This window comes from Flavobacterium columnare (genome assembly GCF_014844295.1).
GTDB lineage: Bacteria > Bacteroidota > Bacteroidia > Flavobacteriales > Flavobacteriaceae > Flavobacterium > Flavobacterium columnare.
Genome location: NZ_CP054494.1, coordinates 1,670,415 through 1,785,757, shown reverse-complemented (window position 1 = coordinate 1,785,757; position 115,343 = coordinate 1,670,415). Strand labels below are relative to the sequence as shown.

At 31.1% G+C, this 115,343-nt stretch carries 82 protein-coding genes and 2 tRNA genes (2 of these 84 cut by a window edge); 39 read left to right on the top strand and 45 right to left on the bottom strand.

Features of this window, described 5'->3' with window-relative positions:
- The 12 genes from HUE53_RS07725 to HUE53_RS07670 form a co-directional block, all read right to left on the bottom strand.
- Positions 1-437, bottom strand: partial view of a CoA transferase subunit B gene (locus HUE53_RS07725; protein WP_014165779.1) — the 5' portion only. Its footprint begins 220 nt before the window's first position; the window shows 437 of its 657 coding nt (coding positions 1-437); the start codon lies at positions 435-437; its stop codon lies off the left edge, out of view.
- A 38-nt stretch (positions 438-475) separates the two neighbouring features.
- Positions 476-829 carry a four helix bundle protein gene (locus HUE53_RS07720; RefSeq protein WP_014165780.1) on the bottom strand — a complete coding sequence of 118 codons (354 nt, stop codon included), beginning with the start codon at positions 827-829 and terminating at the stop codon, positions 476-478.
- Positions 830-860: 31 nt separating this feature from the next.
- Positions 861-1,559: a CoA transferase subunit A gene (locus HUE53_RS07715; protein WP_014165781.1), complete on the bottom strand. Its 699-nt coding sequence runs from the start codon at positions 1,557-1,559 to the stop codon at positions 861-863.
- Between the two features lie 8 nt (positions 1,560-1,567).
- The gene (locus tag HUE53_RS07710) at positions 1,568-3,898 is read right to left on the bottom strand and encodes a penicillin-binding protein 1A (protein WP_014165782.1); all 2,331 of its coding nucleotides are present in this window, start codon (positions 3,896-3,898) and stop codon (positions 1,568-1,570) included.
- Positions 3,899-3,900: 2 nt separating this feature from the next.
- Positions 3,901-4,404 carry a gliding motility lipoprotein GldH gene (locus HUE53_RS07705; RefSeq protein ID WP_014165783.1) on the bottom strand — a complete coding sequence of 168 codons (504 nt, stop codon included), beginning with the start codon at positions 4,402-4,404 and terminating at the stop codon, positions 3,901-3,903.
- Complete coding sequence (locus tag HUE53_RS07700; protein ID WP_014165784.1) at positions 4,379-5,776, bottom strand: PSP1 domain-containing protein; 1,398 nt, start codon at positions 5,774-5,776, stop codon at positions 4,379-4,381. The genes HUE53_RS07705 and HUE53_RS07700 overlap by 26 nt, the downstream gene beginning before the upstream one ends.
- A gap of 173 nt (positions 5,777-5,949) precedes the next feature.
- A complete protein-coding gene (locus HUE53_RS07695) occupies positions 5,950-6,180 on the bottom strand; it encodes a ferredoxin (protein WP_014165785.1) in 231 nt (76 codons plus the stop codon).
- Positions 6,180-7,421: a peptidase U32 family protein gene (locus tag HUE53_RS07690; RefSeq protein ID WP_014165786.1), complete on the bottom strand. Its 1,242-nt coding sequence runs from the start codon at positions 7,419-7,421 to the stop codon at positions 6,180-6,182. Before HUE53_RS07690 ends, HUE53_RS07695 begins: the two co-directional genes overlap by 1 nt.
- Before the next feature lie 64 nt (positions 7,422-7,485).
- Positions 7,486-8,856: an oxygen-dependent tRNA uridine(34) hydroxylase TrhO gene (gene trhO, locus HUE53_RS07685; protein WP_097609291.1), complete on the bottom strand. Its 1,371-nt coding sequence runs from the start codon at positions 8,854-8,856 to the stop codon at positions 7,486-7,488.
- A gap of 241 nt (positions 8,857-9,097) precedes the next feature.
- The gene (locus tag HUE53_RS07680) at positions 9,098-9,232 is read right to left on the bottom strand and encodes a biotin/lipoyl-binding protein (RefSeq protein ID WP_077225544.1); all 135 of its coding nucleotides are present in this window, start codon (positions 9,230-9,232) and stop codon (positions 9,098-9,100) included.
- Positions 9,233-9,437: 205 nt separating this feature from the next.
- Complete coding sequence (locus tag HUE53_RS07675) at positions 9,438-10,088, bottom strand: ATP-binding cassette domain-containing protein (RefSeq protein WP_065213888.1); 651 nt, start codon at positions 10,086-10,088, stop codon at positions 9,438-9,440.
- 1,641 nt (positions 10,089-11,729) lie between these two features.
- Positions 11,730-12,203 carry a hypothetical protein gene (locus tag HUE53_RS07670; RefSeq protein ID WP_065213890.1) on the bottom strand — a complete coding sequence of 158 codons (474 nt, stop codon included), beginning with the start codon at positions 12,201-12,203 and terminating at the stop codon, positions 11,730-11,732.
- 281 nt (positions 12,204-12,484) lie between these two features.
- On the opposite strand from HUE53_RS07670, the gene HUE53_RS07665 reads away from it, so the two are divergent.
- On the top strand, positions 12,485-14,191 hold the full coding sequence (locus HUE53_RS07665; RefSeq protein WP_192188400.1) for a helix-turn-helix domain-containing protein: 1,707 nt from the start codon (positions 12,485-12,487) through the stop codon (positions 14,189-14,191).
- A gap of 194 nt (positions 14,192-14,385) precedes the next feature.
- On the opposite strand, the gene HUE53_RS07660 is transcribed toward HUE53_RS07665, so the two are convergent.
- Positions 14,386-14,718: a single-stranded DNA-binding protein gene (locus HUE53_RS07660; protein WP_014165794.1), complete on the bottom strand. Its 333-nt coding sequence runs from the start codon at positions 14,716-14,718 to the stop codon at positions 14,386-14,388.
- 334 nt (positions 14,719-15,052) lie between these two features.
- On the opposite strand from HUE53_RS07660, the gene HUE53_RS07655 reads away from it, so the two are divergent.
- From HUE53_RS07655 to HUE53_RS07635, 5 genes are all read left to right on the top strand, one after another.
- Complete coding sequence (locus HUE53_RS07655; RefSeq protein ID WP_014165795.1) at positions 15,053-16,024, top strand: hypothetical protein; 972 nt, start codon at positions 15,053-15,055, stop codon at positions 16,022-16,024.
- 209 nt (positions 16,025-16,233) lie between these two features.
- Positions 16,234-16,581, top strand: coding sequence for a hypothetical protein (locus tag HUE53_RS07650; protein WP_014165796.1), 348 nt, complete (start codon positions 16,234-16,236; stop codon positions 16,579-16,581).
- A gap of 3 nt (positions 16,582-16,584) precedes the next feature.
- Entirely contained in the window at positions 16,585-17,415 is an 831-nt protein-coding gene (locus tag HUE53_RS07645) for a Rossmann-fold NAD(P)-binding domain-containing protein (protein ID WP_065213892.1), read from the top strand.
- Positions 17,415-18,314 (top strand): DMT family transporter, encoded by a 900-nt coding sequence (locus HUE53_RS07640; protein ID WP_014165798.1) that lies wholly within the window; start codon positions 17,415-17,417, stop codon positions 18,312-18,314. Before HUE53_RS07645 ends, HUE53_RS07640 begins: the two co-directional genes overlap by 1 nt.
- Positions 18,315-18,350: 36 nt before the next feature.
- Positions 18,351-20,294: a S9 family peptidase gene (locus HUE53_RS07635; RefSeq protein WP_081279033.1), complete on the top strand. Its 1,944-nt coding sequence runs from the start codon at positions 18,351-18,353 to the stop codon at positions 20,292-20,294.
- A 210-nt stretch (positions 20,295-20,504) separates the two neighbouring features.
- Here HUE53_RS07635 and HUE53_RS07630 read toward each other — a convergent pair whose 3' ends face one another.
- The gene (locus tag HUE53_RS07630; RefSeq protein ID WP_014165800.1) at positions 20,505-21,017 is read right to left on the bottom strand and encodes an acyl-CoA thioesterase; all 513 of its coding nucleotides are present in this window, start codon (positions 21,015-21,017) and stop codon (positions 20,505-20,507) included.
- Positions 21,018-21,099: 82 nt separating this feature from the next.
- Positions 21,100-22,056, bottom strand: a complete 957-nt coding sequence (locus HUE53_RS07625) for an HU domain-containing protein (protein ID WP_014165801.1) — start codon at positions 22,054-22,056, stop codon at positions 21,100-21,102.
- A gap of 208 nt (positions 22,057-22,264) precedes the next feature.
- Between HUE53_RS07625 and dprA the strand changes: the two genes are divergently transcribed.
- Positions 22,265-23,365: a DNA-processing protein DprA gene (gene dprA / locus HUE53_RS07620; RefSeq protein ID WP_014165802.1), complete on the top strand. Its 1,101-nt coding sequence runs from the start codon at positions 22,265-22,267 to the stop codon at positions 23,363-23,365.
- Positions 23,366-23,929: 564 nt separating this feature from the next.
- Here the strand turns inward: dprA and HUE53_RS07615 are convergent.
- The 9 genes from HUE53_RS07615 to HUE53_RS07575 all read right to left on the bottom strand — a co-directional run bounded on the left by HUE53_RS07615 (position 23,930) and on the right by HUE53_RS07575 (position 36,462).
- Positions 23,930-25,018 carry an SH3 domain-containing protein gene (locus tag HUE53_RS07615; protein WP_192188399.1) on the bottom strand — a complete coding sequence of 363 codons (1,089 nt, stop codon included), beginning with the start codon at positions 25,016-25,018 and terminating at the stop codon, positions 23,930-23,932.
- A 69-nt stretch (positions 25,019-25,087) separates the two neighbouring features.
- Positions 25,088-26,368: an SH3 domain-containing protein gene (locus tag HUE53_RS07610; RefSeq protein ID WP_014165805.1), complete on the bottom strand. Its 1,281-nt coding sequence runs from the start codon at positions 26,366-26,368 to the stop codon at positions 25,088-25,090.
- Positions 26,361-27,095: a DUF5675 family protein gene (locus tag HUE53_RS07605; RefSeq protein WP_050855779.1), complete on the bottom strand. Its 735-nt coding sequence runs from the start codon at positions 27,093-27,095 to the stop codon at positions 26,361-26,363. Before HUE53_RS07605 ends, HUE53_RS07610 begins: the two co-directional genes overlap by 8 nt.
- 92 nt (positions 27,096-27,187) lie before the next feature.
- The gene (locus HUE53_RS07600; RefSeq protein WP_041253235.1) at positions 27,188-27,580 is read right to left on the bottom strand and encodes a hypothetical protein; all 393 of its coding nucleotides are present in this window, start codon (positions 27,578-27,580) and stop codon (positions 27,188-27,190) included.
- 107 nt (positions 27,581-27,687) lie between these two features.
- Positions 27,688-28,458, bottom strand: a complete 771-nt coding sequence (locus HUE53_RS07595; protein WP_065213896.1) for a hypothetical protein — start codon at positions 28,456-28,458, stop codon at positions 27,688-27,690.
- Positions 28,459-28,476: 18 nt separating this feature from the next.
- Positions 28,477-28,872, bottom strand: a complete 396-nt coding sequence (locus tag HUE53_RS07590) for a PAAR-like protein (RefSeq protein WP_014165807.1) — start codon at positions 28,870-28,872, stop codon at positions 28,477-28,479.
- 1,076 nt (positions 28,873-29,948) lie between these two features.
- Positions 29,949-34,328, bottom strand: a complete 4,380-nt coding sequence (gene cas9 / locus HUE53_RS07585; RefSeq protein WP_014165808.1) for a type II CRISPR RNA-guided endonuclease Cas9 — start codon at positions 34,326-34,328, stop codon at positions 29,949-29,951.
- 170 nt (positions 34,329-34,498) lie between these two features.
- A complete protein-coding gene (locus HUE53_RS07580; protein ID WP_192188398.1) occupies positions 34,499-35,980 on the bottom strand; it encodes a GH3 auxin-responsive promoter family protein in 1,482 nt (493 codons plus the stop codon).
- Positions 35,980-36,462: a hypothetical protein gene (locus HUE53_RS07575; RefSeq protein ID WP_014165810.1), complete on the bottom strand. Its 483-nt coding sequence runs from the start codon at positions 36,460-36,462 to the stop codon at positions 35,980-35,982. Before HUE53_RS07575 ends, HUE53_RS07580 begins: the two co-directional genes overlap by 1 nt.
- Before the next feature lie 148 nt (positions 36,463-36,610).
- On the opposite strand from HUE53_RS07575, the gene tatA reads away from it, so the two are divergent.
- Positions 36,611-36,790, top strand: coding sequence for a twin-arginine translocase TatA/TatE family subunit (gene tatA, locus HUE53_RS07570; RefSeq protein ID WP_014165811.1), 180 nt, complete (start codon positions 36,611-36,613; stop codon positions 36,788-36,790).
- Positions 36,791-36,813: 23 nt separating this feature from the next.
- Entirely contained in the window at positions 36,814-37,275 is a 462-nt protein-coding gene (locus HUE53_RS07565; protein ID WP_014165812.1) for an Lrp/AsnC family transcriptional regulator, read from the top strand.
- Here HUE53_RS07565 and argH read toward each other — a convergent pair.
- From argH to HUE53_RS07525, 8 genes are read right to left on the bottom strand one after another with little or no spacing between them, the layout of a single operon-like run.
- The gene (gene argH / locus HUE53_RS07560; RefSeq protein WP_192188397.1) at positions 37,272-38,582 is read right to left on the bottom strand and encodes an argininosuccinate lyase; all 1,311 of its coding nucleotides are present in this window, start codon (positions 38,580-38,582) and stop codon (positions 37,272-37,274) included. The genes HUE53_RS07565 and argH overlap by 4 nt on opposite strands.
- Positions 38,554-39,648: a M20 family metallo-hydrolase gene (locus tag HUE53_RS07555; protein WP_107317440.1), complete on the bottom strand. Its 1,095-nt coding sequence runs from the start codon at positions 39,646-39,648 to the stop codon at positions 38,554-38,556. Before HUE53_RS07555 ends, argH begins: the two co-directional genes overlap by 29 nt.
- Positions 39,649-39,651: 3 nt before the next feature.
- Positions 39,652-40,425, bottom strand: a complete 774-nt coding sequence (gene argB, locus HUE53_RS07550; protein ID WP_077225551.1) for an acetylglutamate kinase — start codon at positions 40,423-40,425, stop codon at positions 39,652-39,654.
- A gap of 3 nt (positions 40,426-40,428) precedes the next feature.
- Positions 40,429-41,376: an N-acetylornithine carbamoyltransferase gene (locus HUE53_RS07545; RefSeq protein ID WP_063744159.1), complete on the bottom strand. Its 948-nt coding sequence runs from the start codon at positions 41,374-41,376 to the stop codon at positions 40,429-40,431.
- 33 nt (positions 41,377-41,409) lie between these two features.
- On the bottom strand, positions 41,410-42,534 hold the full coding sequence (locus tag HUE53_RS07540) for an aspartate aminotransferase family protein (protein ID WP_192188841.1): 1,125 nt from the start codon (positions 42,532-42,534) through the stop codon (positions 41,410-41,412).
- 36 nt (positions 42,535-42,570) lie between these two features.
- Positions 42,571-43,533 (bottom strand): N-acetyl-gamma-glutamyl-phosphate reductase, encoded by a 963-nt coding sequence (gene argC / locus HUE53_RS07535; RefSeq protein ID WP_192188396.1) that lies wholly within the window; start codon positions 43,531-43,533, stop codon positions 42,571-42,573.
- Positions 43,520-44,731 (bottom strand): argininosuccinate synthase, encoded by a 1,212-nt coding sequence (locus HUE53_RS07530; protein ID WP_192188395.1) that lies wholly within the window; start codon positions 44,729-44,731, stop codon positions 43,520-43,522. The genes argC and HUE53_RS07530 overlap by 14 nt, the downstream gene beginning before the upstream one ends.
- The gene (locus HUE53_RS07525; protein WP_225556126.1) at positions 44,700-45,272 is read right to left on the bottom strand and encodes an N-acetyltransferase; all 573 of its coding nucleotides are present in this window, start codon (positions 45,270-45,272) and stop codon (positions 44,700-44,702) included. Before HUE53_RS07525 ends, HUE53_RS07530 begins: the two co-directional genes overlap by 32 nt.
- 611 nt (positions 45,273-45,883) lie before the next feature.
- On the opposite strand from HUE53_RS07525, the gene HUE53_RS07520 reads away from it, so the two are divergent.
- From HUE53_RS07520 to HUE53_RS07500, 5 genes are all read left to right on the top strand, one after another.
- Positions 45,884-46,840 (top strand): CZB domain-containing protein, encoded by a 957-nt coding sequence (locus HUE53_RS07520; protein WP_014165821.1) that lies wholly within the window; start codon positions 45,884-45,886, stop codon positions 46,838-46,840.
- Positions 46,841-46,843: 3 nt separating this feature from the next.
- Positions 46,844-48,307 carry a lipopolysaccharide biosynthesis protein gene (locus HUE53_RS07515; protein WP_065213901.1) on the top strand — a complete coding sequence of 488 codons (1,464 nt, stop codon included), beginning with the start codon at positions 46,844-46,846 and terminating at the stop codon, positions 48,305-48,307.
- Positions 48,308-48,624: 317 nt separating this feature from the next.
- On the top strand, positions 48,625-49,008 hold the full coding sequence (locus HUE53_RS07510; protein ID WP_014165862.1) for an ISAon1 family transposase N-terminal region protein: 384 nt from the start codon (positions 48,625-48,627) through the stop codon (positions 49,006-49,008).
- Positions 49,001-49,960 carry an ISAon1 family transposase gene (locus tag HUE53_RS07505; protein ID WP_454951481.1) on the top strand — a complete coding sequence of 320 codons (960 nt, stop codon included), beginning with the start codon at positions 49,001-49,003 and terminating at the stop codon, positions 49,958-49,960. The genes HUE53_RS07510 and HUE53_RS07505 overlap by 8 nt, the downstream gene beginning before the upstream one ends.
- A 183-nt stretch (positions 49,961-50,143) precedes the next feature.
- Positions 50,144-52,642 (top strand): T9SS type A sorting domain-containing protein, encoded by a 2,499-nt coding sequence (locus tag HUE53_RS07500; protein ID WP_192188394.1) that lies wholly within the window; start codon positions 50,144-50,146, stop codon positions 52,640-52,642.
- A 104-nt stretch (positions 52,643-52,746) separates the two neighbouring features.
- Here HUE53_RS07500 and HUE53_RS07495 read toward each other — a convergent pair whose 3' ends face one another.
- Positions 52,747-54,870, bottom strand: a complete 2,124-nt coding sequence (locus tag HUE53_RS07495; RefSeq protein WP_192188393.1) for a Tex family protein — start codon at positions 54,868-54,870, stop codon at positions 52,747-52,749.
- Positions 54,871-54,984: 114 nt separating this feature from the next.
- On the opposite strand from HUE53_RS07495, the gene HUE53_RS07490 reads away from it, so the two are divergent.
- Positions 54,985-56,322 (top strand): hypothetical protein, encoded by a 1,338-nt coding sequence (locus tag HUE53_RS07490; RefSeq protein ID WP_014165825.1) that lies wholly within the window; start codon positions 54,985-54,987, stop codon positions 56,320-56,322.
- 29 nt (positions 56,323-56,351) lie between these two features.
- Here the strand turns inward: HUE53_RS07490 and HUE53_RS07485 are convergent, their stop codons facing one another.
- Together HUE53_RS07485 and HUE53_RS07480 are read right to left on the bottom strand one after the other, a co-directional pair.
- The gene (locus HUE53_RS07485; RefSeq protein WP_050855781.1) at positions 56,352-57,233 is read right to left on the bottom strand and encodes a DUF4249 domain-containing protein; all 882 of its coding nucleotides are present in this window, start codon (positions 57,231-57,233) and stop codon (positions 56,352-56,354) included.
- Complete coding sequence (locus HUE53_RS07480) at positions 57,178-59,382, bottom strand: TonB-dependent receptor (RefSeq protein WP_165688644.1); 2,205 nt, start codon at positions 59,380-59,382, stop codon at positions 57,178-57,180. The genes HUE53_RS07485 and HUE53_RS07480 overlap by 56 nt, the downstream gene beginning before the upstream one ends.
- A 110-nt stretch (positions 59,383-59,492) precedes the next feature.
- On the opposite strand from HUE53_RS07480, the gene HUE53_RS07475 reads away from it, so the two are divergent.
- Complete coding sequence (locus HUE53_RS07475; protein ID WP_065213905.1) at positions 59,493-59,753, top strand: DUF1294 domain-containing protein; 261 nt, start codon at positions 59,493-59,495, stop codon at positions 59,751-59,753.
- Positions 59,754-59,792: 39 nt separating this feature from the next.
- Here the strand turns inward: HUE53_RS07475 and HUE53_RS07470 are convergent, their stop codons facing one another.
- Complete coding sequence (locus HUE53_RS07470; protein WP_014165829.1) at positions 59,793-60,929, bottom strand: ATP-binding protein; 1,137 nt, start codon at positions 60,927-60,929, stop codon at positions 59,793-59,795.
- A 127-nt stretch (positions 60,930-61,056) separates the two neighbouring features.
- Positions 61,057-62,103, bottom strand: a complete 1,047-nt coding sequence (locus HUE53_RS07465; RefSeq protein WP_014165830.1) for a hypothetical protein — start codon at positions 62,101-62,103, stop codon at positions 61,057-61,059.
- 213 nt (positions 62,104-62,316) lie between these two features.
- Here HUE53_RS07465 and HUE53_RS07460 point away from each other — a divergent pair, with 213 nt between their 5' ends.
- Positions 62,317-62,919, top strand: coding sequence for a trimeric intracellular cation channel family protein (locus HUE53_RS07460; RefSeq protein WP_192188392.1), 603 nt, complete (start codon positions 62,317-62,319; stop codon positions 62,917-62,919).
- A gap of 10 nt (positions 62,920-62,929) precedes the next feature.
- Here the strand turns inward: HUE53_RS07460 and HUE53_RS07455 are convergent, their stop codons facing one another.
- Positions 62,930-63,844 (bottom strand): cation diffusion facilitator family transporter, encoded by a 915-nt coding sequence (locus tag HUE53_RS07455; protein WP_014165832.1) that lies wholly within the window; start codon positions 63,842-63,844, stop codon positions 62,930-62,932.
- A gap of 89 nt (positions 63,845-63,933) precedes the next feature.
- Complete coding sequence (locus HUE53_RS07450; protein ID WP_014165833.1) at positions 63,934-64,365, bottom strand: RpiB/LacA/LacB family sugar-phosphate isomerase; 432 nt, start codon at positions 64,363-64,365, stop codon at positions 63,934-63,936.
- Between the two features lie 838 nt (positions 64,366-65,203).
- Between HUE53_RS07450 and rnr the strand changes: the two genes are divergently transcribed.
- From rnr to HUE53_RS07420, 7 genes are all read left to right on the top strand, one after another.
- Positions 65,204-67,381 (top strand): ribonuclease R, encoded by a 2,178-nt coding sequence (gene rnr / locus HUE53_RS07445; RefSeq protein ID WP_065213906.1) that lies wholly within the window; start codon positions 65,204-65,206, stop codon positions 67,379-67,381.
- A gap of 353 nt (positions 67,382-67,734) precedes the next feature.
- Positions 67,735-68,412 (top strand): head GIN domain-containing protein, encoded by a 678-nt coding sequence (locus tag HUE53_RS07440; protein ID WP_014165836.1) that lies wholly within the window; start codon positions 67,735-67,737, stop codon positions 68,410-68,412.
- A gap of 115 nt (positions 68,413-68,527) precedes the next feature.
- Positions 68,528-69,214 carry a LysE family translocator gene (locus HUE53_RS07435; protein ID WP_014165837.1) on the top strand — a complete coding sequence of 229 codons (687 nt, stop codon included), beginning with the start codon at positions 68,528-68,530 and terminating at the stop codon, positions 69,212-69,214.
- A gap of 101 nt (positions 69,215-69,315) precedes the next feature.
- Positions 69,316-69,981 carry a GldM family protein gene (locus HUE53_RS07430; protein ID WP_014165838.1) on the top strand — a complete coding sequence of 222 codons (666 nt, stop codon included), beginning with the start codon at positions 69,316-69,318 and terminating at the stop codon, positions 69,979-69,981.
- A gap of 146 nt (positions 69,982-70,127) precedes the next feature.
- Positions 70,128-70,212, top strand: a tRNA-Ser gene (locus HUE53_RS07425).
- 137 nt (positions 70,213-70,349) lie between these two features.
- Positions 70,350-70,715: an ISAon1 family transposase N-terminal region protein gene (locus HUE53_RS14565; RefSeq protein ID WP_421498116.1), complete on the top strand. Its 366-nt coding sequence runs from the start codon at positions 70,350-70,352 to the stop codon at positions 70,713-70,715.
- Entirely contained in the window at positions 70,705-71,688 is a 984-nt protein-coding gene (locus tag HUE53_RS07420; protein WP_065212842.1) for an ISAon1 family transposase, read from the top strand. Before HUE53_RS14565 ends, HUE53_RS07420 begins: the two co-directional genes overlap by 11 nt.
- Positions 71,689-71,845: 157 nt before the next feature.
- Here HUE53_RS07420 and HUE53_RS07415 read toward each other — a convergent pair.
- Positions 71,846-71,916, bottom strand: a tRNA-Cys gene (locus HUE53_RS07415).
- A gap of 57 nt (positions 71,917-71,973) precedes the next feature.
- A complete protein-coding gene (gene folB / locus HUE53_RS07410) occupies positions 71,974-72,330 on the bottom strand; it encodes a dihydroneopterin aldolase (protein ID WP_065212844.1) in 357 nt (118 codons plus the stop codon).
- Positions 72,331-72,448: 118 nt separating this feature from the next.
- Here folB and HUE53_RS07405 point away from each other — a divergent pair, with 118 nt between their 5' ends.
- Positions 72,449-74,137: a glutamine--tRNA ligase/YqeY domain fusion protein gene (locus HUE53_RS07405; protein ID WP_014165840.1), complete on the top strand. Its 1,689-nt coding sequence runs from the start codon at positions 72,449-72,451 to the stop codon at positions 74,135-74,137.
- Between the two features lie 91 nt (positions 74,138-74,228).
- A complete protein-coding gene (locus HUE53_RS07400; RefSeq protein WP_065212845.1) occupies positions 74,229-74,984 on the top strand; it encodes a T9SS type A sorting domain-containing protein in 756 nt (251 codons plus the stop codon).
- A 201-nt stretch (positions 74,985-75,185) separates the two neighbouring features.
- Here the strand turns inward: HUE53_RS07400 and HUE53_RS07395 are convergent, their stop codons facing one another.
- Together HUE53_RS07395 and gltX are read right to left on the bottom strand one after the other, a co-directional pair.
- A complete protein-coding gene (locus HUE53_RS07395) occupies positions 75,186-76,166 on the bottom strand; it encodes an SPFH domain-containing protein (RefSeq protein ID WP_014165843.1) in 981 nt (326 codons plus the stop codon).
- Positions 76,167-76,281: 115 nt separating this feature from the next.
- Positions 76,282-77,784, bottom strand: coding sequence for a glutamate--tRNA ligase (gene gltX / locus HUE53_RS07390; RefSeq protein ID WP_107317876.1), 1,503 nt, complete (start codon positions 77,782-77,784; stop codon positions 76,282-76,284).
- A 171-nt stretch (positions 77,785-77,955) separates the two neighbouring features.
- Here gltX and HUE53_RS07385 point away from each other — a divergent pair, with 171 nt between their 5' ends.
- The 5 genes from HUE53_RS07385 (at position 77,956) to HUE53_RS07365 (ending at position 87,657) form a co-directional block, all read left to right on the top strand.
- On the top strand, positions 77,956-81,315 hold the full coding sequence (locus HUE53_RS07385) for a DUF4175 family protein (RefSeq protein WP_077225559.1): 3,360 nt from the start codon (positions 77,956-77,958) through the stop codon (positions 81,313-81,315).
- On the top strand, positions 81,302-81,724 hold the full coding sequence (ybeY, locus tag HUE53_RS07380; RefSeq protein WP_107317447.1) for an rRNA maturation RNase YbeY: 423 nt from the start codon (positions 81,302-81,304) through the stop codon (positions 81,722-81,724). The genes HUE53_RS07385 and ybeY overlap by 14 nt, the downstream gene beginning before the upstream one ends.
- Positions 81,725-81,856: 132 nt before the next feature.
- Positions 81,857-83,728 carry a tRNA uridine-5-carboxymethylaminomethyl(34) synthesis enzyme MnmG gene (mnmG, locus tag HUE53_RS07375; RefSeq protein ID WP_065212847.1) on the top strand — a complete coding sequence of 624 codons (1,872 nt, stop codon included), beginning with the start codon at positions 81,857-81,859 and terminating at the stop codon, positions 83,726-83,728.
- 95 nt (positions 83,729-83,823) lie between these two features.
- Positions 83,824-84,675, top strand: coding sequence for a class I SAM-dependent methyltransferase (locus HUE53_RS07370; RefSeq protein ID WP_014165848.1), 852 nt, complete (start codon positions 83,824-83,826; stop codon positions 84,673-84,675).
- A gap of 2,400 nt (positions 84,676-87,075) precedes the next feature.
- On the top strand, positions 87,076-87,657 hold the full coding sequence (locus tag HUE53_RS07365; protein WP_065212850.1) for an OmpH family outer membrane protein: 582 nt from the start codon (positions 87,076-87,078) through the stop codon (positions 87,655-87,657).
- 49 nt (positions 87,658-87,706) lie between these two features.
- Here the strand turns inward: HUE53_RS07365 and HUE53_RS07360 are convergent, their stop codons facing one another.
- Positions 87,707-88,090, bottom strand: coding sequence for a hypothetical protein (locus HUE53_RS07360; protein ID WP_014165850.1), 384 nt, complete (start codon positions 88,088-88,090; stop codon positions 87,707-87,709).
- 4 nt (positions 88,091-88,094) lie between these two features.
- On the bottom strand, positions 88,095-89,243 hold the full coding sequence (locus HUE53_RS07355) for a DNA polymerase III subunit (RefSeq protein ID WP_014165851.1): 1,149 nt from the start codon (positions 89,241-89,243) through the stop codon (positions 88,095-88,097).
- A gap of 571 nt (positions 89,244-89,814) precedes the next feature.
- On the opposite strand from HUE53_RS07355, the gene HUE53_RS07350 reads away from it, so the two are divergent.
- The 8 genes from HUE53_RS07350 to HUE53_RS07315 form a co-directional block, all read left to right on the top strand.
- Complete coding sequence (locus HUE53_RS07350; protein WP_041253237.1) at positions 89,815-90,252, top strand: hypothetical protein; 438 nt, start codon at positions 89,815-89,817, stop codon at positions 90,250-90,252.
- Positions 90,253-90,325: 73 nt separating this feature from the next.
- The gene (locus HUE53_RS07345) at positions 90,326-91,609 is read left to right on the top strand and encodes a hypothetical protein (RefSeq protein ID WP_041253238.1); all 1,284 of its coding nucleotides are present in this window, start codon (positions 90,326-90,328) and stop codon (positions 91,607-91,609) included.
- Positions 91,610-91,710: 101 nt separating this feature from the next.
- A complete protein-coding gene (locus HUE53_RS07340; RefSeq protein ID WP_192188391.1) occupies positions 91,711-93,189 on the top strand; it encodes a T9SS type B sorting domain-containing protein in 1,479 nt (492 codons plus the stop codon).
- 18 nt (positions 93,190-93,207) lie between these two features.
- Entirely contained in the window at positions 93,208-97,128 is a 3,921-nt protein-coding gene (locus HUE53_RS07335) for a PorP/SprF family type IX secretion system membrane protein (protein WP_192188390.1), read from the top strand.
- Between the two features lie 91 nt (positions 97,129-97,219).
- A complete protein-coding gene (locus HUE53_RS07330) occupies positions 97,220-111,439 on the top strand; it encodes a T9SS type B sorting domain-containing protein (protein ID WP_192188389.1) in 14,220 nt (4,739 codons plus the stop codon).
- A gap of 15 nt (positions 111,440-111,454) precedes the next feature.
- On the top strand, positions 111,455-112,447 hold the full coding sequence (locus tag HUE53_RS07325; RefSeq protein ID WP_014165857.1) for a PorP/SprF family type IX secretion system membrane protein: 993 nt from the start codon (positions 111,455-111,457) through the stop codon (positions 112,445-112,447).
- A 105-nt stretch (positions 112,448-112,552) separates the two neighbouring features.
- On the top strand, positions 112,553-113,740 hold the full coding sequence (locus HUE53_RS07320; RefSeq protein ID WP_192188388.1) for a phosphoglycerate kinase: 1,188 nt from the start codon (positions 112,553-112,555) through the stop codon (positions 113,738-113,740).
- Positions 113,741-113,842: 102 nt separating this feature from the next.
- Positions 113,843-115,343 carry the 5' portion of a LysM peptidoglycan-binding domain-containing protein gene (locus HUE53_RS07315; RefSeq protein WP_065212855.1) on the top strand. 536 nt of this gene lie beyond the right edge of the window, so only the first 1,501 of its 2,037 coding nucleotides appear in the window; its start codon is at positions 113,843-113,845; its stop codon lies off the right edge, out of view.

The window sequence follows — 115,343 nt, the reverse complement described above, 5'->3', positions numbered from 1 at the left end:
ACGTGCATCATGGCTACAATAATGTTTTCGGCACTGGCTACTAAATCCATAGCACCTCCCATCCCTTTTACCATTTTTCCTGGAATTTTCCAATTGGCAATATCGCCATTTTCGGAAACTTCCATAGCTCCTAAAATGGTTAGATCAACCTTTTGAGCTCGAATCATCCCAAAACTAAATGCCGAATCGAAGAAACTTGCTCCTGGCAAAGTCGTTATAGTTTGTTTTCCTGCATTGATGATGTCTGCATCTTCCTCTCCTTCAAAAGGAAAAGGTCCCATGCCTAAAACCCCATTTTCAGACTGAAATTCTACAGAAATATCCTCACGTACATAATTAGCCACTAAAGTAGGAATCCCGATTCCAAGATTTACGTAGTAGCCGTTTTTTACTTCTTTTGCTATGCGTTGTGCTATTTGATTTTTATCTAATGCCATATATCATTTGATGATTTGAAAATTTGATGATTCTGAAATTATTTTTTCTTAGATGAAGCTATAATCTTAGAAATAATCAAATTTATGGATTGCAATTTTTTGAATAATTCTTCATTAGGATTTGGATAGAATTCTGATTTTTTACACAACTCTAACCAAAATTGTAACTCATCTGCTTCTTTTGCTGAAATCTTAAACTTATGAATAAAGTCAGCCTTACTTTCAGCATTTTGAGCTTCCCTAATATTTGCTCCTATTGATGTACCACTTCTAAAAATTTGAGATGCCATTTCGAAACGATTTGTTTTTCTAATTTCCTCAGAGAAACTAATTATTTCCAATGCAAATTCAAAAGTTAATTTCACAATTAAATTATCTTTATCGTTTCTCATCTTCAAATTTTCAAATTAAAGAATCAATAAATTACTTTTGACGAACTGTTCGTTGTTCAATACGTTTTTCAAATTTTTCTCCTTGGAAAATGCGGTTAATCATGATCCCAGGAATGTGGATTTCATTAGGATCTAAAGTTCCTGCTGGAACTAATTCTTCCACTTCTGCAATCGTGATTTTTGCAGCACCTGCCATAGGCGCATTAAAGTTTCTTGCGGTTCCTTTAAAAATTAAGTTCCCCGCTTCATCGCCTTTCCATGCTTTTACAATAGAAAAATCAGCTTTGAAAGCGTGTTCCAAAATGTGCATTTTCCCATTAAATTCACGCACCTCTTTACCTTCAGCCACTTCGGTTCCATAACCTGCTGGTGTAAAGAAAGCGGGAATACCTGCTTGTGCGGCACGGCATTTTTCAGCTAAGGTACCTTGGGGGGTCAGTTCTACTTCTAATTCACCTGAAAGCATTTGACGTTCAAATTCAGCATTTTCTCCTACATAAGAAGAAATCATTTTCTTAATTTGACGTTTTTGTAAAAGTAATCCAAGACCAAAATCATCTACCCCTGCATTGTTAGAAATACACGTTAAGTCTTTTACTTCTTTGTTTACTAGTTCTGTAATACTGTTTTCTGGAATTCCACAAAGTCCAAAACCACCAAGCATAATGGTCATCCCATCTTGAATTCCTTCTAAAGCTTCTTGTACATTGTTAACTTTTCTTGATATCATAGTTGTGTTTATAATCCAAATTCGTCTGTATTTTGTTCTTCTGGTTTTACCCTTGTTGAGTCGGTAGCTGTACTATCGGTTTCTCTTCTTGTATGAGTAGGTGCTGAATAGCAATCTACTTTTATTTTTAAATCGTTTGGCTTTTCAAAAGCTTCTTTTGAAACATTTAAAGTGGGATCTGCATAGCATTTTTTCATAAATAGACCCCAAATTGGTAGTGCCATAGTAGCACCTTGACCAGCTGCTAATGTTTTAAAATGGGCTGAACGATCCTCATTACCTACCCAAACTCCTGTTGCTAAATTAGGCACCATACCTATAAACCAACCATCGGATTGATTTTGCGAAGTTCCTGTTTTTCCCGCAATAGGATTTGTAAACATATAAGGATAACCGGTTACTCTGTTGTATTTCCAGCCACCACCTTGTGTACGTAAGCGATCTCCTGAACCTGATTCTGTAACACCTTCTAATAATTTAATGACAGCGTACGAAACATCTTTGCTCAACACATCTTTAGATTCTAACTTAGGTTCAAAAATGACATTCCCGTTTTTATCTTCTATTTTAGAGATTACTTGGGGTTTTAAGTAAATTCCTTGATTGGCAAAAGTACTAAATGCCGCTACCATATCACGTACGGTAATATCAACAGCACCTAAAGCTATTGAAGGTTGTGAAGGTATATCTGTTTCAACGCCTAATTTTCTTAATAAAGCAATTACGGCGTCAGGACCTGTTTTATCAATTAATTTAGCTGATACTGTATTAACTGAGTTTGCCAATGCTCTCTTTAAGGTCATCATTCCTCTATATCTTCTATCGGAATTTCGTGGTTCCCAATCTTCGGTAACATTGTGTTTGCCTTTGCGAATCATGAAAGGACCATCTAAAATAGTGTCACAAGGAGACATTCCTAATTGCTGAATAGCCGTTGCATAAACAAATGGTTTGAATGTAGAACCTACTTGTCGTGCTCCTAGACCTACGTGGTCGTATTGAAAATAACGATAATCTATACCTCCTACCCAAGCTTTTACATGTCCTGTTTGAGGTTCCATAGCCATTAAACCAGGTTGTAAGAAATGTTTATAGTATCGTATTGAATCATAAGGTGTCATAACTGTATCCTTATCTCCTTTCCATGTAAAAACAGTCATTTTTGTTTTAATATGAAAAGACTTTTTTATGTCCTCTTCTTCCATGCCATTTTCAGATAAAATTCTCCAACGCTCGGAATTACGCATCGAACGATCCATTACTTTTTGAATTTCGGTATCTGTTATGTTTACAAATGGAGCTGTTTTATTTTTCTTTTGTTCTATAAAAAATTCTTGCTGTAAATTAGCTAAATGTTCCTTCATAGCTTCTTCGGCATACAACTGCATACGAGAGTCGATGGTGGTATATATTTTTAATCCATCTGAATAAATGTTATAATCAGAACCATCTTCTTTTTTGTTTTCCTCTACCCATTTTTTCATGTAATCGCGAAGGTATTCTCTAAAATAGGTAGCAGTTCCTTCATTATATTTTTCAGGCGAAAAAGTCAATTTAATAGGTCTTGCTTGATAGTTTTGCTTTTGAGTAGTAGTTAAGAAACCATTTTTTTCCATTTGTTTTAACACAACATTACGACGATCGCGTACTTTTTCTTCTCTTTTTAAAGGATTAAATAGAGAAGGATTTTTTAACATTCCAACTAACATGGCTGATTCGTCTACTGTAAGTTGTTTAGGTTCTTTTGCAAAGTATACTTTGGCAGCCGATCGAATTCCCACTGCTGTGTTTACAAAATCTACCTTATTAAGATACATCGCTATAATTTCGTTTTTAGTGTATTGGCGTTCTAAACGAATTGCTATAATCCACTCTTTTGCTTTTTGAATGAGTCCTATGATCTTAAATTTAGAACGCTCTCCATGAAAAAGTAGCTTAGCCAATTGTTGGGTCAGTGTAGATGCTCCACCATCTGTACCTAGCTTTAGTGCTGCACTTAAGGTTCTTTTCCCGTCAATCCCTGAATGTTCATAAAAACGCTCATCTTCTGTAGCTACTAAAGCATTAACCAAATGTTTGGGTAAATCTTCATATTTTACAGGTGTTCTATTTTCATTAAAAAACTTACCAATAACCACACCATCTGATGAAATAATTTCAGTAGCTAGGTTTGACTCTGGATTTTCTAATTCTTCAAAGGATGGCATTGAACCGAATAATCCCCAAGAAGCAAAAAGGAAAAACAAAAAAACGCCTCCAAATGTGTATAGAAAGTATTTCCAAAATTTCTTTACATAAGGATCATAATCTGATTTGCGAGTGTTTAATTTTTGAGCCATAATTATTTATTTTCTTCTATTGATTCTATTCTAAAACCTAATTCGGTAACGCCATTTAAAACCTCAATTCCTTTCAATTTTCCATTTTCACGAACTGCTTGTTGAATGGTTACTTTATATTTCCCTGTTTTAGGAAATATATAATTTTCTTTGTACCACAATTTACTCTCTTTGACATCGGAAAAACCTTGCCCCATAAGACTTCCATCTGGGTTCGCCATTTGATATTCCAATGTATCAATATATATTTTTCCTTTAGGTTGTTCCAATTTTACGATTAAAAATAGATTACTAAACTCATAATCGTCATTGTTCCGTACATTAATAAACAAATTCAATGGTTTTTGAGAAGCATTTTGTTCAAATTCAAAACTGACCGCTTCTTTTTTAGGCCATCCGTTTTCAAAGGTTTTATATTGATCAAATACTTGTGATTTGTCACAAGATACCAATGTGATTCCTAAAAGGAAACCATACCAATTAGTTTTGATTATCTCTTTTATCATTTCTATTTTTTGACCTATTATTTTTGGGTCTTGGTCTATTATTTTTAGGCCTTTGCCCTTCTGTTTGACTATTTTTATTCAAATCTCCTTTAGGATGTATAACTTCTGACTTAGGTTTAATACCCCCTTCTGGTTTGGGTTTGATTCCTTCTGGTTTGGACTTATGCTTATTGTTCTCAAAACGAGGTTTTATCGTTTTTTCTATTTTATTTTCAATAGGTTTTTCAGCAGAAACAGTAGAAGTACTTATTTTCTTTTTTTTATTTTTATTTTTTTTCTTAGGCTGGTCAAAACGGGTTAGACTGTCTTGTCCCATGGCATTTTGAAATGTTTTTTCAACTGTTTCTTTTTCTTCCTCGTAGACAAAGTCTTCTAAAGTGGCTACTCTTTTTCCCTGCTTGTTTAAGTCTATAATTTCTTTTACTTCACTTACCTTAAGCATGTGCCAAATAGCCATGTTATCGGGATAAGCAAACCACATTAGTTCTTTGAATATATCAATTTTTTGGCAAGTGGCTTCTCCTCTATCCGTTTGTAATTTGGTTTCCATATCTGGAAAATCCTTTAAGGCATCCATATAGGTGTCTAACTCATAGTTTAAACAACATTTAAGTTTACCACACTGACCCGCTAATTTTTGGGGATTTAAAGAAAGTTGTTGATAACGTGCTGCTGAAGTATTTACACTTCTAAAATCTGTTAACCAAGTAGAACAACACAATTCACGTCCACAAGAGCCTACTCCCCCTAAACGAGCGGCTTCTTGACGGAAACCCACTTGTTTCATTTCTATTCGGATTTTAAATTCCGCTGCATAATCTTTAATTAATTGTCGAAAATCCACACGGTCGTTGGCCGTGTAATAAAACGTGGCTTTAGAACCATCACCTTGAAATTCGATATCAGAAATTTTCATTTCTAAATTTAAAGCAATGGCTAATTCGCGTGCTTTAACTTGAATACTTGCTTCTTTATTTCTAACTTCTTGCCATATATCAATATCCTTTTGTGAAGCTTTACGGTAAATTTTAGGTACTTCTCCTGCATAATCTACTCCCTTTTTCTTCATTTGTACTTTAACCAATTCTCCTGTTAAAGTAACTATTCCAACGTCATGCCCAGGATTGGCTTCTGTAGCTACTATATCACCAATAGATAGGCTTGTTTTTTCAGGGTTTCTAAAAAACTCTTTTCTACCATTTTTAAAACGAACTTCTACACAGTCAAAAGACTCTTGTCCACCAGGAAGAGCCATATTAGCTAACCAATCAAAAACGGTTAGTTTATTGCAACTGTCTGTGCCACAGGTGCCATTATTTTTACACCCCTTAGGCGCACCGCCCGTAGAGGTTGAACAACTTGTACATGCCATAATTTTGAGTATATATTGGTCATCTCATTTTAAAACGAGACTACTATTGCCAATTTAGTTTTGTGTGTAAATATACAATTTTTAAGCACCAAAATTCAAATGACATTTTTCAAAATAAAAAAACCTGTTGCATTTATAACGCAACAGGTTTATAGTAAGTATATTTATTATTTTTAAGTTTCTTTTACTGTAATGATATGTACTGGGCAAACTTTTTCTGCCAATTCACAATTTTCAACGATAGCGTGATCTGCGGTTTTTAATGTATGAAATCCTTTGGTTTCTACCGATTTTATCAATACTGATTTACCATCTTTTTTGGACATTTGGAATTGTGCTGGAGCAAACTCAACACAATAGTTACATCCGATACATTTATCACGTTGTAAAGTAACAATAACCATTAGGCTTCTACAATTTTATACATTTTGTCAGATAATCGGATTCTAAAAGGTACTTTTAGCGTACAGCTATCCCCTTTTGTTGCTTTTTCTGCTTGAATATCATTCACAAACATTTCTTCTAAAATTAATTCTTGTGCACCTGTGCTTGGTCCGGTAATTAAAATTTTGTCTCCTCTTTTTATGTCGTAGGCTTCAATTTTAAATTCTGCCACACCTGATTTAGGAAAATAATGCATTCCTTTACCTACGTACACTTTCTTTTGAGTCGCACTTGACCCTGGATTATCAGACCATTCTCCTAGTTTTTGTCCTAAATAATAACCACTCCAAAAACCTCTATTATAAACCGTGGCTAATGCTTCCATCCAAGTCACAACTTTCTCTTTTGAAAAGGTTCCTTCATAATGGGCATCAATTGCCTCTCGATAGGTACGTACTACAGTTGCAACATAATCTGCTGCTCTCCCACGACCTTCTAATTTAAGTACTTTAATACCCGAGTCTATAACTTGATCTAAGAAATCTAAAGTACATAAATCTTTAGGCGACATCATGTATTCATTATCTATTTCTATTTCAAATCCAGATTCTTGGTCAATAACTGTATATTTTTTTCGACAATTTTGTTTGCAAGCTCCACGATTTGCCGACGAATTGTGTGAATGTAAACTCAGATAGCATTTACCTGATACCGCCATACATAATGCACCGTGACCAAAGATTTCAATTTCTACCAAATTTCCACTAGGTCCTTTGATTTGCTCTTTTTCGATTTGTTCTGTGATTTTTTTTACTTGACGCAAACTCAACTCCCGAGAAAGAACTATGGTATCGGCAAACATAGCGTAAAACTTAACCGTTTCTATATTGGTTACATTTAACTGTGTAGAAATGTGCACTTCCATTCCTAAAGTTCTAGCCGTCATAATTACAGCTTGGTCAGAAGCAATTACGGCAGTTATTCCAGCATCTTTAGCTTTTGATACTAAGGTTTTTACAATGGATAAATCGTGATCGTAAATGATTGTATTAAGTGTAAGATAGGTTCTTACATTTTTTTCTTGACAACGACGCGCAATTTCCGGTAAATCTTCCAAAACAAAGTTTACTGTTGCTCGAGCGCGCATATTAAGTTGTTCTACGCCAAAATAAACGGAATCACATCCATTATCTAAAGCGGCTTGCAGGGATTCAAAATTCCCTGCTGGTGCCATTAATTCTATTTTTCCTGTCGAAGTCATTTAGTAATATTCAAAAAAAGCTTATTATATTTTACAGTAATAAAAGAGTAAGCATTTAAAAAAATTAGTTGGTTACTTTGTAAAGTTTATCGGATGCACGAATTTTAAAAGGCACAACAAAAGTTACTTTATCACCCGTTTGAGCCAACTGTCCTTCTTGACCATTAACGACTAATTTGTCTACTATCAAATGCTGTTCTCCCGTGGTAGGTCCTTGGATAATCACTTTATCCCCAGCTTTTAGTTCATGATTGGTCATGGTAAACTGTCCTACTTGTGATTTAGAATAGTAATGCTCTCCTTTTGCCACCATCACTTTTTTCACAGCTATTCGTTGACGTAAAGTTTTAGGTTTCGGCAGTTCTTCTGTGGCTTTTGCTAAACTAATGCCTTCTAAAACACCCGATTTTTTGAAGGTTAAACTATCCGACTTTCCTTTTCTGAAAATTTTATTGCCTACATTAATCCCTTTTCTACGTTTTACTTGTTCTTCTAACGATAAATGTGTGGTTTCTAAACATTCGGTGGAACAACAATACTCCATTTTTTCAGCACAGGCATCACATTGAATAAATAATAAATGACAACCGTCGTTAGCACAATTTGTATGATTGTCACACGGTTTTCCACATTGGTGGCATTGCGCAATAATATCGTCAGTAATTCTTTCTCCTAAACGGTGGTCAAATACGAAGTTTTTACCTATGAATTTACTTTCCAAGCCTTGCTCTTTGATTTGGCGGGCGTAGTTAATAATACCCCCTTCTAATTGGTACACATTTTTGAATCCTTGGTGCTTGAAATAAGCTGATGCTTTTTCGCAACGGATTCCCCCAGTACAATACATTACTAGGTTTTTATCTTCTTTAAATTCTTGTAATTGCTCATTAATAATAGGCAACGATTCACGGAAAGTTTCTACATCAGGCGTGATAGCTCCTTTGAAATGCCCTACTTCACTTTCGTAGTGATTTCTAAAATCTACCACTATCGTGTTAGGGTCGTCTAAAATCGCATTAAAAGCTGCAGCTTCTAAATGCACTCCTTTATTTGTTACATCAAAAGTAGCGTCATTTAATCCATCGGCAACGATTTTGTGACGTACTTTAACGGTTAATTTTAAAAAAGAATGGTCATCATGCTCCACAGCTACGTTGATACGGATGCCTTTCATGAAATCATAAGCTTCTAAGGTATCGCGGAAAGCTTCAAAATTTTCAGCTGGCACACTCATTTGTGCATTAATTCCTTCGGTCGCCACATATACGCGTCCCAAAGCCTCTAGTTTGTCCCAAGCTAAAAATAAATCGTTACGGAATTGTTTCGGGTCAGTGATGTGCGCATATTGATAGAAAGAAATGGTAAGACGTTGTTTCCCCGCTTGGTCAATCAACTCCGCTCTTTCTTCTGCGCTTAATGTGTTATACAGTTGCATGCTATAAACGTTAAGTGAGAAATGTTACAAAATGTTTTTGAATTCTAAATGGAAGAATTCGGGTGCAAATTTATTGATTTTTAGATGATTTCAAATTAAAATTCAAGATAATTAAACTAAACTTTGCTTACTCCACAACTCTGCATATTTACCTCCATTTTCTATAAGTTCAAAATGATTTCCTTTCTCTACTACTTGACCTTCATGCATTACTAGAATTGTCTTGTCCCAATACGGCTTTTTACAAGTCGTTCAATAAAATTTGGTTATCGTTAACGATGGCTTGGGTACTGGCTTTTTCCGTTTGTAAATTATCTTGTGCTATTTGTACTAAGGTATCTCCTTTTTTTACCAGTTTATTATTTTTAGTAAGCAACTTATAATCTTTCCACTCACTACTGTTTGCAAAGGTACTTTATCCTGCTGACTACGAATAATACCACGGCTCTGGCTGCTAATATCGACATAAATAAAAGGAAGTGCTCCTAGAACTACCAGTACTACTAGGTATAATGATTTACTTCGGGTAGCATTGCATGCTATAAGGTTTTTTTGAGTATGTATAGGGTCTTCTTGGCTAATCATATCTTAATTGATTTAAAAAGGAAATCTTCAATTTGATTAAACTGATTACTACTGAAATATTTTCCACCCCCATTTTTTAAAACAAATATCGCTTCACAATTTTTAACCAAGCTATCTAAAATATGAGATGATACTAATATTAGGGAATCTCCAGAAATTTTCTTTATGTAATTCCATAATATAAAATTGGCTTCAAGATCCAGCCCATTAAAAGGCTCATCTAATATATAATATTTATATGATTTTTGAAATAAAGCATTTAGAAACATTTTTTTTCTCATTCCTGTGGACAAATTTTTAATTTGTATATCCAATGGAATATCTTTAAATACCAATATTCGTTCATCTTCTAGATTTATATTCATCAATTTATCATAAAATCTATAAAATTCATTAACTGTCAAGTCTTCGTATAAGTATGTCTCGGTCGGACACCAGCAAGTATTCCTAAGATTCATTTTCTCGAATGAATTATTAAGTCCGCTGTAGGATTCAATACCTAAAATACACTTGAAAAGTGTGGTCTTACCTGTTCCATTCTTTCCTACAATTCCATAAATTCCATTTGAATTAATCACTAAATTAAGATTATCTATTATTTTGTTTACTCCAATTGTTTTTTCACTTATATGTATATCAAGTAACATTCTGAATCATTTTTATATTATATGTAGATTTTCTAACTAAAAAAGGTATAACAATAAACGATAGCCCCATCGAGTAAAAACTCGATAATAATATTAATACGAATATCATCTGTTGCATAAAAAGGTTTTCAAAATAGTTGTATTTCAGGTTAACACTAATAATTACCAAAAGAGGTACAATCAAGAAAACGATTATATTCATATAATTTATCTGCAAAATAAATGAGAATAAGATTAGTGGGAAAATGATTATTAATGTATTCATAAGAGATGATTTTAATTGTGTCATCAAATACGACTTCCCAATATTTTCACTTCTCATAATATCAAATTTATTTTCTCTACTAAAACTAGGCAAACAACACAAAATAGCTACACATAAGACTATGAAAATGAACATATTGTCATTTTTATTCTCTTTTACAATGTAAATCATAAAAAACAAAACTATTAATGGGATCTGTAGATAATACTTTCTATAGACTATAATCCAAAGAGGATCATAATTTACAAACGGATTAACTTTAAAAGTTAATTGCTTTATTCCTTTAATATAAAAACCAAAAGCTAAAATACTGATAAAAAAACACGCATTAAGAACGTCCTTTTTAATTATGAATAGAAACAATGCTGGGAAAATTTGAAGTAGATATTCTAACACAATTATTCTAATATATTTATCACTTTTTTTTAAAAGCGATAGATCCTTTCTATTAAAATGTATCAAAATTATTTCTAATGCGTAAAAATTGCTTATATACCCTATTGACTCATAATTCAGAGATATTAAATAAAATGAAAAGTAATATAATAATATCACAAACATCATAGATAGAAAATTACCTTTTCCTGTAAAACCTCTTAACCTGTTAAGATATATATACTTAATTATCAAAAACATATTTTTAAAAATATATTAAAGCGTAAGTCTATATATTTATCATAAATGACTTACGCTTTTTTTAAAGATTATCTAGCTTCTTGAGAAGATAGCAAAAGCACACCCAAAATTATTAAAGACCAGACCCCTCCTTCTGTATTTCTCTTTTCAGTTAGTGTTAATTCAATCAATCCTAAATTTTCTAAATTTGTTTTTTTATTAATTGCAGTCTTAGTTGTCGTCCAAAACAAATGCTAAGGCTGCTTTTTACAGTCTGTTGGTTCACTTCCTTTTTGGTAACAGACTTTTAAACCCAAAAAGTTTTTTTGTTTTTCATTTACTTAGGAGAAAAACCATCCAAAAGTAGTAACTACTTACTATTTTTATTTACTTGAAATTCTTGAATGTATAAAATTCAATGGCAATTTCAATAAAAAATACAATACTAATTTCAGTCATTTACTTGATGCAATACTCCAAAATAAGATTGACGATATATTGAATCAGTACTATTAAAAATCTTACCATTTGTCTCTTTTACTTATTAATTTAAGAAATTACCCTTTTTTCCCCTAAAAGACATCCCATTGTAGCTAAAAGCTATTTTTTTGAACCCAAAAGGTATTCATAGGGAGCTCAAAACGATTATTTAATACCTCTTAGCTATTCATCTGACGCTTACAACTAGTACCGAATTACTAAAAGCTTCGTTAAAGTTGCTTAAAAAGACTATAAATACGCTTTTTGCTTATTTTAGTTCGTTAAAGGCTCATATTTCCTTTACGTCGTTTGCTAAAACGCTGGCTTAAATCTTCATATACAGGTTTAGCCGTAGGAATTCCTTTAGCATACGCTTCTCTTACCTGACCGTAATACAGTAAGGCGTTATAAATAGCTTCGCTACCAGCTAACATAACGGTGTCGTTAAGGTCACGTGTTAACTGTTCTGCCATGTTTGCTAAAGGAGTTAGTTGTGTTACTACCGCTTCGTCTTTTAAAAATTCGGCTTGATCCATATAAGCAGGAGCAAATTCAGGATTAGTTTGCAAGTACGACTTTACTTTTTGTGCCGTAGCCACCGTCTTGTCACCCATTTTAAAAATTTCCATTCGCTCCGTTGCAGTGAGTCCTTGCAAAAAAGGTGCTAATAAAGTTTTGCATTCTTGTAATTTAGTTTGTACTTGGTCTAAAACACTTTGTGGTATTTCAAGACTGATTTGATTTTTAGTCCCCATAGTTTTTTGTTTGTTACTTGTTTATCCCCTACCCAATCGTCAAATAATGCTGAATTAAAGTTTTAAAGCTTTACTTGTTTTAATAACTTTGTTTCACAATTGCAGTGCAAAGTAAAGGGAGGTAAATGCGATGTACAAATCAATATACTCGGAATTCAGGAATTTAAGGTCTGGATTCAGGAAAACCAAATTCCTTCTACAAACATTCCATTGATAAACAATAGTTTAACATCTGAATTAATTAATCAAATTATTTTCTGAATTTTGGCCAAACATATAAAATGAAGCGTTTATTATCAATTATTTTCTTTCTTATACTATCAAATTATGGTACAACAAAGGCACAAAGCAAAGAAATCAATTTAGCCAAACTAAACTTGAATAAATTAAACGACCTTTACTATGATAATACTAGTAATGAAAAATTGCGTTCTAAAATTTTAAAGATTTATTATAATAAGGCTGTAAAAAGTGATAGTTCAATTTATGTGGCACAATATTATTATATGTTATTATATAACAAACCTGCTTCAGTGTCCATTAAATATTTTGATAGTGTAATCAAATATACTAAAGGTTCAAAAAGTAAATTTTTTCCATTTACAGGATATCGAGAAAAGGCCTTTAAATTGATACAGTTAGGCAGGTATAATGAAGCTATGGAAAATTTTAATCTGGCTGTAAAAGAAGTAAAAAATAAAGACCTGGATTTATATTATAGAAGTCGTTTAGATATAGCAACTTTTATTTCAGAACATTATGGTGATGTAATGGAGGCTTTGCCTATCTATAAAGAATGTTATAATTACAGTAAGAATCAGAAATATACGGGAAATAATTTTTCATACTTGCATACCAATGTTTTATTTTGCCTAGCTGACGCTTATAAAAGTCTTAAAAAGACTGATTCTTGTTCCTATTATAATAGAATAGGCTACAAATTAGCTCTAAAGACAAATGATGAGTATTATAAATACCTTTTTGTATTAAATGAAGGTTCAAATCAGATAAACAAAAAGAAATACAAAATTGCTTTAGATAGTATAAATAAATCATTACCCAAGTTTATCGAATTTAAAGACAGTACAAATGTTATTGCTGGCTATTATTATAGAGGCAAAGCTTACGAAAAATTAGGGCTGAAAAATTTAGCAGTAAAAAACTTTCAACTGGTAGATTCTGTCTACAGAAAAACTAAATCCATTTTTCCTGAATTTACAGATGGGTACACCTATCTAGTTAATTACTATAAAAGGAGTGGTGATAAAGAAAACCATTTAAAATATTTGACTCAATTAACCTCCATTGATAGTCTAATCAATAAGAAAAATCATTTATTAAATAAGGTAATCATCAAGAAATACCAAATACCTAATTTAATTGAGAAAAAAGACACCACCATTCAAAGTTTAAAAAGTAATTATATTATAGCAATCATAACTACTATCTTATCTATTTGTTTAGTATTAATTCTTTTTCTGAACAATAAAAAACAAAAAAAACTGTACAAGGAGCGTTTTCAAGAATTAATAAAGGAACTAGATAATAAAACAATTATAACTGAGCCAATTGCTCAGAATGAAAAAATTATAATTGAAGAAAAAGAAATTGGTATAAATGAAGAAAAACTAAACGATATTTTAGAAAAACTGACTGTCTTCGAAAACGAGAAAGGATTTTTAAAAATTAATTTGACCATTCAAAATGTAGCGGATGAATTTCAAACAAATACAAAATATGTTTCGAAAATCATTAATGAGTATAAACAAAAAACATTTATTCAATATATAAATGATTTGAGAATAGATTATGCTTTAAGAATTTTACAAAAAGATGATAAAATAAGAAGATTTACTATACTAGCCCTTGCTAATGAATTTGGCTTTAATACAGCAGAATCTTTTTCCAATGCTTTCTCAAAAAAAACTGGGATAAAACCCAGCTATTTTATTAAAGAATTAAATAGACCCCAAACATCTGTAAATTAATGATCGAAAAAAGAATTACACACGAGATTCAGGAATTTCGAGTGTAATTCTTTTAATTAAAATTTACAATAGATATTTTTGCACAAAATATTATTATAAGATATATGAAAATCCAAGCCTAAACTTTTAACTTATACATTTTGTGAAATAGTCTCTAAAATTAATTATTTTAAGGTAGCTTTATAAATATAATTTTACTTACTGATTAATAACAACTCATTTATCACGATTTCTGTTGTATTGCGTTTTTCACCATTTTTATCCTCCCAGTTTTTATACGTTATTTTTCCTTCTACCATTATTTCTTTGCCTTTTGTGACAAAGTTTTCAATAATTTCGGCAGTTTTACCCCAAGCCGTAATATAATGCCATTGTGTATCTGTTACTTTTTCTTTTTTTTCATTATAATACACTTCATTTGTTGCTAATGTTAATTTAGCTAATTTTTTTCCTCCTTCAAGGATTCTGATTTCAGGTTCTTGTCCTACGTGACCAATTAATTGTACTTTGTTTCTTAAGGCATTCATGGCGTTTAAAATTTAAATGTTATTATTTATCTAAAATCAATTGTCGTTTCATTTATCCGACAATGCAAATTTGAGTACTTATCTCATAATGATTCGGTTACTAATTATTTATTATCGGTTGTAATTATTTGTTGTCGTTTGAAAGTATTTTTTTGCTACCTTTATATTCAAAAACATACTTGTTTTTTACCCTTTGGAGAAATACTATTTATAAAGAATTGAAGTATGATGTGTATCGTTAGTACAAGTTTTATTCCATTTAAATACGTACTAAAAAAGTACCAATTACAAGATCATACACATATTGTGCGTTAGCATAAAAAATCAAAAAACTATGAAATATTACAATAAAGCACTTTTAGTAATTATAACTCTATTATTTATCCAAAAGGCACAAGCTCAAAAGATTTTAAAAGAAGACGATCGGAAAATGATAGTTAACCTGATTTATGGAATAAATAGTGAGATCTTAAAAGTTGAAGATTTTAAATTCAAAACAGCAATTTATAATTCAGAAGATTATTTTTCAAAACCATTTTCATTTGAGGAAGCAGATTCTTGCTATAAGTTGATGAATAAAACTGCAAAAATTAAAATTGAAAAAGACCGACTATACTTTATTGCCAACATACTTAATACTTTAAATGACGATAAACTACGTAGTTCATTAATTGAAATCAACAAGTCAAAAAATAAACTTTTTTATGGTAAAGATTCATTAGTAATCAAAAATGCACAAGGAGGAGGAAATAGAATTGAAAACGATATTTATCAAATTACTCGCAATTACCCTTTAAATAGTAACCAATCCGATAGCACAAAAATTCATGGTTCTTTGATCATGAAAATGGATTTTATAGTAGGTTACAATTCTATTAATTTAACAAAAAATGAGATCGGAAAAAAATTGACTATTGGAAAGGATTCTATTGAAATAATCAATATAGTTGATAACGTACTCGTATTAAAAGGAGACACAGATAATATTAATTTAATAAATTTTGTATCAAACAATACAGTTCCGAAACCCTTAACAATGGATGATAAAGGATATGATATAGAGAAATCATTTTCTTTCTCATCAGTAACAATGTTTAAATCTATTTATGAAAATATAGTCGTAAAAAAAATAAATTTGGAAGACTTTGACAAAATGATGACTATTGATAAATTAAACGAAATTCAAAAAGAAGAACAATACAAAATAATAAAAAATATAGCTAAAATTGGTGAAAAAATTATACTGTACAAACCTATTTATAAAACGTATTATTTAACAGTCAATTACAATAAAAATAAAAAATAATATTAAACTCACAAAATATTCGTGAAATTAGAGGTTGAAAGGGATACATAAATGATTGCAATCCTATAGAATTGTAGCGTAAAACTAACTCTTTTGATTTGATTTTTCCGTTCTTTATAAATACCTAAGTTAATAGATGAAAAGAGAGAGATCATAAGGTTTCTTTAAAAAAATAATAAAATTTTATTGATAAGATAATAGCAATAGATATGAAACAATGTTTAGAATGTGACGAAAAATTCGTAGGTCGCGAAGACAAAAAGTTTTGTAGTGATGCGTGTCGTAATGCTTATAACAATCGCATGAATAAAGATTGTACCAATCTGATGCGCAATATTAATAATAAACTTCGTAAAAATTATCGTATATTAACTGAACTCAATTCAGAAAGTAAAACTAAAACAAACCGAACAAAACTAATAAGCAAAGGGTTTGATTTTGAATATTTTACCTCAATATATACTACTAAAACAGGTAATATCTATTACTTTCTATACGATCAAGGATATAGAGCACTCGAAAATGATTTCTACATTTTAGTTAAAAAAGAATCTTAAAAAATGATTTATAAAGATAAAAAAATTTCAATCTTAGGCTGCGGTTGGCTAGGATTACCCTTAGCAAAAAAACTAATTTTAAAAGGAGAAACAATAAAAGGCTCAACAACTTCTTTAGATAAACTAAAGATTCTAGAAAAATTAAAAATTCAATCCTATTTAATTCAACTATCTGAAGATGGAATTACAGAAACCATTTCAGAATTTTTAGAAGAATCCGATATTTTAGTGATCAATATACCTCCTAAATTACGGAAGAATAGCAATGAAAATTTTGTTACAAAAATTAAGAATCTTATCCCTTATATTGAAACCTCTAGTATATCAAAAGTGCTTTTTATAAGTTCTATCTCTGTGTATGGAGATACGCCTGAAAGAATTATACTAACAGAAAAAAACATACCAATTCCATCCACAGAAGGTGGTCAACAATTAGTAGAAGTAGAACAAATGTTACAAAATAATACAAAATTCAAAACAACTATAATACGTTTTGGAGGATTAATAGGACAAGATAGACACCCTGTAAAACATTTAGCAGGAAAAGAAAACCTAGAAAATCCAGAAGCACCAATAAACCTAATTCATCAAACGGATTGTATAGGTATTATAGAAGCAGTATTAAACCATCATGATCATAATAAAGTATGGGGGAAAACATTAAATGCAGTAGCTCCTTTCCATCCTACACGAAAAAGTTACTATACAAAGAAAGCAATAGAAAACAATTTAGAAATACCAAAATTTATTGATTCAGATACAGAGGGAAAAATAATTGATTCTACCTTTTTAAGAAATGAATTGCAATACGAATTTAATATAGATCTTTATTAATGAAACTAATTCAAAAAATACAGTCCTTAGGATTGCCTATTCTAGCTCTTATGTGGGTTTGCTTTTTTTTTGGTACAACTTGGTTGGCTTCAAAACAAGGAGTAAAAGCAATGCCTGCTTTACAATTAGCTGCTATTCGACAATTTATAGCAGCCTTTTTTTATATAAGTTATTTCTGGTTTAAAAAGGCACCATGGCCCAAAGCTAAACAATGGCGAACTATTTTAATTCTAAGTATTTTAAATTTTGTATTAAGTAACGGACTCAGTACTTGGGGAGTAAAATATATTTCTAGTGGATTAGGAGCTGTAATTGGAGCCATTTTTCCATTATGGATCGTAATTATTAGTTTTTTTAATGGCGAGCGATTATCAAAACTAGCCATTGTTGGATTACTAGTAAGTTTTAGTGGTGTATGTATCGTGTTTTTTGATTATTTAGCTGATTTTATCAAACCCGATTTTCAATTCGGAATTTTTCTTTCTGTTTTAGCTACTATAACCTGGGCTGTAGGTAGTATGTATACTAAAAAGAAAGCTAAAAACTTCAACCCTTATTTTAGTATAGGACTACAAATGCTTATTTCTAGTATTTTACTTTTTGCATATACAGGAGCTACTGGAACTTCTATAGGTTTACTTCAAATTCCGTCGCAAGCATGGTGGTCCATTGCTTATTTAGTGGTATTTGGTTCTATTACTACTTTTATAGCCCTAATATATGTTTTGCAACACTTACCTACCGAAGTAAGCAGTATTTATGCTTACGTTAATCCTATAGTGGCTGTAATTTTAGGAGCCATTATTTTTAACGAACCACTTACTCTTACTTTAGGAATTGGAGTAGCCGTTGTTATCTTTGGTATTTATCTTATTAATAAAGGAATCAAAAAAGGATAGCAAACTAGTAATAAAAAACATTAGTTAATATAAATTATGAGAAAATTACCATTACAATTGTTTGTACTATTTTTAGGTATAGAAACAATTGCACAAGACAAAAGAAATGAAGTCCTGCCCAATGAAAACTTGATTACAGAAAATATTGCACCCATTTCTAAAGAATTACTACAAAAGGTAAAAAAATATGCAGAAACAAGGGGTGCTGGTCTATCAGCCGTACATCCTATAAAAGATGAAGTAATTGTTTTTACGCGCTTTGGATCAACAAATCAATTACATAAGGTAACACAGCCTTTGGGTACTCGTACCCAAATTACTTTTTTTGAAGAACCTATTGCCAACGCATCTTATGAACCAGTAAAAGGAGAATACCTAATCTATAGTCGTGACGCAGGAGGAAATGAATTTGGACAATTATATAAGTTAGACCTAAAAACAGGACAGTCCACCTTATTAACAGATGGAGGACGTTCTCAAAATGGAAACATAACTTGGAAAAAAGAGGGGTCTGGATTTTACTTTTCTTCAACTAAACGCAATGGGGCCGATCGTGACATTTATTATATAAACCCTAATGATCCTTCATCAACTCGATTAGTTTTAGAAGTAAAAGGAGGAGGTTGGAGTATTACGGATATTTCTGAAGATGGGAAAAAACTGCTCATTACAGAAGGTATTTCAGCTAACGAATCACATATTTGGATGCTAGACACCACTACAAGTAAACTAACAGAGATTACTAACAGAACAGATAAAGGCATTGTACAAACAAATGCTAACTTTTCAAAGAAAGCAGATGAAATTTGGTTTACAACGGATCGAGATAATGAATTTAAACGTTTGGCATTATTTAACTTTCAAACCAAAAAAATATCGTATTTAACCTCCTCTATTCCATGGGATGTAGAAAGCTATGATTTGAGTGAAGATAAAACAAAATTAGTTTTTACAACCAATGAAGGAGGAGTCCATAAATTGTATTTGATGGAAACGGCAACAAAACAATTTAAAGCAATTCCTAATATTCACAATGGCTTAATAGGAAGTATGCGATTTACTAAAGAGGGACAAAATATTTTCTTTTCACAATCTACAGCTGATTCTTCTTCGGATGTGTATAAATTAAATTTAAAAACCCAAAAAATTACACGTTGGACAGAGAGCGAACTGGGCGAAATGCAAAAAAAAGATATGTCTATTCCTAAACAAATTGAATGGAAAAGTTTTGACGGAATGAAAATTTCAGGTTTTTACTATCCTGCCTCTCAAAAATTTACAGGAAAAAGACCTGTTCTGATTAGTATTCATGGAGGACCTGAAGGACAGTCCTTAGCATCATTTTTAGGAGCTAATAATTATTATACAAATGAAATGGGAGTAGCCCTAATTTATCCTAATGTAAGAGGGTCTTCGGGATTTGGAAAAACCTATTTAGCTAAAGATAATGGTTTTCTAAGAGAGGATTCCGTTAAAGATATTGGTGCTTTATTAGACTGGATTGCGCAACAGCCCGATTTAGATCAGGATCGTATTATGATTATGGGAGGAAGCTACGGAGGCTATATGACTTTAGCAACAGCATTTCATTATACTGATAAAATTCGTTGTAGTGTAGATGTTGTAGGAATTTCTAATTTTAATACATTTCTAAAAAACACAGAAAACTATCGTCGTGATTTACGTCGTGTAGAATACGGAGATGAACGTGATCCTAAAATGTATGAGTTTTTAGATAAAATATCACCTTTGAATAATACAGATAAAATTAAAAAACCAATGTTTATCATCCAAGGAACAAATGATCCACGTGTACCTGTAACCGAAGCTACTCAAATGCGCGATAAGTTAAAAGCAAAAGGAAATGTAGTTTGGTATTTAGAAGCAAAAGATGAAGGACACGGATTCCGTAAAAAAGCAAATATTGATTTTCAACGTTTAGCAGTTATACGATACATGGAAGAATATTTGCTAAAATAGTATTGCTTAAAAAAAATAAAGGTGTTCAAAAAGGCGGCAATCTTGTTATTTAATTTGGTTTAGTAACTTCGTTCCAGTCAACCAAAGTCAAAGCCAATGAAATCAATAGTTAGGTAAGTTACATATATTGATTGTAATACCCTTCTTGTCGGGGTACTGATAAACTAACTGTTGATTTCTTTGCTTTTTAGAACACCTTCTTCTTTTTTATTATTGAATAAATAAAGCCTTTAATTCTGTGGCTTCATCTGGTTTCATTTTTCCAGCTAATACAAGACTTAATTGTTTTCTTCTTAAAGCAGCATCATACCTTGATTTTTCCTCCTCTGTTTGAGGTATTATTTGAGGAACTTCAACAGGTCTTCCCGTTTCGTCTACCGCTACAAATGTATAAATAGCTTCGTTAGCTTTGGTGCGATTCCCCGATTCACGATCTTCAATCCATACATCTAAAAAGATTTCCATAGAAGAATTAAAAGCTCTAGATACTTTTGCTTCAATAGTTACGACACTTCCTAAAGGAATGGATCTATTAAAAGCAACGTGATTTACGGAAGCAGTAACTGTAATTCGTCTGGAATGTCTTCTAGCGGCTATACTTGCTGCACGATCCATTCTAGCTAAAAGTTCACCTCCAAATAAATTATTTAGCGGATTGGTTTCACCAGGTAAAACTAAGTCGGTAATAACAGTTAAAGATTCAGATGGATATTTAGGTTGCATAATTTAAATTTTTTACAAAGATATAATGTTTTTCTTGTATAAAAATTTAAAAAGCCTTCTGTATAGAAGGCTTTTTTGTGAATTATAAATTTTTTATTAATAACCAAGCTTCTGGATTATCCTTTTCCTGAATTGTTGTTAGTTGATGTTGTGCATCTGTATAAGTAGCATAGCTGCCATAAAAAACAGGGAATAAACCTTGTTCGTTTTGATCCATAATTTTAGCATCAGAAAAACCTTTAGCCTTTAATTCATTTACTGTACGCTCAGCATTGGATAAACTTCTAAAAGAACCAGCAACTAGATGAAATGCCAATGTTTTCTTTTCTGAACTAAGATGAACAGGGTTTTCTATAAAAAATGTAGCTTCTTGCAATTTAGTTTCTACTTCTTTTTGAACTTCTTTTTGAACCGTTAACGATTTTGATTGCTCTTCCTGTTCAAGGTAACTTAAATACCCAAAAGTTCCAGATCCTACACCTACCGCTAATATGGCTGTATATTTAAGAAAGTTTCTAAATGGATTTTTCTTTTGAGGAAGTTTAAGGATAGGTTCCTCTTTTTCTTCTTCCTCTAATATTTTAATAGTCTCCTGAGGAACGATTGTTTTTAAAACTTCTCGTTTAATGGTAGGAGATACTAACGAAGTAAGCCCAAACGATGAGGTTAAATAATTAGTATGTTCAAAAGCTTCAAATACAATATGATTTTCAATATTATATTTTAAAATACCAATATTTTTTAAAATAATAAATTCACGTTTCTGTAGTTTTTGTTCCCATTCTTTTACTAAGGAATCCAATTTTGTTACAGCTAGTGTATAGCTTACCCCTTCCTGTAATGCTATATGATTAGCTAATAAACCATCATTATTCTTTATATAACTATTAAATGAAACTACTTTTTTAGGAGGAAAAAAAGTAGTTGTGTTTTCCTGTACGGTAGTTGTTATCGTTTCTGTTAGAAAAGCACCTAGATTGGGGACAATTACACATTGATAACGATAAAGTAATTCGGAAATATATTGTTCAATATTCATCTGTTTTTAATAATCTTTTAAAGTAATCTTACTAACTATAAGAGTGCCATTTTGTTTAAATAGACTGACTCATAATAGGTAAAATTGAAACTACCTCTGATTTATAGAGAACAAAATTAAAAATTACAAGTCAAATTAAAAATTTTATTAACAAATGTTATCAACAATTAAAAAAATAGGTAACTTGTAGTATTATTATTTATACGCCATGTTACATACTGATTTATTTTATGCCTTAGCTCTTTTGAATACAGAAGGAGTAGGAGATGTTATTGCTAAAAGATTGATCTTGAATTGCGGATCAGCAGAAGAAGTATTTAAAACCAACCCCAGACATTTAGCGAAAATTGATGGAGTAGGAGGTTTTTTGATACAGAACTTAAAAAAAACAAATTCATTTACCGAAGCAGAAAAAGAATTATCTTTTTTACTAAAAGAATCCATTAACGTATGGTATTTTCAAGATTCTTTATATCCTACGAGATTAAAAGAATGTTATGATGCCCCTATTTTATTATTTACCACAGGAAACATTCATTTAGAAAACCCAAAAATCATTAGCATTGTTGGTACACGACAAGTAACACGACAAGGTATAGATTTTTGCGAAAATCTTATTCAAGATTTAGCACCTCTTAACCCTGTTATTATAAGCGGATTTGCTTATGGAGTAGATATAGTAGCACACCAATGTGCTATGGAATACGGATTACAGACTATAGGTGTTTTAGCACACGGTTTGAACCAAATTTATCCCAAAAGCCACAAAAAATATATGCGGAAAATGGAAGAAAATGGGGGATTTATAACAGAGTTTTGGAGTACTTCTAATCCTGATAGAGAAAACTTCGTAAGACGCAATCGAATAGTAGCAGGTATTTCAGAAGCTACCATTGTAATTGAGAGTGCAGAACAAGGAGGTTCTCTATTAACTGCCCAGATGGCTAATAATTATCATCGTGATGTTTTTGCTGTACCAGGAAGAGTAACCGATAAATATAGTAAAGGATGTAATAATTTGATAAAAACAAACAATGCACAATTATTAACAAATGCCACAGATTTAATTTACCATCTGAACTGGGATTTAAAAAAATCAATAAAATCTATACAAAAACAACTGTTTGTTTCTCTCGAAACAGAAGAACAAATCGTATATGATTTTTTAAAAACTAAAGGCAAAGAACATCTAGACTGCATTGCACTCCAATGTGAGCTGCCCGTTTATAAGCTGTCTTCTATACTCCTAAATATGGAATTAAAAGGCGTGATTAGACCTTTACCTGGAAAATATTTTGAGATTGTTTAAGTATTTTTAGGGTAATATCCCATAAAATCTGTAAGTTAGAAAATTAAGACTTGGATTTTTAACTTACAGATTTCGTGGGACAGTGTCAATAATCTATTGTATGTTCAGTACTCATACTTACAATAGCAGTATTCTCTTTTACTGTAATATGATATATTTTCTGCTTTTTTGATAATTCACATTTATTGCGGTAGTAATTGAATAACTTCCTTCAATTAGAAAGGAAAATTCTCGATCTGTTTTTTTTTATTTTAAAACAACTTTAACAAACGGTTGAGTATATAATTCCTTCTTTATAGTTATTCTTAGTTGTAAAAAGGACTTTTTATAATCTCCTTGTTTATTTGTATTTTGAGTATTTGCTGAAACTGATTCAGTTTTAGTAGTATCATTTTTACACGAAAAAATGATAAATAAAATTATTAAAAGACTAATAGATTTTTTTTTCATAATTTGATATTGATTGTAGATATTCCTATTTTTTTAAATAAAAAAAGCCTCAGTATAATAACTGTGGCTTTGGATGTTATCGTCATAATGAGAAATCTTTGTTAGATGATAAAATTAATCTACAATAATTTTTGATTTATGTACATAGCCTTTTTTTCCATCCTGAGTGATAACAAACCACCAATCACCATTTTTTTTAATAATTTCTATTTCAGAACCTGTTTTGACAGTCCCAAGTATTTCTGATGAAGAATTTTTATCTTTTCTAATGTTAGTAAATCCATCTTTGTCCTCTATATATCCTCTTTCTGTATATTCAGATTCAGCGGGATTTTCTATATCAGAATATTTTTCCAGTTTTTGGAAACGATAATAATTTGTATTCTTAAAAGTAATTTTTAGTGCCTTGTCTTCTTTGTAGAATTCTTGTAGAAGTTGATAACCTCTATTGTCATTAAGGTCATTGAGATCATCATTACTCAATTGAATTTCTAATAAATAAGCCAGTGTTTCAAATTTTAATTTAGAATCTATCTGTTTATCATTTTTATTTCTATCAGAAAAAAGAAAACGAGTTAAATCATAAGTAAAGCTTGGATTAATCTTTACTAAGTTTTGTAGCATTTTTTTTCTTATTCTTTCTTTGTCAATTCGATTAAACCATAAAAATGATTTTAGATAATAATTAGGAAATTCATCTGCTCTTGAAAGATTCTTTAAGGCAGTAGTAGTTAAATTATCATCTTTTTCATAGTTGAATAAAATAACTAAATCATTTTTTAAATCATTATTACTATTTGATAGATTAGTGATTGCATTTTTGTCATTCAAAAATAAAATTTTATTTAGTGTAAGCATATTTTGAAAAAAAGCATTCTTTTCAGTTTTAATACTTTCTTTTAAATTATCTAAATCAGGTAGTATGTCTGCTCCTTCTTTTATGTATTTTCCTTCAGTTGATAAGACATAATCTGAATCTTCGTCGAAAAATTTTATTTGTGTATATCCAGTTTCAGATACTTGGCTATTATCTATTCCTAAATTATAGTTTGTTATAGCACTAAAATCGTAATCACTTTTTAATCCATTGTTGTTAAAATATTCTTTGAAAATCTTTATTTCTTTTTCCGAATCTGTTTTCTTTATGTCTTCTTTGCACGAAAATATAAAGAAACCTAATGAAGTAATTATTATTTTTCTCATTTACTTTTTTTTAGTTTGTCGAGTAACATACAACAAAAAAATGTATTATGCCTATCATAATTAAACAAATTATTTTTTACATTTTTCAGATATTGTTTCTGAATTGTAATCTTCAAAAAGAATCCTTCCAAAGTTTTTTTCTGAAAAATTATACGTTTTTTCATCCTCATCGCCTGAGCTTCTCACCGTTTCAATTTTGGAATATTTATGTAAGATTATTTTATTATTTATTTTAGAATATTTAAAAGTTGTATACTCCTGTAAAATACCAGAACCAGAACCGTTGACTTGTTCTACAGTAAAATAGTTGTCTTTTATCTTAATGTCATTGAATCCTGCGGCAACATTATCTCTATAATATTTTTGAATAATGTTTTTATTATGGAATAAATCATCATTAATAACAACACATACCATAAATTCTTTATAATCATCAACATCTGATTTTTTTGAAAAAGCAGTTGAAAACACAATTATTTTGTCATTAATATTATCTTGATTTAAATCGCATTTTTTTTCTAAAATATTTTTGAAACCTTTTTTTTCAAGGTTTTTAATGAAGTTTAAATTATCAGTTACTGATTTATCTTCCTCTTTGAGTTTAATTCTACTTTTATGTACATACCCTTGTTTCTTGTTTTTATTTTGTATTTTCCACCAGTTGTCAATACTTTCAATCACTGTGATTTCTTCACCTGATTGTAATTTGTCTATTATTTTTGAATTCGAATTTTTTTCTGCTCTTAAATTCGTGTAACCATCTTTGTCAAAAATTTGATATTTACTCTGTCTATTTTTAGAAATATTTTCGGGGTCTTGATTTTTTTCTATTTTCATTTTTCCAAAAATCATTTTTGACTTATTCTTCATTTCTTTTTCAAGAACAGTATTTAATTCATTTGGATAATCTAGATTTTCACTGTCAAAGTAAAATCTCCAAAAAGAGGATATATCTTTTTCATTTAGACTACTTAATAAGTTGACAAAATCTTTGTTAGTTTTAATGATACTATGTAGTTTAGTTTGAAAATAACCAACCGCATCAGCTTCCCATTTTCCATTTATTGATATTTTAATGATTTTATTTTGATAAATCTTGTATTTTGGTTTAATTACTAAAGTAAAGAAATAGTCAATATACTCATTTGCATTATTATAAAGTAAATTTGGTTTTTCTAATTTATCGTTCCAACCAAAAATTGATTTGAATTTATTGAAACTATCAGGGAAATTATCTAAAAACAATTTTTCATTTTTAGATATAAATGTCTTTTCTAACTCTTTAGCGCTATTTTGAGCATAATTGTTATGCGAAATTAGCAACAATAAAAAAATAATTAATCTATTCATAATTTGCTGTTATAATAATTTTAGCTTTTTCTACTCCTTTTTCTTTTACGTAGGCATTTATTTCTGCTAATTTTGCTTTACTGCCACCCACATAATCTTTTGACTTTGTTGATCCAGCCAAAAGACAGCCTTCTGTTTCCGAAGCGTTATTTCCTGAATGTATTAAAATAGCTCTTGATTCAGAGACTACGTCATTATATAATTTTAAAACACCTTTTTGTTTGGTGCCGTAATGCCATTTAAGATTGTAAGTTCCTACTGGAATTCTCTGTTCTTTTCCTGATTGTGTAGTGTCAGGTCCTTTTTCTTCTAAAATATATCCTTTTATATCTGTACCATCAATTGTAAACTCGCCAATAGTTGAAACATCTGTTTGCCATCTTCTTACTAATCGTATTATTGTTTCTTCGTTTGAGGTAACTTCTTCTGTTTTTGTAAGGTTACATTTATTTACCTGAAAGGTAATTGAAGTTGAAGTTGTAAATACATTCTGCTTTAAATTGTGATTTCCATCAACATCTTTACCTACTTTTATACAAACAGGTTTTGTGTCAGATTTACCATTAACAATGGTATCAATTTTTTTCCATTTCCAAAATGCCATCGAGGATAAAACAGCTATTGAAACATCACTTATTACCAAATCTGGATTTGTAATAATGTCAGCACCTTCTTTTTGGGTATAAGTATTGGCATAGGCATATGCTTTTCTACCTGTAAGTTGCAATAGTCCTTTACCTCTAAAATTCCAGCCATCATTTTCTTGTGTATTCCCTAACTCTTTACCTTTTTTAAATTTATAACTATATGCCCAATTGGCTATTTTTTTTGATTTTCTTTACTGACATCTACACATTTTGGATCAGTTCTATCCATAATTACTCTACCCCATTGCTTAGCATTTATTTTTCCTTCAGGTGTTTTAAAGGCACTAAATTCAGAAATTAGCTTTTCCCAATACCAATTAAAATTTTCTCCATTCTTTACATGTAAACCAGCTCCAGATTCTATACGTGCTTGAGCAAAGAAATGAGCTTTGTTCCAGCAAGTGTTCATACCAAGCTCTTTCATATACTTATTATAGGTTGCTGCTACTTTAGTCAAGGTTATTTGATCCGCTTGTGAAAATATTTGTCTAAGTTCAGCTATCGTTATTTCTTTATTACAATTAGGACATTTACCTACTGCTTTCTTTTCCTCTTTTTTCTCCACCTTTGTTTTTCCTATAACAGCGGGGCTTTTTCCTTCGGGGATTTCAATGGTGTGGGGTTTGTCTCTTTGAGCGGTTCCTTGGGTTTCTGCCCAATCCCATATTTCGTCTATGGTTTCTGAAATGCTTCTAAATACTCCTTTCTCTTCTTTTTTACTCCTTGGTTTGTGCTCTGCCGGAGAACCTTTGGCTTTTTTAATTGCCGTGGGTTGTGATGGTTTTTTATTTCTACGTTTGAGGTTGTGTGTTTTTTGGTTTTGTAATATTCTACTGTTACATAAAATTCTAGTTCTCGTATGTCTGTCTCGCCTTCCATGGCTTTTTTCATTAGTGCTTTGGTTAGCATAAAGTCTACTTCTGCATCTCCGTATAGGTCTACTTTTGCTTTTTTGGTATCAATGAGTTGGTTGGTTGTATTGTGTCCGCTGCCTTTTGCATCGTCTTCCCATAAGGTAAATAGGACTTCTTTGTTAAACATATTTATGCAATGGGCTTTGGCTCGTAGTTTTTCTGTAAAACTAAAAACGCTGCCTTTGCTATCGTCTACGTAGTTTAGGTCTACTTTGCAGATTTTCGGGATTTTGCTGGCTTTGGGGGTTATGATTAATCCGCCTCCTTCGGGTTGGTATAAATATCCTTCCAATCGGTAGGTCTCTCCTACTGAGGATTCGCCAAAGGTAAAACTGCTGTCTCCTTTTTTCTTAATATGGGTGGTGGTAAATCTACCATCGCTTCTTTTTTTGAATAGTTCCCAGGTAACCTTTGCTTGTTCTCTTTCGGATATCGGGGTATTAGGGTACCATTCGGATATGTGATAGGTGTATTTTTCGCCTACTGTGGGCGAGGTTACTCCTGATATTGCGGATATGCCTTTTTTCATTATAAATCTGTGTTTTTATTACCAAGCTTCGTTGTTTTTACTGCTGATTTCTTCTTGAAATTCTTCAAAATTCATAATGGGGTTGTATAAATGTTGTTCTCGTGGATTGGCTTTTTTTACTTGGCTTTTACTGCTTTGACTTTGTTGTCCGTGTTTTAAAATCGTTATTTTACCTCCTGTACTGCACATTAATTCGGATATTTCGGTAACGCATTTTTTGTCTAAAATTTTTACTTTGTCGTAGGTTTTACTCCATTTTCCGGCTGCTACTTCTGCCTCTAATAAGTCTTCTAAAGCGCAATATAGGTTGTGAAATGCTCGAAGATGGGCTCCGTCTTTTATAGCAAATTTTTCAGCTAAGGAGTTTAGGGTGTCTCCTTTTTGTACTACCTGTACAGACCAACTGATGTTCATAAGTTTAAAAACAGAATATAACAACATTTGTTTTTTTTCTATTAGCAAATTTAAAAATTTCGCATTAAATAATATATTTTAATTATTTAACTAAATGTAATTTGTTTTTTATTTTTTTTTATTTACACATGTGTTTTTTTTGTGCATTTTTTTAAAAACACACAATATATAATAAACTAAAGATATTTTTACGTGAAGCTAGGATTCAATAAATAATGTTTTCTGATATGAGATCTTATCTTTTTTAGTGTGTTTAGATTCCTTTTTTAATAAATTTTGGATAGATTTTTATGTAGCATCAAAACATTATCATCTATAGCACAGTGAAAGATATTTAATATTTTGTGATTTTTAAATATTAGATATTAAATTTTTTAAAAAAAAATTGTTTTATAACTTATATTTTTTTTCTTTGTAAGAAATTACATCCATTATTATGATTTTTTTAACAGATATTACAGTTGTAAATTGCTTTCAATTTTTTGTATCTTTGTACTGTTTCACAGTCTAAAACCCTTTTAATCAGTTTTTTTATTTGTTGTGAATTGCTTTCAATTTTTGATTTTTTCATAATGCGTTACAATTTCAATTAAAAAAGAAATTGGTCTTTTAGCTCTTTTTGCTTCCTTTTAGGAATTAGCAGTTAAACTTTGATTTTTTTTTATTCTAATATAAGAATACTTATATCCTACTAAAAGTTTTAGAAAATCAGAGGATTAGTATATAAACTGAGTTCCTCTAAAAAAGAAGGTTCTATATTTCGTACTAATCTAAAAGTTTATTCTTTTTTGTCATTCTTGGTTTCTTTGGGATGATTTAGTACTAATCAGATACCATGTTAACTAAAAAAATCATACGTTTTTATTTAGGTTATCCAACTCCTTTCGTGTGAGTTAAGTTGATTTAGAAACTTTCCTATGCTAAGTTTTTATGTTTTTATCAAGTTGTATTAGAATACGAAAGGAATATATAGACTTAAAGGAGTGTTTTGTTTTTTATCGAGGATGAGGACAAACAAAATAAAATTGTTTGTCCTTTACTTCTAAATAGGTTGAATGAGGTGGGGAGAACGGGGATTATTTGATTACTCTTGTAATAGTACCTAATCTATCTAATTTTAATTTCCAACAGTTTGATTTAATTTGAATACCTTCAATGGAGTTTTCCATTTTATTAGAAGTACTAAATTCCATTTTGTTTACAATAGAAGTGGCAACCTCAGCCTTAATAAAAAAACATTGTTTTCCAGAGGAACTGACCATTTTATAAATTCTATTGGTTTGGTCTTTTGTCAAATTCTTAAAATCTACAATATCTGGATTTTCTATTTCATCTAATGTAGGTACGAATACTAGATCTTGTGGTGATAATGCAAAGACTAAAGTATTTTCTTCTTGATTTTTTTCTGGCACTGCGGACATTCCTTTCTTTAATGTTTCTAAAACATCATTAAAAGGGATTGTTTCAAAATAACGATTATTTTCTTGGTCTTTATAAATGGCAAAAAACAAATTTGTTCCTTTTTCGGCTTCTACATATTTGCTCTTTTTGTTGCCTTTATTCCCTAAAGGAAACTTTACTCCTTCTTCATAAATACGTACTTTATAAATAGGTTTATGATGAAAACCATTGTTATATTTTGTTATCGTTGCGTTTAGTTCTTCTATCCCTTCTGGGGAAAAAGCCAATTCAGGACTTTTTTTATATTCTAAATAATTTTTGAGTATTTTTTGAATTCCTGTGTCCGTAATTTTTTCAATAGATTTAAAATCCATACTGCTATCCAATACCTTGCGCGTTGCTGTTAAGATTTTTCCTTTGGCTGGTGTTTTATATGACAAATGTACTTTTCCAGAAATGGTTTCTTTATGTAATGGTTTACGAATGGCCCAATTATCTCCTTTAATTTGTCTTACTTTTACTTTTTTTCCATTTTCATTATACTTTTCGTAGTAGTTTACGGTTTTGTTTATGATTCTTAAATTTTGTTTAAAAGACGGAATAATAGATTCTAAAATATCTTTTGTGTTTTCAGTAAAATCAGCCCAAGGCTTTATAAAAACCCAATTGTATTTTGTTGGATCATTATCATTGTATTTTTTTTCGCATAATTGTGCTCTGATATCCAATCGTGATTTTTGAAGTATTTCACGATAATTTTCTTTCTCAATTGCGTTCTTCTTTAATTTTTCACCTTGTATATTTTGGTTATTCATATAATTAATATGGTTACGAGTAATACAGGCTATTACAATGGCATCTAAGGCATGATGGCGATGATCTAGTCTTTTTTTATGAAATCCTTTAGCATACTGATCAGGCACTATAGGCATCCTTTTTTGTTTTTGTTCACTATAGGTAGTAAACAAATTTGTTTTTGTAATTGTGTTTAACCGCTCGAAGCGATAGAGTAATAAATCATTCCAGACATCATTAAGATCCCAATCGTTTTTAAGTGCTCGGGTCATTTTTCCTGAAATAGATAAGATATTTGTTGAATTTATGCCATTATCTGTTCCGTCTTCTTTTCTAACTATTTTAGACAATAATTGCATCACATATTTACTTACGTAACGGGTATCGTTTAACTGCTTTTCAACCATTTGTACTGGAAGTTCTTTTAACAAAAGGTTTTCTCTTTTAGCTTTGTTTTTTGCATAATATGTAGTAACAAAATTCCAATATTGTTCTGGGCTTAATAACCTTATTGTTTTGCCTTCTTCTAAAGTAACCTCTCGTATTTCGTGGTTGTTAATAAATTCGTATCCTAATTGATTATTTTTTAATCTATTTATTTCTGTTTCGCATATCACTTTATTTGATAGGTTGTCATCATAATATTTACTTCTAGGTATGATATGTTCTATTTCATAATTAGGAGTAAACAATTTGCTTAACGGAATGGATTGGCCTGTGTAAGGCGATTTATATTTATGTTCTAACCAGAGTATATAAAGTTCTAACTGCTTTTTTGTAGGTTGATCTGTATTGCTGATTTTTATAATATCCTCTTCTATTTCAATTCCTGAATTTAAAGCCCCTTCTTCAAATATTTTTAAAATTTCTTGGTGTTTGGGCGAATTGGGTTTTACGTTTTCAACACCTTGTGTAAATAGCTCTATAAGGAGTGCTTTTATTCTTGTATTTGTAGATTCATTTTTAGTATTAGTACTGGATAATTTTCTGCGTTTATCAACAGGGTTTTTTAAATCTTTCCCTAACTCTATATGTATTTCGTTGAAAAAATCTTTTTTACCTTGGCCTTTTTTTGACCATATATCTCTTACTACTCGAAGGGTTTCGGTTACTACTTGTTCTACAATAGGGTTTCTTAGAGCATGTTGTTTAAACTTTTTTAAGAAAGTATCTATATCTTGAGGCGATTTCCATTTTTCAATTTCAGAACTTTCGTTATGGCTATTGTATACTATATACCCTGCCAACCAAAGAGGTAGGTTTTTAAAATCATTTTCGTTAGAAAAATGATTTGTTTTTTCTCTAACTAGAGTAGAAATAGTATCATTTTCTTCACCTGTAATAATACATTGGATTTTTTGTTTGGTAATTGGGTCAATATCATCATAATTCCAATATTTTCCTACTCGCATTAATGGTAATAATTTCTTTATTGCTTTTAAAGAGTAAATAGCATAATCATTTTTAAAAGGAGGAATTCTTTTAAAGGTATTTACAAAAGATTTTGTATCAAGGTGATTCTTAAGAGCAAATTTTGCTAAGGCTTTTTCATACTGCTTTTTATCTGTTACGGAATAAATAATATGCCAAAGATTATAAAGTCTTTCTTTATCTAAAAAATCGTCTTGAGCATTGTAAATTTTATCTAATTTATTTTTTAATAAAAAATAGGTTTCACCACAAGGATAGGTTTTAGATTCATCTTTTTCATGATCATATACATAATTCCAACGATATTCTTTAACCTTAGTTTTAACTTGCTTGGGTTTTAGATCGGGAAATTTTGTTTTTACTAAATATTCTAATATCCCTTTATGGTCAATTTCTTTTTTATTCCATAAAAATTCGAAAAGATTTTCAAAATCTTGTTCATTAGTAAGAAAAAAATCCGTGCAATTATCACTGGATAATTTTTCATATATTTTTAGGTTTTTTATCCATTGCCATAAACGAAACTCTTGAAATAAAGGATGTGATTTAGCAACTGCTGGGATATACTCTCTGATTTTTTTATCTTCTTTTTTGAATGTACGACTTTCATAAGTACATTTTCCAATATTATATTTTGGGGCTTTTAATGGACGTTGATAATACAAAATATCATTAATAAATAAGTACGCAATATCCTTATTTTTTAATGCGCTTTTATATATCTCGTTCTTAGGATATAATTCTTCTAAACAAGCTTTATAGAGTTTAGAACTATTCAGTTCTAGGTGATATTCTTTTTGTTTGTTAATGATTTGTTGAAGCTCTTCTTTGTAAATACTTCTATCTATGGTTCGTATAAAATCACCTTTTATTTTAAGATCAGGGGTATTAAGTAAGGCATCATAAATATACGTTCCAAGAGTCTTTCCTGATTCGTAAATTTCTTTTTCTGTCTTTTTTTTAAGTAGCGTCCAATCTCCTTCACTAGGGGCTCTAAAACTTCTTTTTTCTTTTCCTTCTTTATCTTTTTTAATAGACCCATCTTGATTCAGATCAGTAGTAACAATAAAATCTTTTGTTTTCCCTTCCCAATTAAATAAGGGCGTTTTACTTTCTCTCCTATACGTCCATCCATTTTCTAGATTAATACTATACCATCTTTTATCCCTTCCTTCTTTGGGTTGATCCGCTACAACATCTATAATTTTTAGAGAATAAAATTCTACTTGTTTGTTCGGTACACTCTCCTCTTCCTCATCTCTTAATTGATTGTATCCTCTTTTTTGGTTAAACTGAAGTAATAACCAAGCTAATTCTTCCTTTTCTATTCTTTGATTTAATGCTTTTTTTCGTAAATAATAAATAGTCCAATCATAAGGGATTTTTTTATTATTAGTAAGTAGTTCAGGGTGTTTTTCTTGAAATTCTTTTAGCATTTCAAGAAAAGAATTTTGAAAAATAAATTGATTTTGATTGTATGCTAACTTAGGTTCTGTATTAGGCAGAAATTTTCCAAAATATTTTTCAAAATCAATGCTTTCAGCATAATGTTTAGGTAAAAAATCTAGTACGTTTAAAACCCTATGTAAACGCTCTCTTCTTAATAAGAATCTTTGTATTAATTTGCGTTTACTACGATAATCTGTGCGTAAAGCGGTTTGCGTTTCAGTAATTGCTCCTGAACCAAATTTATCTAAAATATCTTGTGTCATAGGTATGATCCTACTACCAGCCGCTATAATTTTACCTTTTTTGTTTTCATAGTCTTCATTTACTAGAGCCCAACCAATAGAATTGGTCCCTATATCTAATCCTAAGTTAAATTTCATCATTAGTGTACTTATTTATAACAATATTATTATAAAAAATAAACTAATACTATTTTTTTAATCAAAAAATTGTATATTCGTATAACAAAATTTGAAAGCAATTCACAATAAGGATTATTCCGTTGTGAAAACATTTAGGTTGCCTCTTGCCTATGATCAGGAGGCTTTTTTTATTTAAAAAAATCAGCAATTTTACGATCGTTGCCCAAACGTGGTAATTTATTTTGTCCACCTAACTTACCAATAGATTTCATATATTCCTGAAATCCGTTTTTTGCCACTTTAGTAATCACAACAGTCTGTAAAACGCGTCCAACGATTAGATCATCGTAATAAACGTTTTGTTTACGCATGGCTTGATCGATTTTTAATGCAAAAGCTTTTAAATCTTCGGGTTCATTTTCAAATTCAATGAGCCATTCATGATAGGGTAAGCCTTCTGAGGGATTAATTTGTGGAGCAACTGTAAATTCATTTACCCGAACTGATGTCCCTTCCATAGCTTCTTGTAGAGCACTTTCTACCTCTTTACCTATGACATGTTCTCCAAAAGCTGAAATATAATGTTTGATTCGTCCAGAAACTATTACTCGATACGGACTTAAAGAAGTAAATTGTACTGTATCCCCAATATTGTATGCCCACAATCCCGCATTCGTAGATATAATCAATGCGTAATTAATCCCTAATTCGACTTCTCCAATGGTATATCTTTTAGGGTTTTCTGTAAAAAACTCATCGGCTTTTATAAACTCGTAAAAAATTCCAAAATTCAACAACAAAAGCATTCCTTTTTCTTTCTGAGAATCTTGATATGCGAAAAACCCTTCGGAAGCTGGAAATAACTCTATAGCATCTACTTTTCGCCCAATTAAATTTTCGAATTTTGCGCGGTAGGGTTCGTAATTTACGCCACCGTAAATAAACAAATTGAAGTTTTTAAAAACCTCACCAACTGGCTTTTTAGCTTTTTCGGAAAGTTTTTCAAAATACATTTGTACCCAGGATGGAATTCCAGAAATTACCGCCATGTCTTCGTGAAACGTTTCTTCAACAATGGCATTGACTTTAGTTTCCCAATCTTCAATACAATTCGTTTCCCATGAAGGCATACGGTTTTTTTGAAGATACTTTGGAACAAAATGTGCCACAATTCCTGAAAGTCTTCCTAATTTGATTCCGTTTTTTTCTTCCAGAATTGGGCTCCCTTGCAAAAAAATCATTTTTCCATTTACAAAATCAGCTTTACCTGTTTCATGTACATAACTTAAAATGGCATTACGAGCTGCTTCTATGTGATACGGCATAGATTCTTTAGTTAGCGGAATGTATTTTGCTCCTGAAGTCGTTCCTGAAGTCTTTGCAAAATAAATAGGTTTACCAGTCCAAAGAATATTTTCTTCTCCTTTGACTACTCGATCTACATAGGGACGTAATTCTTCGTAATCGCGAACAGGGACTTTTTGAACATAATCATTATATGTGTGTATTTGTTCAAATTGATGGTCTTTACCAAACTGGGTGTTTTTTGCCTGTTGAATTAATTTTTTAAAGATTTTTTGTTGGGTTTCAATAGGATTATTTACCCACTTTTGGGTTTTATGATAAATGAAGGAGGCAAATAGTTTTGCTCCAATACTTTTGATCGACATTATTTACTATCTTTTTTCGCAGCTGCTTCTACTTGTTTTCGTAATTCTTTTTCTTCTTCGGATACTTGCATATCATATTCCGATGGATCCACATAATCAGAAGCTAAAATAGAATCTTTGTTTACTTTAGCATATTCTAAATCGCCTGTTAATACTTTTTTAACCGATTGTATATAAGCGTCATTCTTTTTTATCTCAAAATCTAATGAATCTGATTTTAAACCTAGTAACAATGCTTTTTCTTTCAATTCTGTTGATGAATATCCTGGGATGTATTCTCTTAAAGTTGTAAAAGCAATTATGTAAGTAGTTACTGAAATTAAAAAAATAGCGCCAATGGATAATAATAGAAAAACATTTAAAATGGTTAATCGAAGTGAAAATTGTTCTTCAAAAGTATCTTCATTTAAGATAATTAAACGTCTTTTCGTGATAATTTTATCAAGAAATTCTTTGCGTTTGAATCTTTTAAGTATCGTCATAAACTAAATTTATACCTATTACAAATATAGGAAAATAGAATGGCTCTTCAGTATACGAATAATAATTCGTTAAAAATTACATTTGAGTTTTTTCTTTATTATCTTTGCAAAGTAATTTAAATGCAACTTTTGCACAATTTTTAAGAATATGGGAAGATTAGGTCCAACGGAAATTATACTAATAATTGCAGCTTTATTATTGTTATTTGGCGGTAAGAAAATTCCTGAATTAATGAAAGGTTTAGGAAGTGGATTGAATGAATTCAAAAAAGCTTCTAAAGGAGAAGATACTGCTGCACCAAAAAAAGAAGAAGAAACTAAAGAGTAACTCTTACTATTTACCTTCTTTTTATGGATAAAATAGACGCAAAGATTCTTAATATTTTACAACAAGATTGTACACTTTCGGTGAAAGATGTTGCGGCTATGGTGGGGCTTTCCTATACTCCTACTTATGAAAGAATTAAACATCTTCAAGAATCAGGAGTTATTAAGAAAAGTGCTGTTATTCTTAACCCTTCAAAAGTAGGTATCAAGCTATTTGCTTACTGCAATATTACACTCAAAAAACAATCTCGAGAGCATTTAAAAAATTTCGAGGATGAAGTTATGAAAATGCCTGAAATACTAGAAGTTACTAGTCTTTCAGGTATTTACGATTATATGTTAAAAATTGCGACTACAGATATTGATGCTTACAATAATTTTGTAGTGAATAAATTAGCCAATATTCCAAACATTGGACAATATCACAGTAATATTGTGATGAGTATGGTGAAAAATGAAACTTCTTACTATTTAGCTGAGGATTAAATCATTTTCTTTTTCTTTTTAATAAACTCCTCTTTGATTTTATCATTTTGCAAATTACCAATACTTCCTTCGTGGGTATGGTTTAGCGTTTCATAATTATAGATAAACTGATTTTCTTCCACTTGTTTTGAAACTATTTTATAGGCTTCTCTGAACGGAATACCGGATAAAACCAATTCGTTAACGGCTTCAACCGTGAATAGATTCAAATATTTTTCGTCTGATAGAATGTTTTGCTTAATGGTAATATTTTCTAACATTACTTGAAGCATGTCTAAACATTCTTTTAAGGTGATAATCGCTGGGAATAAACATTCTTTGGTTAATTGCATATCCCTGTGATACCCCGAGGGTAAATTGTTAGTCAATAACGTTAGCTCATTAGGCAAAGCTTGAATTCTGTTGCATTTGGCTCTAATCAATTCGAAAATATCTGGATTTTTTTTGTGCGGCATGATACTACTTCCTGTGGTTAATTCTTTAGGAAAACTAATAAATCCGAAATGTTGATTCATGTACAAACACACGTCCATTGAAAATTTTGTGAGTGTAGCTGCTATTCCAGATAAAGCCATAGCAGTTGTTTTTTCCATTTTTCCTCTCGTCATTTGAGCATAGACCACATTATGATTCATCGATTCAAAATTGAGTAGCAAGGTGGTGAATGTTCTATTTAAAGGAAAAGAAGAACCATAACCAGCACCAGATCCCAAAGGATTTTTATTAGCCATAGCATAAGCCGCTAAAATCAGTTCTAAATCATCACTTAAGCTTTCTGCATAAGCGCCAAACCACAAACCAAACGAGGAAGGCATTGCTAATTGAAAATGCGTATAGCCTGGTAATAACTCGTTTTTATGTTTCTCACTTAAATCAATCAAAGTATTAAAAACAGTTTCGGTCTTTTCGACAATTTGTTTCAATTCTGATTTTAGAAACAACTTAATATCCAACAATGATTGATCGTTTCTGGAACGACCGGCATGGATTTTTTTTCCTACCTCCCCTTTCATTTGAGTTAGTAACAATTCGACTTGGGAATGCACATCTTCTACACCCTCTTCAATTATAAATGACTTATCAAGTACCATTTTCAGAATGGATTGCAACCCCTCGTGGGCTTCCTTTAGTTCTTCAGTAGTTAATAATCCTATTTCATGCAACATAGATGTATGAGCCAAAGAACCTTTGATATCAGCTTCTGCCAAATATAAATCCCAAATAGTATCTTGGCCTATCGTAAATTGTTCCACCATTGCTAAAATGGAAGTTTTTACATTATCTGATGTATTTTGCCACAACTTCATAGTCTATCGTATTAAATTTTTCTAGCATTTCAATATAGATTGCAATGCCTTTGTTGATTTCTTCCACATAAATATATTCATTGGCTGTATGTGATCTTGCCGAATCGCCTGGTCCCATTTTGAACGTTGGAAAACCACTCATCAATGCCTGATCTGAAGTGGTTGGTGAAGCATAAATAGCTCTTCCTAATGCGATACCACTTTGCACAATTGGATGCTCTATTGGAGCAAATGAAGGATTCAAACGAGTCGAACGCGGAATGACTTCGCAATCCACATATTGATTGATAATTTCCAAAGCTTGTTCGTTATTGTATTTATCGGTGGTTCTAATATCCACTGTAAACTGGCATCTTTCTGGAACCACGTTATGTTGTACACCCGCATTGATAATAGTTACCGACATCTTGACTTTGCCCAGCATTTCCGATTCCTCTGGAAATTCGAATGTTCGAAACCATTCGATATCCTTCAACGCTTTATAAATAGCGTTTTCTCCTTCTTCCCTAGCGGCATGTCCTGATTTTCCGTGGGCAATACAATCAATCACAAAAAGTCCTTTTTCTGCGATAGCGATATCCATTTTGGTAGGTTCGCCCACTATTCCAAAATACATCTTTCCTAATTCTGGTAAAACGATTTCCACTCCGTTATTTCCAGAAATTTCCTCTTCTGCGGTGGCTGCATAAATCAAATTGAACTGCAAATCCTGTCTGTCATAAAAATGCAAAAAACAGGCCGCTAGAGAAACCAGTGGTCCACCAGCGTCATTACTTCCCAAACCATATAAAATCCCGTCTTCAATATCTGGACTAAAAGGATTTCTAGTATATTGTTTGTTTGGTTGTACCGTATCGTGATGTGAATTCAGTAAAATTGTTGGTTTTGAATCGTCAAAATATTTATTCTTTACCCAAACATTATGTAGTAATCGATTAGTAAGAATCCCTTTTTGAACAAAAAAATCATTCAGAATTTCAGCCGTATGATTTTCTTGTTTACTAAAAGATTGTGTCGCTATTAACTTTTTCAGCAATTCCAATGCTTCTTTTTGTAATTGTTCCATTCTTTATACTATTAAAGTTCCAATAAACGACTCGCCTTGTTCACTAGCATAATCGGCATGACAGATTTCGACCTTCGCTATTTTAGATTCACTCGCTTTAAAAGCATTTTCCAATTTAGGGAGCATTCCTTTTGAAATAATTTGTGCCTCTTTTAAAGATTGATATTCTTTCTTATCGAGCTTTCTTAACCATGAACCATCGACTTCAGGATTTGTCAACACCCCTAATTTTTCAAAGCAAAATCTAAGATTCACTTCGTTCGTTTCAGAAAGTGCTATAGCTACTTCGGTTGCAATAGTATCGGCATTGGTATTTAATAAATTACCTTTTCCATCGTGGGTAATTGGACTGATAACGGGTACAATTCTATTGTCTATAAGATTTTGCAAAAAACCGGCATGAATACTTTCCACATCACCTACCCAACCGTAATCAATAGTTGGATGATTTCTTTTTACCGATTGAATACAATTTCCATCTACACCACTTAATCCAATGGCATTGCATGATTTTGACTGTAATTTAGCCACAATGGTTTTATTTACCAATCCGGCATAGACCATCGCAGTAATTTTTAAAGTCTCAGCATCAGTAATCCGTCTACCGTCGATGATTTGTTGTTCAATATTCAAATTCTTTGCTACACTGGTAGCCAATTTTCCGCCACCGTGAATCAAAATTTTTGGTCCATCCAACTTAGCAAATCTGTTAAGGAAATCATCTAATTTTATTGCATCGTCAATAATATTCCCGCCAATTTTTATTACATGTACCATAGCTTAAAAATTAGATTCCACTATTTTTTTCAATACCGTTTGAGCCGCATATACTCTGTTTTCAGCTTGTTGTAGAATCAACGAATTTTCGCTGTCCAAAACCTCATCCGATACTTCTACATTTCTTCTCACTGGCAGACAATGCATCACTTTTGCTGAATTGGTTACTTTCAATTTTTCGTTAGTTAACATCCAATTTTCTGTAACAGGTAAAACCTTTCCGTAATCGGTATACGAAGACCAGTTTTTTACATAAACAAAATCGGCATCCTGTAATGCTTTTTCCTGATTGAATTCGATTGTTGCGCCTTTTGTAAACTCCTCGCTCAATTCATATCCTTCAGGATGTGTAATAGTCAAATCATAACCGCTGGACAAAGTCCATTCGGCAAACGAATTGGCTACCACCTGCGGAATCGGTTTGATGTGTGGCGCCCAAGTTAGCACCACCTTTGGCTTCTCTTTGGTTTTGTATTCCTGAATTGTAATCATATCCGCCAAACTTTGTAACGGATGTCTTGTTGCCGATTCTAAACTCACCACTGGGACTTTAGCATATTGCATAAACTGATGGATAATTTTATCGGCATAATCCTCTTCTTTATTTTCCAGATTAGGGAAACAACGAATGGCTAAAATATCACAATACAAACCCATAACGGCAGCTGCATCTTTAATGTGTTCCACAGTTTTTCCGTTCATCACGGCTCCTTCTTCAAATTCCAGTGCCCAACCATCGTTATTTACATTAAGAATCATCACTTCCATTCCTAAGTTTTGTGCGGCTTTTTGCGTACTCATTCTAGTTCTCAGGCTCGAATTGAAGAATAACAATCCGATGGTTTTATTCTTCCCTATTTGAGATATTCTTTCTGTTTTTTTTAATTCTATGGCTTCTTTCACTAAAGCCATGGGGTCTTCAATATCGTTTACTGATGTAAAATGTTTCATTTCTCTTTCATTAATCATTTCTAATCAGGACGTTTACTTCAAAATAATTTTTAAAGCTTGTAACAATTCGTCCAATTCTTTTTTCGTCACTGCCAATGAAGGCAAAATTCTCAGGGTATTTTTATTGCTCGCGGTTCCGGTAAAAATTCCGAATTCGTCCAATAATCGTTTACGCACAGCTGCGCAAGGCTCATGCAATTCGATGGCAACCATTAATCCCATGCCTCTGATTTCTTTGATATTTGGAATGTTTTGCAATTGTTCCATGAGATACTCTCCCATTTTTTGGGCATTCTCCATTAGGTTTTCCTTTTCAATCACTTCTAAAACTGCTAATCCAGCAGTGCAAGCCAAATAATTTCCTCCGAAAGTGGTTCCCAGCATTTCTTTTTTTGGCTGAATATGCGGCGCGATTAAAACACCAGCTATAGGAAATCCGTTGCCCATTCCTTTCGCCACAGTAATAATATCGGGCTGTATTCCCGCATGTTGATGGGCAAAAAATTTCCCCGTTCTTCCGTAACCCGACTGCACTTCATCCAAAATCAAAACAATACCTAGTGTTTTACACTTTTGCGCCACATGTTGTAAAAATGCAGGCTCTGGAATCTGAATACCGGCAACGCCTTGAATTCCTTCAATAATGACACAGCACACCTCATCGTTTACGGCTTGGTCAAAAGCATTACTATCATTTAATGGTAAAAAAGTTGTGTTGTTGTTTTCGTTCACTGGTGCTACAATTGCAGGATTATCTGTACTTGCAACGGCCAATGATGTTCTACCATGAAAAGCCTTATTAAAAGCGATTATTTTTTTTCTTCCATTATGAAAAGATGCCAATTTGAAGGCATTTTCATTTGCCTCTGCACCTGAATTGCACAAAAACAACTGATAATGAGTATAGCCCGAAAGTAGGCCTAATTTTGTTGCCAATTGTTTCTGCTGGTCAATCACAATCGAATTGGAATAAAAACCAATTTTATGCAACTGTTCTGTAAGGCTTGAAACGTAATGAGGATGCGTATGACCAATGGAAATTACGGCATGACCGCCATATAAATCCAAATAGTGTTTTCCGTTTTTGTCCCATAAGTCCGAACCTAGTGCTTTCACAATTTCAATATCTGAAACCGAATACACGTCGAATAGATTCATTTGTGTTGGGTTATTTATAGTTATTGTGTCCATAATTTAAAATGCGCTTGGTTTTAATTTTAACCCTGTTGTTTCGGGTAAACCGAACATCAGATTCATATTTTGCACCGCCTGTCCTGATGCTCCTTTCAATAAATTATCAATTACGCTCACGATCATGACATCCTCTTCGTTTTTTTCCAGATACAGCAGGCATTTATTGGTATTCACCACTTGTTTCAAATGAATGTTTTTAGGTGAAACAAACACAAAAGATTCCTGCTTGTATTTTTCTTCAAATAACGATTGCAATTGTTCTAAAGACTGATTTGATTTTAACGTGATACAAGCCAAAATACCTCTGGTAAAAGAACCTCTTTGCGGTAAAATATGTAGGTTGCCCGAATACACTTGCTGAACTTGCTGTACGCTTTGATTGATTTCTGCTAGATGCTGATGTGTAAAAGCTTTGTATACCGACAAATTATTCTGTCTCCAACTGAAATGCGAAGTTTCGGTCAATGATTGACCAGCACCTGTAGATCCAGTTGTACACGAAGCATACACATCACCACTCAGTAAACCTGCTTCGGCTAAAGGTAGCAACGCTAATTGAATGGCTGTTGCAAAACAACCCGGATTCGCAACATAATTTGCATTTTGAATCGCTGTTTTATTCCATTCTGACAAACCATAAACAAAAGAATGATTAGCCGCAATTCTATGGTCCTGACTTAAATCGATTATCTTAACCGAAGATGAAAATTCAGTCACTATCTTTTTAGCTTCACCATGCGCGACGCATAAAAAAACCACATCGATATCAGAATGATACGTTTCAGAGAATTTCAAATCGGTATCCCCAAACAAATCATCATGCACTTCATAAATGAACTTCCCAGCATTGCTTTTACTATGCACAAACCCAATTTCCACCTGTGGATGATTAATCAGGATTCTGAGTAATTCTCCTGCTGTATAACCAGCTCCACCAATAATTCCGGCTTTAATTATTTGCATCACTCAATTCTTTAGTAACCTGATGGTAAATCGAGGTTTGATTGCCGAATATTTTTGTAAATCCTTTTACATCTTCGCCGCTCCAGCCGTTGTTCATTTCACCGTATGACCCGAATTTTTCCGACATTAAATCAAACGGACTTTCAATCCCTTTCAATTCATATCTATACGGATGCAAGGTAATGTACACCTCGCCACTAACGGTCTTTTGAGTGTGGGTTAAAAAAGCTTCTATATCTCTCATAGTGGGATCCAGCATTTGGCCCTCATGCAACCAGTTACCGTACCAGCTTGATAATTGTTCTTTCCAGAATAATTGCCATTTGGTCAACGTATGTTTTTCCAGTAAATGATGAGCTTTGATAATCAATTCTGGAGCTGCGGCTTCAAAACCCACTCTTCCTTTAATCCCTATAATCGTATCTCCTACGTGAATGTGTCTTCCAATTCCGAAAGGTTGTGCCATTTGCTGTAAATATTCAATGGCAATAGACGGATGTTCAAATGAATGTCCATTTACTGAAATCAGTTCGCCTTCATTAAAACTCAATATAATATCTACAGATTCAGTAGCCGAAACCGGTGTTGGCCATGCTTCTTCCGGTAAACTTTGATACGAAGTCAACGTTTCTTTACCTCCTACAGAAGTTCCCCACAATCCTTTATTAATACTGTACACCGCTTTTTCGAAATTGAAGCTTACACCATGTGATTTCAGGAATTCGATTTCCGCTTCTCTGCTCAGTTTTTTATCCCTGATTGGTGTAATGATTTCCACATTAGGCAACAAATGATTAAAAATCATATCAAAACGCACTTGGTCGTTACCAGCTCCTGTACTTCCATGAGCAATCGTGTGAATTCCCAATTGGATGGCATATTCGGCAATGCTTTTTGCTTGAACCGCTCTTTCCGCACTGACACTTAAAGGATATGTTCCATTTTTTAATACGTTACCATAAATTAGATACTTAATGCAATCGTCATAATATTCCTTGCGTACATCAATGCATATATACGATGCCACACCACTTTGCAATGCCTTTTCTTCTAAAATTGCAATCTCTTTCTGATCGAACGCTCCAGTATTTATTGTTACGGCATGCACTTCATAATTTTCAATTTTACTCAAATACACCGCACAATAGGTTGTGTCTAAACCGCCACTATACGCTAATACTATTTTCTTTTTTTGCATTTTTTTGTTCTTTGATATTAGTGTCATACAGCATGGCTGTACACAAACAATTTTTATAATTTTTACTTTGCAGAATTTCGAAATTCACACAACTCTGGCAACCTTTCCAGAATTTTTCATCGGTAGTTAATTCCGAGTAAGTTACTGGCATATAGCCTAATTCCGAATTGATTCGCATCACAGCTAAACCAGTGGTTAATCCAAAGATTTTAGAATTAGGGTATTTGGTTCGTGATAATTCAAAAATTTTAGATTTGATCATTCGTGCCAATCCGCTCTGACGGAATTCTGGTGATACAATCAATCCCGAATTCGCCACATATTCTTCATTTTGCCAGGTTTCGATATAACAAAACCCAGCCCATTCCTTATTTTCTGTCAAAGCAATGATCGCTTTTCCTTCTTGAATTTTTTCAATAATGTATTCAGCCGATCGCTTTGCAATACCCGTACCTCTCACTTTCGCTGATGCTTCCATCTCATCGCATATCGTCTGGGCAAAGTGAATATGGTTATTATTTGCAATTTGAATACTAAACATAGATTAATTTTTGCGCAAATATATAAATAAAAGATATAATATCTTTAAAAGTATTTTTAATAAATTATTTTATCTAATTAATCGGGTTAATAAGTAATAATTATCTTGTTGGTTGATTTATTATTCAATGACTCTTATAATATATTTTAAAATAAAAAGATTGTGAAATAAAATAAACCTAAGTTAAAAAGCGTTAGCGTTATTTTTAAAGTAAAAAGATGACTTTTAATTTAAAAAACAAAATGTTATAAAAACAAACCTAAATAAGGTTGTTTTGTTTTTAAATCACTAAAAGTTATTAAAACAGAGGTTGTAGATTAAAAAAGGAAATTATTTTTTTTAAAATTTACTTTTTTTATTAATTTTTATTAATTTAAGCGAATTATCAACAATTTGTTGTCTTAAATTATTATTTAAATCAAAAAACAAATATATTTTTAAACTATCCTTAGAATATATTTAATTTAAACAGTTGTTTTTTTAAGGTGAAATTTGATTATAATAACACCAAACAACCTGTTTAATGAATTTATAATAAAACTAACCCAAACATTTTAAGACAATATTTATAATGATTATTTTTGTACTAAAAAACTAAATATTTACTTGATATGGAAATGAAAATTAGCTTTGAACAAGCACGCTTGGATCATTTAGGTTGGATGCATAAAATGAGAGACCTATTAGACGGTAAGGTGGAATTAGTCGAAAGTGAAATTGTATCACACTTACAATGTCGTCTGGGAAAATGGTTTGAATCAGAAGGTCGCGACGAGTTTGGAGAATTAGAAGAACTTCAAAAGTTTGATGTAAAACATGTTAAACTTCATAAACTTGCTAAAGAAATTTATATTGAAAATAAATTAGGAAATAAGGCCATTGCGGAAGAATTATTTACAGATCTCTCTAATACTTCACAAGAAATTGTAACACTTTTGAATGAAGCTGAAACTAAATTAAATATAGGTCTTACAAAAGTAGTAGAAAGAGAAATTCCTATTAAATTGCTAGATGATGCTGCTCCGTGGGATAAAAGCAACACATTGGTTATAAAAATTTTACCAAACAACGAAATAGAATATGTAAATGCGTTTTTTACTGAAGTATCAAGTTTTGAGAACAAAGACTTGATGGGTAAAAACTTTAATTCTATTCTTCACCCTGATATTCCAAAAGCTATTGAACGACTAATACTTGAAAACAACAAAGAAGCAGAAAGAACTACTAAAATTTTAAAATTTGTTACTTATAACGGTAAATTCGTTTGGGCTGTTGCGGATTTTATACCTACTATAGTTGATGATAAAATAGTTGACATTACTGTTAAATTATCAGGCGTTAACAATGCTATTTTGGCTAAGTTTATTATTCCTTTGTATGAAGAAATTAAAATCATAGAAGCTAAAAAAGGCGAATCTGGTGGTATTTTATTCTTAAATAACTTCTTAGAAGAACGTAATCGTACTATGGATGAGTATATTCAAAATCTTATTATAACGGGTCGAGATTCTATTAAAAGTGCTGAAAAAAGAAGTTGGTTGGGTAAACTTTTTAATTTCAATTTGTAAATTATGCATATTGTAGCCCCAAAGATCCTTAACAACAGTAGAAAAGTAAAACTCTACTGGTATTCTACTGCAAATTATTTAGGCTTATTTCTAAGTATAATAGCTAGTTTTTTTCTATTCCCAAAATCACTGGATATATTGGGTGAAATTAAATATATAGAGACGATTGGTTATTTTGTTTTTCCTTTTTTCCTCTTTGGATTAGCGCAAGGCTTAGTAAAATTTACACCTTATTTCGAGAAGTTTCATGTTCCTAAATTACATGGAACTTCCCTACTAATATCAGTAGGTATTTTTTTTCTATTTTTTACAGGTCTTATTGTTTTAAATAAAATTAATCCTTTTAACAAAATTGTTTTTTACGAATTTGGTCTTATTTTGGGTTTAATTTTAGCCTTAATAGATTTAACAAAAAGTGTTTCTATCATATATAATAGGGTAAGTTTTTTAATAATTCTAGAAAAGGTTGCTCCTCGTTTATTTTTACCTATTCTCTTCTATTTAAATTATATAAAAATCATTCCAAATAATGAATTACTTTTACTTTATGTTCTTTGTTATGCGGTATTAACATTTGGTATGCACTTTTATGTAACCAAAGATAGTAATACTAACTTTTCTCTTAAATATTATTTTCTATTTGAAAAAGTAAGCGTGAAAGAATTCTTTGAATATTGCTTTTTTAGCTTTTTAGGTTCTTTTGCACTATTGTTAATAAACAAGATTGACAGTATCATTGTTCCTAGTTATTTATCAATGAGCGAAAATGGTTTATATTCTATTTTAACAACATTAACTTCTGTTATTTTTATGCACGCTACAGGGATAAATGCTATTTATGGTGTAGCTATTTCAAAATTGTTGTTGAAAAAGAAAATCTATTTATTAAGTCGATTGTATAAAAGTTCAACCTATCATGCCTCTTTTTATTCGTTAATATTTATAGGTATTATCCTAATTTATCTACCTCTTATAAAAAATACATTGGATCCACAAAACCAATTTTTAAACATAGAAACCATTATTTGGATTCTATGCTTAGGAGCTTTTAGCAATGTAGCTACAGGATTTAACAGTGAGATTATTGCGTATTCTAAATACTTTAAATTCAATCTACTGATTGTTGCTCTCTTATTATTGTTAAATTTAAGTATGGTGGTTTATTTTTTAAAATTCACTCAATTAGGTTTGTTAGGTGTTGCTATTAGTTCTACTATTTCTATTGTATTATATAATATTTTTAAAACTTATTATGTATATATAAAATATAATATACTTCCTTTCAGTAAGAGCTATTTACAAATTATTTGTTTGAACATAGTACTTTTTATAGGAATTTTAAATATTTCTTATCAAAAACAAACTCCATTCATAACTTTTTTAATCTTATTGGTTTATCTAGCTTTAAATATTATTTTTTATAGAGTATTTAAAAATAATCATTTAAAATACAAGGTTATCAAATAATAAAAAGTGGGTGTCTAACATAGTTACTTAACATCTAGTTTGCCACTTCTCTTGTCATAGAAATGGTACGATTGTAACTTTTTAGGACACCCTCTTTTTATTTATCCGAATTCCGCATTAGAAATTGATTACAAATAAAAATGATTTTGAATCTAAACAGTGTACTCTGTTTTTTGTCCTCAATGTAAAACTAAACTACGACTGCGGTAAAAATTTTGTGTGTATTTTACCTTCTTTCTCTTTTTCATCTTCATCACAAAATCTAGGCTCACATAAAAAATATGGGGAGTAATTGTAAATTGCGACAAAAAAAGTAAATGGATTTTTCGATACTTTCTGCTTTTCTACCCGAAGAATTATTATGTCATTTTGATATTGTTGATTTTATAGAATTAGGAGATATTCAAACAAAAAAGGATTGCTTTTATATCTATCTTGATGAAAAGAACATTATTCCCGAAGGTTTCATTTCAGAGGAATATGAGTCAAAAGGCTTTTGTGAGCGTACTTTGATACAAGATTTTCCAATACGAGGAAAGGCTGTTTATTTAGGTATCAGAAGACGTAGGTGGCGAAATACAGTAGATAAGTCAGAAATTAAAAGCGATTATTCTTTTATTGCAGAAGGTTCCAAATTAACTGTTGAACTTTCGGATTTTTTAAAAGGTACAGGTAGAGACCCGAGAAGATACGATAAGTAACATTGCCAGTTATTATGGCATTAAAGCTGATTTACTGCGAAGACATTACAAAAAAAGAATCAGTGGTTTTACAAGTTGGAAACAGTTAGAACATGCCGAAAATTATCTGATTTACCCCGAAAATATTGGGGAGAATTTAAGTATTGATGAAGTAAGTTTGTCAAAAGGTGAACTTTATACTTTTGTAACCAATAAACAAGGAAGAGGCAAAAAGAAATCCTTAGTGGCGGTTATAAAAGGCACCAAAAGTCAGGACATTATTGATGTGGTTACTAAAATTCCACTTTCGCATAGAAAACAAGTAAAATCGATAACACTTGATATGGCAAACAATATGCAATCAGCATCAAGAATGTGTTTTCCTGAAAGTTACCTTGTCACAGACCGTTTCCATGTGGTAAAGTTGGTAATGGAAGCTCTCCAGCATTTAAGGATAAAATATCGCTGGGAGGAGATTGAAAAAGAGAATCAAGCTATCAAAAAAGCAAAGGAGCAAGCAATAAAATACATTCCAATAACTTTTGAAAACCAAGACACACCCAAACAACTATTGGCTCGATGTCGTTATATCATTGCCAAGAAACCCAACCAATGGACAGAAACCCAAAAAGTGCGAGCCCAAATATTGTTCCAACATTATCCTCTAATACATCAGGCATATAAACACACCCAAGAGTTTAGAAATATTTATGAATACACCTCAAAAGAAGAGGCTAAACAAAAAATATTGAATTGGATATCCAAAACCAAAGAATTAAAAATGACTGTCTTTAATACCGTTGCCAATAGTTTAAATTATCATTTGGAAACAATTGCAAACTTCTTCGTAAAAAGACATACAAACGCAAATGCTGAATCCTTTAACTCAAAAATAAAACTCTTTAGAGCTAATCAAAGAGGTGTGGTGGATACTAAATTCTTCCTCTTTAGAATGGAGAAACTTTTTGCTTAATCCCCAAAAAATTAATCTGAGCCAAAATCTATCCAGAAATGAGGCGTAAAAGTCTAACCTTAATAGCTACTCTTTTTTAAACTAATTTTATTTAGCTTATTTATATACAGATGTTTATATTTTGATTTAATGCGCTTGTTTTTGTAAGGTTATTTATCTAATTTGGATATCTAAATAAAAATTATGAGAAAATATTTATATCTTTTGATGTTTTTTACGCTTGTTAGCAATGCGCAAAATCCTGGACAAATTGCACAAAAATTTGGTTCCACAAACGGCTTTGATGGTACTGTAAGTACTATTACTGTGCAACCTGATGGGAAAATACTTGTAGCGGGTACTTTTCATAAATATTCTGGACAACCGGTCAAAAAAATAGTACGATTAAATGGCAATGGTACAATAGACACCTCTTTTTCTACAACAATACTTCTTGATGATGATATAACTTGTATTGCTGTACAACCTGATCGAAAAATACTTGTAGGAGGACATTTTACCACCTATAACGGAGTAAATCAAAATAAAATTATACGACTAAATAGTAATGGAACTAAAGATAATAGTTTTATAATTGGATCTGGATTTGATGCTAGTGTAACTAAAATCCTCGTACAACCTAATGGAAAAATTATTGTTGGGGGAAATTTTAACACTTATAATGGGACTACTCAAAATAAAATAGCTAGGCTAAATAGTAACGGTTCTAGCGATACTTCATTTGTAACAAATACAGGTTTTGATAATTTAGTAACTGATATGGCTCTTCAAGCTGATGGAAAAATCTTAGTTACTGGTTTATTTTCAACATACAAAGGTCAAACTGTAAATAATTTTATACGTATCAATGCAAATGGTACAAAAGATAACAGTTTTAATAATGGTAGTGGTTTTGATAGTACAATTAACTCTATTGCCATACAAACTAATGGTAAAATTATTATTGGAGGAAATTTTAAGAATTTTAATGGTATTTCTCAAAAATATTTAATTCGATTAAATAATGATGGATCAAAAGACGGAACTTTCGATACAGATGTGGTGTTTGATGGTGCTATAAGATCATTAGCTATCCAAAATGATGGAAAAATTGTAATAGCTGTAATAGGAAAACCGTATGTACATGTTGGTCCTTTAGAAACTAATATAATTCGTTTAAATCCTGATGGAAAAAAAGACCTTAATTTTAGTACAGGAAGCTGTAAAAGAAGCCTTATTTGTCTTTCACTTCTTCCTTGTGGAAAAATCATAGCAGGAGGATATTTCACTATTTATGGTCAAGGATATTCAGCTAATAATATAGTTTCAATAAATACAAATGGAACATTTGATTTAAACTTTAACCCTAATATTGGTTTTGACAAAACTATACTAACCGCAGTAGAACAAAAGGATCGAAAAATAGTTTTAGGTGGTCATTTCACACGTTATAAAAACAATTTATCAAACTATATCATCCGTTTAAATCCTAATGGATCTAAAGATAGATCTTTTAATGTAGGAAATGGGTTTGATAAAAATGTATCAGTAATTGTAGTTCAACCAGATAGGAAATTAATTGTAGCAGGGTCTTTTAGTACTTACAAAGGAGTTACAGAAAATCATATTATCCGTTTAAACCCTGATGGAACTAAGGATGTAACTTTTAATACAGGAACTGGATTTGATGGAAATATTAATGTTATTCTTTTACAACCTGATGGAAAAATATTTTTAGGTGGTGAATTTACAAAATATAATGAAGTTACTGCAAACCGAATTATTAAACTAAATTCCAATGGTAGCATTGATACTTCTTTTAACACAGGTACTGGTTTTGATGGAGATGTATTAACAATGGCTTTAGAACCTAATGGAAATTTAATTGTAGGAGGTGAATTTAGTTCATACAATGATGAAGCTGAAAAAAATATAATTCGATTAAAAGCAGATGGGGTTAAAGATACGTTATTTAATATTGGTACTGGTTTTGATAGTGCTGTAAACAATATTACTTTACAAGCTGATAGTAAAATTTTAGTTAGTGGTTATTTCTCTAATTTCAACAATTCTAGTGCAAATTACTTTGTAAGATTAAATACAAATGGTACTATAGACACAACATTTAACATTGGAACTGGTTTTAACAGTTCACCTTCTGTTATGCTAATGCAAACGGATGGAAAAATTATTGTTGGAGGGTCTTTTACCAGTTTTAACGAAAATCAAGAAAATTATATTATCCGTTTAAACTCTAATGGAACTAAAGATAGTACATTCATTACAGAAAATGGTTTTAATAATTCCGTTTTATCTATTACTCCTATTAGCAATGGAAAAATTTTAGTTTCAGGTAATTTTAATAACTACAAAAATTCTATAAATACCGCTTACTTGGTAAGTTTATATAATAATTCTAGTTCACCTAAAATTTCTGTTGCTAAAGAGGAGGAAAGTAATAACTTTAAACTAAGTAGAACAACGAATGTTTCTATTTTCCCAAATCCAACTAGTAATATTTTAAACATTAATTTAAATAATGATTCTTCCATCTCTTCTATCCAAATATTAAATTTAGAAGGTAAGGTTGTACATGAAGATATAAATGAAACTATAAATGTTTCTGAATTACCATCAGGATTGTATATAATCAAAATCAAAACGGATAAAGAAGAAATAATTAAAAAGTTTATTAAGGAATAACTTAAAAAAATCCCAATTTTCAATAACGATCGACTAATCAAATTGGAAATTGGGATTTTTGTTTTTTACAGTGGTTTCAAGCGCCTTAACTCTCTTTTAAAAATTTACAATATCATCGTCAACTGAATTCTTTTTCTGGCTTCATCTACCTCAACGACTTTTACTTGCACGTGTTGGTGGAGTTTTACCACTTCATTCACATCGGCAACATAGCCTTCTTTGAGTTGGGAAATATGTACGAGTCCGCTTTCTTTGATTCCAATGTCAACAAAACAACCAAATGCGGTGATATTATTTACAATACCTGGCAAAATCATTCCGCTACGAACATCAGCAATGGTTTTTACATTCGGGTCGAATTCAAAAACTTTGGCCGCTTTACGTGGGTCTAGTCCTGGTTTTTCCAATTCTTTTAAAATATCTTTGATACCTAAAATACCCACGTTTTCAGTAATATAATTCTCTGGTTTGATTTGACTGATTTTTTCCTTATTCCCGATTAATTCATTGACTTTAACACCCAAATCTTTAGCCATTTTCTCGACCATTTTATACGATTCAGGATGCACGGCCGAATTATCCAACGGGTTTTTACCGTCTTTGATTCTAATAAATGCCGCTGCCTGTTGGAACGCTTTATCTCCTAATCGCGGCACTTTTTTCAGTTGGCTACGGTCTTCAAAAGCCCCATTTTCACTACGATACGCCACAATGTTTTCAGCCATTTTTTCGCCAATTCCTGAAACATAGCTCAACAATGATTTACTCGCCGTGTTAATATTAATCCCAACCGAGTTTACGCAACGTACTACCGTGGTATCCAATGCTGAATTTAACTTGGTTTGGTCCACATCGTGTTGGTACTGCCCTACACCAATAGATTTTGGATCGATTTTAACCAATTCGGCTAAGGGATCAGATAAACGGCGCCCAATAGAAACGGCACCACGAACCGTCACATCATAATTAGGAAATTCATCTCTCGCAATTTTAGATGCCGAATAGACTGACGCTCCAGCTTCTGAAACTACAAAAACCTGGACTGGTTTATCAAAAGCAATTTTCTTGATGAAAAATTCGGTTTCACGACTCGCTGTTCCGTTGCCTATAGAAATGGCTTCAATATTATAAGCATTCACCATCGATTTTATTTTTTTCATTGCCATGGTCGTTTCATTTTGCGGTGCGTGCGGAAAAATGGTTTCATTGTATAGCAAATCACCTTTTTCATCCAGACAAACCACTTTACATCCCGTTCTAAATCCGGGGTCAATAGCTAAAATTCGTTTTTCACCTAAAGGTGGAGCCAATAATAACTGACTTAAATTACTCGCAAAAACATCAATTGCTTTAATATCAGCTTTTTCTTTGGCTTCTTGTAACGTTTCATTAGAAATAGCAGGTTCTAACAATCGTTTATAAGAATCTTTAATAGCTAATTGAATATGTAATGTTGTATCATTTTTTGATTTAATAATGTTATCTTCAATAAAACTAACAGCTTCTCCTTTTTCAATTTCTACATTCAATTTAACAAAACCTTCTGCTTCCGCTCTTAGCATGGCTAACAATCGGTGCGAAGGTGCTTTACTAATGGGTTCAGCCCATTCGAAATATTGATTATACTTTTGAGCTTCTTGATCGTCTTTTTTAGCTTTCACTACTTTAGTTGTAATTTCAGCTTTTCGCTGAAACATTCTACGTAAATTTTTACGAATAAAAATATTCTCATTAACCCATTCTGCTATAATATCACGAGCTCCTTGTAAGGCTTCCTCTTCGTTAGTTACCTTATCATTAATATATTTAGATGCTAAAAATTCAATATCATCGTTACGCTGCGACATAATTATTTTTGCCAAAGGTTCTAATCCGTTTTCACGGGCGGTATCTGCCTTAGTTTTCTTTTTCTTTTTGTAAGGAAGGTATAAATCTTCTATTTCTTGTAAATCAAAACTGTTTTCAATTTTTGATTTTAGTTCTGGTATAAGAGCATTTTGTTCTTCTATTGATTTTAAAACACTTTCTTTACGTTTTATAATTTCATCATATTGTTTGTTTAGTTTGGCTATTTGTTCTATAACTACCTCATCTAAATTTCCTGTGGTATCCTTTCGATAACGTGCTATGAAAGGAATTGTACAATCTTGCGAAAGTAATTCAAGTGTATTTTGGATATTTTTGGGAGTCGTTTGGACTCCTTTTAGGATAAAGTCAATATTTGTCATTTTGTAAAAATAAGAATGCTAAAATAGCATATAAATTAAAATTTTTAAAATCTAAAATTTGGGCTTTGTTTTTTTATTTAAAAATTTATTTTTGCATAATTAAATAGACTATTCATGAAAAAAATTTTTTTAGGGCTACTAGCTTTACAAGTACTTTTTGGTTGTTCAAAAAATGAAGAAGCCATTGAGGAAACTCCAGTATCAGTAACTGGTTTATTGGATGCTCCTTATTCTTCCTTAACTTCAGAACAAAAAAAGTTGAAATTAGAAACAGAAGCTAAATCAACTGTTTCAGAGTTTGAAAAAACAAAAACATCTTCAACTATCGAAGCCATTCAAAATCTAGATAAATTATTGGAAACTGATAGAATTGATATCTTAAGTGGCCTTAATAATAATGGTATAAGTGATGTTTTTAATGTGTCTGCTGTTTTTGGTATATACACTTGGAATAATACTGTTAAAAGATGGGAAAAAACAGTTTCAACAAATAACTTAACTTTTAGATATCCTTCTAAAATTTCAGGAACTACTAATGACGCTGAAATAGTTTTAAACGCAACGCCTTCTCCTATTAAAGTTGACATAATTGATGCTCCAAAACGTTATCAATGGGTATATGATCCGAATGTAGGAAATATGGTTCCAGTTCTAGTATCTAATGAAGTATTAGATAAAATTCATTTGCCTTTAACTGTTGATGCAACAATTAAAATAAAAGGTATTGATTCTGGAAATATTAGTGTTGTAAATACATACAATAACAACAATCATATTCCTACAACATCTAACTTGAAATTAACGTTAAACGATGGTTATGCTTTAGAAATCAAAAACGATAGAAATAATTCTCCATCAGTTGCTAGTGCTTTATTAACACATAATAGTAAATCTATTTTAGGTTATAATTTTAATTCAAATGGTAACATTGATCAATTGTTAAATAATAATAACTCTTCATCAATAGATTATGGTAAGGCAAATACTTTGATAACTATTCTAGATGATTTTGCTATTTTAGGATCAGGTGATATTGAAACTACTACGGCAGAACTTGAAAAAGCTGAAAGCAGTATTCCTAAACCTAATTATTTTTCATCTGATTATTATATAAAATCTAATGAAAAAAGTAAAAAAATAAGCGATTTAAAAGCTGAACTTTATAATAAACATAGCAAATTAGTTTTAGTTTCTAAAAAGGATAAAAATAAAATTGCTAGTATTGTAGCAAAATCTGAACTCGTATCTTCAGGTAATACGCCTTTTGTTTGGAGAAATGGAACATGGGAATATAGTATGGGAACAGTTTATCAAAAAGTTGAGCGATATGATGTCAAATATTATCTAAAATTCGATGATAATTCAGTAGTTGCAATGAATGTGTATTTTTCTACTGGATTTGATAGTTTAAAAAGTCAAATAGAAGATTTTATAACTTTTTTAAATAAATAAAAAAGCTGTCTTTGACAGCTTTTTTTATACTATTTTATTTTTATTATCTTTACATCAGCACCATAACCAGCCCAAATTCCTAAGCCTCCTTTTATATTAGATTTTAGATTAAAAGTGGCTGGAAACAATGGATTTTGACCATTTAAAACATCATTTTGCCAGCTGTTCCAAAATTCGTAACTCTTTTTTTCTAATGTTCTTAATTTTACTTCTATAATTTTACCTGAAGGAAAATAGGTTTCGGTATTTTCTACTGGATAAAATTGAATCCCTTTTAATAAATTTAATTTTACTTTTTTTGTGATAAACGTTTCATCATCAATGGTTCCGTATAAAGTAGGGATAAATAATGAATCTTTTCCAACTATTCTAGTTCCTATTTGATAGTAATTTTTGTTATCAGGATCTATAAACTCTATTCCTATTTTTCTTTTAAAATCATCTATTTTTTCAATACTTAGTTCTTTTATAGGTACAGATTCAGGAATACTTGTTTCAGCTCTTAATTCTTGTCCATCAAACTCTATCGTTAAGGTATAAGTAAATCCTTTTTTACCTATTATATTTTCTCCTGTATAAATAAAAGGGGGAATATACCCATTTACCATTTTTAGATGTAATATTTCAGCATTTACCCCGTCTGAAACAGTCACTTTAGCTGCCCTTATAAAATATTTATCAATATTATTTTGGTTAAAATTAGTGTTAGTGGGTATGCTTTTTGATAAAATTACATTTGCCACACCATTTTCTTCAATCCAACCTTCAACAATCAATTTAGGTTTTGAAACTTTAGTATCGTTTAGATTGTCTTGACAAGAATAAAAAGAAAACACCAATACAGTAGTTTTTAAACTAAAATTTAAAATACCAATTAATCGAAGGTAAAATTTTGTAAAATACTTTATCATTTTTTGTAATGGATAATTGTTCTTCATTTTTTTCAAAATTGACTGATTGATATACTGGATTTTCAATATTAAATAAGTTATAAACACTTAAAGTAATTTTGCTTTCCTTTCTTTTATTTTTCATAATCCAAAAATTAAAAGAAAAATCTGTTCTGTTATAAAAGGGAAGCTGTGCTTTATTATATTCGTTATACTCTTTTACAGGAACATTATTTACAAAATATATCTGATCCGCAGAAGTAAAACGGTTCCCAGAACTTAGTATTTGTGTAAAACCTACCACAAATTTTGGAGTGAAACTATAAGTTATAATTGTTGTAAAATTATGTCTTCTATCGTATTTGGCGTAAAAATTACTACCTTCATCAATCCTTGGAAAGCTTCTTAATGATTTACTCCAAGTATAACTCATCCAACCTTTAAATTTTCCATTTTCTTTCTTCAATAAAAACTCAAAACCATAAGCTTTACCATTTCCTATGAAAATATCTTTTTCTATAGAAGAGGCTTCATTAAATTGAGAAAGAGCAAATGGATAAATTAATAAATCTTTCATTTCATTGTAAAATAAATCAAAATTCGTAACAATATTTTTGTTGAAATGATGGTTTATGCCAAAAGAAATTTCTTTTGACTTTTGGAAAGGGATATTATTTGCTGATGCAACCCAAAAATCTGTTGGAATTCCAATACTAGAAGTGGTCACTAAACTTAAATGTTGACTTTTTTGAGCCAAAGTAATATAATAATTTGTGTTTCTTTTTTCATTAAAATAAATACCTAACTTAGGCTCAAAGGAATACTTATTTGAACTAGAGTGATTAAAGTAATTGAAACGAATTCCTGATTTAAGATTGATATTATCTGTTATAAAAAAATTAAAATCTTGATAGATTGAAAATAAATTAGAATTAATATTCTCATATTTTGTTTTAGGTGTAAAACCAAAATTAGCCAAAATTAAATTATAAGGTGAAATTGTATAATTATTATAACTTAATCCTATTTCGGATTTAATTTTATAAATATTGTAAATAATATTACTCTTTAAACTAAAATCAGTAATAGAAGTATTTACTTTTATAGATAAATCATGTTGAAGTATATTCATTGAAGATAGACTCTTTGAAAAATATGCGTTTGCAGTAAATTTAAATTTTTCATTTTTAGAATGTTGGAACTGAGTAGCAGCAATATAATTTTTCCAAGTTAAATTAATATCAGCAAATAACTCTTCACTGTTATATTTTAATTTATCTTTACTTGTCATAAAATCAAAAATGAGCTTGGATTTATTACTCATTTTATATAGATAAGAAAAATTAATATCCTCAAAACTGTAATTTACTTCATTTTTAGCATTAATTAATTTAAGAAAATCATCTAGATAAGTTTTTCTATAAGATAAAGAAAACACAGTTTTTTTATAAGGTATTTTAATATTAAACTGAGAAGCTAACAAACCTAAATTAACCTGAAAACTTGCCTTATCAATACTCATAATATTACTCTTAGTATTAATGTAAGCTCCTAGTATATTACCATTAACAGAACTTAAATTTGATTTATCATACATTAATTCACCTATATGAAAAGCATTATAATAAGGAAATATTCCAAACAAATGAGCTGATCCATACACTGGTACATCATTATATTTAAAAATAGAATGCCCAGCATCTCCTCCTCTAACATACAAATATCCGTTAATATCACCTGAATTTTGAACACCAGGAGTTAATTGCAAAATCTTTGAAACATCAATACTACCAGTTAAAGAAGGCAAATCACTCAATTGAGATACATTTAATTTTAAAAAATTCTTATCATTTTTAAAAAATGTTTTCCTTTTATCCTCTGTAATAATAATTTCATCAATTTTCTTATTCTCCTTTAAAATAATATTTAAATCAGTATCCTCAGTAATTTTAAAATCAGATTCGTAATTTATATAACCTTCAGCTTCAATTTTTATATTTATTTTATCATCTGTTATTTTGAAATTAAAATTACCCAAACTATCAGTTACAATAGTTTTATCAAAACCTTTAATAGTAAATGTAACCAATGCAATAACTCTCTTTTTATTTATATCTTTTACGTTTCCATTTATTTTAAAAGTATTTTGAGTCCAAACAAACGTATTCAAAAATAGTATACAGTATAAAAAGATAGGCTTCAATGATTATAGTATTTAAAAATTTAGCTAACAAATATAAGTATTATGACTACTTTTGGTTTCTTTAAAATTCTGATTTAATGAAAATGTTTCTTACTTACCTTTTAATTGTAAATATCCTTTCGTTAATAGTCTTCGGAATTGACAAATTATTAGCTATAAAAAACAAAAGACGCATATCTGAAAAAGATTTATTAAGTATCTCATTAATAGGAGGTGCTATAGGTAGCTTATTAGGAATGTTTATATTTAAACACAAAACTTCAAAAATAAGTTTCATTTGGCGATTCACAATTATATTTATTGCCAACGTAATAGGAATTTATTTTTTACTGAAATAGTAGCCTTTCTTAATTTTTCATTCAAAAAAGGCTATTAATTTATAATATAAAATCTAAGTAATTTTTCTTATTTACAATTTCAAAAGTAGCATCAGGATATGCTTTGGCAAAAGCCGTTGGAATTTTTGTTTTTTTATTTTCATTCCATTTAAACTCATATCCAGCTAAATTATCTACATTTTCTTCAAGCCAGTCTAACTCTTGTTGATCATAAGTACGCCAAAAATAATTTTGTTTGTGTAACTTATGATACGTTTGCTTTTTTAAACGTTCAGAAGCAAGGTAATTTTCCCATAAATCACCTATATCCATACGATTTTGTAATGTATTAAAATTTCCAATAATAGCATTACGAATACCATTATCAAAAAAATACCAACGATTACTTTTAGTAATTTCTTTTCTTAAATTGCGAGAAAAACCTTCAACTTTAAAAATAATAAATACCTTAGTTAATAAATCTAAATAGCGTTCTACTGTGTTCTTAGATAATTGCAATTGATTACCCAATTCTTGTAAGGAAACCTCCTTCCCCACTTGAAAAGCAATGAGTCTTAATAAATCATAAATTTTATTAGAATTTTTAATACCATCAAAAACTAATATATCTTTTAATAAATACGAATTTACAATTTCACGTAAATAATGTTGCTTTTCAGACCATGATTCATAATGTGTTAGTTCTGGATAACCACCATAAATTAATCGCATCTCAAGATTTTCGATTGTTTGTTTGTAATTTTCGTATTCTGAAAATTCTATTTGTGCCAATGGATATAAAAACAAAGTATTTTTTCTTCCAACTAAAGGTTCACCTAATTTATTATTTAAGTCAAACATAGATGATCCTGTTGCTATAACTCTTATTCCTTCAATTGTATCAACAATAAATTTTAATATCAATCCAATATCATCTACTGCTTGTGCTTCATCAATTACCAAAAGATCTATGTTTTTGAATAATCTCTTATAATTTTCAAATGTTCTTTCTTCTAAAAGTCTTGCATCATTTTTATCTTCACCATTAAGTTGTAAAACTTTTTTATCTGTTATTTTTAGATATTTTTTTATAAGTTGAGTTTTTCCTACGCGCCTTGCACCTAATAAAATCAATACTTTATTGGGTTGTAAATGATTACTAAAATCATCAAGTACGGCTCTTTTAATATAACTCATATCTCTTTTTATATAGTAATTACAGAATACAAAGTTATTAAAAAATAGTAAATAAGTCCGTTTATTGACGGAATTAATGTAAATTCAGTCAGTTTATTGACGGAATTAATGTAAATTCAGTCAATTATTAAAAGTTTACTTTGTAATTTCGTTTTAAAAATTGTAATGCAGATTCAATCACTTCTCCCATAGAAGTAGCTTTCTTAAACTGTATATCGTAAGTAAATTGATAAATTTCAGTTTTTAATTGCTCTAGTTTTTCGCTAGTAGATAGTTCCATAGATTTCATGGCTTGCAATAAATCATTTAATCGCTCTTCAGAGCCCACCATTCTTTTTACCATTATTGAACGTTCTTCATTTTGATATTGCTCAATAGAGTTCGCTTCTAATTTATTACTTACTAATTTGCTGAAATGAAAATTTTCTTTAAATAAATGAGGTTTGTATAACTTAAAATTACCTTCATAGCATTGTTGATCAAAGTCAATAGCCCGAATTTTAAAAACCAAATGATCATAATCATAAATAGGAATTATCACAAAATTATAAGAACGCATATCTCCTAAAAGTCCTACCATACAACGCTCATTAAATTTCACAAATTCCTTAGCAATTTGAGCTTTTTCTGATTCAGAACAAGTAGCTAAATGTTGTTTTATAAAGATATCACCAGGAATTCCAACAATATGTTCCTCTATAAGCGTATCTTTAAATACTAAATAATTAATCCGATTAGGAGAAATTATATCTTCTAATTCTAACCCGAAAATACGTGAAGCATCTGCTTTTTTTACATAAAAATGGGTATAATTATCATTTAATATATTTCTAACTTTTACCCTAAATGGTTTAGAATTACCAAAAGTACAAAAGTCTATATGGTCTACATTTAAGAATTGTATTTTACTTTCATCACCATCTGAATGTAATAATGTGTAAATCTTTTTAAGACTAAAATCTATTTCTTTTTTTTCATATTCATTATAATAAACTCTAATCCATAAAGTATCTTTTCCTTTAGTATCATAAACTACTACCGAACCTTGAAATCGCAATAAATCTTCATAAAACACATTTGTTTTTGTTAACCTTTTGTATTTTTCTAAATAATCATACAATTCCTGATTAATAGGATAATATTGTTTTTTTAATAAAGGTTTATCGAAAGACATATAAAAATGAATACATTGGTAGGAATAAATATACTAAAATTTTATTTTATAAACTCTTTATCTACCTGTTATATTGTCTTATTTTTTTAATATTAGCATAGAATTGAATGATACCTATCATCTATTAAAAATCACAAATTAGACTAACCTTGTTATAAGTGTAATTACTATTTATTATTGAAAAATTACTTAATATATTTGCCAAAAATTAAAATGGATACCCTACAAATTTTTAGTTATACAGGTGTTTTTGTATTTGCTGTTACAGGTGTTTTAAAAGCAAGAACAAAACGGTTTGATATTTTTGGTGCATCTGTATTGGCTTTTTGTATGGCATACGGAGGAGGAACACTAAGAGATTTATTAATAGGTATACGCCCAGTAAATTGGGTAAACGATAATGTAGCTATTATAATAGTACTAACCTCAACTATTATAGCTTTCTTTTTTAAATTAAACTCAAGTTTAATAAAAAAATTAATATTTTGGATTGATGCTTTTGGTATTGGATTATTTACAGTAGTAGGTATACAGGTAGCATTACGAAATTCTATTCCCACAGGTTATGCACTAATTATGGGGATGATTACAGCTACATTTGGTGGTTTATTTTGTGACGTATTATGTAATAAAGTACCTGCTTTATTAAAACCGGGTCAATTATATGCTACTGCTTGTCTTATTGGTGGTGGACTTTATTTAATCATGATTAACTATCAATTACAAGGTGAAACAAGTATGATTATCAGTGTGTTAATTACAGCATCAATACGTATTTATGCTATTAGAAAAAAATTGCAATTACCCATAATCTAAAAATTCTTTTTTAATCTTGAACTATGAATTCCTTAGGATCTTCTTTTTTATATTCTGGTTGGATATTAATATGATTTATTCCAAAATTTTGAAAAAGAACTATTTCTATTTGATGAAGTAACTCATTAAACTCGCTCATTTTAATATCCTCTGCACAATCTAAATGCGCTTCTAAATGTAATTCCTCTTCGTTTAAATACCAAACATGTATATGATGTAATTTACCTACCCCTGGTATTTTATGTACTTCCCTAACTATAGCTTTTATATCTATTTCTTCAGGTGTAAAAAGCATTAACATTTTAATAGAGGATTTAAAAAGATCAATACTCACTATAATCAAATAGATTGAAATAAATATAGTTAAAACACTATCAATCCAAAACCAACCATAAAATTTCATCAACAAACCGCCTACTAAAACGGCTATAGAAGCCATCATATCTGTTAATAAATGTAAATAAGCTGATTTTATATTTAAATTATGCTCCGCATCTTTTTGTAATAATAAAACAGAAAGACCATTAGCCACAATTCCTAATAATGCTAACCAAATAACTAAACCTGTTTTTATTGATTCTGGATGAAAAAAACGCTGAATTGCTTCAAAACCTAATAATAAAGCCACTATTAATAACGTAATAGCATTTATAAAGGCGGCTATTAATTCAGCTCTTTTATATCCAAATGTATAATCTATAGATGCTTTTCTCCTAGATAATTTATGTGCCACATAACTAAATACTAATGATAACACATCTGAAAAGTTATGTAACGCATCTGATATTAATGCTAAACTCCCTGATAACAATCCTCCTATTCCTTGAGCTACAGTAATTAATACATTTAAAAAAATAGAAAAAACTAAGTTTTTTCCTTTTACTTGATGTTTATGAATATGGACGTTTTGGTGCGAGTGTAACATAAATTGTAATTTTATTGACAAAAAAAGTCACTCCTTCATTCAGAAGAAATGACATTAAAATGAACATGGTTAAATATTATTTTAAAAAACTACTTGCAAGCAATCTTCTTTACTCTATTAGCATGACGACCTCCTTCAAAAGGGGTATCTAAAAAAGTTTCCACCATTGCTACTGCCTGTGGAATAGATGTATAACGCGCAGGAATACTAATAATATTAGCGTCATTATGTTGACGTGCCAATTCTGCTATTTCTACATTCCAACATAAAGCACATCTAATATCTTGGTGTTTATTAGCAGTCATAGCAATACCATTACCACTACCACATATTACAATACCAAAATCAGCTTTTTTACTTTCAACATCATATGCCACCGGATGTCCAAAATCAGGATAATCCACACTATCAAATGTATCAGTACCATGATTAATCACGGTATACCCATTTAATTCTAAATAATTAACAATTGCTATTTTATAATCGGGACCTGCATGGTCATTTCCTATAGAGATAATCATAATAATTAATCGTTATTTTTGTCTAGTACAAAAATAAATAATAATACGTTATATATATTCCCGTTTACCAATTTTAGATCAGTAATAAACTAAAAGTTTTTTACTACCTACAAGTACTTATTTTCTTTGTATTAAACTTAAGATGACAACTTTTTATATATTAATCTGATTATGAATACATTATACAGTTATTAACAATTGTACTAATAACTTAAAAAACTGATAAACAAATACTTATATTTTCAAAAAATGAGCCATTTTGGAGTTGTTAACAACCTAAATTAAATACTTAAAAATCAATCATTTAAAAAAACGCATTATCTGTTAATAACTATTAAGATAAAAACAAAAGTTTTTTTGGAAAAGTATATTTTTTTTCCAATAAAAAATTACTTTCAATTACACAAGGAAAGTTTTAGTTACTTTTAGAAAAAATATCCAACACTTATTCATAGTTATTAACAACAATTAACAACCTAAGTTTTCAATAAAATCTACAAAAAACAAAAAACAAACAATTGTTAATAACCCAACCCAACTAACTAAAAAACAAAACATTAAATACCTAATAAGTTGTTCATATCGTTGTATAACTATACAAAACTCAATAAACAAAATAAAAAATAAAAAGTTTTAAGCCTTATTAACATCCTATCATAACCATCAAATTTTATATTTTTTAAAAATCTTCTTTTTTATTATTTTAATTATTGTTAAAAACTCTTGATTTCTGATAAGCTTTTTTGAATTCAAAAAAGCTTTAAAAAATCTTATCTTGTTAATCTTCATTCTTTAATAGAAATATTTCGTATTTTTCAGCGATATTTAAAAATTGAAGATGAGTAAAAAGCCTAGAAGATTTAGTAAAGGAGTGAGAGACTTTTCAGGAAAAATTTTAAAGTTGCTTTCTAAAGAGCCTAATAAGCCTTTTAACTACAAACAGATTGCAGCTCGTTTAGATGTAGATGATACTAAAAGTCGAAATGAAATTATAAAGGACTTAAAAATTTTGGCTTCTAAAAAAGACATTCTTGAAATAGAACCTGGTAAGTATATTGTTAAGGCACAAAGTCAGGATTATTATGAAGGAATCATAGATATGACGGCTCGTAAAACAGCCTATTTACTTTGTGAAGATTTTGAAGAAGATGTATTTATTCCTTTTGCCAATTTGAATCATGCTTTGCATGGCGATAAGGTAAAAGTGTATGTATATAACCGTCGTAAAGGGAAACGACCTGAGGCTGAAGTGATAGAAGTTATTGAACGTGAGCGAATGGAATTTGTGGGAGTTATTGATGTTCAAAAGAATTTTGCATTTGTAACTACTGCTAATCCAAAGATGTACACCGATATCTTTATTCCTAAAGAAAAAATTGGTGAAGCTAAAGATGGTGATGTCGTTTTAGTAAAAATTGAAGATTGGCCTAAAAAAGCAGATTCCCCTTTTGGAAGTGTTGAAAAAGTATTGGGTCGTCCTGGGGAACATGATACTGAAATTCATGCCATTCTTGCCGAGTATGGTTTGCCTTATGATTTCCCTGTGGAAGTTGAAGCCTATGCTAAAAAGTTAGATACTACTATTCAACCTGAAGAAATTGCCAAGCGTCGTGATATGCGTAACGTATTGACATTCACGATTGATCCTAAAGATGCTAAGGATTTTGACGATGCCCTTTCTTTTCAAGTGTTAGAAAATGGGAATTATGAAATTGGGGTACATATTGCTGATGTATCGCACTATGTTCAAGAAGGTACTATCTTAGATGATGAAGCTTTCAAACGCGCTACTTCAGTATATTTAGTGGACCGTGTGGTGCCTATGTTGCCAGAAGTATTGAGTAATTTTGCCTGTTCGTTACGTCCGCATGAAGAAAAATATACTTTCTCTGCTGTTTTTGAAATCAATGCAAAAGCGCAAGTGGTGAACCAGTGGTTTGGTCGTACCGTAATTTATTCTGACCAACGTTTTGCTTATGAAGAAGCGCAGCATATCATTGAAACAAAAGGAAATACTATTCCTGCTGAAATTTCATTGACCGAGGAAGCGTACATCGTTCCTGATGCTATCGTTGAAGCGACTTTGAAATTAGATGAATTGGCTAAAATTTTAAGAAGAAACCGTATGAACAACGGTGCTATTTCTTTTGATAAAGTAGAAGTGAAATTCAAATTAGATGAAAACGATGAACCTGTAGGGGTTTATTTTAAAATAGCAAAAGATGCTAATCACTTGATTGAAGAGTTCATGTTGTTAGCTAACAGAAAAGTAGCTGAATTCATTGGTAAACAAAAGAAAACTTTTGTGTATCGTATCCACGATGAACCCGATGAAAACAAGTTGATGAACTTACAAGGCATTATTTCTAAGTTTGGATATTCCTTGAATTTTAAATCAAAAGATACGATTTCTAAATCCTTGAATACTTTGTTAGAAAATGTGGCAGGTAAAAAAGAGCAAAATATGGTGGATACTTTAGCTATCCGAACCATGAGTAAAGCTAAGTATTCTACGGAAAATATTGGACATTATGGATTAGCATTCGATTACTATTCGCATTTTACCTCTCCTATTCGTCGTTACCCTGATGTTATGGTACACCGCTTGTTACAACAATATTTAGATGGAGCTAAAAGTGCCGATGAAGAAACGTATGAAGAAAAATGTATCCATTCATCTAATATGGAAAATAGTGCATCCAATGCTGAACGTGACTCTATCAAATATATGCAGGTAAAATATATGCAAGATCATAAAGACCAAGAGTTTTTAGGCGTTATTTCAGGAGTTACGGAATGGGGTATTTATGTTGAAATTATTGAAAACAGATGTGAAGGAATGATTCGCATTCGTGAAATAAAAGAAGATTATTATACGTTTGATGAAAAGCAATATGCTTTAGTGGGTCAAGTGACTAAAGATTTATTACAGTTGGGAGATGAAGTTTTGGTAAAAGTGAAGAACGCGGATTTAGTAAAAAAACAATTGGATTATCATTTTATTAGAAGAAATTAGTTGAGTATTCATTGTTAAGTAACAGTTAGCAGTTTTTAATTGAAGTATGAAGTTAATTTTTTAAATAGTACAAAATTTTAAATGATAATAAATTTTATAAAGAAAAATATTTCCGTTTTTAACTTATTAGCATTTCTATTTTTTCTATTTATAATTTTTATAAATCCAGAAAGAAAAGTAGCTGCTTGCGGTCAAGGATTTATTTTTTTAGGAAAAATATTTTTTGGCTTTCTTGCGTTAGGTTTGATTGCTTTTGACTTAGTTTTAAAAGCAATCATTAAATCAAGAAGCAAATTAAATCTTGTTGAGTTAGTTATTTTTCTTTTGTTTACATTATTGATTTTTATATAATTATGAAAAAACATATAATAGCCTTTTCGTTATTTGCTGTAAGTATAATGAGTGCACAAACCAGTAAATCTTTGGGAACCATTTCTAAAGTAACGGGATTTGATCAAATAGAAATTCATTTGGTTCCCTCTAATGAAAATAAAATTGAATTAAGAGGAACCAATTCAGAGGCAGTTGAATTGATTACTAAGGATGGCGAATTGAAAGTTCGTATGCCTTTTGGCAAAATGTTAAAAGGTGATGCGATTACCGCTACAGTGTATTTTAAAGCTTTAGAAGCGGTAGAAGCCAATGAAGGAAGTTTAGTTACTAGCGACGCCACTTTAAAATCAGCTCTGTTTGACATTATTGCGAAAGAAGGTGGTAAAGTTGATATTGTTGTAGAAGCATCGAAAATTAATATCAAAACCAGTAGTGGTGGCGTGGTTACTTTAGGGGGCAAAACTCAAACTATAGATGCTGTTTCAACAGCAGGTGGTATTTTAAATGCTATTAATTGTGAAACACAACAAGCTACAGTTACAGTAAATGCGGGTGGTCAAATAGATATTAAGGCTTATGATGTAGTAGATGCTAAAGCAAGGGCTGGAGGAAATATTACTATTTATGGAAAACCTAAACAAGTAAATGAAAAAACTATTTTCGGTGGAAATATAATTGTACGTAGAGATAAAAGTTAATAGTACACCGTATTGATTAATAGATCTTTTGAAATAAAATTTTCTTAAAATCACTAAAAATTAGATTTTTTAAGAATATAGAATTAAATTGCCAATTCATTCTAGCAATTAATTTATGTTACAATACATTTTAAGTAACGGAATTCCTTTAGGTATCTTCCTGAGCTTTATGATTGGTCCTGTTTTTTTTGTTTTATTAGAAACTAGTATAACAAAAGGATTTAGAGCCGCTTTGTTTTTTGATTTAGGAGTTGTTCTTGGCGATATTTTCTTTATCGGTTTAGCTTATTTAGGTAGTTATCGTTTGATTCAAAGTTTAAAAGATGATCCTGCTTTATTTATTTTTGGAGGGATTGTTATGTTAGCTTATGGCATTATTTCGTATGCCAAATTATACAAAGCCAGTAAAAATATTGAAGAAGATGAAGAAGTTGTAGATCTAATAAAGAAAAACTATATCAGTTTATTCATCAAAGGTTTTCTTTTAAACTTTATTAATATTGGAGTTCTAGGATTTTGGTTATTAATCATCATTACTTTTGGTCCTCGTTTAGAAATGGATAGTTCAAATGTTTTTTGGTTTTTTACAACTGTTATACTTTCTTATTTAACTACAGATGTCTGTAAAATATTAGCTGCAAAACAATTGCGTTCTAAACTAACCCCATCCAATATTATTAAAATCAAAAAAGTCAGTTCTATACTACTAATAATTTTTGGAGCCATATTATTAGCCCAGGGCTGGTTTCCTTCTGATAAACAATTTGTAAAAGATACAATCGAGAAAATAGAAAAAGAGTAATAGAAATATTACTCTTTTTTGTATAACTAAAATTCAAAATACTTATTTTATTTTTGGTAATTTCATACCCAATAAAAACCCCTAATCTAAAATAAACGAATATGAAAAAATTATTACTTCTAATTCTTTTACCCTTTGTGCTTTACAGTCAAAATGATTCTATTACTACTTCTAAACCCAATCTTTCTTTGATAGGATTAAATAAATTAAATATTGTATACAAAGGGATTCCCAATCCAATTTCTGTTCAAGTAAAAGAATCAAAACCTTTTAAAATTAAAGGAGAGGGACTTTTTCAGTCTTCTGATGGTAATTATACCCTTCAACCTAAAAATGGCAAGGAAACTAAAGTATTTGTGGAAATTAACACCTCTGATAGTACAAAAGTAATTGAAGAACATACCTTGAGAGTAAAAGATTTGCCTTTGGCCGCTTTGTTAGTTAATCAAAAAGGATGTATTAATAGTGATTGTGTCTTAGAAATTCCTACCAAAGAATTATTAAATGCAGAAATTACATTCAAATTAATTGATTTTTTATTAGACTATAGTATTACGGTTACAGGATTTCGTCTGCATTTAACTAATATGGCAGGTGAATTCCTAGATAGTTTTGAAATTAAAGGAAATAAAATTCCAGCAGATGTATATGAAGCTATATTAAATAAAGATAAAGCTACATTAATTCAAATTCATAAAATTACTTTTTTATCAGATTTAAATTTAGCTATTTCCAAGACTCCCGTTATAAAAATTAAAAAAATCTAATTTTTTTCAAGAGTATAATACACTATTTTTTAGATAGTTATATTTTTCTAAAATATTTTTCTAAATAAGATGCTAAAAGTAGTTTGTAAATATAAAAAACTGTCTTATATTTGCACTCGCAATACGGAAGTAAAGCGAGATATACTGGAGAAATGGCAGAGTGGTCGAATGCGGCAGTCTTGAAAACTGTTGACTGTAACAGGTCCGGGGGTTCGAATCCCTCTTTCTCCGCAAGCCAAAAATAAAAAAGGTCTGAGTAATCAGACCTTTTTTATTTTATATAAATTTTTAAATTATCAAGGATTTAGGGGGGCTCAAGTCAAAAAGTTGTGGAGAAATTTTAAAATAGTTTACTTTGTATTGATTAAATTATAGAAAAGGACTGTTCTTTTAATACGTTAATAACACTTTTATTACCTGAATATCTAACCCATTATTTTGAACTAACTTCAATTGATAAAGAAGAAGAAGTTTTACATTTATATTTAGAAGAATTAAATGAAATTCCTATAGAATATTCAAAAGATAAATTACAATCAAAAGGTTTTTTTGAATCTATTACCGTTCAAGATTTTCCAATAAGAGGTCACGTAGTTTATTTACATATAAAAAGAAGAAGATGGCTTAATTTGTCTACCGATAAAGTTGTTTTTAGAGATTGGAATATAGTAGCAAAAGGCACTCGCTTAACACAAGAGTTCGCCTCTTTTTTAAAAGAAGTCAATAGATACTAATGCTCATGATACTAAAAGTATTGCCAAATTTTATGGTGTTAAAGGCAAAATACTTCAAAATCAGTATAAAGATTTTTTAAGCGATTATTCTAACTGGAATCAAAAAGCTCATGCTAAAGAATGGTTATTATATCCTCAAAACATAGGGCAGAATTTATCTATTGATGAAACAGCTCTTTCTTATGATGAACTTTACACCATAATCACTAACAAGAAAGCTAAAGGCAAAGCTGGAAGCATTGTAGCTATCATCAAAGGGACTAAAGCAGATAATGTTATTGAAGTATTAAATAAAATACCCTTAAAAATAAGAAATAAAGTTAAAGAGATGACTTTAGATATGGCTCCCAATATGGAACTAATTGTGAAAAAATCTTTCCCTAACGCTACTCTGGTAACTGATAGATTCCACGTGCAAAAATTAGCCATTGAAGCCTTACAGGAAATTAGAATTAAACATCGATGGCAAGCAATAGATGATGAAAACGAAGCCATTGAAAAAGCCAAACGAAATAAGAAAAAATTCAACCCCATAATTCTTGAAAATGGTGAAACTAAAAAACAACTTCTAGCCAGAAGTAGATACTTGTTGTATAAAAGGGAAAATAAATGGACAGAAAATCAAAAAGAAAGAGCTAAAGTTTTATTTAAAAACTATCCGGATTTAAAAACAGCTTACCAACTATCAATGGAATTATCAGATATCTTTAAAGAAACAAAAGATAAAATTTATGGTTATACCAAATTGGCTAAATGGCATGAAAAAGTAAATCAATCTGGATTCAAAACATTTAATACAATATCAAGAACAATAACAAATCATTATAAAACAATACTAAATTACTTTGACAACAGAAGTACCAATGCTTCAGCCGAATCTTTTAATGCAAAAATAAAGGCTTTTAGAAGTAAATTTAGAGGCGTAAGAAACATAGAATTCTTTCTTTTTAGACTTACAAATTTATATGCCTAATTTATCAAATCCACAGGTTTTAGACTTGATCCGATTTAGGGATCAAGAACAAAAGGGGATCAAGTCAAAAAATTGTGGGATTGATAATTTAAGTAAATTAAAAAGAAGTTGAAATGCGAGGATATAAAAAAACCTTCCAAAAAATTGAAAGGTTTTGAGGCATCGCCCGGATTCGAACCGGGGTAGACGGTTTTGCAGACCGGTGCCTAGCCGCTCGGCCACGACGCCATTGCGGATGCAAATATAATGAAAAGTTTATATTTTAAAAGAATTCTCGCTAAAAGTTTATCTTTTTTTTGTTATTAAAATAGTAACTTCTTGAACGTCACCACCTATAGGAGGATTAATTTTTGCTACTTCTACCGTAACTTTTTCTACTAATAGCAGTTCATTTAGAGTTCGGTCGATAATTCTTTTGGCTACATGCTCTAAAAGTTCTGATCGAATCGCCATTTCTTCTACTACTATTTTGTTTAAATGTACATAATCTACAGTGTCTACTAATTGATCACTTAGAGCAGATTTTGTTAAATCTGCTTCTATTTCAAGATCTACTCGATAGTTACTACCTATTTTACTTTCTTCTACTAAACAACCATGATAGGAAAAAGTACGTATGTTTTTTAATTTTATAACTCCCATTTTGTTTAAAAGTTTAGGAATTTATAAGTGTATATGATAACGTTTGTCTTCTAAACTTTTTAAACATCTAAACTTATAAACTCTTTTTTCTATCTTTGTCAAAAGTATAAAAATTACCATGTCAAATACTGAAAAATCTTTGAATTTTATAGAACAGATCATTGAAGAAGACTTAAAAAATGGTTTGTTACAAGATAAATTACGTTTCCGTTTTCCACCAGAACCTAATGGTTATTTGCATGTCGGTCATGCCAGTGCTATTTGTTTGAATTTTGGTTTGGGATTAGATTATAACGCACCCGTTAACCTTCGTTTTGATGATACCAATCCTTCTAAAGAAGAACAGGAATATGTAGATGCAATCAAACGAGATGTAGAATGGCTTGGTTTTCAATGGGATAAAGAATGTTATGCTTCTGATTATTTTCAAGAATTATATGACTGGGCTGTTGTTTTAATCAAAAAGGGCAAGGCTTATGTTGATAATTTGTCTTCGGAAGAAATGGCAAAACAAAAAGGTACGCCTACCCAGCCAGGAGTAAATAGTCCAAATCGTGACCGTTCCGTGGAAGAAAATTTAGATTTATTCAACCGTATGAAAAACGGTGAATTTCCTAACGGTTCCTATGTATTACGTGCCAAAATAGACATGGCATCGCCTAATATGTTGATGCGTGATCCTTTGATGTATCGTATCATGCACGAACACCATCATCGTACGGCTAATCAATGGTGTATCTATCCTATGTACGATTGGGCTCATGGTGAAAGTGATTATATAGAACAGATTTCGCATTCGTTCTGTACGCTTGAATTCTTGCCTCACAGAGAGTTGTATGATTGGTTTTTAGATAATATTTATGATAGTTCAAAAACACGTCCGAAACAACGTGAATTTGCTCGTAGAAACTTATCGCATACTGTAGTTTCTAAACGTAAATTATTACAATTAGTACAAGAAGGACATGTAACCGCTTGGGATGATCCTCGTATGAGTACCATTTCTGGGATGCGTCGTCGTGGTTATACGCCAGCTTCAATACGTAATTTTGCTAAAACCATTGGTATTGCTAAACGTACGAATTTGATAGATGTTTCATTATTAGAGTTCTGTGTGCGTGAAGATTTAAATAAGACTGCACCACGTGTCATGGCGGTTTTAGATCCTGTAAAATTGGTAATTACGAACTATCCTGAAGGTCAAGAAGAATGGTTAGAAGCTGAAAATAATCCAGAAGAAGAAGTATTGACTTTTAGAAAAGTACCTTTTTCTAAAGTATTATATATTGAAAGAGAGGACTTTAAAGAAGAAGCTGATAAAAAGTTTTTCCGTTTGAAATTAGACGGAGAAGTACGTTTAAAAAATGCGTATATTATTAAAGCGGAGTCTGTTATTAAAGATGAGGCAGGTAATATTATAGAAATTCACGCTACGTATGACGCGGACTCACGTTCAGGAAGTGGCTCAGAAGCTTCTAAACGTAAAGTAAAAGGGACTATTCATTGGGTTTCAGCTAACCATGCTATTGAAGCTGAAGTTCGTGTTTATGATCGTTTATTTACGCATGAAAATCCAGATGGAAACAAAGAAGTTGATTTTAAAGAGTTTATCAATCCAAATTCTTTAGCGGTTATTAAAGGATATTTAGAGCCTAGTTTAGCTTCAGCAAAGGAATTAGAACATTTTCAGTTTCAACGTTTAGGTTACTTCTGTGTAGATAAGGATTCTACTGAAAATCAGCTTGTTTTTAACAAAACAGTTGGTTTAAAAGATACTTGGGCAAAGGTTGAAAGTAAAGAAGAATAGTTAAATAGATATTTATTTTTTAAAGAGCTTAATGATTAAATTGAGCTCTTTTTTTATTACTTTTAATATCATTAATTTAATATGTTGATCTATGAAAAAAATTACTTCTGGCATTTTTTGCCTTTTTATGTATGTACAATCACAAGCAAATATTATTGTTCGTGACATAGCTGATTTTACATTTACACCTAATGCATCTCTTGATATTGATTTTAATAATGATGCAGTTTCAGAGTTTAGTTTTCAAGAAATGGGAGGTTCTGTAGGTAGTTTTTTTAACCCTACAGATGTTAATTTTATTGGTACAGGCACTTTAGCTAGTGGTCATGGTTGGGATATTATTAAATCTTTAGCTCTTGGTTCAACTATCTCAAATTCAAGTAGTTTTGATGCGCAAGGCGATGCTTACATTAATCCTAATTGGGCTAATCCAAATGAAAAATTTCCTATAGGAGATTCTTATATTGGATGTTTTTTCAAAATTTCGGGGGTTAAATATTATGGTTGGTTATTAGTTAATAGTACGGCTAATGGAGTTATTACTCTTAAAAGTTATGCTTATAATAATGTGCCAGGTCAGAGTATTAACGTAGGCGAAACTTTAGGTACTGAAAATTTTAAACCTATTTCAGTTAACCATTATCCTAATCCTGCTCAGACAAATGTTTTTGTAGATACTACAGAAAAAATTAAAAAAGTTATTTCTTATGATATTAATGGAAGAACGTTAGAATTGCCTTATTCTTTTTCTTCGATTGATATTAATAAGTTAGAGCAAGGCCATTATTTTTTAGATGTGTTTTTTGAAAACGATAAAAGAAGTATTATGAAAATTATTAAGAATTAGTACTTTTAATAGTTTTTTATTATTATAGGTTTTTTTTATTGTTTTTAAAAATTAATAGATTTTATTTTATTATTTTGGCTTTTATATTTTTAATTTAAGCAATAAAAAAAAATAGATAAGGTGATTTTATTACTATTAGTATAATAGTCTCTTAAAAAGCTTTAAAATAAAAAAGTGGTCATTTGACCACTTTTTTATTTTTTAAATAGTTTCCTCAGAGTTATGATCTCCAAAATTTTCTTTTGGAAACTTTTTATCTTGCTCTTGCTTCTTTTTAGCTCCTAATTTCATAGCTTCTCCTACTTGATTACTTGCTGAAAAACTTGCTACCATATTGTTTAACATATCGGTTGAAGCTTGTGGTGAGTTAGGTAATAAAATTAAGTTAGAGTTGGTGTCACTACCAATAGCTTGTAAAGTATCATAATGTTGAGTTACCACAATAAGTGCGGAGGCTTCTTGTGAATTAATACCCACTTTATTTAATACATCTACGCTTTCTACTAAGCCACGTGCAATTTCACGACGTTGATCTGCAATACCTTGTCCTTGTAAGCGTTTGCTTTCTGCTTCCGCTTTAGCTTTAGCTACGATTCGAATGCGTTGTGCTTCTGCTTCATATTCAGCAGCCGTTTTTTCGCGATCAGCTGCATTAATACGATTCATAGCATTTTTTACTTGTATATCTGGATCAATATCAGTAACTAAGGTATTTATAATGTCATATCCATAAGTAGTCATTGCTTCATTTAATTCGCGTTTTACAGCTACAGCAATATCGTCTTTACGTACAAAAACATCATCTAAAATAAGTTTAGGTACCTCTGCTCGAACTACATCAAATACATAAGAGGTAATTTGATCGTGAGGATATTCTAATTTATAAAAAGCATCGTATACTTTTTCTTGAATTACTTTGAACTGTACTGAAACTTTCATTTTAACAAATACGTTATCTTTTGTTTTAGTTTCAATAACCACATCTAATTGTTGTATTCTTAAATTTACACGTCCAGCTATACGATCAATAATTGGAATTTTAATTTGCAAACCAGATTGTCTAATGCTATTAAATTTACCAAAACGTTCCACAACAACAGCCGTTTGTTGTTTTACAGTGAAGAAGGATGATATTAATAAAATAAATCCAAAGAGGATAAAAAGAATAAATAATGAATTCATAATAAAAAAATTAGTTTGTTAAATATTTATTTATACGTGCCAAGTAAACTTTTGTTACACATATTATTTTAATTTATAAAAGTATAACCCCCAGCATTTGCTGAGGGTTATACTTTTATATACTTGTTATAGCTCTTTTTAAACGTTTAATAGTTTCTTCTTTTCCAAGAATCTCTACAATATCAAATAAATGGGGTCCCATCATTTTTCCTACTAAACTTAATCGGAAGGGTTGCATTACTTTACCCATCCCAATTTCATTAGCTGTCAACCATTCTTTTACTAATGTTTCGATGGTTGCACTTGTAAAATCTGAAATTTCTTCTAAAACCGCAATCAATTGTTTTAATAATTCAGGAGTTTCTTCTTTCCAATTTTTTAAACCTTTTTCATCATAAGATGTAGGGGCTACAAAGAAATAATCAGTTAAATCCCATAAATCAGTTACAAAATTTGCACGTTCTTTGTTTAAGGAAACAATTCTTTCCAAATCTAAGGAAGTTGTAATCCCTCTTTTTTCTAATTCCTTAGCAAAACTATTAGTTAGTGAGTTATCACTTTTCCCTAATAAATACTGATGATTGAACCATTTGTTTTTTTCAGGGTCAAATTTAGCTCCCGATTTATTTACACGCGCTAAATCAAATTTGTTTATTAATTCTTCTAATGAAAAGATTTCTTGTTCTGTACCATCATTCCAACCTAACAAAGCAAGGAAATTTACTACAGCTTCTGGGAAGAAACCATTTTCACGGTACCCCATAGAAGTATTTTCTTCTGTTTTCCATTCTAATGGGAATACGGGGAATCCCATTTTATCACCATCACGTTTGGATAATTTGCCATTGCCTACTGGTTTTAATATTAATGGTAAGTGTGCAAATTCCGGAGCTTCCCAACCAAAAGCATTATATAATAAAATATGTAATGGCAATGAAGGTAACCATTCTTCGCCACGAATAACATGTGAAGTTTCCATTAAATGGTCATCAACAATATTAGCTAAGTGATAAGTAGGCATGCCATCACTTTTAAATAATACTTTATCATCTAATAGGTTAGTATCAAATTTTATATCCCCACGGATAATATCTTTCAATTCTAATATTTGATTAACTGGAGTTTTAAAACGTACAACATAAGCATCACCATTAGCTATGCGTTTTTCTATTTCTTCTTTTGATATAGTTAAGGAGTTATCTAAAGTTTCTCGAACGGTATGATTGTATATAAAAGTTTGACCATTAGTTTCCGTAGATTTTCTTAGTTCATCTAGTTTTTCAGCTGTATCAAAAGCATAATAAGCCCACCCCTTTTCAATTAATTCGTCAGCATATTGTTTATACATTGCCTTACGTTCGCTTTGGCGATAAGGACCAAATTTTTCATTTTTCCCTACCGTTTCATCGGGAGCTATTCCTAACCATTCTAGAGCTTCAAAAATATAAGCTTCTGCTCCAGGAACAAAACGAGTTTGATCTGTATCTTCTATTCGTAGATAGAATGTCCCGTTATGTTTTTTAGCGAATAAATAATTAAATAAGGCTGTTCTTACACCGCCTATATGTAAAGGTCCTGTTGGACTGGGTGCAAAACGCACTCTAACTGGCTTTGACATTTTTTTATTGTTTTTGTTATTTATTACACAAAGCATCATTTTGAGTCTAGTTAAGAGGCAATGTGTTTTACAAAGATACATCATACTCTTTACATATTTGTTTGATTTTGAGTATTGCTATTGTATTTGATAATTTACTAACTTTATGGGTTATAATTAAAGTATTGAATTTTGGAATCAAAACAACTCATATTTGCTAAGTTAGAAAGTTTTATTAAGAAATATTATACCAATGAATTGCTTCGTGGTAGCTTATTTTTTATAGGATTAGGTTTGCTCTATTTTTTAATTACCAACTTTATCGAATATTTTCTTTGGTTACAGCCTATTGGAAGAAGTATTTTATTTGGATTGTTTATTCTAGTAGAATGCTTCTTATTAATTCGTTTTATAATCATTCCGTTATTTAAATTATTTAAGCTTAAACAAGGATTGAGTTATGAACAGGCTTCTTTTATAATAGGTAAACATTTTAATGAAGTAAATGATAAATTAGTTAATTTCTTACAGTTAGTAAAAGATGCTAATCAATCTGAATTATTATTAGCTTCTATAGATCAAAAAGCAAAAAGTTTACAACCTATACCTTTTACAAAGGCAATAGATTTTAAAAAGAATAAAAAATACATTCCTTTAGCATTAATTCCTTTTCTGATTATTTTATTTTTTATGATTTCAGGGAAAGAAGAATATTTGGCTCAAGGTATGAATCGTGTTGTTAATTATAATAAACACTTCTCCCCTCCTGCTCCATTTGAATTATATATTAAAGATTCATTGGTAACACAACAAAATAAAGATTTTACTTTAACTGTTTTTTCGAAAGGAAAAGTAAATCCAGACAAAGCAATTATTGTTATTGGTAATGAACAATATTTTATGGAAAATACTGCTCCAGGTACTTTTCAATACACATTTGAAAATCCTTTAGCCGATGCAAAATTTTACATTCAATCAAATGAAGTAATTAGTAAAAACTATCATTTAAAAGTAAATCCTATTCCTGCTATTACTGATTTTCAAATGGTATTAAATTTCCCAAGTTATTTGGGTAAAAAACCTGAATTAATTAGAGGTACAGGTAATGCCATTATTCCAGAAGGGACCACTATAACTTGGACAATTAAGGCTCAATCTACCGAGTTAGTTCAGATGAATATAAATAAGTATTTGAGTAACTTCAATTGGCAGAATAATAGTTTTATCTTAGTTAAAAAAATCAATCAAAATTCAGATTATCAAATAGTTACTTCAAATAAATCAGTTAAAAACTTCGAAAAATTAACTTATTCTTTAAATGTTATTAAAGACCAATACCCAACTATTAAAATTGATAACACACCTGATAGTTTACATATTTCTAAACCTTACGTAGTAGGTCAAATTGCAGATGATTACGGGTTTCATCGTTTGAGTATTATCTATTTCCCTAAAGGTAAAGTACATGAGGCAAAACGAGGGATTTTATCTTTTAAACAAGGTGTATATGATAAATTTGTTTTTAGCTTTCCTAGTTCTCTTCCTATTAAAGCAGGAGTTCAGTATGAATATTATTTTGAAATTTCAGATAATGATGCTTTAAATGGTTTTAAGATTTCTAAGTCTTCTGTTTTTTCTCACCGTGAATCAACAGAGCAAGAAAAACAAGAAGAATTTTTACAACAACAAAATGATCATATTAATAGTCTTTCAAAATCTTTAAAATTGCAAGACAAACAACAATCAGAATTAGAAAAACTGCAACAAGTAGGTAAAGAAAAAAAAGAATTAGATTATAAAGAACAACAGAAAGTAAATGATTTTATCAAACGTCAAAAGCAACAAGAAGAAGTATTAAAAAATTACGCTGAAAAAATAAAAGAAAATTTAGATCAATTTAAACCCACTTCTAAAGATCCTAAAAAAGAAGAATTAGAAAAACGTTTAGATAACGTTCAAAAAGATTTAGATAAAAACAAAAAATTGTTAGATGAATTAAAAGAACTAAACGAAAAATTACAGCATGAAGAGTTATTTGATAAGATAGAAAAATTTCAGCAAAAATCTAAGAATCAATCTAAAAGTTTAGAGCAGTTAGTAGAATTGACGAAGCGTTATTATATTGAACAAAAAGCAAAACAACTGGTAGATAAATTAGAAAAATTGGCTGATAAACAAGAACAATTATCTACTAGTAAAGACAATAATGAAAAACAACAAGAAGAGTTAAATTCTTCTTTTGATCGTTTACAAAAAGAATTAAACGATTTGGATAAGGAAAATAAAGAATTAAAAAAACCTCTTTCAATTCCTTCTGATAATGAAAAACAAAAGAGTATTGATACAGATATGAAGGGTGCAAGTAATGAGTTAAAAGCTAAAAATAATTCTAAGGCTAGTGCTAAACAAAAAAGTGCTTCGCGTAAAATGCGTCAGATGGCACAATCAATTGAGAAGGATATGCAAGGTGGTGATAAAGAACAAATGAGTGAGGATATAAAAATGCTTAGACAAATTGTAGACAACCTACTTGAATTTTCTTTTTCAGAAGAAAAGTTAATGAATAATTTTAAAAGTATTAATGGTTCATCTTCTTCATTTTCTAAACACATTAAGACACAGCAAGATTTGAAAAATCAATTCAAACATGTAGACGATAGTCTATTTGCCCTGTCATTACGTAATCCTAAAATTGGAGAAAAAGTGACTAAAGAAGTGGGAACTATTTATTACAACTTAGATAAATCCATAGATTATTTTACAGAAAATCAAATATCGCGTGGAGTATCTAGTCAACAATATACGTTTACTGGTGCCAATAATTTAGCTAATTTATTAGCCGATGTTTTAGATAATATGCAAATGTCTATGTCAGGATCAGGATCAGGGCAAGGGACTCCTAGTCCTGGAAAAGGACAAGGATCAGGTATGCAATTACCAGATATTATTATGAAACAAGAGGAGTTGATGAAAAAGATGGGAAAAGGTAAATCACAAAAACCTAGCTCTTCTGGATCCTCTGGTAATGGCGAAGGTGAAGGGAAAGAAGCAGGAGGTAACAAGTCAGGTACTCAAGGAAATTCAAATTCTAAAGGAGGAAATTCAAAACAAAATAATTCAGGTGAAAATGGTGAAGGGAATGCAAAAGATATTATAGATGTTCTAAAAGAGCAGCAACAATTACGAGATGCTTTAGAAAAAGAATTAAACAAACAAGGTTTAGGAGTACAAGGACAGAATGCTATAGATCAAATGAAACAGCTAGAAAAACAATTAATAACTAAAGGATTCAATCAACAGTTAGTACAAAAAGCATTGCAATTAAAATACGAACTATTAAAATTACAGGAAGCAGCACAAGAACAAAACCAAGATAATAAAAGAGAAGGGATTACTAATAAAAGAGAATTTCAAAACACCTCTTCTACCCTACCGCAAAAGTTACAAGAATATTTAAATAGTATAGAAATATTAAATAGACAAAGCTTACCTTTGCGCTCGCAATTTAATAAACGTATTCAAGAATATTTTAAACAAAATGATAAATTATAATTACGAAACTAATTTCTTGTTAGAGAATGAGATAGGTTATACTGAGTGGATTGAATCTGTTGTAAAATCTGAGGATAAGGAGTTAAACGAAATTAATTACATCTTCTGTGATGATGAATATTTATTACAAATTAATAAGCAATATTTAGATCATGATTACTATACAGATGTTATAAGTTTTGATTACACAGAAGAAGGCTTAATTGCTGGTGATATTTTTATATCTATTGACCGTGTAAAAGAAAATGCTAGTAGTTTAGGTGTTTCTTTTGAAGAAGAATTAAAGAGAGTTATTATTCATGGAGTATTGCATTATTGTGGATACAAAGACAAGAGTTCGGAAGAAGAAGAAACGATGCGATTAAAAGAAGATGAGAAAATAAAAATGTTTCACGTGAAACGTGATTAACGGCTTTAGTTCCACGTGAAACAAATAAAATTTGTTTCACGTGGAACTTTTTCTTTCTTTAAACTGTTTCACGTGAAACAGTTTAAAGAAAGAAAAAGTTATATGTAAAAGTAATTATTTTAAAGATATATAATGTTTGTAGAAAATTATGATGTAATTGTGGTAGGGGCTGGACATGCTGGTTGTGAGGCTGCAGCTGCAGCTGCTAATTTAGGTTCTAAGACTTTGTTGGTTACAATGAGTCTTCAGAATATAGCACAGATGTCATGTAATCCAGCTATGGGTGGAATTGCAAAAGGACAAATCGTTCGTGAAATTGATGCTTTAGGAGGGTATTCTGGTATAGTGTCTGATAAGACAGCAATTCAGTTTAAAATGCTAAATCAATCAAAAGGACCCGCAATGTGGTCTCCGCGTTGTCAGAGTGATCGTATGCGTTTTTCAGAAGAATGGCGTTTAATGTTAGAGCAAACACCTAATCTTGATTTTTATCAAGAAATGGTTGTTGGTTTGATTACTGAAAAAGAACGTGTGATAGGGGTTAAAACTGCTATAGGATTATCTATTTACGCTAAGACAGTTGTTCTAACAAATGGTACTTTTTTAAATGGTTTGATTCATATTGGTGAGAAACAATTTGGGGGTGGTAGAGCTGGTGAAAGTGCTTCTTATGGTATAACCGAAGATTTAGTTCGTTTAGGGTTTCAAGCCGGTCGTATGAAAACAGGTACACCGCCTCGTGTAGATGGTCGTTCTTTAGATTATTCTAAAATGCGTGTAGAACCAGGAGATTTAAATCCAGCTAAGTTTTCTTTTTCCGATTCTACAAAGTCTTTGGTAAAACAGCGTGATTGTTATATGACTTACACCTCTCCTTTAGTGCATGAATTGTTGCGTGAAGGTTTTGATCGATCTCCTATGTTTAATGGTAGAATTAAATCTTTAGGTCCTCGTTATTGCCCATCTATAGAAGATAAAATTAACCGTTTTGCCGATAAAGATCGCCATCAACTTTTTGTTGAACCAGAAGGATGGAATACTGTTGAAGTTTACGTAAATGGATTTTCTACTTCCCTTCCTGAGGATGTTCAGTTTAAAGCTTTGCGTTCAGTAGAAGGTTTTGAAAAGGTAAAATTTTTTAGAGCAGGGTATGCAATAGAATATGATTACTTCCCTCCTACCCAATTAAAACATACTCTAGAAACGAAAATAATTTCTGGTTTGTATTTTGCAGGACAAATAAATGGTACTACAGGATATGAAGAAGCAGCTTCTCAAGGTTTAATGGCGGGTATAAATGCTGCTTTAAAAGCGCAAGAACGTGAAGAATTTACCTTAAAAAGAGACGAAGCCTATATAGGAGTATTAATAGATGACTTAATAACGAAAGGTACAGAAGAACCTTATCGTATGTTTACATCTCGTGCAGAATATAGAACCTTACTTCGTCAAGATAATGCTGATTATCGTTTGACACCTAAATCACACGCAATAGGTCTGGCAAGTTCAGAACGATTAAAACGAATGGAATATAAATTTAATGAAGCTGAAAAAATGGTTGCTTTTTTTAGAGAAACATCAGTTTCAATAAAAGAAGCAAATCCTGTTTTAGAAGCTAAGCTAAGTTCTCCTATTACCCAAGGAGATAAAATGTTTAAGATTTTTTCTCGCCCTCAAATAGAAATGGAGGATATGATGAAATTTGAAAAAGTTAAAGATTATGTAGCTTCTAATAATTTAGATCAAGAAGTTATAGAACAATCAGAAATACAAGTTAAATATTCAGGCTATATAGAAAAAGAACGTGCTAATGCTGAAAAATTGCATCGTTTAGAAAATATCCGTATTCCTGATAATTTTGATTACGATCAATTAAAATCTTTGTCCTACGAAGCACGTGAAAAACTAAAAAAAATACGTCCAGTTACTATATCACAAGCATCACGTATTAGCGGTGTATCCCCTAATGATATTTCTGTTATGTTAGTTTACATGGGGAGATAACCTTTTAAAGATTTAAAATAAAAGAATATTTTGTTTCACGTGGAACTTTCTTGAAAACTAAATATTCTTTTTTAAACCAAAGTTTTATTATACAAATGAATTTTTCAGAACAAAATAGTTACATAAAAGTAAAAGACCATTCCGTTTCTAATGAAAATTTTAATTTATTATTAGATCCTGAAACGGAATTATTAAAAACACATCCTCAACCCTCTTTAGAGCGTTTAGGATTTTATTATGAAAGCGAAGACTATATTTCGCATACAGATGGTAAACGTTCTTTATTTGAACGTTTATACCATTTAGTGAAATCGTATGCTTTAATAAAGAAAGTAGCTTTAGTTAGTAGCATTCATAAAACAAAAGGAGTTCTTCTGGATATAGGTGCTGGAACAGGTGATTTTTTAGTTACTGCAAAAAATGCAGGTTGGATAACAAAAGGATTTGAACCTAATACCAACGCTCGAAATTTAGCTTTATCAAAAGGAATAGAATTAGTAGATGCTACCCAATCAATATCCGATTATTCTGTAGATCTTATTACAATGTGGCATGTTTTAGAACATGTACCTAATTTAGAAGAACAAATTCAAGAATTAAAACGTTTATTAAAACCCAATGGAACTTTAGTAATTGCTGTTCCTAATTACAAATCCTATGATGCAGAATATTATGGGGAATATTGGGCAGCTTATGACGCACCTAGACATTTATGGCATTTTTCTAAAAAAAGCATAGAAAAATTATTTGGTCAAACTAAAATGAAGGTTATTCAAATTCACCCTATGATTTTTGATAGTTTTTATGTTTCACTTTTATCTGAGAAATATAAAACAGGTAAAATGAATTTTTTAAAAGCTTTTTGGATTGGATTAAAATCAAATATTAAGGCTGGTGCTAAAAAAGAATTTTCCTCTCATATTTACATCGTAAAAAACGACAATTAATTAAATCAAATAATTTGGTATAGAAAAGCGAATCAATTGATTCGCTTTTCTATACCAAATTATTTTTATAGTATAAGTTTTCTGCCTCTTCCCTATCTTTTTTAAAAGACTTAGTTTTAATTTTAACTAATTTATTCTTTACTCTTTACTCTTTACTCTTTACTCTTTACTCTTTACTCTTTACTCTTTACTCTTTACTCTTTACTCTTTACTCTTTACTCTTTACTCTTTACTCTTTACTCTTTACTCTTTACTCTTTACTCTTTACTCTTTACTCTTTACTCTTTACTCTTTACTCTTTACTCTTTACTCTTTACTCTTTACTCTTTACTCTTTACTCTTTACTCTTTACTCTTTACTCTTTACTCTCTATTCTTTACTCTCTATTCTTTACTCTCTATTCTTTACTCTCTATTCTTTACTCTCTATTCTTTACTCTCTATTCTTTACTCTCTATTCTTTACTCTCTATTCTTTACTCTCTATTCTTTACTCTCTATTCTTTACTCTCTATTCTTTACTCTCTATTCTTTACTCTCTATTCTTTACTCTCTATTCTTTACTCTCTATTCTTTACTCTCTATTCTTTACTCTCTATTCTTTACTCTCTATTCTTTACTCTCTATTCTTTACTCTCTATTCTTTACTCTCTATTCTTTACTCTCTATTCTTTACTCTCTATTCTTTACTCTCTATTCTTTACTCTCTATTCTTTACTCTCTATTCTTTACTCTCTATTCTTTACTCTCTATTCTTTACTCTCTATTCTTTACTCTCTATTCTTTACTCTCTATTCTTTACTCTCTATTCTTTACTCTCTATTCTTTACTCTCTATTCTTTACTTTAAAAAACTATATTTTTATTCAAAAAATAACTTTTTTCATTCAAAAAAGGATTTTTATGGTTGTTTTTATAAAATGTTCCACGTGAAATTCAAAATAAGACTTTATATTCTCATTATCTAAAAAAGAATTTTATACTATTTGTTCCACGTGGAATTTTTTATAGAATGATTTTACATGTCAATTAATTATTTAAACACATCAACCCTACTTTATTTCTGATTTCGCGTTATACTTTACTATGAAGATAAAAGGACAAAAGAAATACTTTTATAATTAACCCAAATTATGCGTTAGCCTTTCGGATCAAGATAAAAAAGACAAAGAAGTTAAGAATAAACAGCTTTTTTTACCAAAACTGTAGTTTTATCACCTTGAGAACAAAAAATGAAGTCGTTTTTATCTGTAATAAATTTTTAATGCGTAATCTGGGTTTAAAAATAGTACACCTACAAAAATTAGTGTTAGCTCTCGATACGCTTTGCACTCTAGTTGACGATGATTACGATTATATACTCAACCCTCAGTTCGAGTTGTTTTTGAAACAAAATGGAAAAAAGTATCAAGAACTTTAGTTTTACCCCAGTATATTTTAAACGGTATTCTTGTGAATCTATAAGAGCTAAAAGAACAATGCTAAGAAATTTATGAAATTTATAACCTTATCAGGTTTTCTTTTTTATAATTCCATTAATCTAATTTTTTAAAGAGTTGTGCTATCTAAAAAGTAGTAACTTAATGTTTAGTTTGTCACTTCTACCAAAGGGAGAATGACAACATTGCGATCTTTTAGGATTTCCTCATTTTTAACCATAATAATTTAACTACTTTGTTCCACGTGAAATTTTAATTTTTTCCTTTAAAAATGACTGTTACCTTTTAAGATATGCTTCGTATAAGATATTATCTTTTAAATACTATTTAAATTAACTGTAAGGCGTTATATGTTATTTATGAATTTAGGTATAGATATTGTTTTAAAAGAGCTTTGAAACGAGTTTATTTAAGGTATTTTAAATATTGTTTTTTTAAAATCGAATATTCTAAAAAGTCAGAATCACTAACTTTTTACCAAAGGCATTTAATAATAGAAAAATATTACCTAAAAATACTCTTTTTTTTAAAACGGCATAGAATTATTACAATTTATAGTTTTTGTTATTTGTATCAATTTTATTTATTTATGTATTTTTCCTCTTTTTCTTTAAATTATTTATTCAATGAAATAGTTAAAATTCTTTTTTAAGTTATTTTAGACTTTTGATCCCCTTCAGGGACTTTATTTTTACTTAAAAAGTCATTAAAACTCATTTAAAGAGTTTTTATTAGTGTTAGTATACTCACAGTGGTTTAAGGAATTAAAACGGTTTAAAACGAATTTATTTAAGCTGTTTTTTATCAAGAATTATTATTGTGCAATTTGTTTAAATAAGTTTTTGTTATTTTAATCGTATAGTTCATTTTTTATTATTTTTATGATATTAATTCATTAATTTTTTGTATTGAGTATTTTGGAATAAAAGTTTACTTTTACAAAAAATTATAAATCACAATTAGAATGAAAAAGCTTGTAATGATGGCGGTTGTTTTATCTGCCGTAGTAGCGTGTAATAAAACACCCGAAGCTAAAGAGGTAAAAACAGCTTATATAGATACTGTAAAACTTATGGAAGATTATACTGAAGCCAAAGAATTACAGGACAAATTCAAAACAAAAGGAGAAGTGAAAGGACGTGAGTTAGAAGTTGAAGCTAGAAAATTAGAAGCAGAAAAAGCTAACTTTCAGCAAAATGCAATGGCTAAAGGACAAGCATGGGCACAACAAAAATATGCTGAGTTACAACAACGTTCACAACAGTTAGCCTATGCAGAACAAGCTATAGCACAACAATTACAAGCCGAAGGAGGTTCTAAACGTGACTCAGTTGTTGAAAAAGTACGTACTTTTATCAAAGATTACGGAAAGAAAAACGGGTATGATTATATATATGGCACAGGAGACGCAGCAAGCGTTTTATATGCAAAAGATAGCTATGATATAACCAAAGAAGTTGTAAAAGCTCTAAACGAAAAATATACTTCAGAAGGTAAAAAAATAGAACCTAAAAAAGAAGCTCATAATAAAGAGGTTAAAAAATAAAAAAAGGGGGCAAATGCTGTATGCACTGCCCCCTTTTTTATTTGTAAAATTATTGCAATATATACACGGTTAACACAGCAGGGATAAAATAAATAACAATAGTTCTTGCCCCATCATAATCTTTGGCTGTTCTCTGACCAAATAAAAGCATTAATAGTGTTACACATGAAACAACGGCACCGTATTTACCAAATGTAGTACCTTCGTTTACCAATAATTCTATTCCTCCTACTATACAAAGAATGCCAGCTATAATTTCGAATGCTAATAAAATATTTAAAGAAACAGATACAATACCCTCAAAAAAAGTATTTTTAAAATGTTCTTTTAACCAATTTAAATTTCCCTGGTAATCAATGAATTTATCATATCCTGATTGTAGAAAAGTAATAGCTAAAAAAGCTAAAAGAAGTAAGCTAGCTAAATTGTTCATAGTGTTAATTTTTATGGATTAAACGTGTTAGTTTTATAGATAAATCAGTTAATATAATTTTAGAATTACCATTACGTTCAATATGATAAATGGCATCATTTAATTCTTTGTATATTTCTTGTATATTCCGCCCCGTAATAAAAGGAGCAAATTTCTTTAAATCAAATCCTTGTATCCCAGATTCATAATAAACTAAGCCTTCAGCTTGATAATTTAATAAAAGGGCTTGGCGAAATATTTCAATGCAATAACTCAAAAATTTCTTTTGATTTTCTCTTCCAAGTTTAGCTATTTCTTCACTCCAATTTATCAAATCCTGTATGGCACTTGCATTGCCTTTCGCTCTAAATGCAGCTCGGACCCAATTTACAAACCATTGTTCAAATGGAGCATCTTCATTTTGATGAGAACTTAATTGTAAAGCCTTATTATAATTACCTTGTGATTTATGGGCAATCTTCATAGCTTCTTTTTCTTCAATTCCTTCATATTCAACTAAATGCTGAGAGATAGCAGATTCACTTAATTTTCCAAAATTAATGACTTGACATCTTGAACGGATCGTTTGCAATAAATCCTCTTCATTTTCCGTAATTAATATGAAAAGTGTTTTATCTGTAGGCTCTTCAAGTAATTTTAATAATTTATTTGAAGCAGCGATATTCATTTTATCAGCCATCCAAATAATCAAAATCTTATACCCTCCTTCATAGGATTTTAGAGCTAATGATTTTAATATTTCTGAGGCATCTTCTACTCTAATTTCTCCTTGCTTATTCCCTACACCTAATTTATCGTACCAATCAAACAAACCACCGTATGGTTTTTCTTGTAAAAATTCTCGCCAAAGTGGTAAAAAATCCAAACTTTTAGGCTTCGATTTTACATCTTCAGTTGTAACTGTTGGGTAAACAAAATGTAAATCAGGATGCGAAACATGTTCAAATTTAATATTACAACTATCTATACCTCCTTGATTTTCAAAATCTTTATTCTGACATAATATATATTGAGCATAAGCAATAGCTATTCTTAATATGCCACAACCTTCTGGTCCAACAAATAATTGTGCATGAGGAATCCTCCCGTGGCTCGCACTAATTAATAAATGATTTTTTACATGTTGGTGTCCTACTATTTCTTTAAATAACATAAAAGCAAAAGTAATTACTTATCCATAATTTTTTTTATTTTGGATAAAATTTATCATTTCTCCTACTTATTGTAAATTTATGCTAATGCTGCTATAAAAAATTATTGTAAAACGGTTATTATATAAAATTTGTAAATAAATTTAGATGTTTTTATCATTTATAAATTTATAATATCCTTAAAAACGAAAGAAAAATTATGAAATAATATACTAAAAATCTAAATTTTTAGTAACAATTTTGATTTTCAAGATATTAAAAATTTAGATAAGTTCACAAAATGTTAATTTTTAATAATAATTCAAATTAATTGTAGAACATAATTAAAAAAAGACTATATTTGTATTGATATAATTTAGCTCTACTAGCGAAATTTATATAGGTTAAAAGATATATTTTTCATGATAAAATAAATTTTGGCACGCTTTTGGTATTACAGTTTAAAAATGAATGCATTTATTTTTAGTTTGCTTTTAAAATCGTTAACAAATTCAAATAAAAAATTGTTAATTCAATTTAAAAGTATATTTTTGAACAATTAGAACTTTAATAACTGAAATTAGAAGAATAACCATGAAGAAAATTATCTTTTTAAGCTTGTTTATGCTTTTCGCAGTAGGAAATATAAATGCTCAAGCAAAAAAGCCAAAAAGTATCATCAGTACTAGTGGTGCGGCAATTAAAAAGTTCCATGAAAAAAGTGAATTGGACGGTATGCCTAAGGGACAGCTTTTGGAATTGTATAAAGAACGAATCAGAGTTCTGGTTAACATATTACCTTACCTTGCTTTAACTAATAAACCAGGTATGACTATGCAGGATGTAGGTATTCCAGACACTTCTGATAATAATAGTGCATTAGATAAACAACAAGAAAACATAGTTGCTTTTGTTAACTCAACAATTGCTTTTCAGTCAACAATGGTTCCATATGCGGATAAAGGCAATTTAGTAGCTTCTATTCTCTATTATGAAAATATGTTGCGTGAATTGAATCAATTATATGAATAATAATTTTTAAAAAATATATATAATAAGAAAAATTTTACTATATTAGCGTAAATTTCTAAAAACTTGACCCCCGATGAAGAAATTGCTTAACTTAAAATGGATTGCTTTATTTGCAATAATGACTGCAAATGCACAGCAGGAAAAAGGTATAATAGGATCCTCTAACTGGTTGAATAACTGGACGGATTTTAAACCTTCTAAAACGGAATACAATGAGGCTACTGAAATTCTCTACGGAAAGATCACGGCCAATAAAACATTGCAAAAAAGGAATACTTACTTATTACAAGGTCCTGTTTATGTAGCTGCAGGTGTTACACTTACAATTGAGCCTGGAACCGTTATTAAAGGCGACTCAGAAACCAACGGAGCTTTAGTTATCTCTAAAGGTGCCCGATTGGAAGCAAATGGAACAGAAACAGATCCTATTGTATTTACTTCTAACAAGCCGGTTAAAAAACCAGGCGATTGGGGAGGTGTAGTAATCCTTAATGATGCACCTATTAATAAATTTGGAGGTGTTGCGTCTATGAACTATGACTTAGATCCTGCTCAAACAATTTATGGAGGAACTAATCCTATGGCAAATTCTGGGGTATTACGTTTTTTAAGAATCGAATTCGCAGGTAAAAAAATAAAAGGATTTAAAAATTACAATGCTCTAACTCTGGCTGGAGTTGGTAACAAAACATTGATTGAACATGTAATGACTAGTTTTTCTGCTGGAAACGGTATAGAAGTTCTAGGTGGTGATACAAACCTTAAAAATATGGTTACTTTACGTGTTTCTGGAGATGATTTCAAATTTAATCAAGGTGCTCAGGTTAAGTTAGATAATTCATTAGTAATTAGACATTCATTATATTCAGGTGCATCAAGAACTCGATGCATCAATGTAGTAGGATATGATAAAAAAGAAGAAGCTGATTTCTCAAAACCTTCAACTAACGTTGTTGCTACTAATTGTACTTTAGTTAACAATTCTGAAAGTTTTGATTTAGATCTAGCCAGTGGACTGGTAAAAGAAGGTGTTTTCGTAGGCGCTAATACCTCTCTGAGTTTAAAAAGAAGTTTAATCTCTGGATTTGCTCCTGCAACAATTTTAGATGCTGAAATTAATCCAGAAGCTGGAGGATTGAAAAAAATAGGTTTTTCAGAAGTGTTTTTTAATAACTGTAAAGGAAATATATTTCTAGCTAACTCTTCAAATAATGATGATTTAGAAGATTTTTATGGAAATCCTCAGTTTTTAAACTTATATGAAAAAACACCTAATGCTGAGTTATTTATTAACCCAGTAGAGTCTAAATCTCCAGATTTTAGATTAAAAGTGGGTAAATTTACTGCTGGTAAATAATTTATCTCTAGATTATAGTATTATACTTTAAATCCATTGGCAGTAAATCTACCAGTGGATTTATTTAGTTTAAGATCAAAATTAATTTAGATTAGAAGTTTATGAATCATACATTATTTTGTAATTTTTTTAACAAATATTTTTTTACAATTTTTTTATTTTCTTTTATTCTAGAAAATAAAGCACAAACTTTTGTAAATGCTCCTTCTAAAAATTTTGGAAATATTTGTGCATCTTCTAATTTTAATAGTTATTCTGTTAATTTTGATTTTAATGGTTTTAGCCCAAGCAATATATTTACTCTAGAAATGTCTGATCCTGAAGGGGATTTCGCTAAGTTAACCCCTATAACTATTCTTTCCTCTCAAGTAAGTACAAGTCCAGGGAAAATAACCTTTAAAGTGCCTGAAAATATTACTACAGGAGGAAAATCATATCGACTAAGAATAAGAACTAGCTCTCCAGCAATGACTAGTTCTCCTACTCTACCTTTTCATGCCTATTTTTGGATTTATAATGATAAAATTAATATTCTAGACGATGGTTCTGGTAATTTAAGTATTTGTGGATCAAATGGAATATTAGCTATAAGCGAAAAGAGCCCCTCCCCTTTGCAACACAAAGGATTAAAATATATATGGAAAAAAGACGGTATCGTAATACCTAATGAAACAGAATCTAAATTAAATATAGCCCAATCAGGTAAATACAGTGTACAGATAGATTACGGAAATTGTAATAGTACAGTTGGATTTATAGCTTATTCGCAGGAAGTGAATGTTGCATTTACAAATAATTCAGTTCCTTATTCTATAACATCTAGTTTAGGAACAACCGTTTGTCCTAGTAATCCAACGACTTTGAGTACAACAGCTGGACAAACCTATCAATGGTATATTGATTCTCAAGCAAATGGAAACTTTGTTAAAATTGATGGAGCTACTTCATACAGCTTAAAAACAGCCAATCCTGGTGTTTATAAAGTAGTAATTAGCCCAGGAACTGTTTGTGAATCTACTTCTACTAATACAATCACACTTCAATCTACCAATTTTAATTTGGCTATTGATGCCAAATCCGTAAATTATTTAAAGAAAAGTGAAATAATTAATATAAACGCCACTACTACAGCTATAAATCCAACTTATGAGTGGTTTTTACCAGGTGGATCTACACCTACGAGTACAGTGGCTAATTTTACAGTTACTAATGACGCTAATTTTAAAGAAGGGCTGTATAAATTAGTGGTTAAACAAAATGACCCAAGTTGCGTCTATACAAAAACAATACAATTTAAAATAATAGAAGGAGTAGAATCAGTAAATATTCCAAATGTTATAAGTCCAAATGATGGCAATAATGAAAATGATACATGGATTTTACCTATAGAATATAAAAATGACTCAATAGAAGTTCTTATTCTAGATAGTTATGGTAAAGAAGTTTTTAAAATGAAAAATTATGATGATTCTTGGCCTGAATCAGTTATAGAAGTAAAAGATATTAACCCAATTTATTATTATATTATATCAAAAGATGGTAGTCCTTTAAAAAAAGGTTCTTTAACTGTCCTTAAATAAATTACATATCAAAAAACTATGAAATTAAAGAGTTTTAGCCTTTTCATAATCAGTTTAGTTACAGTAGAACTAAGTGGTCAAACACCAGTAAATGGAGTTAGACCATTTGATGTTTTAGCTAAAAATTCTTTAAAATTCAATAAATACATCATAAATCCTAGCTTTAGTCATGTTAGAGAAGACGAATCTTTTATAAGTTTTTATAATAAAAGAAAATGGATTGGCTTTGAAAATTCAAGAACCGATTATTTCTTTAGTTTATCAGGAAAATTCCAAGATTTAAATGGTTATGGAATTGGATTATTCCAAAATAATGAAAACATTTATTCCACATTTGGAGTGGTAGGAAATTTCGCTAGAAATATAGAAATTATTCAAGATTCTAATCTTACTTTTGGTTTAAATCTAGCCTATATTAATAGTGGGATCAATTCAGGAAAAATAATAACAAACGTTCAAGAATCTATTCTAAGTAATGTAGCTAAATACTCTTTGATTTCTATTAATCCAGGAATCAATTTTGGCACAGGTTTTTTTGATATCGGTATCGTAGCCAATAATTTGTTTTATTACAACTTAAATCCATCTGGATTAGTACAAGGGAACCCTGCTAAAAATTTTGGATTACATGCCATGTATACAGGCTATATAGATCGTGATGGAATTTTAGAAAGAGCTAAATTTTCAGCTTTAGGGCGTGCCGAAATTGGAACAGGATATACAGGATTTGGAGCATCATTGCTTTTTAACGCTCCTAAAGCAGGTTGGGTTCAAGCTGGCTACGATAGTTTAAATGGTATTAATGCAGGTATTGGCTTTGTATTAGCTAAAAAATTATCTATCGGCTATGGAATTGAAAAACCTTTAGGAAATTTTTCTAATTTTGGATTATCCCATGAATTCACATTAGCTTATAAATTGAGGGGGTACGGTGATTATGAAGACGAACGACCAATAGTAAAAGCAAGTAGTAAAACCAATCCTAAGGCAAGTGATAAAGCGGTTGCTGTTAAAAAGAAGACCCCTCAAGAATTGGCCAAAGAAAGAGCTGCCGAGTTAGCGTTAAAACAACAGCAAGAAAAAGCGCGTTTAGAGGCAGAACGTTTAAGAAAAGAAAAAGAATTAGCAGAAGCTAGGGCAAAAGCAGAAATGGAAGCTCGATTAAAGGCAGAAAAAGATCGTTTAGATGCCCTAAAAGCAAAAGAAGCAGCAGAAGCTAGAGCAAAAGCAGAAATGGAAGCTCGATTGAGGGCAGAACAGGATAAAAATAAAGCATTATCAGAGGCTGAACGTCAACGTCAAGAACGTTTAGCTAATGAAGCTCGACTAAAAGCAGAAGCGGCTGCCAAACTAAAAGCTGAGCAAGAACGTCTGGCGAAAGAAAAAGTAGGAACTGATGTAAAATCTAAAATAGAAGCTGACGCAAAAGCAAAAGCAGAGGCATTAGCACGTGAGAAAGCAGAATCAGAGCGTCTAGCGAAAGAAAAGTCAGAAGCTGACACAAAAGCAAAAGCAGAGGCATTGGCACGTGAGAAAGCAGAATCAGAGCGTCTAGCGAAAGAAAAAGCAGAAGCTGACGCAAAAGCAAAAGCAGAGGCATTAGCACGTGAGAAAGCGGAATCAGAGCGTCTAGCGAAAGAAAAAGCAGAGGCTGCACGTCTAGCGAAAGAAAAGTCAGAAGCTGACGCAAAAGCAAAAGCAGAGGCATTAGCACGTGAGAAAGCAGAATCAGAGCGTCTAGCGAAAGAAAAGTCAGAAGCTGACGCAAAAGCAAAAGCAGAGGCATTAGCACGTGAGAAAGCAGAATCAGAGCGTCTAGCGAAAGAAAAGTCAGAAGCTGAGGCAAAAGCGAAAGCAGAGGCATTGGCACGTGAGAAAGCGGAATCAGAGCGTCTAGCGAAAGAAAAGTCAGAAGCTGAGGCAAAAGCGAAAACAGAGGCATTGGCACGTGAGAAAGCGGAATCAGAGCGTCTAGCGAAAGAAAAAGCAGAGGCTGACGCAAAAGCAAAAGCAGAGGCTGCACGTCTAGCGAAAGAAAAAGCAGAAGCTGACGCAAAAGCAAAAGCAGAGGCATTAGCACGTGAGAAAGCGGAATCAGAGCGTCTAGCGAAAGAAAAAGCAGAGGCTGCACGTCTAGCGAAAGAAAAGTCAGAAGCTGACGCAAAAGCAAAAGCAGAGGCATTAGCACGTGAGAAAGCAGAATCAGAGCGTCTAGCGAAAGAAAAAGCAGAGGCTGACGCAAAAGCAAAAGCAGAGGCATTGGCACGTGAGAAAGCGGAATCAGAGCGTCTAGCGAAAGAAAAGTCAGAAGCTGAGGCAAAAGCGAAAGCAGAGGCAAAAGCGAAAGCAGAGGCATTGGCACGTGAGAAAGCGGAATCAGAGCGTCTAGCGAAAGAAAAAGCAGAGGCTGACGCAAAAGCAAAAGCAGAGGCATTGGCACGTGAGAAAGCAGAATCAGAGCGTCTAGCGAAAGAAAAAGCAGAATCTGAGGCAAAAGCAAAAGCAGAGGCATTGGCACGTGAGAAAGCAGAATCAGAGCGTCTAGCGAAAGAACAGTCAGAAGCTGAGGCAAAAGCGAAAGCAGAGGCATTGGCACGTGAGAAAGCGGAATCAGAGCGTCTAGCGAAAGAAAAAGCAGAGGCTGACGCAAAAGCAAAAGCAGAGGCATTGGCACGTGAGAAAGCGGAATCAGAGCGTCTAGCGAAAGAAAAAGCAGAATCTGACGCAAAAGCAAAAGCAGAGGCATTGGCACGTGAGAAAGCAGAATCAGAGCGTCTAGCGAAAGAACAGTCAGAAGCTGAGGCAAAAGCGAAAGCAGAGGCATTGGCACGTGAGAAAGCGGAATCAGAGCGTCTAGCGAAAGAAAAAGCAGAGGCTGACGCAAAAGCAAAAGCAGAGGCATTGACACGTGAGAAAGCGGAATCAGAGCGTCTAGCGAAAGAAAAGTCAGAAGCTGAGGCAAAAGCGAAAGCAGAGGCATTGGCACGTGAGAAAGCAGAATCAGAGCGTCTAGCGAAAGAGAAATCAGAGGCTGAGGAATTGGCGCGTAAAGAAGCTTTAAAAACAGCAGAAGATAAAGAAATAGACAATTTGTCAAACGTTATTGAAGATTCTCAAAAATTACAATCGGAATCAATTAAAAAATTCCAAAGTATAGTATTAGAAAAAGAGAAAGAATTAATGGCTATGCGTAAAGCAAATGATGATTCGGAAAAAGGAATTGTAGCTCCTGTTCAAGAAGTAGAATTTAAGAGCATGAGTCAAGCTAACAAAGCAATAGAATCATTAAAAAGTGAAATAGCATTAAACATAAAACAACAAGATCAGTTTATTGCGGAATATCAGACTTTGGCAGCAGAACGTTTGAAAAAAATACCTAATAAAAATGATGTTATTAACCAGTCTTATCTTAAAACAATAGAAAAATTAAAACAAGATAAAGCTCGATCAGAGGAAGAGAGTAAACAGTTAATTACTAAATTGGAGGATATTAAGACTCAAACGGAAATAGAAAAAAGACGCCGTATTAAACGTGCTAATTTTGAAGATGCTTCTGCTAAATATCAAAAAGATCGTGCTACTTTAAGTCAAATTAAGGCAAGCACAACTCCAACGGATCAAGCTTATAAATCAACAGATTTTGATTATGGAGATAGCGATCAAATGAATATGCAAATTGTTAAAAATGTACCTAATGAAAAAGCAGGTTTTTATATGGTATTAGCTACTCATAAGGATGAAGCAAGACGTGATGCTTTTGTGAAAAAAGCAATACAAGCAGGAGAAAAAAATATAGATTTCTTTTATGATATAAGTACAGGAACTTACTTTATCTACAGTAAACATTATGATGAAATAAATGAAGCGGATGAAGCTATGAAAAATAAAGGAGAAAAACCTTATAATGGTAAAATGGTAATTATTAAAATAGAAAAATAATTATTTTAGATTATATATGATTTGTTACTAAAACAAGTTCATAAGAAAATTATATAACTTTATGAGTTTTTAAATAATAAACGAATGCCCTATGAGATCGAGTTATTACTTATGTATTTTATTGTTCTGGAGCTTAGGATTTCATCAATCCTTTGCACAACAATTTAAGCCTTTTTCTGTTGTCAATCAGACAAATGGTCTTAATGCAGATATTTTATTAATAGGAAATAATAATTTATCGCAGCACTCAACTTTGCCATACGATGGAGTTGTAACTAATGATAGGATTAATCTGGTTTATGTTAATGTAGATGCTGCAGATCGAAGCGTTTACAATGCTAGTAAAGCTGAATTAAAAATTCCTACTGCTTACCAAGCCTGTCATAAAGTAAAATATGCGGCATTATATTGGGCAGGGATTTATAAAAATACAACTTTAGATATTAAGAAAGTTAAATTAAAACTTCCAAGATCTACAGTTTATGAAGATATATCAGGTACCCTTATCTATAATCAAACCACTGAAGTAAATAAGCCTTATGCAGCTTTTGCCGATGTTACTGATTTATTAAATAAATTGGTAGATATTCAAGGTGATTATACTGTGGCCAATATTGTTTGTTCAGAAGGTAACGACGCTTTAGGAGGAGGTTATTCAGGAGGATGGCATTTGTATGTTATATACGAAAATCCTAATTTGCCAGCTAAAAATATTACTTCTTTTAATGGGTTTACAAAGTTGAATAATACTAATTCTTTAGATGTACCTGTTAGTGGATTTAAAACAATACCTACAGGAAACGTAGGAGCTTGGGTAGCATTTGGAGCATTAGAAGGAGATCAACAAATATCAGGTGATTTTTTTAAAATTAATAATGTATTAATGCAACCTCCTTTTAGAAAAATCAACCAATTTACTTCTGATTATAAACAAAATTTCTTTAATAGTACTTTAACTGATCCTTCAGGACTTTTATCAGGTAGAACACCTAGTAGTAAGAATACCTTAGGTTATGACGCTGGTATTTTTAAAGTAGATAATCCTAGTAATTCTGTAATTAAAAATAATGATACATCAGCTTCTATTAATCTAGGGACAAATGGTGATCAGTACTTTGTTTTTTTTACAGCTTTTGCTGTTGATGTTATTGGACCTAGAGTCATATTAAGGAAAAATGTAACAAATAACGCAGGTTTAGATATTTCTAATCAAACCGTAGATATATGTGATGAAATTAATTACAATATATATTTTGATAATATAGGTAATGACGATGCACAAGGTTTAACATCTCATAAATATGGAACTAATTATGTATTGTTAAAGGATATTCTTCCTAAAAATGTAAGTTTCCAAAGTATTACATCTACAAATACGGCATTAAATACTTCAATGAAATATGAGACAAATCCTACAAATCCTAGGGAGTTGTTTATTTATATTCCTAAAGCATATCTAAAAAAAGATGCTCCAGAGTATTCAATTAAAATCAAGGTAAAAATTGCTTGTTCTTGTGATGAGTTTACAACAGCTTGCTCAAATGAAATTAAAAACCAAGCTTTTGTTGAATACAGTGGTGTTATTAATAATGCGGAAAATCACAATGATCCTAGTTATTCTCAAATAGATCCTAATTGTTTGGTAGGTTCTACAAATTCAACAAACTTCATTGTTGGTTTAGATAAGAAATGTAATTTCACTACAGAAGTTCTTTATTGTGGTAATACAACCACACTAAAAGCAGGAGATAATTATGGTAATTATGTTTGGACTGGGCCTGCAGGAGCAATTTTTACTCCTAATAAAACAAGTCAAGAAGTAACAGTAAATTTACCAGGAACTTATACTGTAACAGGCACAGATGCTATTTGTAGATCTATTGTTCAAACATTTAATGTTAAACTATACGGAGCAGATCTTGAAAATCCTCTAATTAAATACGATCAAAGTCTTACTCCTGTTCAGTGTACTGATTCAGGTGAAAGAATTCCTAGTATTTATCTTTGCGGTAAAGATGATAGTAAATTATTACAACCTAATATCGCAGGAGCTATAAAAGTAGAATGGCAATTATATGATGAAGCTAAAGCAGGTTGTGGTCCCTATAATCCTGTAACAAACTGTCCTGTTACAACAGATTCTTGTTGGAATAAAATAGTTGAGGCAAATGAATACACTGTTTCAAATGAAGGAAAATACAGACTTATTTATACTTTTATTGGAGGATGTACAAGAACTTTTTATTTTAACGTTTATAAAAATTTAATAGAAACTGAAGTTAAAGTATTACCTATTGTATGTGGTGCCCCAGGTTCTATAACAGTTATTAAACCTGTTAATAGTACCGGTAAATTTCAATTCCAATTAGTACAACCTAATGGAACGTTGGGTGTTTGGACCGTTAATCCTGTATTTCAAATATTAACAGCAGGTAATTACACAATAAATGTAAAAGATAATACGGTTCCTGGTTCTTGTCAAATTCCTATTAAAAACATCGAGGTACCAGCTAATAATATATCCGTTTTACCAACGGTTTCACAACCTAAATGTAATGGAGATTTAGGATCTGTTAATTTAGGTGTTTCTGGAGTAGATGGTCCTTATACATATACTTTATATCAAGGAACAAATGCCTCTGGATTAATCGTAGGAAACTCGGTTACTACGGCACAGGCATATAATATCTTTGATAATTTAACACCTGGTTTGTCCTACTATTGGATTGTTACCACTCCAAGTTGTACCAAAGACGGAACTTTTACTTTAATTAACCCTGCTCAATTGGTATTAAATGCCTCTATAACAAAACCTTTAAGTACATGTTCAGATGGCGAAATTACAATATCAGCAACTGGAGGTACTGCACCATACTTTTTCTATTTGAATAGTGCTCCTCCTGCCCCATTTTTAACAACTAATGTTATTTCTGTTACAAATCCTGGAATTAATACCATTACTGTATATGATTCTAATAACTGTACTCAAACAACTCAAATTAATGTTGTAAAAGTTCCAGCTCCTGTATATACAGTAAGCTATACTGATGTAAAATGTTATAATGATACTTCTGGGACCATTACATTTAATGTTACGAATGCAAATGGAAATACATTAGGATATAGCATTACTGGAGGTGCTCCTTTTACTAATAATTCATCGTTTACAAATTTAGCACCAGGTATTTATACACCTGTAATTCAATATACCATAGGTACTGCGGTTTGTACAAAAACAGAACCTAATATTACGATTTCTCAACCTGAAAATCCATTAACTGCTTCTGGAGGTGTTATGGCATTAGCCTGTAATACGACTGGAGGTAAAGGAATTATTCGTATCACAAATGTAGAAGGAGGAAAACCTTTCACTGGACCATCTCCTTATTTATACAACTTTGGGAATGGTTGGACTAACGTAAGCCAAATTTCAGTAGCTCCAGGTACTTATACTGTTTCTGTTAAAGATGCTGCTGATTGTGTGTTTCCAATGACGGTTACTTTAGATCCTATTCCTCCTGATCCAACAATTAACACGTCTGCACCTGCCTTTAATTGTAATGGTTCCGCTACGAGTACGGTTACCGTTAATAATGGTTCTACGGCTTATACATATACCTATTCTATCTCACCGGCATTGAATCCTCCACACGATCCTACTTCTAATGTATTCAAGAACGTTCAGTGTGGGAACTCTGTAATAACAGTAAATTATAATTTAACCAACCCTCCTACTTTTAGTAATTTATTAAAAGAAGATTTTGGATCGGGTCCTGATGTGTCTTCTCCAGGTATTAACCCTGCTTTTTGTTGGGAGAGACAAGTAGAGGCTACGAAATGTCATGGGAATAAACTTTTTGGTAACGGAGAATATACAGTCACACAATTCTTACTTAATAATCCTTATTCAGGTTGGTCTATTCCTTTGGATCATACTACTGGAGCAAGGCCAGGTAGATATTTAGCTGTAGATGCTGGAAATGCTATACCTAATAATGCTGTTTTATATAGAAAAACAATCAAAGATATTATTCCGAATCAGGATATTCAAGTTCGTTTTTATGCAAGAAATCTATTAAGAATTGGAAATACACAACCAGATGCTTCTTTAACAGTAGAGTTACAAGATAGCGCAGGCGTAGCTCTATCCTCTAGTTCTACAGGAGCTATACCTAAAACGGAAAAATGGGAAGTATACAACAAAACTATAAATCCAGGAAATAATACAACCCTTGATTTTGTTCTAAGATTAGAAGTTGCACAACAAAATGGTATCGATTTTGCTGTAGACGATATAGAAGCGTATCAATTGCCTATAACTTGTATTGCAACTAAAACTATTCCTGTAAATATCCCATGTGGACAAGCTTTTACGGCTCAAATTACATCTCATAAAGATGTGAGCTGCGCAGGATTAAATGATGCTACAATTACCATAGCTGCACAAAACTTTAATACAACTTCAGGGTATCAAGTATCAATGAATAATGGTGCTACTTGGATATCTTATAAAACATCTCCAGCAGTAGTACCTGTCCCTCCAGCAGGATATCCAGGATTTGTATTGGTAAAATACGACTTAACTGCTGCTAATGCAGGTTGTAGTTTTAATTTACCACAAGCCATAATTGTACCAGCTCAATTGCAAGTACAAACTAATATAACTCCAGCTACTTGTACTACTGGTGCTATTGTATCAGTTACTGCTACTGGAGGTACTCCTGCTTATCAGTACCAATTAGAAACTACTACGGGTGTTCCTGTTATAAATTATCAATCAAATAATAAATTTAATAACGTTGCACCAGGTGATTATGTGGTTGTGGTAAAAGATGCTAATGGATGCACACAAAAAACAACAATTACGATTGGTATTGCACCTAAACCAACTATACAGGTACTAGCAACATCTGATTTTTGTTATGATGGAACCAATGCTGCTACTATAGTAGTAAGTGCATCAGGTGGTACTCCAGGTTATCAATATCAATTAGAAAATAATACAGGAACTATTTTAATTCCTTTCCAAAATAATGCTACTTTTTCAAACTTAACACCAGGGAGTTATGTTGTAGTAGTAAGAGATACTTTTGGCTGTACTGCGGCTACATCAGCGCAACAAATTAATGCACAATTGGTAGCAACAGCTACTTTAACAAAAGATGCTGATTGTAATCCATCAAATCCAAATGCAGAAATTACACTTGCAATTTCAAATGGTTATCCAAATTATTCATATCAAGTAAGTACAGATGGAGGTGTAAATTATACTCCAGCAGTACCTACTCCTATAGCTAATTTGCCATTTAAATACTCAATACCTCCTGTTTTAGCTGATACTACATATCAATTTTTAGTAACAGATAGTAAAGGATGTAAAGTAACCACGAATACTGTAACCGTTAAAAAATTAGTACCTATAATTGCTAATCCTTCTACCGTAGCTGTAACCTGTAATGGAGGAGCGGATGGAAGTGTTACCTTTGCTCCTACTGGTGGTGCGGGTGGTTATCAAATTAACTTTAATAATGCTGGTTTCTCTAATCAGACTAGCTATGCTGGTTTGGCACAAGGAACTTATAATTATATTATTCGAGATCTTAAACTGTGTACTATTACAGGAACTATTACAATTAGTCAACCTAATATTTTAAAGGCTACAGCTGCACTAAATCCAAATTACACGTGTAAAACGAATGCTACTATCACAGTTACAGTGTTACCAAATGAAAATGGTGCTGGAGGTGTTGAGTATAGTAATAATAACGGTAATACATGGCAGTCATCTAACGTTTTCAGTAATTTAATTGCGGGTACTTATACCATAGTAGTCAGAGACAAAAATGGTTGTCGTTTTACGATTAACCCTCCATTTGTAGTAGTTCCATTAACCCCTCCAACGGATTTAACGGTTACTCCTACTTCTTCTATGACTTGTCCTGCTAAAACAATTAATGTACAAGTGACCGTTACAGGTGGTAGCTTACCTTTAAAAGAGTATGCTATAACAGATCCAGTAGCTGCGGCTGTAACAAATACTACAGGTGCTTTTACTAATCTATCTGCGGGTACCTATACCTTTGTAGTTACTGATGCAAAAGATTGTACGTATACTGAAAAATATACTATCAATCCATTACCAGATATGTCAATATCTAATCGAATTCTATCAGATATTAAATGTTTAAATGGAACTGAAGGATCTGTTGAAATATCGGTATCAAATTTTGGAACAGGTTATTCATACGTAGTAACAGGTCCTACTCCTTCTGTAGGTACAGGAACTACATCGCCTTTTGTATTAAACAATTTAAGAGCAGGAAATTACACAGTTGATGTAACTAATACTACAACAAAGTGTAAGATAACTACTTTATTTGAGATAAAAACACCTACAGTTGCTTTAGATGCAACATTGGATAAAGATCCTATTACTTGTACAAAACAAGGAAGTATCATTGTTAATGCTACTGGAGGATGGGGAGGTTATACCTATACAATTAGTCCTGCTGCGGGTACTTTAACTGGTAATATATTTAGTAATTTGCCAGCTAACAACTATACTGTAACTATTAAGGATGCAGGAGGGTGTCAAGTATCTAAAACAATTAATTTAACGAACCCAAATCGTCCTACGATTGCTTTAGTAGGAGCTTCTGATTTTTGTTATGACAATACAAACAAAGCATCTTTAGTTGTATCCGCTTCAGGAGGGATTTCTCCTTATAGTTTCAGTTTGAATGGAGGGGCTTTTGTACCAAGCAATACACCTACTGATAGCCATACTTTTAATGGGCTAATTCCAGGTACCTATACAATAGTTGTGCGAGATGCTTATGGATGTACAAATCCTACAGTATTCCAACAAACAATTAATAGCGAATTAAATGCAACAATTGTTTTAAATAAGGGATACGATTGTACGGCTACGCCAGATGCTGTTATTAATGGTAGTATTTCAAACGGTTATTTACCGTATGGCAAATATGAAGTAAGTTATAATGGTGGTGCTTACACCGTAGTAGGCACTATTACAGGTTCTACCTTTACATATCCTGTTTTATTAGCAAACTCAGGTACTTATAAATTCCGTATTACAGATGCTAAAGGATGTCAAATAGAGACTAATATATTAGATATAAAACCACGTTCGTTACCTAATTTATCTTTAAACATAACTAGTCCAACCGTAAAATGTCATGGTGATGCCACAGGTGCCTTTACTTGGACCGTTACAAACGGGACACCTGATTATACCATATCAGTTGTAAATACAACAACAGGTATTAATTATGGTACACAAACAGCTGGTTTACCTGCTGGTAATTATTCTGTTACTGTTACAGATGCAAAATCTTGTACTGATACTAAAACTTTCAGTATTACAGAACCAGCTTTATTAAATTATACAATTAAAATTAATCCTATTACTTGTAATATTGCAACTAATACTTATAATTTAGGTTCTATCTGTGTAAATACAGATTTAACAGGAGGAACATTGCCTATTACCTTTACATTAATTAACGCATCAGGTGTACAAGTAGGTACTCCGATTGTTGTTAATTCTTTACCATTAGCGGCTACAGTTTGTTTCCCTAATATTGATTATGGTGTTTATACTGTAAAGGCAGTTGATGCTAATGGTTGTTCTAAAGTAGTTCCAAATCAAATTGTATCTAGCCCACCTTCAGGTTTAACATTTGCTTTTACAGGTGTAGCTACTTGTGCAACAGGTGCAAGTTTAAAAGTGGATATTTCAGGAGGAGTTATCGGACCAGGTACTTATCAGTTTGGAATTGTTGATTTACCAGCTGCTCCATGGTCAACTACTCTTGTTAATTCTAATAATGGTGCTGCTTCTCATATTTTTAATGGTTTAATCCCAGGAGCCACTTATAGTATAGTGGTATATGATACAACAACAGGATGTTATCACTTCCAAACGGCCCCTACGACACCTTCGTTTATCAATCCTACTTTATCTCCGGTTATTAATAATGTGACGTGTAGAGGTGCTGCTGATGGATCTATTAAATTTACTTTAAGTAATTTAAGTGCAGGTGTTACTCAGTTTTCATACCAATTAGTTAATGCGGCTACTAATGTAAACATTGGAGCCCCTGTAATAATTAATTCGCCTTTTGTTTATCCATATTCAATTAATCCTTTAGCACCAGGTTCGTATAATATCTTAATACGTGAAATCAATGGAGCAAATGCAGGATGTGGAAAGACATTTGGTCCTTATGAAATAAAAGAGTCTGCAACGGATTTAATACTTGATTTGACAAGCACAAATGATAATTGTAAACCTAATGCTGGTATTATTACAGCTGCTGCTTCAGGTGGTACAGGACCTTACTTATATCAAGTATTTGTTGATTCTGGTGCAACTGGGGTAATAGATGGTACTGATCCTATAACGACAAATTCTGCATTTATTAGTTCTTTTAATCCATTAACCCATAAATCTAATGTATTTAATTTAGAAGGAGGAAAATATATAGTATATGTAAAAGACGCTAATGGTTGTATTAAATTTAATTTCATAACGGTTGCTGTAGATTCAGAACCAATTATTTCTGCAACGGTTAATAATTTATGTGCTGCTGAGGGTAATTTTGCTATTGATGTAGTACTTACAACTTCTGGTATTGCACCTCATGTGTATAGTATAGATGGTGGTGCTTTTCAAGCACAGACAGCACCGTTTACTATTTCTAATCTTTCTTCAGGAGTACATACCGTAGAAGTAAAAGATAAAAATGATTGTGGTAATAAGGTTACAGTTACAATTTTAAAACCTTTAAAAGCAATTGGAGATTTTACCTTACTTCCTACTTGTAATACAGCTACTGGTACGATTACTATTAAGGCAAATGATGGAAGTGGTAACTACAGTTATAGTCAAATAGCTCCTCTAGGAGCCACTAATTTAAATGGTATTTTTAATTCTTTAGCTCCAGGTAACTACACTTTTGAAGTAACGGATCTTACAACAAATTGTAAAGTAACTGTTCCTGTAAATTTAGCACCTGCTAAAGATGTTCTTTTCGTAGCAGCAACAGTTACTAATACTAAATGTATTGGTAGTAATGATGGTAGTATAACTGTAAATTTAGATACTACTAATACAGATGCACCGTACAAATATAGTATAGCTCCTGATCCAAACGGTGTGGGAGTACAAGATACGAACCTCTTTGCAGGTTTACCTTTAGGCAATTATGTTGTCACAGTAACTTCTGCAAGAGGTTGCTCGGCTACTCAAAACGTAAGAGTAGATGAGCCAACACCTATTAACATTACCGCTGTAGCTACTCAGTTTGCATGTAATGCTACGAATGCTTATAATCCTGCAGAAATCAAAGTTACAAATGTTACAGGAGGTACAGGAATATATACAACTTATGAGTTTGAACTGGCTGGTGTTGTTTTACAATCTGGTGCTAGCTCTGCATTTAAAACACAAGATACAGCTGGTGGTTCTTACACAATAAGAGTGTTTGATTCTAACAGATGTATCGGAACTACAAAAGTTGATATTAATGCTATAACACCATTAGGAGCAACCATAGTTAAAAATCAAGCTATTGATTGTACTCAAAATGAAATTATTAGTATTAATGCTACAGGAGGTTCAGGTAATTATACTTACCAAGTAATTCCTTTTGGAGCAACTAACGTGGTTGCTGGACCAACTGCTAATCAATTTACAATTAGTGCAGCAGGTTCTTATACTTTCCAAGTAATAGATGCAACTACTGGATGTTTTATTCAAATAGGACATCAAATAAATGTATTTAAAACATTAACCGCTACTCTAGCACCTGATGCAAGTGTAAAATGTTTTGGAGATACTACTGGTGGAAGTTTATTATTAAGTGTTCAAGGGTATTCAGGACCTTATGCGTATACTTTATATGATAATACTAATACAATAGTTGCTGGACATAATGGTATTATAGTTGATAATACTGTAACCAATCCGTTTACTATATCAGGTTTACCAGCGGGGACTTATACAGTTAAAATTAAGGAAAATAACTTTCCTAAGTGTGATATTACAACAGCTTCTGCTACTGTAGGTACTCCTACACAATTGGCAATAACAGCTACTGTAGATAAAAATGATAATTGTAATCCTCTAGCAGGTATTATTAAAGTTTTAGGTAATAATGGTACTCCTACTTACTCCTATATTGTAGCGTTAGCTACTGATCCTGCTCCTACAGCTGCTTCTGTGGGATGGACAACTTCTACCGTATTTAATCGTGATGGAGGTAATTACATAGCTTATGTAAAAGATGCCAACAATTGTATCGCACAGGTGCCAGTTATTCTGCCTACTGATACGAATCCTGTACTAACACTCCCAGTGTTTGCTGCTAATCAATGTACTTCTAATGGTACTGATTATGTAATAACAGCAACTAGTGTTGTAGATGGAATAGCTCCTTATACTTATAGTATTACAAATGCTAATGGAACTAGCTCATTTGTAAATGTAATTGCACCGTATACCTTTAATGGATTAATTATAGGAAATAATACGATTACTATAAAAGATGCTAATGGATGTACCGACAGTAAATCAATTACTGTATATCCGCCATTAAATATCAATCCTACTATTGTTGCTCAGCCTACTTGTAATGCTAATGATGGTAAGATAACACTTACTGCTGTTGGCGGATCGGGTAATTATGAATACACGTATGGAGCTACAGTAAATGGTACAGGTATATTTACAGGTTTACCATTTGGAGATTCCACTTTTACAGTTAGAGATTTGACTACTGCTTGTACTAAAAATATTACAGTTAAATTAGAAAAACCAGATGATGTATTGATCGCTTCTATACTACCTACCTCTACTATCTGTAATGGAGATAGTAACGGAACGATTACAGTAAATTTAGAACCGGCTCCATCAAATGGAAATCCTATTTATACTTATGCTTTAGTTTTCCCTTCTCAACAATTGAGGCCAGCACAAACTAATAATGTATTTACAGGATTACCAGCGGGTAATTATACTGTTGAAGTTACTTCAGGTAGAAATTGTAAAGTAAAACAACAAGTTACAATCTCTCAGCCTGACGTGATGACTGTCCCATCTCCTGTTGTTAATCAGTTTGCTTGTACAAAACTAAATCCTAACTCTGTTAATGCTGCTTCAATTACTGTTAATGGCGTAACAGGTGGTTCTGGTAAATATGTAAACTATGAGTTTGTTTTAAACGGCAAGCAAGTTTATTTTGGTCCAGAAAAAACCTATTCAACAACGGATATAGTAGGTGGAAAATATACTATAAATGTATATGATGATAAAGGATGTAAAGGAACTGCTACAGTTGATGTAAATCCTTTTGTTAGTATTTCTGGACCTAATATTGTGGTAAATAATGATATTACATGTATTAGTGGTGAGGATATTACGGTAAGTGTTACTACTACAGGTGCACCAGTTCCTTTGTATGATTACAATGTAACTAATATGAGAACAAAAGCATCTATTACTAATACTACAGGTATCTTTACTAATTTAGGAAAAGATAACTACATGGTTACAGTTACTAACCCTGTAACGAATTGTAGTGTTCAAAAAATACATTATGTAGCAGATCCAAATACTTTTGCTATACAATTAGCAAATACCAAGGATGTAACTTGTAAAGGAAGTTTTACAGGTAGTACAGAGGTTTCCATAGTAGATACCATATTAAGTAATGGAAATCAAGCTGGAGAATTTAATTATACGGTTACAAATAACAATACTGGATTTAATTTAGTAGGAAATAGTGCTACTGCAGGACCACTCCTCATTAATGGGCTTTCTGCTGGTACTTATACTCTTAATGTTACTTTAGCTAAAAAACCTAATTGTACTTTCTCGTCTAATTTTACAATTAACGAACCGAACAATGCACTTACGATTGCCACTACTAAAGGATTATTAACTTGTACACCAGGTAATGATGGTTCTATTAGCGCAGTTGCTACAGGTGGTTGGGGTAATTACACCTATACTATATCACCGGTTGAAGGACAGCAATTATCTCCAGGTGTATTTACTGGATTATCGGGTAATTCAGCTTATACCGTAACAGTCAAAGATGATAAAGGTTGTTCTGTAAATCAGATAGTTAATTTATCTAAACCCGCTATTATTGATGCACCTAATATTGCACCAGTACAATTACGTTGTTTTGGTGTAAATGATGGAGTAGTACAAGTAGTAGGCGTAACAGGTGGTTATAATGTTCCTAATGATTATAATTACACTTTACATTATGTAAATCCTGTAGGAGTTACTTCAGGACCTCAAGCATCTAATACGTTTACTAATTTAGCTCCTGGACGTTATTATGTTATTGTGAATGACGCATCTAATTGTCCATCTAAACAATTATTCTTTGATGTATTACCTGCTAAAGAAATTAAAACCTCTTTATCTTTAGTACCTAATTCACAAATTTGTGATACAAGCCAAGCTAGTTTAATTCTTACAGCTACTGGAGGTACAGGTATATTTGAATATAGTAATTCTCAATCAGGACCATGGACACCATTCGTTTCTCCTTTGAGATTAAATAATTTAGCTGCTGGCATAACTTATAAATATTATGTTCGTGATACAAATGCTTGTGCTGGGGTTGAAACAAACGGATACACAATCAGTACTTTGTCACCATTTACGATTGATCCAATTTCACCTATCCAAGTAAATTGTTCGTATGACACAGCTAGAGTTGTTGCCCATGCAAGTGGAGGACAAGGAAACTATACGTATGTGTTATTACCTTCAAATATTTCTAATACTACAGGTATATTTATGAATGTCCCAGTAGGGAATCATACAATTCAAGTTAGAAGTGGTAATTGTACTTCTATAAGTACTCCTGTGTCTATTAGTTCACCAGCTGAATTAAAATTTGACTTAAAAGGAATTCAGACTACTTGTTCATACAAAAGAGATGGAAAAATTGTAGTAACCTTAACAGGTATTGATAATCGTAAATTACAGTATTCTATTAGTTCAGGGGATGGCTCTTATACACATCAACAAGTTTATACTGTTAACGATAGTGATTTAGCCGCTGGTACTTTTACAATTAGTAATCTAAAACCAGATACGTATGAGATAAATGTGTTTACAGTTGCTACTTCATGCCATCCACCAGTACAATCTGTACGTATTACAGCACCAGCAGAACTTAAAGGTACTGTGACTGGTATAGATGAAATATGTGCTAATGAAAATAGAGGAGAAATTCATATTACAAATATTCAAGGAGGTACAGGGCCTTATTTTGTAACAAAAGAATATAAAACAAGTTTTGATAATTCAACCCCACCAGTTGAAGTTGATGATTCAATTTATGAACCAATTAACAATCTAGACGGTGTGAACTCTCATGTATTTAATGGATTAGACGGTAAAAAATATTCTATTGCTATTAAAGATTCTAATGCTACAAATTGTAAAGCCTTATATTTTGTTACAATAGGTCCTGGTGATAGTTTTGAGCCTGTAATTAATGTTACTTATCCTTGTAATCCATTAACAAATAAACCAATGGTACGAATAGAGGTAACAAACAAATTAGACCCTAAAGGTGCTTTTGTTGGTAATTATAAATTTAGTTTAGATAATTTACCTGCTCAAACTAGTAATGTATTCTTATCTACTGATCCGAAATACACAAACCAGTTCTTAGCTCCTGCATTTCATACGGTATTTGTAGAAGGGCCTAATGGATGTCCAAATAACAATGTACTTCCAACTCCATTTATGGTAACTCCTCTAAATGAATTAGATGTTACATTAAGTATTTCAGGTCTTAATACCGCAATGGCAGTTGCTACAGGAGGTTCAGGTAATTATAAGTATACATTCTTTGCAGATGGACAACAGATGCAATCAGGATCTAATAATACTTTTATCTACTACCAACAGTATGAACAGATACGAGTAATAGTTACGGATGATAGTGAATGTAGTGATATAGATGTTAAACGCTTAACTTATATTCCTATTTGTATTCCTGATGTGATGACACCAGATGGCAATGGGGAAAATGATGATTGGGGACCTGGTTGTGTAGATCCTACAGTTTATCCAAGATTAGTGACACATATTTATGATCGTTACGGACGTCTAATTGCTACATTACCAGTAGGGTCAAGATGGAGTGGAAAATATAACGGTAAAGAATTACCTTCTGGTGATTACTGGTATGTTATAAAAGTAGATAATAATGATGGAAAAGAGTTTGTAGGTCACTTCACTCTTTATAGATAATTTAACTTTTGAGTTATGACAGTTCGTACACTATATAATCAAACAAAAAGAGCTTTTACAATATTGGCTTTTTCTGTAGTATCCTCAAGTATTGCTCAGGAGTTACACCTGCCTGCAGCTACTCAATATTTAGCAGATAATCCATTTGTTTTATCACCTACCTATGCTGGGATAGGTGATAATGCAAGGATTCGTGTTAATGGATTTTTTCAATGGGTTGGCATTAAAGATGCCCCTAATAATCAAGCCGCTTATTTTGATATGCGTATATTAGATCAATCGGGAATTGGTTTTCATGTTTATAATGATAAAAATGGAAATAGTCGTCAAATGGGGGCTAAACTATCATTTGCACATCATATCATTTTAGACTATCCAAGTAAACAATATTTTTCTTTTGGTCTATCTTACAATTACAATAACTTTAGACATGAAATTGAAAACTTTCAAACCTTTGATGGAAGCGTGAATAATGATCGACTTATTAATAATAGTAACTTTGATGTTGGTTTTCTATATAGAAAGAGTAAATTTTATATCAATTTGAATTTTAGTAATTTATTACCAAAAGACCTTAAGAAATTTCCTGTTTCACCAGAACCTAATCAATTGCGTAATTATCAACTTTATACAGGTTACCTTTTTAAAGGAAGTCGTGATTCAAGAACCGAAATAGAACCTTCTGCTTATTTTCAATATTTTGAAAGTGATGGACGTTCTTCTACAGATGTTAACCTTAAATACCGTTATATAGATTATCAACGTACAGGTTATTTTTGGTTAGGAGCGACTTATCGTTTCTTAAATGATCAACCTATGAAGCCTTTGTCAATTGGACCTATGCTTGGATTAAAAAAAGGAGGGTTTTATGCTGGTTACGCTTATCAAGTTACAACCAATGAATTAGTAAAGTATAACTCAGGTACACACATGATTACTTTAGGATGGGATTTCTTTCAAGGTATTAGTAATTGTCCTTGTACACAAAATTCTTTATCTGAAGATTAGTCATTTAATCTAAAAAAAGTAAGGCTAAAAAACAGCTAGATTCTATGATTTAGCATTTTTTTAGCCTTTTTTGTTTTATTTTTGTATATAAAAAATTACAACACAATGAAAACTATTTTTGATATTGATTTTAAAGATAAAAAAGCATTAATCCGAGTTGATTTTAATGTGCCTCTAGACGAAAATTTTAATGTTACAGATACAACCCGTATTGAAGCTGCCAAGCCTACTATTGATAAAATCTTAAATGAAGGAGGGGCGGTTATCTTATTATCGCATCTTGGAAGACCAAAAGGAGTAGAAGATAAGTTTTCATTAAAACACATAGTCTCCAGAACAGCTGAAATTTTAGGTCGACCTGTAACTTTCGCATCGGATTGTATTGGATCTATTGCAGAAAATGCGGCAACGAATGTTAAAGCAGGGGATGTTTTATTACTAGAAAATCTACGCTTTTACAAAGAAGAAGAAGAAGGATCTGTTGAGTTTTCTCAAAAATTAGCTTCCTTAGGTGATGTTTATGTAAATGATGCTTTTGGTACAGCACATAGAGCGCACGCTTCTACTACTATAATAGCACAGTTTTTTCCTGATAATAAATGTTTTGGAACTCTTTTAGCTAAAGAAATTGAAAGTTTGAATAAGGTTTTAAATAATAGTATAAAACCTGTAACAGCTGTATTAGGAGGAAGTAAAGTTTCTTCAAAAATTACAGTTATTGAAAATATTTTAGATAAAATAGACCACATGATTATTGGTGGAGGTATGACTTTTACTTTTATTAAAGCATTAGGGGGGCAGATTGGTGACTCATTGTGTGAAGAGGATAAGTTAGATTTGGCTCTTGAAATTCTTGAAAAAGCTAAATCCAAAGGAGTTCAAATTCATTTACCTGTTGATGTATTAGCAGCTAATTCTTTTTCTAATACAGCAGATACTGAGTTAATAGATGTTAATTCTATTCCTGACGGATGGTTAGGTATGGATGTAGGTCCTAAATCATTAGAAACGATTAAAGAGGTTATTTTAAATTCAAAAACCATTTTATGGAACGGTCCTTTAGGTGTTTTTGAAATGGATCGTTTTGCAAACGGCACGATTGAATTAGGGAATTATATAGCTGAATCTACACAAAATGGAGCTTTTTCATTAGTTGGAGGAGGAGACAGCGTTGCGGCCGTAAAACAGTTTGGATTCGAACCAAAAATGAGCTACGTTTCAACAGGTGGAGGTGCCATGTTAGAAATGTTAGAAGGTAAAATCTTACCTGGAATTGCTGCCATTTTAAATTAATTAAATTTTAACATTTTTTATTATTGTAAATCAAAATTAGGTTTTATGTTTGTAAATCTAATTTAAATAGCTGAAAATAAGTTATTTAATAAATTAAAGCTGATGATTAGAAAGAAACTTGCTCTCAATCTATTTTTACTGGTAGCTGCTTTTGGAACGTATGCACAAAATAAGATTCCACAAGATTCTGTTTTAAAACCTATAGTTAAACGATCTTATTTAGATTCTATAAAAGGAACTTTTGTGGTTAATGAAACGTCAGATTGCATAGACAATCAACATATAAAGGAACTATCTAATACACAAGATATTTTTGATGGAATTGTTTCAGATATAAAAAATCTTGATTTAAATATAAAAGTAGACTTTGATTTGCCAACAGATGTATTCAAGGAAAGATTACGCTTATTAGATGAAAAGTCTCCTTTTAATATTGAATATAATCCACAATTAGAAAACTTAGTTAAAAATTTTCTAAAAAACCGCAAACGATCTTATGAACGTTTAATGGGATTATCTCAGTTTTATTTCCCCTTATTTGAAGAAGCAATGGCTCGTTATGATGTGCCTTTGGAAATCAAATATCTTTCCATTGTAGAATCAGCATTACGATCTAGTGCCGTATCCAGAGTGGGAGCAACAGGTTTGTGGCAGTTTATGTACGAAACAGGTAAACAATATGGTTTAAAAATTGATTCTTACATAGATGAACGTAAAGATACTTTTAAAGCTACCGATGCTGCTGCACGTTATATGCAGGGTATGTACAAAATTTTTGGAGATTGGGAACTTGTGTTGGCTTCCTATAACTCAGGAGCTGGAAACGTGAGTAAAGCTATTCGTCGTTCTGGAGGATTTCAAAATTTTTGGAATATTAAACATAAATTACCCCGTGAAACACAAGGTTATGTGCCTGCTTTCTTAGCCACCATGTATATTTTTGAGTATCATAAAGAACATGGATTAGTACCTTATAAACCTGTAGCAAAACATTTTGAAACAGATACTATTGCTCTAAAAAGAAAAGTAAGCTTTAAGCAATTAGCAAGTTTGTTGGATATGCCTGAGTCTGATATTGAATTTTTAAACCCTTCTTATAAAATGAAGGTTGTTCCTTATGTAACAGGTAAAAACCATTTCATTTGTTTGCCCAAAAAGAAATTAGCCATTTTGGCATCTAATGAAGATAAAGTTTATGCTTATATTGATCACCAAGAAAGTAAGAGAGAAAGACCCTTCATAAGACAAATTAAACCACGCATTGTTAAAGAAATATTTGATACAGAAAAAGGCATAGAAGAAAGCTTCGTTAATAAAACGGAATCTAAAAAACCTTTATTACAAAAATTTCATATTGTTAAAAAGGGCGAAGATGCGAGAAAACTTGCAGAGAAATATAACGTAGCAATTGCTGATATAAAAAGATGGAATAGATTAAGAGGAATACATCTTTTAAAAGGTTCCAGAATTCGTATTAAATACGATGAATCCAATACGATTGCTGCAAATGCCGTTCAAGAAATAGAAGAAAGCAATCCAGTTGCGTTAACTACAGGAGGAAACGGGTCTAAAATAAAAACAGTAGATTTAGTTAACAAAGAGG

Bases quoted from the DNA above. Each gene is read 5' to 3' on its own strand.
- HUE53_RS07720 (WP_014165780.1), bottom strand. From the start codon at position 829: ATGAGAAACGATAAAGATAATTTAATTGTGAAATTAACTTTTGAATTT.
- HUE53_RS07715 (WP_014165781.1), bottom strand. From the start codon at position 1,559: ATGATATCAAGAAAAGTTAACAATGTACAAGAAGCTTTAGAAGGAATT.
- HUE53_RS07710 (WP_014165782.1), bottom strand. From the start codon at position 3,898: ATGGCTCAAAAATTAAACACTCGCAAATCAGATTATGATCCTTATGTA.
- HUE53_RS07705 (WP_014165783.1), bottom strand. From the start codon at position 4,404: ATGATAAAAGAGATAATCAAAACTAATTGGTATGGTTTCCTTTTAGGA.
- HUE53_RS07700 (WP_014165784.1), bottom strand. From the start codon at position 5,776: ATGGCATGTACAAGTTGTTCAACCTCTACGGGCGGTGCGCCTAAGGGG.
- HUE53_RS07695 (WP_014165785.1), bottom strand. From the start codon at position 6,180: ATGGTTATTGTTACTTTACAACGTGATAAATGTATCGGATGTAACTAT.
- HUE53_RS07690 (WP_014165786.1), bottom strand. From the start codon at position 7,421: ATGACTTCGACAGGAAAAATAGAATTAATGGCACCAGCAGGGAATTTT.
- trhO (WP_097609291.1), bottom strand. From the start codon at position 8,856: ATGCAACTGTATAACACATTAAGCGCAGAAGAAAGAGCGGAGTTGATT.
- HUE53_RS07675 (WP_065213888.1), bottom strand. From the start codon at position 10,088: ATGTTACTTGATATACATATAAGTGAAAAAACAATTGGAGTAAACAAA.
- HUE53_RS07670 (WP_065213890.1), bottom strand. From the start codon at position 12,203: ATGGGGACTAAAAATCAAATCAGTCTTGAAATACCACAAAGTGTTTTA.
- HUE53_RS07665 (WP_192188400.1), top strand. From the start codon at position 12,485: ATGAAGCGTTTATTATCAATTATTTTCTTTCTTATACTATCAAATTAT.
- HUE53_RS07660 (WP_014165794.1), bottom strand. From the start codon at position 14,718: ATGAATGCCTTAAGAAACAAAGTACAATTAATTGGTCACGTAGGACAA.
- HUE53_RS07655 (WP_014165795.1), top strand. From the start codon at position 15,053: ATGAAATATTACAATAAAGCACTTTTAGTAATTATAACTCTATTATTT.
- HUE53_RS07650 (WP_014165796.1), top strand. From the start codon at position 16,234: ATGAAACAATGTTTAGAATGTGACGAAAAATTCGTAGGTCGCGAAGAC.
- HUE53_RS07645 (WP_065213892.1), top strand. From the start codon at position 16,585: ATGATTTATAAAGATAAAAAAATTTCAATCTTAGGCTGCGGTTGGCTA.
- HUE53_RS07640 (WP_014165798.1), top strand. From the start codon at position 17,415: ATGAAACTAATTCAAAAAATACAGTCCTTAGGATTGCCTATTCTAGCT.
- HUE53_RS07635 (WP_081279033.1), top strand. From the start codon at position 18,351: ATGAGAAAATTACCATTACAATTGTTTGTACTATTTTTAGGTATAGAA.
- HUE53_RS07630 (WP_014165800.1), bottom strand. From the start codon at position 21,017: ATGCAACCTAAATATCCATCTGAATCTTTAACTGTTATTACCGACTTA.
- HUE53_RS07625 (WP_014165801.1), bottom strand. From the start codon at position 22,056: ATGAATATTGAACAATATATTTCCGAATTACTTTATCGTTATCAATGT.
- dprA (WP_014165802.1), top strand. From the start codon at position 22,265: ATGTTACATACTGATTTATTTTATGCCTTAGCTCTTTTGAATACAGAA.
- HUE53_RS07615 (WP_192188399.1), bottom strand. From the start codon at position 25,018: ATGAGAAAAATAATAATTACTTCATTAGGTTTCTTTATATTTTCGTGC.
- HUE53_RS07610 (WP_014165805.1), bottom strand. From the start codon at position 26,368: ATGAATAGATTAATTATTTTTTTATTGTTGCTAATTTCGCATAACAAT.
- HUE53_RS07595 (WP_065213896.1), bottom strand. From the start codon at position 28,458: ATGAAAAAAGGCATATCCGCAATATCAGGAGTAACCTCGCCCACAGTA.
- HUE53_RS07590 (WP_014165807.1), bottom strand. From the start codon at position 28,872: ATGAACATCAGTTGGTCTGTACAGGTAGTACAAAAAGGAGACACCCTA.
- cas9 (WP_014165808.1), bottom strand. From the start codon at position 34,328: ATGAAATTTAACTTAGGATTAGATATAGGGACCAATTCTATTGGTTGG.
- HUE53_RS07580 (WP_192188398.1), bottom strand. From the start codon at position 35,980: ATGTCGATCAAAAGTATTGGAGCAAAACTATTTGCCTCCTTCATTTAT.
- HUE53_RS07575 (WP_014165810.1), bottom strand. From the start codon at position 36,462: ATGACGATACTTAAAAGATTCAAACGCAAAGAATTTCTTGATAAAATT.
- tatA (WP_014165811.1), top strand. From the start codon at position 36,611: ATGGGAAGATTAGGTCCAACGGAAATTATACTAATAATTGCAGCTTTA.
- HUE53_RS07565 (WP_014165812.1), top strand. From the start codon at position 36,814: ATGGATAAAATAGACGCAAAGATTCTTAATATTTTACAACAAGATTGT.
- argH (WP_192188397.1), bottom strand. From the start codon at position 38,582: ATGAAGTTGTGGCAAAATACATCAGATAATGTAAAAACTTCCATTTTA.
- HUE53_RS07555 (WP_107317440.1), bottom strand. From the start codon at position 39,648: ATGGAACAATTACAAAAAGAAGCATTGGAATTGCTGAAAAAGTTAATA.
- argB (WP_077225551.1), bottom strand. From the start codon at position 40,425: ATGGTACATGTAATAAAAATTGGCGGGAATATTATTGACGATGCAATA.
- HUE53_RS07545 (WP_063744159.1), bottom strand. From the start codon at position 41,376: ATGAAACATTTTACATCAGTAAACGATATTGAAGACCCCATGGCTTTA.
- HUE53_RS07540 (WP_192188841.1), bottom strand. From the start codon at position 42,534: ATGAATCTATTCGACGTGTATTCGGTTTCAGATATTGAAATTGTGAAA.
- argC (WP_192188396.1), bottom strand. From the start codon at position 43,533: ATGCAAATAATTAAAGCCGGAATTATTGGTGGAGCTGGTTATACAGCA.
- HUE53_RS07530 (WP_192188395.1), bottom strand. From the start codon at position 44,731: ATGCAAAAAAAGAAAATAGTATTAGCGTATAGTGGCGGTTTAGACACA.
- HUE53_RS07525 (WP_225556126.1), bottom strand. From the start codon at position 45,272: ATGTTTAGTATTCAAATTGCAAATAATAACCATATTCACTTTGCCCAG.
- HUE53_RS07520 (WP_014165821.1), top strand. From the start codon at position 45,884: ATGGAAATGAAAATTAGCTTTGAACAAGCACGCTTGGATCATTTAGGT.
- HUE53_RS07515 (WP_065213901.1), top strand. From the start codon at position 46,844: ATGCATATTGTAGCCCCAAAGATCCTTAACAACAGTAGAAAAGTAAAA.
- HUE53_RS07510 (WP_014165862.1), top strand. From the start codon at position 48,625: ATGGATTTTTCGATACTTTCTGCTTTTCTACCCGAAGAATTATTATGT.
- HUE53_RS07500 (WP_192188394.1), top strand. From the start codon at position 50,144: ATGAGAAAATATTTATATCTTTTGATGTTTTTTACGCTTGTTAGCAAT.
- HUE53_RS07495 (WP_192188393.1), bottom strand. From the start codon at position 54,870: ATGACAAATATTGACTTTATCCTAAAAGGAGTCCAAACGACTCCCAAA.
- HUE53_RS07490 (WP_014165825.1), top strand. From the start codon at position 54,985: ATGAAAAAAATTTTTTTAGGGCTACTAGCTTTACAAGTACTTTTTGGT.
- HUE53_RS07485 (WP_050855781.1), bottom strand. From the start codon at position 57,233: ATGATAAAGTATTTTACAAAATTTTACCTTCGATTAATTGGTATTTTA.
- HUE53_RS07475 (WP_065213905.1), top strand. From the start codon at position 59,493: ATGAAAATGTTTCTTACTTACCTTTTAATTGTAAATATCCTTTCGTTA.
- HUE53_RS07470 (WP_014165829.1), bottom strand. From the start codon at position 60,929: ATGAGTTATATTAAAAGAGCCGTACTTGATGATTTTAGTAATCATTTA.
- HUE53_RS07465 (WP_014165830.1), bottom strand. From the start codon at position 62,103: ATGTCTTTCGATAAACCTTTATTAAAAAAACAATATTATCCTATTAAT.
- HUE53_RS07460 (WP_192188392.1), top strand. From the start codon at position 62,317: ATGGATACCCTACAAATTTTTAGTTATACAGGTGTTTTTGTATTTGCT.
- HUE53_RS07455 (WP_014165832.1), bottom strand. From the start codon at position 63,844: ATGTTACACTCGCACCAAAACGTCCATATTCATAAACATCAAGTAAAA.
- HUE53_RS07450 (WP_014165833.1), bottom strand. From the start codon at position 64,365: ATGATTATCTCTATAGGAAATGACCATGCAGGTCCCGATTATAAAATA.
- rnr (WP_065213906.1), top strand. From the start codon at position 65,204: ATGAGTAAAAAGCCTAGAAGATTTAGTAAAGGAGTGAGAGACTTTTCA.
- HUE53_RS07440 (WP_014165836.1), top strand. From the start codon at position 67,735: ATGAAAAAACATATAATAGCCTTTTCGTTATTTGCTGTAAGTATAATG.
- HUE53_RS07435 (WP_014165837.1), top strand. From the start codon at position 68,528: ATGTTACAATACATTTTAAGTAACGGAATTCCTTTAGGTATCTTCCTG.
- HUE53_RS07430 (WP_014165838.1), top strand. From the start codon at position 69,316: ATGAAAAAATTATTACTTCTAATTCTTTTACCCTTTGTGCTTTACAGT.
- folB (WP_065212844.1), bottom strand. From the start codon at position 72,330: ATGGGAGTTATAAAATTAAAAAACATACGTACTTTTTCCTATCATGGT.
- HUE53_RS07405 (WP_014165840.1), top strand. From the start codon at position 72,449: ATGTCAAATACTGAAAAATCTTTGAATTTTATAGAACAGATCATTGAA.
- HUE53_RS07400 (WP_065212845.1), top strand. From the start codon at position 74,229: ATGAAAAAAATTACTTCTGGCATTTTTTGCCTTTTTATGTATGTACAA.
- HUE53_RS07395 (WP_014165843.1), bottom strand. From the start codon at position 76,166: ATGAATTCATTATTTATTCTTTTTATCCTCTTTGGATTTATTTTATTA.
- gltX (WP_107317876.1), bottom strand. From the start codon at position 77,784: ATGTCAAAGCCAGTTAGAGTGCGTTTTGCACCCAGTCCAACAGGACCT.
- ybeY (WP_107317447.1), top strand. From the start codon at position 81,302: ATGATAAATTATAATTACGAAACTAATTTCTTGTTAGAGAATGAGATA.
- mnmG (WP_065212847.1), top strand. From the start codon at position 81,857: ATGTTTGTAGAAAATTATGATGTAATTGTGGTAGGGGCTGGACATGCT.
- HUE53_RS07370 (WP_014165848.1), top strand. From the start codon at position 83,824: ATGAATTTTTCAGAACAAAATAGTTACATAAAAGTAAAAGACCATTCC.
- HUE53_RS07365 (WP_065212850.1), top strand. From the start codon at position 87,076: ATGAAAAAGCTTGTAATGATGGCGGTTGTTTTATCTGCCGTAGTAGCG.
- HUE53_RS07360 (WP_014165850.1), bottom strand. From the start codon at position 88,090: ATGAACAATTTAGCTAGCTTACTTCTTTTAGCTTTTTTAGCTATTACT.
- HUE53_RS07355 (WP_014165851.1), bottom strand. From the start codon at position 89,243: ATGTTATTTAAAGAAATAGTAGGACACCAACATGTAAAAAATCATTTA.
- HUE53_RS07350 (WP_041253237.1), top strand. From the start codon at position 89,815: ATGAAGAAAATTATCTTTTTAAGCTTGTTTATGCTTTTCGCAGTAGGA.
- HUE53_RS07345 (WP_041253238.1), top strand. From the start codon at position 90,326: ATGAAGAAATTGCTTAACTTAAAATGGATTGCTTTATTTGCAATAATG.
- HUE53_RS07340 (WP_192188391.1), top strand. From the start codon at position 91,711: ATGAATCATACATTATTTTGTAATTTTTTTAACAAATATTTTTTTACA.
- HUE53_RS07335 (WP_192188390.1), top strand. From the start codon at position 93,208: ATGAAATTAAAGAGTTTTAGCCTTTTCATAATCAGTTTAGTTACAGTA.
- HUE53_RS07330 (WP_192188389.1), top strand. From the start codon at position 97,220: ATGAGATCGAGTTATTACTTATGTATTTTATTGTTCTGGAGCTTAGGA.
- HUE53_RS07325 (WP_014165857.1), top strand. From the start codon at position 111,455: ATGACAGTTCGTACACTATATAATCAAACAAAAAGAGCTTTTACAATA.
- HUE53_RS07320 (WP_192188388.1), top strand. From the start codon at position 112,553: ATGAAAACTATTTTTGATATTGATTTTAAAGATAAAAAAGCATTAATC.